At 50.1% G+C, this 115,343-nt stretch carries 95 protein-coding genes (1 of these 95 running past the window's edge); 66 read left to right on the top strand and 29 right to left on the bottom strand.

Features of this window, described 5'->3' with window-relative positions:
• On the top strand, positions 1 to 1,226 hold the 3' portion of the coding sequence (locus I0P70_RS09840; protein ID WP_196117217.1) for a GDSL-type esterase/lipase family protein. Its footprint begins 136 nt before the window's first position; the window shows 1,226 of its 1,362 coding nt (coding positions 137–1,362); the start codon falls outside the window, past its left edge; the stop codon is at positions 1,224 to 1,226.
• 14 nt (positions 1,227 to 1,240) lie between these two features.
• On the opposite strand, the gene I0P70_RS09835 is transcribed toward I0P70_RS09840, so the two are convergent.
• Both I0P70_RS09835 and I0P70_RS09830 read right to left on the bottom strand, forming a co-directional pair.
• A complete protein-coding gene (locus I0P70_RS09835; protein ID WP_196117215.1) occupies positions 1,241 to 1,870 on the bottom strand; it encodes a phosphoribosyltransferase in 630 nt (209 codons plus the stop codon).
• A 167-nt stretch (positions 1,871 to 2,037) separates the two neighbouring features.
• The gene (locus I0P70_RS09830) at positions 2,038 to 2,712 is read right to left on the bottom strand and encodes a dienelactone hydrolase family protein (RefSeq protein WP_196117213.1); all 675 of its coding nucleotides are present in this window, start codon (positions 2,710 to 2,712) and stop codon (positions 2,038 to 2,040) included.
• A 142-nt stretch (positions 2,713 to 2,854) separates the two neighbouring features.
• On the opposite strand from I0P70_RS09830, the gene I0P70_RS09825 reads away from it, so the two are divergent.
• From I0P70_RS09825 to I0P70_RS09810, 4 genes are all read left to right on the top strand, one after another.
• Positions 2,855 to 3,544 (top strand): hypothetical protein, encoded by a 690-nt coding sequence (locus I0P70_RS09825; protein WP_196117210.1) that lies wholly within the window; start codon positions 2,855 to 2,857, stop codon positions 3,542 to 3,544.
• 200 nt (positions 3,545 to 3,744) lie between these two features.
• Positions 3,745 to 4,431: a deoxyribonuclease V gene (gene nfi / locus I0P70_RS09820; protein ID WP_196117208.1), complete on the top strand. Its 687-nt coding sequence runs from the start codon at positions 3,745 to 3,747 to the stop codon at positions 4,429 to 4,431.
• 176 nt (positions 4,432 to 4,607) lie between these two features.
• Complete coding sequence (gene clpB, locus I0P70_RS09815; protein ID WP_196117206.1) at positions 4,608 to 7,223, top strand: ATP-dependent chaperone ClpB; 2,616 nt, start codon at positions 4,608 to 4,610, stop codon at positions 7,221 to 7,223.
• Between the two features lie 144 nt (positions 7,224 to 7,367).
• Complete coding sequence (locus tag I0P70_RS09810) at positions 7,368 to 7,805, top strand: nucleoside deaminase (RefSeq protein ID WP_196117204.1); 438 nt, start codon at positions 7,368 to 7,370, stop codon at positions 7,803 to 7,805.
• Here the strand turns inward: I0P70_RS09810 and I0P70_RS09805 are convergent.
• Positions 7,789 to 8,190 (bottom strand): STAS/SEC14 domain-containing protein, encoded by a 402-nt coding sequence (locus tag I0P70_RS09805; protein WP_230392105.1) that lies wholly within the window; start codon positions 8,188 to 8,190, stop codon positions 7,789 to 7,791. The two genes, I0P70_RS09810 and I0P70_RS09805, sit on opposite strands and share 17 nt — an antisense overlap.
• Positions 8,191 to 8,328: 138 nt before the next feature.
• Here I0P70_RS09805 and I0P70_RS09800 point away from each other — a divergent pair, with 138 nt between their 5' ends.
• From I0P70_RS09800 to I0P70_RS09790, 3 genes are all read left to right on the top strand, one after another.
• A complete protein-coding gene (locus I0P70_RS09800; protein ID WP_196117202.1) occupies positions 8,329 to 9,186 on the top strand; it encodes an alpha/beta hydrolase family protein in 858 nt (285 codons plus the stop codon).
• A gap of 186 nt (positions 9,187 to 9,372) precedes the next feature.
• A complete protein-coding gene (locus I0P70_RS09795) occupies positions 9,373 to 9,966 on the top strand; it encodes a HupE/UreJ family protein (protein ID WP_196117200.1) in 594 nt (197 codons plus the stop codon).
• Positions 9,967 to 10,038: 72 nt separating this feature from the next.
• Positions 10,039 to 12,378: a M1 family metallopeptidase gene (locus I0P70_RS09790; RefSeq protein WP_196117199.1), complete on the top strand. Its 2,340-nt coding sequence runs from the start codon at positions 10,039 to 10,041 to the stop codon at positions 12,376 to 12,378.
• Positions 12,379 to 12,508: 130 nt separating this feature from the next.
• Here I0P70_RS09790 and I0P70_RS09785 read toward each other — a convergent pair whose 3' ends face one another.
• Positions 12,509 to 13,855: an NAD(P)/FAD-dependent oxidoreductase gene (locus I0P70_RS09785; RefSeq protein WP_196117196.1), complete on the bottom strand. Its 1,347-nt coding sequence runs from the start codon at positions 13,853 to 13,855 to the stop codon at positions 12,509 to 12,511.
• Positions 13,856 to 14,069: 214 nt separating this feature from the next.
• Positions 14,070 to 14,744: a carboxypeptidase-like regulatory domain-containing protein gene (locus tag I0P70_RS09780; protein ID WP_230392104.1), complete on the bottom strand. Its 675-nt coding sequence runs from the start codon at positions 14,742 to 14,744 to the stop codon at positions 14,070 to 14,072.
• Between the two features lie 73 nt (positions 14,745 to 14,817).
• Here I0P70_RS09780 and I0P70_RS09775 point away from each other — a divergent pair, with 73 nt between their 5' ends.
• The 14 genes from I0P70_RS09775 to I0P70_RS09710 all read left to right on the top strand — a co-directional run bounded on the left by I0P70_RS09775 (position 14,818) and on the right by I0P70_RS09710 (position 27,104).
• Positions 14,818 to 15,204 carry a metalloregulator ArsR/SmtB family transcription factor gene (locus tag I0P70_RS09775; RefSeq protein ID WP_196117194.1) on the top strand — a complete coding sequence of 129 codons (387 nt, stop codon included), beginning with the start codon at positions 14,818 to 14,820 and terminating at the stop codon, positions 15,202 to 15,204.
• Between the two features lie 137 nt (positions 15,205 to 15,341).
• Complete coding sequence (locus tag I0P70_RS09770; protein WP_196117192.1) at positions 15,342 to 16,043, top strand: YjjG family noncanonical pyrimidine nucleotidase; 702 nt, start codon at positions 15,342 to 15,344, stop codon at positions 16,041 to 16,043.
• 118 nt (positions 16,044 to 16,161) lie between these two features.
• The gene (gene pruA, locus I0P70_RS09765; RefSeq protein WP_196117190.1) at positions 16,162 to 17,796 is read left to right on the top strand and encodes an L-glutamate gamma-semialdehyde dehydrogenase; all 1,635 of its coding nucleotides are present in this window, start codon (positions 16,162 to 16,164) and stop codon (positions 17,794 to 17,796) included.
• A 358-nt stretch (positions 17,797 to 18,154) separates the two neighbouring features.
• A complete protein-coding gene (locus I0P70_RS09760) occupies positions 18,155 to 18,748 on the top strand; it encodes a hypothetical protein (RefSeq protein ID WP_196117188.1) in 594 nt (197 codons plus the stop codon).
• 357 nt (positions 18,749 to 19,105) lie between these two features.
• A complete protein-coding gene (locus I0P70_RS09755) occupies positions 19,106 to 19,480 on the top strand; it encodes an NADH-quinone oxidoreductase subunit A (RefSeq protein WP_196117186.1) in 375 nt (124 codons plus the stop codon).
• An 80-nt stretch (positions 19,481 to 19,560) separates the two neighbouring features.
• The gene (locus I0P70_RS09750) at positions 19,561 to 20,115 is read left to right on the top strand and encodes an NADH-quinone oxidoreductase subunit B (RefSeq protein ID WP_007655226.1); all 555 of its coding nucleotides are present in this window, start codon (positions 19,561 to 19,563) and stop codon (positions 20,113 to 20,115) included.
• Positions 20,116 to 20,120: 5 nt separating this feature from the next.
• Entirely contained in the window at positions 20,121 to 20,627 is a 507-nt protein-coding gene (locus I0P70_RS09745) for an NADH-quinone oxidoreductase subunit C (RefSeq protein ID WP_196117184.1), read from the top strand.
• A 15-nt stretch (positions 20,628 to 20,642) separates the two neighbouring features.
• Positions 20,643 to 21,893 carry an NADH dehydrogenase (quinone) subunit D gene (nuoD, locus tag I0P70_RS09740; RefSeq protein WP_196117182.1) on the top strand — a complete coding sequence of 417 codons (1,251 nt, stop codon included), beginning with the start codon at positions 20,643 to 20,645 and terminating at the stop codon, positions 21,891 to 21,893.
• Positions 21,894 to 21,948: 55 nt separating this feature from the next.
• Positions 21,949 to 22,482, top strand: coding sequence for an NADH-quinone oxidoreductase subunit NuoE (gene nuoE, locus I0P70_RS09735; RefSeq protein ID WP_196117180.1), 534 nt, complete (start codon positions 21,949 to 21,951; stop codon positions 22,480 to 22,482).
• A 63-nt stretch (positions 22,483 to 22,545) separates the two neighbouring features.
• Positions 22,546 to 23,892 (top strand): NADH-quinone oxidoreductase subunit NuoF, encoded by a 1,347-nt coding sequence (gene nuoF / locus I0P70_RS09730; RefSeq protein ID WP_196117178.1) that lies wholly within the window; start codon positions 22,546 to 22,548, stop codon positions 23,890 to 23,892.
• Between the two features lie 60 nt (positions 23,893 to 23,952).
• Positions 23,953 to 24,933 (top strand): 2Fe-2S iron-sulfur cluster-binding protein, encoded by a 981-nt coding sequence (locus tag I0P70_RS09725; RefSeq protein WP_196117176.1) that lies wholly within the window; start codon positions 23,953 to 23,955, stop codon positions 24,931 to 24,933.
• Positions 24,934 to 24,936: 3 nt separating this feature from the next.
• Entirely contained in the window at positions 24,937 to 25,998 is a 1,062-nt protein-coding gene (gene nuoH, locus I0P70_RS09720) for an NADH-quinone oxidoreductase subunit NuoH (RefSeq protein ID WP_196117174.1), read from the top strand.
• A 73-nt stretch (positions 25,999 to 26,071) separates the two neighbouring features.
• Entirely contained in the window at positions 26,072 to 26,581 is a 510-nt protein-coding gene (locus I0P70_RS09715) for an NADH-quinone oxidoreductase subunit I (protein ID WP_196117172.1), read from the top strand.
• Between the two features lie 4 nt (positions 26,582 to 26,585).
• Entirely contained in the window at positions 26,586 to 27,104 is a 519-nt protein-coding gene (locus I0P70_RS09710; RefSeq protein ID WP_196117170.1) for an NADH-quinone oxidoreductase subunit J, read from the top strand.
• Between the two features lie 541 nt (positions 27,105 to 27,645).
• On the opposite strand, the gene I0P70_RS09705 is transcribed toward I0P70_RS09710, so the two are convergent.
• Positions 27,646 to 28,581 (bottom strand): hypothetical protein, encoded by a 936-nt coding sequence (locus I0P70_RS09705; protein WP_196117168.1) that lies wholly within the window; start codon positions 28,579 to 28,581, stop codon positions 27,646 to 27,648.
• Between the two features lie 437 nt (positions 28,582 to 29,018).
• On the opposite strand from I0P70_RS09705, the gene nuoK reads away from it, so the two are divergent.
• The 4 genes from nuoK to I0P70_RS09685 are packed head-to-tail and all read left to right on the top strand — an operon-like array spanning position 29,019 to position 34,249.
• Positions 29,019 to 29,348, top strand: a complete 330-nt coding sequence (gene nuoK, locus I0P70_RS09700; RefSeq protein WP_196117166.1) for an NADH-quinone oxidoreductase subunit NuoK — start codon at positions 29,019 to 29,021, stop codon at positions 29,346 to 29,348.
• A gap of 46 nt (positions 29,349 to 29,394) precedes the next feature.
• A complete protein-coding gene (nuoL, locus tag I0P70_RS09695) occupies positions 29,395 to 31,356 on the top strand; it encodes an NADH-quinone oxidoreductase subunit L (protein ID WP_230392103.1) in 1,962 nt (653 codons plus the stop codon).
• A gap of 12 nt (positions 31,357 to 31,368) precedes the next feature.
• Positions 31,369 to 32,829: a NuoM family protein gene (locus I0P70_RS09690; RefSeq protein WP_196117164.1), complete on the top strand. Its 1,461-nt coding sequence runs from the start codon at positions 31,369 to 31,371 to the stop codon at positions 32,827 to 32,829.
• Positions 32,830 to 32,857: 28 nt separating this feature from the next.
• On the top strand, positions 32,858 to 34,249 hold the full coding sequence (locus tag I0P70_RS09685; protein ID WP_196117162.1) for an NADH-quinone oxidoreductase subunit N: 1,392 nt from the start codon (positions 32,858 to 32,860) through the stop codon (positions 34,247 to 34,249).
• Between the two features lie 766 nt (positions 34,250 to 35,015).
• Here I0P70_RS09685 and aspS read toward each other — a convergent pair.
• Positions 35,016 to 36,773 carry an aspartate--tRNA ligase gene (aspS, locus tag I0P70_RS09680; RefSeq protein WP_196117160.1) on the bottom strand — a complete coding sequence of 586 codons (1,758 nt, stop codon included), beginning with the start codon at positions 36,771 to 36,773 and terminating at the stop codon, positions 35,016 to 35,018.
• 253 nt (positions 36,774 to 37,026) lie between these two features.
• Positions 37,027 to 37,932 carry a glycerophosphodiester phosphodiesterase family protein gene (locus tag I0P70_RS09675; protein ID WP_196117158.1) on the bottom strand — a complete coding sequence of 302 codons (906 nt, stop codon included), beginning with the start codon at positions 37,930 to 37,932 and terminating at the stop codon, positions 37,027 to 37,029.
• An 86-nt stretch (positions 37,933 to 38,018) separates the two neighbouring features.
• Here I0P70_RS09675 and I0P70_RS09670 point away from each other — a divergent pair, with 86 nt between their 5' ends.
• Complete coding sequence (locus I0P70_RS09670; protein WP_196117156.1) at positions 38,019 to 39,638, top strand: glycosyltransferase family 39 protein; 1,620 nt, start codon at positions 38,019 to 38,021, stop codon at positions 39,636 to 39,638.
• On the opposite strand, the gene I0P70_RS09665 is transcribed toward I0P70_RS09670, so the two are convergent.
• Both I0P70_RS09665 and I0P70_RS09660 read right to left on the bottom strand, forming a co-directional pair.
• Complete coding sequence (locus I0P70_RS09665) at positions 39,639 to 40,055, bottom strand: GtrA family protein (protein ID WP_230392102.1); 417 nt, start codon at positions 40,053 to 40,055, stop codon at positions 39,639 to 39,641.
• A 565-nt stretch (positions 40,056 to 40,620) separates the two neighbouring features.
• The gene (locus I0P70_RS09660; protein WP_196117154.1) at positions 40,621 to 41,052 is read right to left on the bottom strand and encodes a hypothetical protein; all 432 of its coding nucleotides are present in this window, start codon (positions 41,050 to 41,052) and stop codon (positions 40,621 to 40,623) included.
• Between the two features lie 212 nt (positions 41,053 to 41,264).
• On the opposite strand from I0P70_RS09660, the gene I0P70_RS09655 reads away from it, so the two are divergent.
• The 3 genes from I0P70_RS09655 (at position 41,265) to I0P70_RS09645 (ending at position 43,063) form a co-directional block, all read left to right on the top strand.
• Positions 41,265 to 41,816: a hypothetical protein gene (locus I0P70_RS09655; RefSeq protein ID WP_196117532.1), complete on the top strand. Its 552-nt coding sequence runs from the start codon at positions 41,265 to 41,267 to the stop codon at positions 41,814 to 41,816.
• 99 nt (positions 41,817 to 41,915) lie between these two features.
• Complete coding sequence (locus tag I0P70_RS09650) at positions 41,916 to 42,365, top strand: nucleoside deaminase (protein WP_262502671.1); 450 nt, start codon at positions 41,916 to 41,918, stop codon at positions 42,363 to 42,365.
• An 89-nt stretch (positions 42,366 to 42,454) separates the two neighbouring features.
• Positions 42,455 to 43,063, top strand: coding sequence for a superoxide dismutase (locus I0P70_RS09645; RefSeq protein ID WP_196117152.1), 609 nt, complete (start codon positions 42,455 to 42,457; stop codon positions 43,061 to 43,063).
• Positions 43,064 to 43,217: 154 nt separating this feature from the next.
• Here I0P70_RS09645 and I0P70_RS09640 read toward each other — a convergent pair whose 3' ends face one another.
• Positions 43,218 to 45,458: a thioredoxin family protein gene (locus I0P70_RS09640; protein ID WP_196117151.1), complete on the bottom strand. Its 2,241-nt coding sequence runs from the start codon at positions 45,456 to 45,458 to the stop codon at positions 43,218 to 43,220.
• Between the two features lie 403 nt (positions 45,459 to 45,861).
• Here I0P70_RS09640 and I0P70_RS09635 point away from each other — a divergent pair, with 403 nt between their 5' ends.
• Positions 45,862 to 46,173: a hypothetical protein gene (locus I0P70_RS09635; protein ID WP_196117147.1), complete on the top strand. Its 312-nt coding sequence runs from the start codon at positions 45,862 to 45,864 to the stop codon at positions 46,171 to 46,173.
• A 189-nt stretch (positions 46,174 to 46,362) separates the two neighbouring features.
• The gene (locus tag I0P70_RS09630) at positions 46,363 to 47,700 is read left to right on the top strand and encodes a hemolysin family protein (protein WP_196117145.1); all 1,338 of its coding nucleotides are present in this window, start codon (positions 46,363 to 46,365) and stop codon (positions 47,698 to 47,700) included.
• Between the two features lie 44 nt (positions 47,701 to 47,744).
• Here the strand turns inward: I0P70_RS09630 and I0P70_RS09625 are convergent, their stop codons facing one another.
• Complete coding sequence (locus tag I0P70_RS09625; protein ID WP_196117143.1) at positions 47,745 to 48,266, bottom strand: gamma carbonic anhydrase family protein; 522 nt, start codon at positions 48,264 to 48,266, stop codon at positions 47,745 to 47,747.
• A 9-nt stretch (positions 48,267 to 48,275) separates the two neighbouring features.
• Positions 48,276 to 49,259 carry a radical SAM protein gene (locus I0P70_RS09620; RefSeq protein ID WP_196117141.1) on the bottom strand — a complete coding sequence of 328 codons (984 nt, stop codon included), beginning with the start codon at positions 49,257 to 49,259 and terminating at the stop codon, positions 48,276 to 48,278.
• 406 nt (positions 49,260 to 49,665) lie between these two features.
• Here I0P70_RS09620 and I0P70_RS09615 point away from each other — a divergent pair, with 406 nt between their 5' ends.
• Positions 49,666 to 50,058: a RidA family protein gene (locus tag I0P70_RS09615; RefSeq protein ID WP_196117139.1), complete on the top strand. Its 393-nt coding sequence runs from the start codon at positions 49,666 to 49,668 to the stop codon at positions 50,056 to 50,058.
• Positions 50,059 to 50,267: 209 nt separating this feature from the next.
• On the top strand, positions 50,268 to 50,870 hold the full coding sequence (locus tag I0P70_RS09610; RefSeq protein WP_196117136.1) for an outer membrane beta-barrel protein: 603 nt from the start codon (positions 50,268 to 50,270) through the stop codon (positions 50,868 to 50,870).
• 95 nt (positions 50,871 to 50,965) lie between these two features.
• On the opposite strand, the gene I0P70_RS09605 is transcribed toward I0P70_RS09610, so the two are convergent.
• Positions 50,966 to 52,498, bottom strand: a complete 1,533-nt coding sequence (locus I0P70_RS09605) for an AbgT family transporter (protein WP_196117134.1) — start codon at positions 52,496 to 52,498, stop codon at positions 50,966 to 50,968.
• Between the two features lie 166 nt (positions 52,499 to 52,664).
• Between I0P70_RS09605 and I0P70_RS09600 the strand changes: the two genes are divergently transcribed.
• From I0P70_RS09600 to I0P70_RS09585, 4 genes are all read left to right on the top strand, one after another.
• Positions 52,665 to 53,555, top strand: a complete 891-nt coding sequence (locus I0P70_RS09600; RefSeq protein ID WP_196117132.1) for an LD-carboxypeptidase — start codon at positions 52,665 to 52,667, stop codon at positions 53,553 to 53,555.
• A gap of 12 nt (positions 53,556 to 53,567) precedes the next feature.
• Positions 53,568 to 54,023, top strand: a complete 456-nt coding sequence (locus I0P70_RS09595; protein WP_196117129.1) for a hypothetical protein — start codon at positions 53,568 to 53,570, stop codon at positions 54,021 to 54,023.
• Between the two features lie 45 nt (positions 54,024 to 54,068).
• Entirely contained in the window at positions 54,069 to 54,323 is a 255-nt protein-coding gene (locus tag I0P70_RS09590) for a hypothetical protein (protein ID WP_196117123.1), read from the top strand.
• 91 nt (positions 54,324 to 54,414) lie between these two features.
• Positions 54,415 to 54,933, top strand: a complete 519-nt coding sequence (locus tag I0P70_RS09585) for a GNAT family N-acetyltransferase (protein WP_196117121.1) — start codon at positions 54,415 to 54,417, stop codon at positions 54,931 to 54,933.
• A 7-nt stretch (positions 54,934 to 54,940) separates the two neighbouring features.
• On the opposite strand, the gene nth is transcribed toward I0P70_RS09585, so the two are convergent.
• Positions 54,941 to 55,648: an endonuclease III gene (nth, locus tag I0P70_RS09580; RefSeq protein WP_196117119.1), complete on the bottom strand. Its 708-nt coding sequence runs from the start codon at positions 55,646 to 55,648 to the stop codon at positions 54,941 to 54,943.
• A 190-nt stretch (positions 55,649 to 55,838) separates the two neighbouring features.
• Between nth and I0P70_RS09575 the strand changes: the two genes are divergently transcribed.
• Positions 55,839 to 56,531, top strand: coding sequence for an MBL fold metallo-hydrolase (locus I0P70_RS09575; RefSeq protein ID WP_196117117.1), 693 nt, complete (start codon positions 55,839 to 55,841; stop codon positions 56,529 to 56,531).
• 89 nt (positions 56,532 to 56,620) lie between these two features.
• Positions 56,621 to 57,283 (top strand): DUF2238 domain-containing protein, encoded by a 663-nt coding sequence (locus I0P70_RS09570; RefSeq protein WP_230392101.1) that lies wholly within the window; start codon positions 56,621 to 56,623, stop codon positions 57,281 to 57,283.
• 62 nt (positions 57,284 to 57,345) lie between these two features.
• On the opposite strand, the gene I0P70_RS09565 is transcribed toward I0P70_RS09570, so the two are convergent.
• From I0P70_RS09565 to I0P70_RS09550, 4 genes are all read right to left on the bottom strand, one after another.
• The gene (locus I0P70_RS09565) at positions 57,346 to 58,011 is read right to left on the bottom strand and encodes an OmpA family protein (RefSeq protein ID WP_076422921.1); all 666 of its coding nucleotides are present in this window, start codon (positions 58,009 to 58,011) and stop codon (positions 57,346 to 57,348) included.
• A 318-nt stretch (positions 58,012 to 58,329) separates the two neighbouring features.
• Complete coding sequence (locus tag I0P70_RS09560) at positions 58,330 to 59,091, bottom strand: OmpA family protein (protein WP_230392100.1); 762 nt, start codon at positions 59,089 to 59,091, stop codon at positions 58,330 to 58,332.
• A gap of 252 nt (positions 59,092 to 59,343) precedes the next feature.
• Positions 59,344 to 60,243, bottom strand: coding sequence for an acetyl-CoA carboxylase, carboxyltransferase subunit beta (gene accD / locus I0P70_RS09555; protein WP_196117525.1), 900 nt, complete (start codon positions 60,241 to 60,243; stop codon positions 59,344 to 59,346).
• Between the two features lie 172 nt (positions 60,244 to 60,415).
• Entirely contained in the window at positions 60,416 to 61,474 is a 1,059-nt protein-coding gene (locus I0P70_RS09550) for a class I fructose-bisphosphate aldolase (RefSeq protein ID WP_196117115.1), read from the bottom strand.
• 293 nt (positions 61,475 to 61,767) lie between these two features.
• Between I0P70_RS09550 and I0P70_RS09545 the strand changes: the two genes are divergently transcribed.
• Positions 61,768 to 62,427, top strand: a complete 660-nt coding sequence (locus tag I0P70_RS09545) for a hypothetical protein (protein WP_196117113.1) — start codon at positions 61,768 to 61,770, stop codon at positions 62,425 to 62,427.
• Positions 62,428 to 62,471: 44 nt separating this feature from the next.
• On the opposite strand, the gene I0P70_RS09540 is transcribed toward I0P70_RS09545, so the two are convergent.
• From I0P70_RS09540 to I0P70_RS09530, 3 genes are all read right to left on the bottom strand, one after another.
• Positions 62,472 to 63,485: a M28 family peptidase gene (locus I0P70_RS09540; RefSeq protein ID WP_196117111.1), complete on the bottom strand. Its 1,014-nt coding sequence runs from the start codon at positions 63,483 to 63,485 to the stop codon at positions 62,472 to 62,474.
• On the bottom strand, positions 63,475 to 64,965 hold the full coding sequence (gene cysS, locus I0P70_RS09535; RefSeq protein WP_196117109.1) for a cysteine--tRNA ligase: 1,491 nt from the start codon (positions 64,963 to 64,965) through the stop codon (positions 63,475 to 63,477). Before cysS ends, I0P70_RS09540 begins: the two co-directional genes overlap by 11 nt.
• A gap of 115 nt (positions 64,966 to 65,080) precedes the next feature.
• The gene (locus tag I0P70_RS09530; protein ID WP_196117106.1) at positions 65,081 to 66,211 is read right to left on the bottom strand and encodes an endonuclease/exonuclease/phosphatase family protein; all 1,131 of its coding nucleotides are present in this window, start codon (positions 66,209 to 66,211) and stop codon (positions 65,081 to 65,083) included.
• Positions 66,212 to 66,520: 309 nt separating this feature from the next.
• Here I0P70_RS09530 and rimP point away from each other — a divergent pair, with 309 nt between their 5' ends.
• The 3 genes from rimP (at position 66,521) to infB (ending at position 71,446) form a co-directional block, all read left to right on the top strand.
• Positions 66,521 to 66,994, top strand: coding sequence for a ribosome maturation factor RimP (rimP, locus tag I0P70_RS09525; protein ID WP_230392099.1), 474 nt, complete (start codon positions 66,521 to 66,523; stop codon positions 66,992 to 66,994).
• 7 nt (positions 66,995 to 67,001) lie between these two features.
• Complete coding sequence (gene nusA / locus I0P70_RS09520) at positions 67,002 to 68,255, top strand: transcription termination factor NusA (protein WP_076422926.1); 1,254 nt, start codon at positions 67,002 to 67,004, stop codon at positions 68,253 to 68,255.
• 119 nt (positions 68,256 to 68,374) lie between these two features.
• Positions 68,375 to 71,446: a translation initiation factor IF-2 gene (gene infB, locus I0P70_RS09515; protein ID WP_196117104.1), complete on the top strand. Its 3,072-nt coding sequence runs from the start codon at positions 68,375 to 68,377 to the stop codon at positions 71,444 to 71,446.
• A gap of 313 nt (positions 71,447 to 71,759) precedes the next feature.
• Here the strand turns inward: infB and I0P70_RS09510 are convergent, their stop codons facing one another.
• Together I0P70_RS09510 and I0P70_RS09505 are read right to left on the bottom strand one after the other, a co-directional pair.
• Complete coding sequence (locus I0P70_RS09510) at positions 71,760 to 72,104, bottom strand: hypothetical protein (RefSeq protein WP_196117103.1); 345 nt, start codon at positions 72,102 to 72,104, stop codon at positions 71,760 to 71,762.
• Between the two features lie 93 nt (positions 72,105 to 72,197).
• On the bottom strand, positions 72,198 to 73,157 hold the full coding sequence (locus I0P70_RS09505) for a DUF3078 domain-containing protein (protein WP_196117101.1): 960 nt from the start codon (positions 73,155 to 73,157) through the stop codon (positions 72,198 to 72,200).
• A gap of 200 nt (positions 73,158 to 73,357) precedes the next feature.
• Here I0P70_RS09505 and I0P70_RS09500 point away from each other — a divergent pair, with 200 nt between their 5' ends.
• The 17 genes from I0P70_RS09500 to I0P70_RS09420 all read left to right on the top strand — a co-directional run bounded on the left by I0P70_RS09500 (position 73,358) and on the right by I0P70_RS09420 (position 99,326).
• Positions 73,358 to 74,140: an enoyl-CoA hydratase/isomerase family protein gene (locus tag I0P70_RS09500; RefSeq protein WP_007656829.1), complete on the top strand. Its 783-nt coding sequence runs from the start codon at positions 73,358 to 73,360 to the stop codon at positions 74,138 to 74,140.
• A 102-nt stretch (positions 74,141 to 74,242) separates the two neighbouring features.
• Complete coding sequence (locus tag I0P70_RS09495) at positions 74,243 to 75,736, top strand: lipopolysaccharide biosynthesis protein (protein WP_196117099.1); 1,494 nt, start codon at positions 74,243 to 74,245, stop codon at positions 75,734 to 75,736.
• 16 nt (positions 75,737 to 75,752) lie between these two features.
• Positions 75,753 to 76,202, top strand: a complete 450-nt coding sequence (gene dut / locus I0P70_RS09490; RefSeq protein ID WP_196117097.1) for a dUTP diphosphatase — start codon at positions 75,753 to 75,755, stop codon at positions 76,200 to 76,202.
• Between the two features lie 142 nt (positions 76,203 to 76,344).
• Positions 76,345 to 77,352 (top strand): sugar phosphate nucleotidyltransferase, encoded by a 1,008-nt coding sequence (locus tag I0P70_RS09485; protein ID WP_196117095.1) that lies wholly within the window; start codon positions 76,345 to 76,347, stop codon positions 77,350 to 77,352.
• A gap of 12 nt (positions 77,353 to 77,364) precedes the next feature.
• Positions 77,365 to 79,134 (top strand): tetratricopeptide repeat protein, encoded by a 1,770-nt coding sequence (locus I0P70_RS09480; RefSeq protein WP_230392098.1) that lies wholly within the window; start codon positions 77,365 to 77,367, stop codon positions 79,132 to 79,134.
• On the top strand, positions 79,127 to 79,870 hold the full coding sequence (locus I0P70_RS09475; protein ID WP_196117093.1) for a DUF4292 domain-containing protein: 744 nt from the start codon (positions 79,127 to 79,129) through the stop codon (positions 79,868 to 79,870). The genes I0P70_RS09480 and I0P70_RS09475 overlap by 8 nt, the downstream gene beginning before the upstream one ends.
• Before the next feature lie 83 nt (positions 79,871 to 79,953).
• Complete coding sequence (locus I0P70_RS09470; protein ID WP_196117091.1) at positions 79,954 to 81,189, top strand: murein hydrolase activator EnvC; 1,236 nt, start codon at positions 79,954 to 79,956, stop codon at positions 81,187 to 81,189.
• Between the two features lie 722 nt (positions 81,190 to 81,911).
• Positions 81,912 to 82,121 (top strand): twin-arginine translocase TatA/TatE family subunit, encoded by a 210-nt coding sequence (locus tag I0P70_RS09465; RefSeq protein ID WP_196117088.1) that lies wholly within the window; start codon positions 81,912 to 81,914, stop codon positions 82,119 to 82,121.
• An 18-nt stretch (positions 82,122 to 82,139) separates the two neighbouring features.
• A complete protein-coding gene (locus I0P70_RS09460) occupies positions 82,140 to 82,352 on the top strand; it encodes a twin-arginine translocase TatA/TatE family subunit (RefSeq protein ID WP_007654420.1) in 213 nt (70 codons plus the stop codon).
• A 1-nt stretch (position 82,353) separates the two neighbouring features.
• Positions 82,354 to 83,790, top strand: coding sequence for an Asp-tRNA(Asn)/Glu-tRNA(Gln) amidotransferase subunit GatA (gene gatA, locus I0P70_RS09455; protein WP_196117086.1), 1,437 nt, complete (start codon positions 82,354 to 82,356; stop codon positions 83,788 to 83,790).
• 6 nt (positions 83,791 to 83,796) lie between these two features.
• Positions 83,797 to 85,311, top strand: coding sequence for a lytic transglycosylase domain-containing protein (locus tag I0P70_RS09450; RefSeq protein ID WP_196117084.1), 1,515 nt, complete (start codon positions 83,797 to 83,799; stop codon positions 85,309 to 85,311).
• Between the two features lie 294 nt (positions 85,312 to 85,605).
• A complete protein-coding gene (locus I0P70_RS09445) occupies positions 85,606 to 87,879 on the top strand; it encodes an NADP-dependent malic enzyme (protein ID WP_196117082.1) in 2,274 nt (757 codons plus the stop codon).
• Complete coding sequence (ruvA, locus tag I0P70_RS09440; protein ID WP_196117080.1) at positions 87,880 to 88,473, top strand: Holliday junction branch migration protein RuvA; 594 nt, start codon at positions 87,880 to 87,882, stop codon at positions 88,471 to 88,473. It begins immediately after the preceding gene.
• A gap of 72 nt (positions 88,474 to 88,545) precedes the next feature.
• A complete protein-coding gene (gene sprA, locus I0P70_RS09435) occupies positions 88,546 to 95,676 on the top strand; it encodes a cell surface protein SprA (RefSeq protein WP_196117078.1) in 7,131 nt (2,376 codons plus the stop codon).
• Positions 95,677 to 95,734: 58 nt separating this feature from the next.
• Entirely contained in the window at positions 95,735 to 96,115 is a 381-nt protein-coding gene (gene gcvH, locus I0P70_RS09430) for a glycine cleavage system protein GcvH (protein WP_196117076.1), read from the top strand.
• A 64-nt stretch (positions 96,116 to 96,179) separates the two neighbouring features.
• Entirely contained in the window at positions 96,180 to 96,512 is a 333-nt protein-coding gene (locus tag I0P70_RS09425) for a VanZ family protein (protein WP_007655449.1), read from the top strand.
• 165 nt (positions 96,513 to 96,677) lie between these two features.
• Positions 96,678 to 99,326 carry a S8 family serine peptidase gene (locus tag I0P70_RS09420; RefSeq protein ID WP_196117074.1) on the top strand — a complete coding sequence of 883 codons (2,649 nt, stop codon included), beginning with the start codon at positions 96,678 to 96,680 and terminating at the stop codon, positions 99,324 to 99,326.
• Positions 99,327 to 99,571: 245 nt separating this feature from the next.
• Here the strand turns inward: I0P70_RS09420 and I0P70_RS09415 are convergent, their stop codons facing one another.
• From I0P70_RS09415 to I0P70_RS09395, 5 genes are all read right to left on the bottom strand, one after another.
• The gene (locus tag I0P70_RS09415; RefSeq protein WP_196117072.1) at positions 99,572 to 100,375 is read right to left on the bottom strand and encodes a M57 family metalloprotease; all 804 of its coding nucleotides are present in this window, start codon (positions 100,373 to 100,375) and stop codon (positions 99,572 to 99,574) included.
• 368 nt (positions 100,376 to 100,743) lie between these two features.
• The gene (locus tag I0P70_RS09410) at positions 100,744 to 101,625 is read right to left on the bottom strand and encodes a YicC/YloC family endoribonuclease (RefSeq protein WP_196117071.1); all 882 of its coding nucleotides are present in this window, start codon (positions 101,623 to 101,625) and stop codon (positions 100,744 to 100,746) included.
• A 156-nt stretch (positions 101,626 to 101,781) separates the two neighbouring features.
• Positions 101,782 to 102,933, bottom strand: coding sequence for a serine hydrolase (locus I0P70_RS09405; RefSeq protein ID WP_196117069.1), 1,152 nt, complete (start codon positions 102,931 to 102,933; stop codon positions 101,782 to 101,784).
• An 8-nt stretch (positions 102,934 to 102,941) separates the two neighbouring features.
• On the bottom strand, positions 102,942 to 106,148 hold the full coding sequence (locus I0P70_RS09400) for a hypothetical protein (protein WP_196117067.1): 3,207 nt from the start codon (positions 106,146 to 106,148) through the stop codon (positions 102,942 to 102,944).
• A gap of 4 nt (positions 106,149 to 106,152) precedes the next feature.
• Positions 106,153 to 107,244 (bottom strand): FAD-binding oxidoreductase, encoded by a 1,092-nt coding sequence (locus I0P70_RS09395; RefSeq protein ID WP_196117065.1) that lies wholly within the window; start codon positions 107,242 to 107,244, stop codon positions 106,153 to 106,155.
• An 82-nt stretch (positions 107,245 to 107,326) separates the two neighbouring features.
• On the opposite strand from I0P70_RS09395, the gene I0P70_RS09390 reads away from it, so the two are divergent.
• The 5 genes from I0P70_RS09390 to I0P70_RS09370 all read left to right on the top strand — a co-directional run bounded on the left by I0P70_RS09390 (position 107,327) and on the right by I0P70_RS09370 (position 114,937).
• Positions 107,327 to 107,965 carry an MBL fold metallo-hydrolase gene (locus tag I0P70_RS09390; protein WP_196117064.1) on the top strand — a complete coding sequence of 213 codons (639 nt, stop codon included), beginning with the start codon at positions 107,327 to 107,329 and terminating at the stop codon, positions 107,963 to 107,965.
• A 9-nt stretch (positions 107,966 to 107,974) separates the two neighbouring features.
• Complete coding sequence (gene pssA, locus I0P70_RS09385; protein ID WP_196117062.1) at positions 107,975 to 108,679, top strand: CDP-diacylglycerol--serine O-phosphatidyltransferase; 705 nt, start codon at positions 107,975 to 107,977, stop codon at positions 108,677 to 108,679.
• A 234-nt stretch (positions 108,680 to 108,913) separates the two neighbouring features.
• Positions 108,914 to 112,468, top strand: a complete 3,555-nt coding sequence (porU, locus tag I0P70_RS09380) for a type IX secretion system sortase PorU (RefSeq protein ID WP_196117060.1) — start codon at positions 108,914 to 108,916, stop codon at positions 112,466 to 112,468.
• Between the two features lie 49 nt (positions 112,469 to 112,517).
• A complete protein-coding gene (gene porV / locus I0P70_RS09375) occupies positions 112,518 to 113,642 on the top strand; it encodes a type IX secretion system outer membrane channel protein PorV (protein WP_196117058.1) in 1,125 nt (374 codons plus the stop codon).
• A 14-nt stretch (positions 113,643 to 113,656) separates the two neighbouring features.
• Positions 113,657 to 114,937, top strand: a complete 1,281-nt coding sequence (locus tag I0P70_RS09370) for a pitrilysin family protein (protein WP_196117056.1) — start codon at positions 113,657 to 113,659, stop codon at positions 114,935 to 114,937.
• Positions 114,938 to 115,343 lie beyond the last annotated feature (406 nt).

The following is a 115,343-nucleotide window of genomic DNA, read 5'->3' as shown; positions in this document are numbered from 1 at the left end:
TGGAGCTCTATAGTTACAGGTATGCTCTTTGGAAAAAGCTGATCGATGAAGGCGTTAATTTTGAGTTCGTTGGTTCTCAAACAGAGAATTATATTGGCACTCCTTCCTTTGCTGATTACGAAGGACAATCATTCAGCAACAGAAACGAAGGCCACTGGGGTTGGCGCGCAGATGAAATACTAAATGGGGGAGATGGAAAGAACATTGAAGATTGGGCGGAGGCACATCGCCCTGACATTGTGCTGCTGCACTTGGGCACAAATGACCTTAACCAGAAGCAGTCCATAGAAAGCACGCTCGAAGATCTGAAACAAATAGCAGAGGTTCTACGGGAACAGAACCCCGCTATTGTCATACTGATGGCACAACTTCTTCCAGCGAATGAGAAAGATGTGTATTTAAAAGAACTTGGCGAAGAGATTCCACACTTCAATGCACAGCTACCTACACTAGTCGCTGCTCTGAATAACGATAGCCGCTATCCTGATTCCCAAGTAGTGCTGGTAGATCAGAACACCGGATTTAATCCTGACCCGAATCCTAATTCGATAGCAGGAATGGGCGACTCTTATGATGGGCTGCATCCCAATAAGCTTGGCGAAGAAAAAATGGCCCAGGTTTGGTTTGAGGCCATTATGAATGAGATTATCATTCCGCTTCCAGTCGAGCTGCACAGTTTCAAAGGCAAACCGACCCAAAGTGGGGTACAGCTGGATTGGGAAACGGCATCGGAGCAGGACAACGCTTATTTTGAAGTGCAGCGCAGCCAAACTGCTACCGAGTTTGCTGCCATTGGTCGTGTAGAAGGTACAGGCACTACCTCCTTACCTCAGAGCTATACCTTTCAGGACAAAGAAGCTGGCAATGGTGTGAACTACTACCGCCTCCGCCAGGTAGATTTTGATGGTACAGAGAGTTTCTCGCCGGTACTGGCTGTGAGCCTGATGCAGGCTACTACTGAAGAGATGCGCGTATACCCAACCCGCACTAAAAGCAATAGCCCGGTTACGGTCCAAATGCTGGCATTGCAGCCTATGGAGAAGTTCAGTATCTCGATCTATACCTTGGAGGGAAAACTTGTAAAGGAGTTTGAAGCGGAAGCTGACAATCGGGGAAATTTCGTACAACTGCTCAACACGGCAGAACTGAGTGACGGTGTGATGTACATGGTACGAGCTACGCTACCGGGCAGGGCCTTTATTCGCCACCTGCTCGTCGACCGTTAAACTCAGTCCCTATCCTACTGACGATTACCTTGTTGCCTGAGCAGGCGTATCACCTCTTCGTCGCTTATCTGCCCGAATTCTTCATAAAATTGTCCCACCGCCTGAAAGAAAGGGGGCACCAGCAGGCACATTACCTCATCCACAATAGCCTCGAACTGCGTTATTGCAGCTTGTGGAGCCACAGGCACAGCTACAATAATCTTGCGGGGTTGCTTATGCCGGGCCATGTTCACGGTAGACAGCAGGGTCTTGCCGGTTGCAATACCATCATCCACAATGATCACGATGCGGTCACGCAGGTCAACGGGCTGCCGGTCACCCATAAACAACTTATACTTTTGGCGCAGACTTGTTTTTATACGCTCAACCTCAGCCTGTATGTATTCCTCTGGCACATCAGACCGGTTATCCACCTCCACATCCTCCAGACTCACCGCTCCTATCGCAAACTCTGGGTTGGCAGGATGACCGATTTTCTTAGACACGATCACATCCAAGGGCATATCCAGCCGCTTGGCGATAGGCGCTGCCACAGGCACTCCTCCCCGGGGTATAGCCAACACCACTCCTTTCCGCCCCTTGTAGTGCTCCAGCCGATCGGCCAGCATCTCCGCAGCCACCTGTCTGTTTGGTATCGTTTCCATGGTTTTTAATATTGAGTGGTTTAGTGATTGAGTGAATGAGTGATTCTTATTTATTAGGATAAGTTGAGCACCTTAAAAAGATCCATTAAAATTCTTTTCTTGAGGATTTAACTTTTTAAAACGCTTCCTCAATTAATCACTCATCCAATCAATCACTCATTCAGTAACTAACTCCTCAACGGGTGCTGTTTGCCGGGCTCCAAGTATTTCCGGAACCAGTCAGTTGCCAGTTGGGCTGCCATTTCCAGTGCTCCCGGCTCTTCGAACAAATGGGTGGCATCCGGCACAATCTCCAGGTCTTTGAGGCAAAGCATCTGGTCTTGCGCCCGTTTGTTAAGCTCCAACACCTCTTCGTCCAGTCCTCCCACAATCAGCAGCGTTGGAGTTTGCACATCGGGTAGCACTTCGTTGGCCAGGTCGGGGCGACCGCCGCGACTTACAACAGCACCAATTATGTCTGCTCCCAGAGCAGCAGCAGCGCTTATAGCAGAGGCTGCTCCGGTGCTGGCGCCAAATAGTCCGATGCGCAGGTTTTGGGCATGCTCCTGATGTTGCACCCAGTTCACGGCGTCGATCAGGCGCGTCGTAAGCAGCTGAATGTCGAACCGGTTCTCCCGCCGCTGGTCCTCCTCTTCGGTGAGCAGGTCGAACAGCAGGGTTGCAAATCGGGAACGCTGCAGATGGTCTGCCACAAAACGGTTGCGCGAACTGAGCCGGCCGCTGCCGCTGCCATGCGAAAAAATCACCAGTCCCTTTGCATTTTCCGGCACAGCCAGGTCGCCGATGAGCCGTACGTTCCCAGCCTCTATTTGTACGCTATCGTTGAATATGAAATTTGCCATTTAGTTTGTTTTCGTTTGTAAAGCTTCAGTTTGATTTACGTCTTGAAATAGCAATAGTTAAAATACGGTGTTTTCAAAGTCCTCAGGTATAAGCCGTACGGCTCAAAACAGCGTATAGAAGCTATACCTAGAATCGAGACCTATGCGTAGTACTATCTTTACTTTTATGGCTTGCCTGCTACTGTTGCCAGGTATAACATCCTGTGGGTCCGGCGACTCAGAGCAGAGTATGGCAGAGCAGCAGGCAGACGAGCATCAGCGGCTGGAAGAGGTACAGGAAGAGCACATCCGCAGAGGAATCATACCAAATCAGGATACCATGGCTTTTCCGCAGGCTTTTTCCGTCTTCCTGACATCCTTACAGGCATCTGATGCCAACGTTTTGAACCAGTTCATCCACTCTGATCATGGGCTTTGGGTCATCGAGCAGCCAGGAGCCATGCCTAAAATGACTCACGTTACGGACATCCGTGATTTCAAGCGGGAGTTTCAAGACAGATCCTTCTTTACTGTTGGTGATGAGGTAAAGACCTGTGACCTGCAGGAAGAGGCCTGGCCATCGTTTGACTGCGCAGGCATGAACTACGACAAAGGCCAATCCGGCTACAGTAAGGACGGCTGTTTCGTTTCAGGTCCCTCCAAATTTCAGAAAAGCGGCTACTGGGATTACGCCAGCCTTTCTGAGGCAGAGATCAAACAGATAAAAGCCACCCTGCCTCTTGTGCAAAGATCAGTCCTGCACACGGCCACCTCCTTTGAGTTTCATTTTGGCCCTGTAGACGGTCAGTGGCGACTGCTTTTCGCCAAACTGATCCACCCCTGCAGTGCGTGATTTAGTGAGTGAGTTGGTGAGTTAGTGATTGAGGGAGTTCTAATTTAGTAGTTGAACGATTGAATGAGAAGGGTCTATATCAATCTTCACTCAAACTTATCCTAAGGCGAGAAGCAACAAAAGAAATACAGGAAATTAAACTGCCAGAGCTACCTGACGTAATCTCAATCAAAAATATTCACTCAATCACTCACTCTCATATGCCCTACTACCGCCGCTTCGATCAACCTGCTCCCGACCCTGCCCTGCTTGCCCGCCTAACCGAGCAGCAACGGGAAATGCAGGAGCGGGTTATCATTCAGAAACCCGACTTTGACCTGAAGCTGATCGCCGGCTGTGACTCTTCTTTTGTGGGGGAGGATCATATACTTTCGGTTTTTGTACTGCTCTCATACCCGGAGTTAGAGGTGCTGGAGAAGGTATGGCATTATGGGGAGGTGGAGCTGCCTTATGTTCCTGGTTTTCTCTCTTTCCGCGAAGCGCCTAATCTACTTAGGGCCTATGAGAAACTGCAACAGAAGCCCGACCTGATCATGGTAGACGGCCACGGCATCTCACACCCCCGCCGCTTAGGTATAGCCACCCACTTAGGACTGCAACTGAATAAGCCTACGATGGGTGTTGCCAAGAAAGTACTGGTTGGCAAGTATAAGGAACCCGATACGTTAAAAGGGTCTCTTTCGCCGCTGGAGCACAAAGGCGAACTGGTCGGAAACGTGCTGCGCACCAAGGATAATGTGAAGCCTGTGTTTATCTCACCTGGCCACCTGATGGACCTGGAATCGGCAACGAAGATAGCAATGGCCTGTACTACAAAATATAAACTACCAGAACCCACAAGATTGGCAGACCACTATGCGGCGGTGTTTAAAAGTGAGGTACGTTGATCTCACGGGTCTAGAAGACACTTTGAGATCAACGCAATCAGTCATTTTGACCGAATTTATCTAAAAACCCCCTACTTTCCCTGCCATAATTTCAGTAAAATCACCTTTAAATCCCATTGGTGTATCCTTTGCTGTGATGCTCGTAGAACTAAAACTAAGGGGAAACAAGTAGGGACATGAACTTTAATAACTATACCATCAAAGCCCAAGAAGCCATCCAGAAGGCTACTGAGATAGCAGGCGGTTTTCAGCAGCAGGCTATTGAGTCCGGGCATATTTTAAAAGCGATACTGGAGACAGATGAGAACGTCACCAGCTTTCTGCTCAAAAAACTAAACATCAACGGCAACATCCTGCACACCAAGCTGGATGAGACAGTTGCAGCTTATCCAAAGGTGAGCGGCGGCAGTCCATACCTGGCGAACGATGCAGCAGCTGCCTTGCAAAAGGCTACATCATACCTGAAAGAGTTTGGCGATGAGTATGTGGCCATTGAGCACATGCTGCTGGGCCTGCTGGCTGGCCGCGATAAGGTGGCTGGCATCATGAAGGATGTAGGCTTCAACGAAAAAGACCTCAAAAAAGCTATAAAAGAACTGCGTGGCGGTGCCAAGGTAACAGATCAGAACGCCGAGGCGAAGTACAATTCGCTCAAGCGCTATGCCCGCGACCTGAATGAAATGGCCCGCAACGGCAAGATCGACCCGGTGATTGGTCGCGACGAAGAGATCCGCCGTGTGCTGCAGATCCTGAGCCGCCGCACCAAGAACAACCCGGTGTTGCTGGGTGAGCCTGGTGTGGGTAAAACAGCCATCGTGGAAGGTCTGGCCCAGAGAATCGTGGCCGGTGACGTACCGGAGAACCTGAAGAACAAGACGCTGATGAGCCTCGACATGGGTCTGCTGGTGGCAGGTGCCAAGTATAAAGGTGAGTTTGAGGAGCGTCTGAAGGCAGTGATCAAAGAAGTCGTGGATGCCGAGGGAGAGATCGTTCTCTTCATCGACGAGATCCATACCCTGATCGGTGCGGGGGCCGGCGGCGAGAGCGCCATGGACGCAGCCAACCTGCTCAAGCCAGCCCTGGCCCGTGGCGAGTTGCATGCCATCGGTGCTACTACCCTGAAGGAATACCAGAAGTACATCGAGAAGGACAAGGCATTGGAGCGTCGCTTCCAGGCCGTGATGGTAGACGAGCCAAGCGTACAGGACGCCATCTCGATCCTGCGCGGTATAAAAGACAAATATGAAGTGCACCACGGGGTGCGCATCAAGGACGACGCGATCATCTCGGCTGTGGAGCTGTCGAGCCGCTACATATCCGACCGCTTCCTGCCCGACAAGGCCATCGACCTGATGGACGAGGCGGCTGCGAAACTGCGTATCGAGATCGACTCTCTGCCGGTGGAACTGGACGAGATTCAGCGCCGTATCATGCAGCTGGAGATTGAGCGGGAAGCGATCCGCCGTGAGAATGACAAAGACAAAGAAGCGGTGCTCTCCAAAGAGATCGCTGACCTGAGTGGCAAGCGCGATGACCTGAAAGCCAAGTGGCAGAACGAGAAGCAGATCATCGAGGGCATTCAGAAGGAGAAGGAGAACATCGAGAACTATAAGTTGGAGGCTGAGCAGGCCGAACGCAGCGGCGACTACGGCCGTGTGGCAGAGCTACGTTACGGCAAAATTCAGGAAGCAGAGGCGAAACTGAAGGAGCTGCAGGAGCAGGTACGCCAGATGCAGGGCGAGAACCCGATGCTGCAGGAGGAAGTTACTTCTGAAGACATCGCCGAAGTGGTAGCCAAATGGACCGGTATACCTGTAAGCAAGATGCTACAGAGCGACCGTGAGAAGCTGCTCAACCTGGAGCGCGAACTGGGCCGTAGAGTGGCAGGTCAGGAAGAAGCTATCGAGGCCATTTCTGACGCTGTACGCCGAAGCCGTGCCGGTATGCAGGATCCGAAACGTCCGATTGGTTCGTTCATCTTTCTGGGTACAACAGGTGTGGGTAAGACCGAGCTGGCCAAGGCGCTGGCCGATTACCTGTTCAACGACGAGAATGCCATGGTCCGCATCGACATGAGTGAGTACCAGGAGCGCCATGCTGTGAGCCGAATGATTGGTGCACCTCCAGGATACGTGGGTTACGACGAAGGTGGTCAGTTGACTGAGGCTGTTCGCCGCAAGCCATACTCTGTGGTGCTGCTCGACGAGATCGAGAAAGCGCACCCGGATGTGTTCAACATCCTGCTGCAGGTCCTCGACGATGGTCGCCTGACCGACAGCAAAGGCCGTGTGGTGAACTTCAAGAACACGATCATCATCATGACTTCGAACATTGGTTCGCACATCATCCAGAGCAACTTTGAGCGTATGGACGAGTTCAACCACGACGAAGTGATTGAGCGTACCAAAGACGAAGTGTTTGAGTTACTGAAGAAATCGGTAAGACCGGAATTCCTGAACCGTATTGACGAGCTGGTGATGTTCCGTCCACTGAGCCGTCAGGACATCCGCAAGATTGTTTCGATTCAGTTTGGCCACATTCAAGACCGTCTGGAGGAAGCAGGTATAAAACTGATCGCAACCAACGAAGTGCAGGATTACCTGGGCGAGCAGGGTTACGATCCGCAGTTCGGTGCCCGCCCGCTCAAGCGTGTGCTGCAGCGCCAAGTGCTCAACGAGCTATCGAAGGAGATATTGGCCGGTACTATAAATAAAGATTCTGTAGTAGAAGCAGTACTAGAAGGCGGGCAGATTCGTTTCAATAACGTGGACATTCAGCTGCCCACCGAATAATGAATTGATTGTGTATTAAGAGTAAAGTTTAGTTGAACAAAAGGCCTTCCCGCATGGGGAGGCCTTTTTGTTTTTATAACCACCTGCAGCGGGCAGCCGTACCCAAAGCACGAACTTTCCCACATTTTAATAAGAGCTATACCTATGGACGAATTCATGCAACTGGCGATAGACGAAGCTAAAAAAGGCCGCAGCGAAGGCGGTATACCTATTGGCTCGGTGCTGGTAAAAGACGGCAAAGTAGTGGCCACAGGGCATAACAAGCGGGTGCAGGAAAATAACCCAATTCTACACGGCGAGATGGATTGCCTCAACAACGCCGGCCGCATCGGCTCCTACCGCAATACCGTGATCTACTCCACCCTGATGCCTTGCTATATGTGCGCTGGCACGATCGTGCAGTTCAAAATCCCGAAGGTAATTGTAGGCGAATCCAAGACCTTTAGTGGAGCCCGTGAGTTTATGGAGTCGCATGGCGTGGAGGTGGTGGACCTGAATCTGCCTGAGTGCATCGACATGATGGAAGACTTCATTAAAGAGAAGCCTGAGCTGTGGAACGAGGATATTATGGAGTTGGAGTAGAGTCGTCTCCTTCCAGCACATATTTCATCGCCTGCTCTTTCTCGGCCAGGTCATAATAGCGAATGCCGTGCTTCTTCACCGTGCTGGCCAGCTTGGCCGACAGCTCCTGCCACTTCTTCTCCCCCACCATAGCTACACGGCCGTAGTCTAGTCCGTGGATGACGTCGAACAGTCCGTTCTCGATCGCCGCCACTGGGTTTATCCAGTCCACATCCACCATTTCATAGTAGATGTGCGTTTCTTCGTTCTTGAGCATCAGGTCACGCACCATGTTGCGGTACTGGTCAAAATCAGGTATGGTTAGCTTGTCGCGCACACGCACGGCCAGTATGTTATCATGGGTTTCAGGTAGTATTTCCAGCATCATTGTTCTATTTGGTTCCATCTATACATACGCACATACCTCCCAAACTTTACAGGCAGGTATAGCCGACACAAACCGGGCAGCAGGAAAAAAGCGCCGCACTTGAGCATTTTGCATCCAAATGCCTATTTTGCAGGTTCAAGCTTCCTGATCAAAAAGATGACTTTCATACGTTATACCCTTGCTCTTCTCCTGACGCTCGCTCTTTTTACAGCCCAGGCAAAAGTGGATACCCTGGCCATCCGAAGCCCTTCGATGCAGAAGACGCTGAAGGCCGGCGTAGTGACGCCAGACAGCTACAAGAAGAAAAAGAATGGCCCCTACCCGGTGCTATACCTGTTGCATGGCTACAGCGGTAACTTCAGCAACTGGCTCAAGGTTCCGCCTCAGAAAGACCTCCTACAGACCATGGCCGATAAGTATCAGCTCATCATCGTAACACCCGACGGCGGCTTCGGCAGCTGGTACTTTGATAGCCCAGTCGACAAAGCGAGCCAGTATGAAACGTTCATCACACAGGAGCTCCGTCAGGAGATTGAGAACAGGTACAGGACTATATCAGAGCGCAGCGGCCGTTTTATATCCGGCCTGAGCATGGGCGGACACGGGGCGCTATACCTGTCAGCACGACATCCGGAGCTGTACTTGGCGGCGGGCAGCATGAGCGGCTCCCTCAATGTATCTGGTATAGACCGCAAAAATCTACTCCCCAGCATCGAGGCCGTACTAGGTCCAAAAGCGGAAAACGAGCAGGTATACAAAGCCAACTCCATTGTACACATGGTGCCGCAGCTGAAGCAAAATGGGGTACACCTGATCATTGACTGTGGTGTGGATGATTTCCTGATAGAGGACAATCGCGAAATGCACCGCCGCCTGGTATACGAAAAGGTGCCGCACGACTACATAGAGCGCCCTGGCGCGCACAGCTGGGCATACTGGGGCAATGCATTGGAGTATCACCTGCTGTTCTTTCAGAAGGTGAGAGCGGAGGACGGGCAGCAGATCCTAAAATAGGCTGCCCAGCTTAACCATCTGCAGCAACACGCTACTTTAATGGGTATACTTGGCTATACCTTGGTATACCTATCGGCCGGGATATTCTTAACAATAGTATTTCTCCCATCCCTGCACTCTTGCAAACTTCCCGGCGAAACATTAATTTGCACCTTAGCCGTAATTCCACCCTTTTATACTTCTATCGTGTCATCGGTTTTCTCTACCTACATTGAACTGGGCTTTTATCATATCTTTGATTTTAAAGCCTACGACCACATGCTGTTTTTACTGGCCCTTTGCGCCATCTATACCTTGAGCGACTGGCGCCAGGTGGTAGCACTTGTCACCAGCTTTACCATTGGACATTCCATCACACTAGCGCTCTCCACCTTCAACATCATCAAATTCGATACTGCGCTGATTGAATTTTTGATTCCGGTGACGATCCTGTTCACTTGTTTCATCAACTTCTTTAAGCTGAACGGCGCCGCATCGAAGCAGCACCCGATCTGGTCGTTCCACAATCTGCTGGCAATAACGTTCGGCCTTATTCATGGGATGGGTTTCTCAAACTTCCTGAAGTCGATGCTCGGTCGCAACGGTGAGACCTGGCAGCAGCTCCTGGCCTTTAACATCGGCATTGAGCTGGGGCAGCTTCTGATCGTGAGCATTCTGCTGGTAATTGGTTTCCTGATGATGAATCTGTTCCGAGCCAAAAAGCGTGACTGGATTCTGGTGCTCTCTAGTGCAGCAGCCGGCATTTCGCTGATCCTGATGATCGAGACAAACATTTTTTAGAACGCCTCTAAACTTTACAAAACAACCTCAGCCTATACCTTCAAACTAATCTCCACTCACCTTATACCTTACATGAAAAACCTAATCAGAGGATTGGCATTTTTCGGACTGTTAGCCGGGCCTTTTGCGGCCATGGCGCAGGACACGAAATTTGGCCAGCTTGGGCAGGAGCTGCCTACTCCCAATACCTACCGCACAGCCTCAGGTGCTCCCGGTCACCAGTATTGGCAGCAGCGTGCCGACTACACCATCAAGGTAGAGCTCAACGACGAAAACCAGTCAATAACCGGCTCCGAAACCATCACTTATACCAACAACTCTCCAGATGTGCTCTCATACCTGTGGGTGCAGCTCGACCAGAACATCTTCGAGCCGAAGTCGATGAGCAACATGACCCAGACCGGCACCCTGCAGGATAGGATGTCGACTGCGGCTGTGGAGCATCTGACGCGCGAAGCCTTTGATGGTGGCTATAAGATACGAGCTGTGAAAGACCGCAATGGCAAGGACCTAAAGTATACCATCAATAACACGATGATGCGTATCGACCTGCCTGCGCCACTTAAGCCAAAGCAGTCCTACACCTTCAGCATCGACTGGTTTAACTTCATCAATGACCAGAAAGCACTCGGCGGCCGCGGCGGTTACGAGTTCTTCCCGGGCGACAACAACTACCTGTATGAGATGGCACAGTGGTTCCCGCGCATGGCCGTGTACGATGACGTGAATGGCTGGCAGCACAAGCAGTTCCTGGGAGCCGGTGAGTTCGCGCTGCCTTTCGGTGACTACAAAGTGAGCATTACTGTACCTGCTGACCATATAGTGGCTTCTACGGGAGAGCTACAGAATGCCAGCCAGGTGCTAACCTCCGCACAGCAGAAGCGCTTCGCCGATGCCGCCAAAGCCGACAAGCCAACCCTGATCGTAACGCAGGAAGAAGCTACGCAGGCTGAGAAGAACAAAGCAAAAGGCAAAAAAACTTGGGTATACAGTGCCAAAAACGTGCGCGACTTCGCATGGGCCAGCTCCCGCAAGTTCATTTGGGATGCCATGAACGTGAAAGTAGGCAACCAGAACATCCTGGCAATGTCTTACTACCCGAAAGAAGCGAACCCGCTTTGGGGCCAGTACTCTACGGAGTCGGTAGCGCACACACTTAAGGTATACTCCAAACACACGATTGACTATCCTTACCCGGTAGCTATTTCGGTGCACGGCCCGGTGGGTGGCATGGAGTACCCAATGCTTTCGTTTAATGGCTACCGTCCGGAGGCTGATGGCACTTACTCGGCCAACACCAAGTATGGCCTGATCACGGTGATCATTCACGAGGTGGGCCACAACTTCTTCCCGATGATCATCAATTCGGACGAGCGCCAGTGGACCTGGATGGACGAAGGTCTGAATACCTTTATGCAGTACATCGCTGAGCAGGAATGGGAGAAAGGCTATCCGTCACGCCGTGGTGAGCCGGCTAACATAGTAGACTACATGAAAAGCGCCAAAAATACACAGGTGCCGATCATGACCAACTCTGAGTCGGTACTGCAGTTTGGCAACAACGCCTATGGCAAACCGGCTACTGCCCTGAACGTACTGCGCGAAACGGTAATGGGCCGTGAGCTGTTCGACCATGCCTTCAAAGAATACGCTAACCGTTGGGCCTTCAAGCACCCGATGCCAGCCGACTTTTTCCGCACCATGGAAGACGCTTCGGGGGTAGACCTCGATTGGTTCTGGAGAGGCTGGTTCTACACCACCGACCATACTGACATCGCCATCGAAGGTGTAAAATGGTTTACCATCGACTCACAGAACCCTGACTTCGTGAACGCCCAGAAGCGCGAGCAGCAGAACAAGGCACCACAGACACTTTCTCAGCAGCGCAACCTGCAGGATATCAAGCGGACTCGTTTGGATGAGCGTCCGGAACTGGCTGACTTCTACAACAAGTACGATCCACTGGCTACTACTGCCACTGACAAAGAGCGCTACCAGCGTTTCTATGCTTCACTGTCTGACAGCGAGAAGAAAGTGCTGGACTCCGGCCTGAACTTCTATGAAGTAGGATTCAGTAACCTCGGTGGATTGGTAATGCCACTGATCGTACGGATGGAATATGAAGACGGCACGGATGAAGTAGTGAACATCCCGGCCGAGATCTGGCGCTATAACAACGACGAAGTGACCAAGGTATTTGTAACAGAAAAGCCTGTGGTAAGCTTCACGCTGGATCCGTTCCTGCAAACTGCTGACACTGACCTGTCCAACAACAGCTACCCACGTCGTATGGCCCCATCCCGCTTCGACCTGTTCAAGCAGAACCGTCAGCAGCAGCCGAACCCGATGCAACAGCAGCGTCAGGAATCAAGCCGTGGCACCGGTAATGGGAATAACGGATCAAATCGCTGATTTTTGTCCATACAGATTTAACCTGCCCCTCCGAGGAGGTAGGGAATAAAAAAGCCCCAGTTTCTTACAACTGGGGCTTTTTTGTTTTATCGGCACTGCGAACCAACAATTTAACAATCTACAATTCAACTTACTCCATATTATACTTATCAACAAACTGACGCTTCGCCCGGTCTCCTTTCCGCACAAAAGGTCGGATGATCAGGCGTGTGCCGTTTTCATAGGTAAAGAATCGGTATATCCAGTTGCTTAGCACCACCAGTTTATTGCGGAAGCCGATCAGGTACATAATGTGCACAAACAGCCATGTAACCCAGGCAAAGAAACCACCCAAATGGATGTCTTTTGGCAAGTCAGCCACAGCACGGTTTCGCCCGATGATGGCCAATGAGCCCTTATCGAAGTACTCAAATTCCTCCAACTGCTCCCCTTTGATCAGGCGCTTCAGGTTCTTAGCCAGCAATTTTCCTTGCTGTATGGCAGGTTGCGCTACCCCCGGATGCCCTTTAGGCCATTTGTCGGTTTTCATGAGGGCAATATCTCCGATCGCGAAAATGTTATCATAGCCGAGTACCTGGTTGTAGCGGTTTACCAGTATGCGTCCTCTTTCCACAACCTCTGCCGGCAGTCCGTCGATCAGGGCACCCTGTACACCGGCAGCCCACACCAACGTTTGCGTCTGAATCTGCTCTCCCCCTTTGATAGTGGCCACATAGCCGTCATAAGATTCTACCAGCGCATTCAGCTTCACATTGATGCCTAAATCCTGCAGGTATTTCAGCGTCTTCTCGCTCGACTCCGGAGACATCGGTGGCAGCACGCGGTCCATACCTTCTATAAGGTAAATGTTCATCCTGCTAAAGTCCACCCCAGGATAGTCTGTCGGAAGGATATGCTTGCGCATCTCGGCCAGGGCCCCTGCTGTTTCTACACCAGTCGGGCCACCGCCCACAATCACGAAGTTGAGCAGACTTTGCTGCAGATCCGGGTCAGCGGTCATACTAGCCTGTTCAAAGCACTGAAACAGCTGGCTGCGCAAGTTCAGGGCATGCGGAATCTGCTTCAACGGAAAGGCATTTTTCTTCACTTCTTCGTTGCCGAAGTAGTTGGTTTTGGTACCTGTCGCTATGATGAGGTAATCATAGGGCAAATCACCCACTATGGTATGAATGGTCTTAGCAATAGGATTCACGCCATTTACTTTGACCAGACGGAAGTGAAAGTCTTCGAACTCGTCGCTGCCGAACATTTTACGGAGTGGCTCTGCGATGGAATCAGGCTCAAGCCCTGCCGTGGCTACCTGGTAAAGCAATGGCCAGAAACCATGGTAGTTCTGACGGTCGAGCATCACGACTTGAAAGTCCTTGCACTTCAGTTTTTGGGCTACATTAATGCCCCCAAATCCACCGCCAATGATCACGACACGGGGTTTGGTAGTATCAGGTATATTGAGCGATAATTTATCTATATCCAGCATAAGGTGAATTTTTAACTTTTGAAAGCATACACGGCGCAAGTCTATACAGGGCCAATTAGTATACGTTTCTTTCTATATTGGGGACTAACGCAGCCCGATGTTGTTGGTTACTTTTGGTGCAATTATGAGTGCTGCGCAGCTCATCTGAGCTATAAAAAAAGCCCGGCTCAGGTATAGCTATACCTAAGCCGGGCTCCTCAAAATTTCAGCGTGATTACTTCTTGTTGTTAAACTCTCCGTTCCGGAGCATATCCAGCAGTTTGATGATCGCAAATGGACTGACGGTCGGGAACATATTGCGTTGCTCCTGCCGCTGGACCTGCTGCATGTTCCAAGCCCGGAAGTTAGCGTTTCCGTCCATCGGCGTTACACTGAAGAGCTCTTCAAGCCGTTTGGGATCGAGATTCCGCATGGCGATGGCCATTCCGTCATCCGGCAGCTTCACAGCCAGCACAGCCTCCCGGAAATCGCGCTCTGTAGGCCACGGAAACACCTGTACTTCAGGCAGCTGCGTCGGATCCTCCTGCATTTGCATGATAATGGAGTAGCTCTGACTCTGATAGTTCTTCGGTATTTTCAGGTATTGCTTTTTATAACCTATGGCACTGAACACGACGCTGTCACCGGTCAGCACAGGCACCGAGAAGAACCCATAGGCATTGGTCTGCGTGCCACGACTGGTTTTGGGCACGAACACGTTCACACCGGCCACGCCGTAGAGGCTGTCGCCGATGGTCACGAAACCGGTCAGCTGCACTACCCTCTTATGGCCCTGTGCTGCCGCCTCGTTGGGCGTTCCCATTATCAGGAAAGCAAAAAGGGCCATGGGCAACAGGAAGCCGAAGGCGCGTTTATTTGTAAGTAGTAGTCTTTGTAATTGGGGCATCATGTAGTACAATAATACTTCATATAATTTTATTATAGCAGCTTTTGGCTAATTTTGTTCTGACACGCTTTCAAATATGAGGCTCAAACACTTCAGTCTTTCCTTCGGAGAACAGGTTTTAAAGGCACTGGCAGACGACTCGCGGCTGCGCATGCTGCACCTGATCCTGCGCAACAAGGAAATGTGCACTTCCGACCTTGAGCATGTGCTGGACTTCACCCAGACCAAGACTTCACGCCACCTCGCCTACCTGCGTAATGCCGGTTTGGTAGCGCCCCGCAAACTCGATCAATGGGTATATTACTCCCTAAAGGAAGAAGCCTCTGATTTCGTTCAACAAATCTTCACCTACCTGGAGCGTGACGCCATGCTACAGAAAGATCAGGAAACGTACCGTATTCTATACTCCAATCGCGAATTGGCTGTTAACCGCATGCAAACCCGCCGCTGGACAGACAGTTAGCACTTATAAGACAAGTTCTTAGTCCATTGGTTTAAACAGAGATATAGACCTTTTAGTATAGTTTCGCCTGCTGCTGTTACACATATTTTTAAACATACCGCCCGCCAAGTCGTTTCTCTATAGCTGAGACTCTTATTATGAAGCCATACAAACACATATTCTTTGACCTTGACCACACACTGTGGGACTTTGAGAAAAACTCCGAGGAAACACTCTATACCTTATTCCACGAGTTTGGCTTGGCTGAGTTCGGCAAGTTCGACTGCGACTCCTTTTATAAGAAGTACAAGTTTGTGAATTACCTCCTGTGGGATCTCTATAATAAAGGAAAGATCGATCAGAAAGAATTGCGCGAGTCCCGCTTCGTCAAAACCCTGACCGGACTGGGCCTGGAGCCTCATCAGGTACCGACAGGTATATCCGAAGCATATACCGACCTGTGCCCGCAGAAGACGGCTGTTTTCCCCTATACCTTCGAGGTACTGGAATATTTGAAACCGAAGTACGGTCTCCACATCATCACCAATGGTTTCAAGGACGTGCAGTACATCAAAATGAACGGCTCCAAGCTAACAGATTACTTCGGCGAGATTGTGACCTCCGAGTGCTGTGGGTATAAGAAACCGGACAAGCGTATTTTTGAGCATGCACTCGACCGTATAAAGGTACGTCCTGCGGAATGCCTGATGATTGGCGATAACTTAGAATGCGACATTGACGGCGCCCGCCTGGCAGGTATAGACCAGGTTTTCTTCAACCCCGAGAAGAGTAAAAGCAAGCTCTCGCCCAAGCCCACCTACCACATCCACTGCCTGAGCGAACTACAGGCTATGTTATAGCAAAGCTATACCCCTTACAGGCCGGAAAATAAAATAATTCGCCTTACCTTTGTATAGCAGGCTGCCTCGTGTGGTCTGTCGAATGTCTTAGTCTGAATCTGTAAAATATCAAAAAGAGATGGCAACAGGATTTTTTAGAGTACCCACCCCAATAAACGAACCTGTAAAATCCTATGCACCGGGTTCACCGGAGCGCGAGGAACTACAGCGCACTTATAAAGAACTTAAGTCGCAAGAGATTGATGTACCGATGTACATCGGTGGCGACAAGGTATATACTGACAACAAGAAGCCGATGCTTCAACCGCACGACCACCAGCACATCCTGGGTCATTTCAGCGAAGGCGATGCGTCCCACGTGGAACAGGCGATCAACGCTGCCCTTGCCGCTCGTGAAGAGTGGGCTGCAATGGGTTGGGAGCACCGTTTGAGCATCTTCCTGAAAGCTGCCGAACTGCTAGCTGGTCCTTGGAGAGCGCGTATGAACGCAGCTACTATGTTGGGTCAGTCGAAGAACGCTTACCAGGCTGAGATCGACTCTGCCTGCGAGTTGGTTGACTTCCTGCGCTTCAATGCACAGTATGCCACCGAGATCTACCACATGCAGCCGGAGTCATCGCCGGGCGTATGGAACCGCATGGAACACCGTCCGCTGGAGGGCTTCGTATTCGCTTTGACGCCGTTCAACTTCACGGCCATTGCCGGTAACCTGCCAGCCTCTGTTGCCATGATGGGTAACGTAGTGGTATGGAAGCCAGCCCACACGCAGATCTATGCAGCGCAGATGATCATGGAGCTGTTCCGCGAAGCTGGTCTTCCGGATGGTGTTATCAACTTAGTGTATGTAGACGGCCCTACTACTGGTGATGTAATCTTCAACCACGCTGATTTCGCGGGTATCCACTTCACAGGCAGCACTGGCGTATTCCAGCACATCTGGAAGACCATTGGCACGAACATCCACAAGTACAAGTCATACCCACGCATTGTAGGTGAGACTGGTGGTAAAGACTTTATCGTAGCACACAGCTCGGCTGACGCCAAGCAAGTAGCAACCGGTATCGTGCGAGGCGCATTCGAGTACCAAGGCCAGAAATGTTCTGCCGCTTCACGTGCTTACATCCCAAGCAACATTTGGGAAGATGTGAAAAATTACGTGATAGAAGACCTGAAGACTTTCAAAATGGGTCCGCCGGAAGATTTCTCTAACTTCATCAACGCGGTGATCGACGAGAAGTCCTTCGACAAAATCGCCAAGTACATCGACAACGCCAAAGAGAGCAACGAAGTGGAAGTGATTGCCGGTGGTAACTACGACAAATCGAAAGGTTATTTCATCGAGCCAACGGTTCTGTTGTCGCACAACCCACAGTATGTGACCATGTGCGAGGAGATTTTCGGGCCGGTGATCACGATTTACGTGTACGACGAAAATAACTTCGAAGAAACGTTGAAGCTAGTAGACTCTACTTCGCCATACGCCCTGACAGGCGCCATCTTCAGCCGCGACCGTTATGCAGCTGAGTTTGCCACGAAGAAACTGCAAAATGCCGCCGGTAACTTCTACATCAACGACAAGCCGACAGGCGCCGTGGTAGGACAGCAGCCATTCGGTGGCGCTCGTGCATCTGGAACGAACGACAAAGCCGGTTCTATGCTGAACCTGTTGCGTTGGGTATCTGCCCGCTCTATCAAAGAGACGTTTGTAACGCCAGTAGACTACCGCTACCCGTTCCTGGGTGAGAATAAATAAGGTATAGTTATACCTGAAATTGAAAGCACCACGCTCGTAAGGGCGTGGTGCTTTTTTGTTTAGGTATACCTTATACACTTTGGCAAAAGCTGCCTATCTAACTTTTTTAGGATGCAAATCAATGAGCTATGTAATGTCCAAATTTGCAATCATGAATATGCCAGAGTCTGTCATATTAACCTAATATAAATTAAATGACCCGTAACAGAAGAAAATGTATTCCTTTTTGTATATTCTCGTTAGTTAGCAATAAAGTAAAATTCTATAAATCTTAATTAATTATATAGGTTCTCCTATATACATTTAATAATTTTGTATTATAATTTGCTGTGTATATAGATACAACTCTTAAAAATTTATGAATAAGATTTACATTTTAATTATTATACTATTTATTGGATCATCATCTATGGCGCAGTCTGTTTATGACTTAGATTCAAGAAATGGTTTCAAGCATTACAAGTTCGGAACTAGTATTAAATCCTACCCTAATCTTTCAAGGACAAAAACACTACTTGAACGACTTAATAATTCTTTGGATGCGAATTTAGCTACCTATATTGATTCAAAAAAAGATAACAGTGTTGGTGATATAGCGGTAAATGATATACAATATGCATTCGTTAATGGCTCTTTATATACTGTCAGCTTTGAAACTTCCTTGTTAAAAGCACGGACTTTGTATAAGACTTATGTTGAACTATACGGAAAGCCTACTTCAAGAAGCACATCACCTATTAACGAGAAGCGCTTCATCTATACTTGGAAAGGTAAAAATGTCCATTTAGAAGTTACCCTAGATGAATCGCCTCAAACATATATCTCAGGTGGTAATAATAAAGAATCTGGTGGCCATGTATTATATACATATGTTCCATTAGATAAAAAGCTTAAAGAATTGAAAGCACAGTCTGAGAGGTCTTCAGATAATAAACTAAGAAGAGATCTGTAAATTGTTTTAGTAACTATTTGGGCTGATAAGATTAAACTCAACAGCTAGTTATAGAAGTACAATAATAAACTGAATACAATTATAGAAACAATAAGCACCATACTCAGAAGGGTATGGTGCTTATTGTTTTTACATCAACACCCCCACCCCGCTATCCGATATCTCCAACCCCACTAAACCACACAATCTAAAACAACTCCAACTGTACAAACCACACAAACTACCAGAATTGCATTCCCCCCATCCAATAACACTTTAGAACCATTCTTAACGCGATTTACATTGGATATAGTCTTTTGATTGTTGGCTATTTATACCTAATTTTGCTCCCAAATTTCAATAAAGCATTACAGCAATATGGAAACTACTGGTACTCAGTATCTACCGTCGGACTACCTTCCTATTTTGATACAATTTGCGGCAGCAATCGGCTTCGTTATTTTCGCGCTGGTGGTGACCCATTTACTTGGTCCGAAAAGAAAAAGTGAGGTAAAAGACGCCTCTTGGGAAAGTGGTGTGGAGTCAGTAGGCGATGCCCGTACGCCAATCTCTTACAAGTACTTCATCACGGCCATCCTGTTCGTGCTGTTCGATATTGAAATTATCTTCATGTACCCCTGGGCGGTGAACTTCCGCGAATTCGGTCTGGAAGGCTTCCTGCCCATGATGTTATTCCTTGGTGTGATCCTTGCAGGCTTCTTCTACGAGATCAAAAAAGGCATTCTCAAGTAGTTCGGCACCAGTAAACTTTTCTAGGGTAAACGGTGTTTTTGCAGGGGTAAACAGAGATTAAAACTCAGAATTTCAGAAACATGAGCGATACAAATAAAGATATAAACATGGTAGAGGCACCAGAGGGCCATAGCGGCGCTGGTTTCTTTGCTACTTCCTTTGAAAAAGTAATTGGTCTGGCCCGTGCGAACTCGCTTTGGCCATTGCCTTTTGCCACTTCTTGCTGCGGTATCGAGTTTATGGCAACCATGGGCTCTACCTACGACATCTCCCGTTTCGGTTCGGAGCGTCCAAGCTTCTCGCCACGTCAGGCCGACATCCTGTTGGTAATGGGTACCATCGCCAAGAAGATGGGGCCTGTTGTAAAGCAGGTATACGAGCAGATGGCGGAGCCACGCTGGGTGGTGGCCGTGGGTGCTTGCGCTACCTCAGGCGGTATTTTCGACTCGTACTCTGTGCTGCAAGGTATAGACCGTGTGGTGCCTGTGGATGTGTACGTACCGGGTTGCCCGCCAAGACCGGAGCAGATTCTGGACGGTTTGATGCGTGTGCAGGATTTGGCTAAGAACGAATCCCTTCGCCGCCGTCACTCACCTGAATATCAGGCACTATTGGCTTCTTACAACATTAAATAAGCAGCATGGAGCTTACGAACGAAAACGTACTCGGTAAACTGATTGCGCAGTTTGGAGAAGAGAACATACGGGACGCTTACAACCCGGATGGCATTATGACTTTCACGACGAACCGTGAGAACATTATCGCCCTGATCCAATACCTGTATGACGACAAGGACCTGCAGGTGCAGTTCTTGACCACCATGGCAGGTATACACTTCCCAGACCACAAAGGTATGGAGTTGTGCATGATGTACCAGTTGCATAGCCTGCGTCATAATTTCCGCCTGCGCATTAAGGTGTTTACGCCAGCGGAAGACCCGATATTGCCGACGTTGACCAACATTTACGCCACCGCCAACTGGATGGAGCGTGAGGCCTATGACTTTTACGGTTTCATCTTTACCGGTCACCCGAACCTGATCCGCATTCTCAACATCGAGGAGATGGAGTACCACCCGATGCTCAAGCAGTATCCGCTGGAAGACCAGACGCGGGAAGACAAAATCGATACGTATTTCGGACGCTAAGCCAGATAAACCACTATGGCTACTGATAATAAAACAGCTGACACTGATCAGTTACAGGAATTTCGCGACAACCGCGACCTGAAACTGCAGGACAAAAAGAACGAGAACCTGACGACCCTGAACTTGGGTCCGACGCACCCGGCTACACACGGTATCTTCCAAAACATCCTGCAAATGGATGGAGAGGTGATCATGGACGCTGTGCCGACGATCGGGTACATTCACCGTGCATTTGAGAAGATTGCCGAGCGCAGACCGTTCTACCAGATCACGCCGCTGACTGACCGCATGAACTACTGTTCGTCCCCAATCAATAATATGGGGTACCACATGACAGTGGAGAAGCTTTTAGGTATAGAGATTCCAAAGCGTGCGCAGTACATCCGTGTGATCATGATGGAGCTGGCCCGTATTTCCGACCACCTGATCTGTAACTCGATCTTGGGTGTGGACTCCGGCGCCTTTACCGGCTTCTTGTATGTAATGCAGGAGCGTGAGCACATTTATGATATCTACGAGGAGGTTTGCGGTGCTCGTCTGACGACCAACATGGGTCGTATCGGCGGTATGGAGCGCGACCTTTCGCCTAAGGCTTTGCACCTGATTGGTGAATTCCTGAAGCGCTTCCCGAAAGTATGGGCAGAGTTTGAGAAGATGCTGACCCGCAATAGAATCTTCATCGACCGTACGGTAGGTGTTGGTGCTATCTCCGCGGAGCGTGCTCTCAACTACGGTTTCACAGGCCCTAACCTGCGTGCCACGGGCGTAGACTACGACGTGCGCGTGATGAACCCTTACTCTTCTTACGAGGACTTCGAATTTGAAATTCCGGTTGGCGAGAAAGGTGACACTTACGACCGCTTCCTGGTGCGCAACGAAGAGGTATGGCAAAGCTTGAAAATTATTGAGCAGGCTTACAAAAACCTGCCGGAGGGTTCATACCACGCCGATGCACCGCATTACTACCTGCCACCAAAGCAGGAGGTATACACCAGCATGGAAGCGCTTATCTATCACTTCAAAATTGTGATGGGTGAGATTGACGCTCCAAAAGGCGAGGTATACCACAGCGTGGAAGGTGGCAACGGCGAACTTGGTTTCTACCTGATCAGTGACGGCGGCAGAACACCATACCGTCTGCACTTCAGAAGACCTTGCTTCATTTATTATCAGGCGTATACCGAGATGATCAAAGGCGGTCAGCTGGCCGACGCGATCTTGACGCTGTCAAGCTTGAACGTAATTGCTGGCGAACTCGACGCTTAATACTTAATACTATATATCATCTAACACCGACCACTGGCCGGTGACATTTACAAAGATGGCAGAGACTATAAACGCATTTAAGTTTTCTGATAAAGCCCTTGCTGAGATTCAGCGCTATATCAGCCATTACCCGGAAGGACGCCAGAAGTCTGCCCTGTTACCAGCCTTGCACGTTGCGCAGGCGGAAAACAACGGTTGGGTGAGCCCCGAGGCGATGGACGCGATTGCCGAAATCCTGAACATACAGCCAATTGAGGTATACGAGGTGGCTACTTTCTATACCATGTTCAACCTGAAGCCGGTTGGCAAGCATGTGCTCGAGGTATGCCGTACAGGCCCTTGCTGCCTGCGTGGTGCCGACCAGATGATCGAGACGTTCAAGCAAAAGCTCAACATCGAAGAAGGTGAGACGACAGCAGACGGTATGTTTACCCTGAAGCCAGTGGAATGCCTTGCTTCTTGCGGTACAGGCCCAATGCTGCAGGTACGCGAAACCTATTACGAGAACCTGGACAGCGAAGAAGCGGTGGACCAGTTCATCGAGATGATGCGCAACAAAGAGGTTGAAACGCCTGAGTGGGCGAAGTAATTCATTGATAAATCAGGCAGCCTGCCTTAACACAACGGCTGCCGAGCTATATATCCTGTAACAATGGGAATCAAGATATTAACCGAACATATTAACGTACCGGGTATAGAAACCTTGGAGGTTTATCGCAAGCATGGCGGCTACCGCTCGGTAGAGAAAGCCATCAAAACGATGACCCCGGAAGAGGTGGTGGAAGAAGTGAAGACATCGGGCCTGCGTGGTCGTGGTGGCGCTGGCTTCCCGGCCGGTATGAAGTGGAGCTTTTTGGCAAAGCCGGAAGGAGTTCCGCGTTACTTAGTTTGCAACGCCGACGAATCGGAGCCGGGTACTTTCAAGGACCGCGTGTTCATGGAGAAAAACCCGCATGCCCTGATCGAAGGTATGATCACATCGAGCTATGCGCTGGGTGCGAACACATCTTATATCTACATCCGCGGCGAATTGTTGTTTGTCCTGCGCATTCTGGAGAAAGCAATCGCTGAGGCTTACGCAGCCGGTTTACTAGGCAAAAACATTTTGGGTTCAGGTTACGATCTGGACCTGCATGTGGCGCCGGGTGGCGGTGCATATATCTGCGGTGAAGAGACAGCATTACTTGAATCACTGGAAGGCAAGCGTGGTAACCCGCGTAACAAGCCGCCATTCCCAGCGGTGAAAGGTCTGTTCCAGTCACCAACGGTGGTGAACAATGTGGAAACTATCGCTTCTGTGCCGTGGATCGTGAACAACTCTGGTGCAGAGTATGCCAAAATAGGTATAGGCCGTAGCACAGGTACTAAGTTGATTTCCGCCAGCGGTAACATCAACCGTCCGGGCGTGTACGAAATCGACTTAGGTGTTCCGGTTGAAGAGTTTATCTACTCTGACGAGTACTGCGGCGGTATCTGGAAAGGCAAGCAACTGAAGGCCGTTGTGCCGGGAGGTTCATCTGTTCCGATTCTGCCAGCTGACCTGATTTTAAAAACAGCTGCAGGCGAGCAACGCCTGATGACCTACGAATCATTGTCTGACGGTGGCTTCGTGAGCGGCTCTATGCTGGGTTCGGGTGCCTTTATCGTGTTTGACGAAGACCAGTGCATTGTGCGTAACACGTGGAACTATGCCCGCTTCTACCACCACGAGTCATGCGGACAGTGCAGTCCTTGCCGTGAGGGTACAGGCTGGATGGAGCGCGTGCTGCACCGCATCGAGCACGGCCACGGTCATCAGCAAGACATCGACCTGTTGGTAAGCGTAGCCAAGCAAATCGAAGGCAATACCATTTGCCCGCTAGGCGACGCCGCCGCATGGCCAGTAGCCAGCGCGATCCGTCACTTCCGTGAAGAGTTCGAGTGGCACATCAAGCATCCGCAGGAGGCGACTGCACCGGGCGCGGTATACAGAGGACAGTTAGCGGCAGCTACTGTTTAGTTTTAAATTAAATTAACTGCCCGCTATACCTAGGTAAGCGAGCTTTGGATAAAATAAAAGATGGCTAAAATAACATTTGACGGCATCGAGGTAGAGGTTGAGGATGGAACCACCATCCTGCAGGCCGCCAGAAAAATTGGTGGTGATGTAGTGCCCCCCGCCATGTGCTTTTATACCCCGCTGAAAGGCAGTGGCGGTAAGTGCCGTGTGTGCCTTGTGAAGGTAACGCAGGGTTCTGCCCGCGACCCACGCCCAATGCCGAAACTGGTTGCTTCGTGCATTACACCAGTACAGGACGGCATGGTGGTGGAAAACACAACCAACGAAGAAGTACTGAACGCCCGCAAGGGTATCGTGGAGATGCTGCTGATCAACCACCCACTGGATTGCCCTGTGTGCGACCAGGCTGGTGAGTGCGATCTGCAGAACCTTTCTTACGAGCACGGTGTGAGCGCTACGCGTTACGAAGAGCCGCGCCGTACTTTCGACAAAGTAGACTTAGGTCCTTACATCCAGCTGCACATGACGCGTTGCATTCTGTGCTACCGTTGCGTGTACACCGCTGACCAGATCACGGAGAAGCGTGTGCATGGTGTACTGGGCCGTGGCGACGCAGCTGAGATTGGTACTTATATCGAGAACGTGATCGACAACGATTTCTCAGGTAACGTGATCGATGTGTGCCCGGTGGGTGCTTTAACAGACAAAACGTGGCGCTTTAAGAACCGTGTATGGTTTACGAAGCCGATGAATGCGCACCGCGATTGCCCTACTTGCAGTGGTAAAGTTACCCTGTGGGGTCGTGGAGATACAGTGCTACGCGTAACTGCCCGCAAGGACGAGTACGCGGAGGTGGAAGAATTCATTTGCAACACCTGCCGTTTCGACAAAAAGGAGATGAGCGACTGGACCATCGAGGGACCGCGCCACATCGACAGAGGTTCTGTTATCTCGGCCAACCACTACGAACTCCCAGTGGTGAACGTGCCGATCGTACCGAACCTGCCTAAATCTACTGTTAAAAAAATGCCAACGGAATAACGCATGGATTCTGTAGTTCTCATTTACAAGGGTATTTACATTCTGGCCATTTTCGGTATTTCACTACTGATTGCGACCTACTCTACTTACTTTGAGCGTAAGATCGCTGCTTTCATTCAGGACCGTGTAGGCCCGAACAGAGCGGGTCCGATGGGTTTGTTGCAGCCACTGGCTGACGCTGGCAAGCTATTCTTCAAAGAAGAATTTATACCTGCCAAAGCCAACAAAACGCTATTCATCCTGGGTCCAGGTATAGCCATGCTCGTGGCAGCTATGTCAAGTGCGGTAATCCCGTTTGGCGACACACTGATCCTGGGCGAAACATCGTTTGACCTGATCGCCATAGACGTAAACATCGGTATCCTCTACATTTTCGGTGTGGTGTCACTGGGTGTATATGGTCTGATGATTGGTGGTTGGGCTTCGAACAACAAGTTCTCGCTGCTGGGTGCCATCCGTGCCGCGTCACAGAACATCTCGTACGAACTAGCCATGGGTCTGTCCCTGATTGCGGTGCTGATGCTGAGCGGCTCCCTGTCACTAAAAGTAATTGCAGAGCAGCAGGCGGGCTTTAACTGGAACATCTGGTACCAGCCGCTGGGCTTCCTGATCTTCCTGATCTGTGCCTTTGCTGAGACGAACAGAACACCATTTGACTTACCAGAATCGGAAGCCGAACTGATCGGTGGTTACCACACCGAATATAGCTCTATGAAGCTGGGTATGTACCTGTTTGCCGAGTATATCAACATCTTCGTAGTGTCGGCTGTGATGGCAACACTTTACTTCGGTGCTTACAACTTCCCGTTCATGGAGAACCTGCGCAATGCGTTTGATGATCCAGTTTTGGGTAATAACGTGGTAACGATACTGGGTGTAGTTGTGATGTTTGCCAAGATTTTCGCTTTCATCTTCTTCTTCATGTGGGTTCGCTGGACACTGCCACGTTTCCGCTATGACCAGTTGATGAAGCTGGGCTGGAACATCCTGATTCCGCTGGCCATCCTGAATATCCTGCTTACGGGCGGAGGCATTCTACTCTACGAATATTTTACAAAAGGATAACGACATTTGAATGTTGCTATGCCAGGCACTGTTATAGCCGGACAGCATAGACAGCAATCATAATCGAGATACAATGGAACCACTATCAAATAGAAGAAAGGACGTAGCACAAAAGGAAATGACACTCTCTGAGAGAATGTACCTACCTGCTATTGCCCAAGGTCTTGGAATTACACTGAAGCACTTCTTTAAGAAGAAAGCGACGATAAACTACCCGGAAGAAACGCGTTCGCGCAGCGAAATCTGGCGTGGTTTGCACGTACTGAAGCGCGATGAGAACGGTGCCGAGCGTTGCACGGCCTGTGGTCTGTGTGCCGTGGCCTGCCCTGCAGAAGCCATCACGATGACAGCTGGTGAGCGCAAGAAAGGTGAAGAGCACCTGTACCGCGAGGAAAAGTACGCTGTGACCTACGAAATCAACATGCTGCGTTGCATTTTCTGCGGTCTATGCGAAGAGGCTTGCCCGAAAGCAGCCATTTTCCTGCAGGACGACAAACTTGCTCCCGCCCGTTACGAGCGCGACGAATTCATTTACGGCAAAGACCGCCTGGTAGAACCGTTAAAAACCACTGAAACCAAATAAACCGATGACAGAGAGTCTGTTTTTCTTCTTTGCTTCACTGACACTGCTTTGCGCCGTGATGGTTGTTATCTCTAAGAACCCAGTGTACAGTGTAATCTTCCTGATCCTGACATTCTTCACGATATCAGCGCACTACATTCTACTAAATGCCCAGTTTCTGGCAGCGGTAAATATCATTGTTTATGCAGGGGCCATCATGGTACTTTTCCTGTTCGTACTGATGTTCATCAACACAGGTAAAAATATGGAAGACACCATGAAAAAGAATGTGCTGGCCAAAATAGCAGGTACAGTAGCTGGTGGTTTACTGTTCACAGTAGTTGTTGCTGCTTTGAAAGATGTAACACTCGGCCACCCGGATCCAGCCACTTTCAATTCGCAGGTAGGTATGGTAGAGAACCTGGGCAAAGTACTGTTCACAAAGTACATGCTGCCGTTCCAATTAGTAGCGGTACTGTTCCTGGTGTCCATGGTTGGTGCTGTGATGATTGGCAAGAGAGAAGCAGGAGAGCAGAACTTCTAATCGAGTTATACCTTCAAAAAAATAGAGAGCCAGTGCTGCAAAGTGCTGGCTTTTCTTATTGTATGGAGCTTCATATAGGCACCCTACCCACTACTGTCCAAAACTAATAAAACGACCTTTACAAGGCTTTGAGGCTAGATTCTGTCAACTAAAACTGTCCCCTTGAGGACAAATGAGAATGCGAGTTCGAAGGTAGCGACCGTAGCTAAACAGGGGTGTTCTAAAGGCCGAAGATTATTCAGAGCAGAAATCTAATAGCAAAACAGCAGCCTTTTACACCCCTATGGTCCCCTCGAGAGGACAGTCCTGTAGTCAACCTGAATAGCCAGAAAACAATTCTTTCACAGGTTTCGAACAGTAGTGGCCCCCGACCCTAAGTATTTACAGGATTTAAGGATTGAGAGGATTCTTTGTGATATGAATTCAGAATGTCTTTACAAATTGAAAGTCGCAAGTTTAGCGTCAGGGCAACTTGTGCCTGGTTTCAAAAATTAATGCACGTTGCCGCTATGCTCAAACCTAAAGTATAGAAGTGATATTATTACTCTAAACTGAGAACTACCTCCAGCAGCTCAGACCCACCCAGATCATCATCTGAAACTACTACCAGGCGATACCTGCCATTCCCTTCCCGCTTTTTAACGACCAACGACTCTGCCTTGCCTGTATAAGGCTCTCCGTTTGCTTGCAGCATTAATGTGGCGGGAATTTCCAGGGTATCCTGTTTTCCTATCGCATCAAAGGGAATGTACCCGATGTAACTCCCCAGAACCTCCCCATCACCGTAGGCATCGTCCGTATCTTCCAGTGAAGCTGTGAAAAAAAGCTTGTCATCATACACATAAGCACCTGAGAAGCCCGCCTGTAGGAGCTTCAGTTCGGGTAACCGGAAATATGCCAGCTCCGGCTTTGGCAATTGCACTGCAGATTCTGACAAGAGATAAGGTATAAATTCGGCCAGATTATAAGAGATCAACATATTCTGACCGGTCCCGATCGCGCGCTGCATCAGGTAAAGCCGGCCATGCCCGGCAGCTACGCCTTCAATGTTAAGCAGACTTTCTCCTAACTTCATTTGTGCTTCAAGTTCTTTGTAGAGAGGATCCAGATCAATGGCCTTTGCTCCATGTGTGCCTGCTCCTTCTCTACAGATATCATCACCGCAAATGTTGTAAAGATAGGCCTTACGCCGGGCAGGGGCTGAACCAGAACCCATCATAAGCAGATAGGGCTTGCCCTGATGTTGCAAAAGGGTCATGCCCTCCAGATCGGCTTTATCAGCTTTGTCAGTGCGCCCATTTTCGAAGCCGGTTGTATCAAAAATTGCTTCATGGGATACCAACTGGTAGTTCTTGTCCAGCTTGTATAGGTATGGAGAATCGTCGCCAGTCACATAATAATGGTCCCCCAGCATCTCAAGCCCCGAAGCAGATGGCAGATTATCGAAGTGAAGGTGCTTCTCAATAGTCGCTTTCATAGTCAGATCAGCATGATAAGGTGTAGTGGATGATGCGGTAGTTGGCTGTTGACAAGACGAAAACAGTGCAACCAGGCAAAACAGGTATAGCAGAGGTAAGTATTTTAACTTCATACAATTTTAGAGCAACCAGGTTATAGCATCCTGAATGGACAAATCAGCTTCGCTATACCTGATCAGGAACAGGTATAGCACGAGTGCAACTCGCCATCAAAAATAAGTCTTATACCCTACGCAGCCTAAAAAGGAAAGTATAAGCTGTACCTTAACAAGGCGTGTCCGCATTAACTAAAATATAAATCTTCAGGGACATGAAACCTTGTTACAGATCAGGCAAGAAGATTAGAAATATGTTATGGATTTTACAAAAATGGGGATAACTTTGCGACTTGATTTCAGAATTGTAATTTACCAGTAATACGTTCAGCAACCAGACGATGAACCAAATGCCAGAGGTTATCCGAACCATCCCGCTTGAATTCTACCTGTACTTCAGCACGGCCCTTTTCGCCATTGGCGTAATCGGCGTTCTCACCAGACGAAACGCAATTGTTATCTTCATGTGTGTCGAGCTGATGCTCAATGCCGTGAACGTCCTGATGGTCGCTTTGTCGTCTTATCGCTCTGACCCGAATGGACAAATCTTTGTGTTCTTCATCATGGCGGTAGCAGCAGCGGAAGTAACAGTTGGCTTGGCCATCATAGTGATGATTTACCGCAACCTGCGCACGACCGATGTGCAACTGCTGAACTACCTCAAGTGGTAGCCCACACATTACTTAACCTGAATAGCTTAACTAAATTATACGCTAAATGCAAGAAGTAGTAATGCCCATCAACAATCAGGAAATGGCGCTGCTGTGTTTGCTTGTGCCGCTCCTGCCGTTCATAGGCTTTCTGATTAACGGACTTGGCAACCGCAAATTGCCCAAGGCCCTTGTAGGTCTGCTGGGCTCTGGCACGGTGCTAGCCTCTTTTCTGATCTCGGTATACCTGTTCATTGACTTCACCTCCAATGGCAGCCGCCCATACATCGTTGACCTCTACAACTGGTTCACGGTAGGCAGCCTAGAGATTGGTTTCTCATTTATGATCGACCAGCTCACGCTGCTGATGCTTTTGATGGTGACAGGTATAGGTTTCCTGATTCACGTGTACTCGGCCGGTTACATGAGCCATGATGAAGGCTACGGCAAGTTTTTCGCTTACCTCAACCTGTTCATGTTCTCAATGTTGCTGCTCGTGATGGGCTCTAACTACGTGATGATGTTCGTAGGCTGGGAAGGTGTAGGCCTTTGCTCTTACCTGCTGATCGGCTTCTGGAACAAGAACCACAACTATAATAATGCCGCTAAGAAAGCCTTTATCATGAACCGTATCGGTGACTTGGGCTTCCTGTTGGGCATATTCCTGATCTTCATCACCTTCGGAAGTGTGAGCTACCCGGAAGTGTTCTTGTCTGCTTCGCAGATGACTGGCCTGACCGACAGCGGTGTGATGATTGCGATTACTATGCTTCTATTTGTAGGTGCGATGGGTAAGAGTGCACAGATTCCGCTCTTCACATGGCTTCCTGATGCGATGGCGGGTCCTACGCCGGTTTCGGCTCTGATCCACGCGGCTACCATGGTGACGGCGGGTATCTACATGGTGCTCCGCTCAAACGTGCTGTATGTGCTGGCACCGACGACGATGGAGTTTATCGCCATCATCGGCCTGGCTACTGCCCTGTTGGCCGCTACGATTGGCCTGGCGCAGAACGATATCAAGAAGGTACTGGCTTACTCTACCGTTTCGCAGCTGGGCTTTATGTTCCTGGCGCTGGGTGTGATGGCCTTCTCTTCTTCTATCTTCCACGTACTCACACACGCATTTTTCAAGGCGCTTCTTTTCTTAGGTGCTGGTTCTGTGATTCACGCCGTGAGCAACGAACAGGATATCCGTAACATGGGTGGCCTGCGCAAGTGGTTGCCGATTACGTTCATCACCTTCCTGATTGGTACACTGGCTATTTCAGGTATACCTCCTTTTGCTGGTTTCTTCTCGAAAGACGAATTACTGGCGCATGTGTTTGAGCATAACAAGCTAATGTGGGCATTGGGCCTGCTGGCTTCGTTCATGACCTCGTTCTACATGTTCCGTCTCCTGTTCCTGACCTTCTTCGGCAAATTCCGTGGTACAGAAGCACAGCGTTCACATCTGCACGAGTCGCCATCTTCCATGACCATTCCGCTGATTGTGCTGGCTATTCTTTCCACCGTAGGTGGTTTTATCGGTCTGCCAGCCGTGTTCAGCGATACGCATACCTTGGGCAACTTCCTGTCGCCTATTTATGACCTTGCCCGCCGCGCCAACGGTGCCGCTCTGGAGCCTGCTCACATTGACCATGCGACAGAATACATCCTGATGGCAGTTTCGGTTGTGGTGTCAGTTATCGCGATCATCATTGCTTATGTCATGTACGTGAAGAAAGAAACAGTGCCGGCTCCGGAAGGAACGCGCCTGTCTCCTATCCACAACTTGATCTACAACAAATACTACATCGACGAGATTTACGACACGGTGTTCGTGCGTCCGGTGATGGCCATGTCTACTGCTTTCCACCGCTTTATCGATGTGATTGTAGTGGACGGCATTGTGAATGGCTTCGGCAAACTGGTGATGGCGAGTGGCCGTGTGCTACGTCTCACGCAGAGTGGCGTGATTGGCTTCTATGTATTTGTGATGGTGGCCAGCATTGTCCTGATTCTATTTTTAAACTTCTTTATCGCTTAAGGTTCTAAGAAGATGATTACAGCTCTATTACTTTTCTGGCCTGCCCTAGCTGCACTGCTGGTGCTGCTGATTAAAGGCGAAGGTGCCAAGAAAGTGGCTTTTATAGCAACACTTGTTGAGTTTGCCATTGCCTTGTTCGCAATCGTAAACTTTGTTCCGGACGCCACTACACAGTTCGCCCTCAACATGCCGTGGGTAGAGCGTGCAGGTATAGGTTTCAGCATTGGCATGGACGGCATTAGCCTCCTGATGGTGCTTTTGACCACCTTCCTGGTGCCGCTGATTGTGCTTTCTTCTTTCAAGCATGACTACAAAAACCCGCACGTATTTTACGCGCTGGTACTGTTTATGCAAACGGGCCTGATTGGTGTGTTTGTGGCGATGGACGCTTTCCTGTTCTACTTCTTCTGGGAGGTAGCCTTGATTCCGATCTACTTCATCGCAGCCATTTGGGGCGGTGCACGCAGAATACCAGTTACGTTTAAGTTCTTTATCTACACGATTTTCGGTTCGCTCTTCATGCTGGCCGCTTTCGTATACCTGTACTTCCAGACGGCTGGCACCGAACTGGCGGCGCACTCTTCTAACGTAAACGCCTTCTACCAACTGACCCTTGACAGCGCGACGCAGAGCTGGATTTTCTGGTTCCTGTTCCTTGCCTTCGCCATCAAAATGCCGGTGTTCCCATTCCATACCTGGCAGCCAGATACCTATACTGAGTCTCCTACACAGGCGACGATGTTGCTGGCTGGTATCATGCTAAAAATGGGTATCTACGGTGTGCTGCGTTGGTTACTACCTGTTGTGCCAATGGGTGTGAGCCAGTGGGCTGATACCGTGCTGGTACTTTCGATCATCGGCATCATCTACGGTTCCATCATCGCCATCCGCCAGAGCGATGTGAAGCGACTCATTGCCTACTCGTCTATCGCACACGTTGGCCTGATTGCAGCGGGTATTTTCACCCTGAACGAGCAAGGCCTGCAGGGCGGCGTAATTCAAATGCTGAGCCACGGCATTAACGTAGTCGGCCTGTTCTTCATCATCGACATCATCTTCCGCAGAACCAACACAAGAGAGATTTCTAGCCTGGGTGGTATTACGCAAACCACGCCAGCGCTTTCAATCATGTTCCTGATTCTGTTGATGGGCTCTGTGGCACTTCCGTTGACAAACGGTTTCATCGGGGAGTTCCTGTTGCTGTCGGGCGTGTTCCAGTACAACCACTACTTCGGCGCTGTAGCTGGCCTGACCATCATCTTGGGTGCGGTATACATGCTGCGCATGTTCCAAGGTGTGATGTTCGGCACGAAGTCAGAGTCCACAGAAGGCTTCGCTGACCTGACCTTCCACGAGAAAGCTGTCTTGATTCCGCTAGTGATCATGGTGTTCTGGATTGGTCTGTTCCCGAACACTTTCCTGAGCATTTCAGAGCCTGCGGTTGGACAGCTGCTGAGCATTATCAACCGATAGTCCGCAAAAAGAAACGATACTAAACGACATGATTTCGATTATACTTCTATCTGGATTTGGGATTATCAGCCTCTTCGTGGGCTTCCTGAAATCTAAAAGAATCCTGTTGCCGCTGTCGCTGCTGTTTTTAGCGATAGTGTTCGGCATCAACCTACTCGACTGGAACGATACCCAGAGCTATTTCGAGAACATGATTACCATCGACAATTTCGCGGTGGCCTTCACAGGTATCATGGTTCTTTCTACGCTGCTGATTCTGCCTTTCACGCAGCACTACGTTACCCGCAACGACGAAAACATTGGCGAACTCTACGCCCTGATTCTGTTCTCGCTGGTGGGCGCCATCATGATGGTGAGCTACAACAACATGCTCATGCTGTTCATAGGTATAGAGATTCTCTCGATTGCCATGTACGTGCTGGCGGGTAGCGACAAGGGAAGCCTGCGCTCGGCGGAAGCTGCCTTGAAGTACTTCCTGATGGGTTCTTTCTTCACGGGTATCCTGCTTTTCGGAATCGTGATGATCTACGGTGCTACAGGCACGTTCAATATCGCCGAGATTGCCGGTTCGGCTGAAGCTTTGGGTAATGGCGGTGTAAATAATGTCATGTTCCTGCTGGGTGTGCTGATGATTATCATCGGTATCTCTTTCAAAGTTTCTGCTGCTCCTTTCCACTTCTGGACACCTGACGTGTACGAAGGTACGCCAACGGTATGGACGGCTTATATGTCAACGGTAGTGAAGACAGCTGGTGTAGCTGCTTTCTACAAACTGATGGATGCAGCCTTCGCCGCTTCGTACGGCAGCTGGATGCCAACGCTAGTAGCCATCATCGTACTGACACTCCTGATTGGTAACGTAGGCGCCGTGGTGCAACAAAGCATGAAGCGTATGCTGGCTTACTCCAGTATCTCGCACGCTGGCTATCTGCTGATGACTTTGCTTGCTTTCAACAATTTGTCTACTTCTGCTATCCTGTTCTACTCGTTTGCATACTCCACTGCTTCTATTGCCGCTTTTGGTGTGCTGCAACTGGTATCGAGACAGCGTCAGAACGAGAATTACGAAGCTTTCAACGGCTTGGGTAAAACAAACCCACTGTTGGCTTTCTCGGTAGCGGTATCGATGCTATCGCTGGCAGGTATACCACTGACAGCTGGTTTCTTCGGTAAGTTCTTTGTGTTCTCTGCCCTGATAGAGAACCCGGATATGATGTGGCTGATTGTAGTAGCCGTGATACTGGCTGCTGTGGGTGTGTACTACTATTTCCGCGTAATTATCGCGATGTACCTGCACCCTGTTAACGAAGAGCACGCGCCAATCCGCTCAACCAGCTTCATGAATGTGATGCTGATTATCATTACTGTTTTAACGATTCTGCTAGGTATAGCGCCTGCTCTGTTGAGCGATGTGCTGTAATATAGCTAATATAGCCAAGTGATAAACAAAAGCGGCTGCTCTGGTGAAGAGCAGCCGCTTTTGTTTATGGTTATACCTATGCCTTACTAGCTCAGCAACTGCTTTTTAAGGTAAGCATCTTGCCTTGTTTCAATGTTTCGCCTGTGCGGCGGGCACTGTTTGCCCTTGCCGGGGGGGCCTTACTTTTTGTCTTGACACAAAAATCGAGGGCCCCTACCCCCAGTAAGCAAAAAAGTCAAGACTCCCCAAACTCGCTGAACGCTCGAACAGTGGGTAGTCATTTAAGTGCACTTGGCACTGTGGTCTGTTTCATAGTTTAAGTGCGAGTTAGTCTTGCTATAAGTGACAGGTGCTACAAGGCTTATACTTGTAATATGGCAGTAGCAGAAGCTCCTCGCCTGGGGGTAGGGGTCCTCTTAAAGGCTAAGGCGGGGCAGGGGTGATTGGACCCGGTTCAGTAAAATGCAAGCTACAGTGTTATAACTGCTGTGTGACAGATACAGAAAAGCCCCCCTTGGGGGTAGGGGCCCTCGACAAAGAAGGGGGCAGGGGGATGTTAATCGTGTACCTAAACATATGTGATGCAGCTAATCCAGAGAAACAGTAATAGCAGATTCCCGCCTTAGACAAGGAGGATTTATGGCGGTTGAGCCCGGCGTCTGAGAGAATCCTGTTAATCCTCTAATCTTGCAAATCCTGATTCAGACAAAATAAAAAAGGCTGCCCTCATCGGGCAGCCTTTCCTCTATTTCTATAATCCTATACCTCAAGAAGGCAGATTCTTCATTTTGATATGCAGTTCATCCAGCTGAGCATTGGCAATAGGAGATGGTGCGTCTATCATAACATCGCGGCCTGAGTTGTTCTTCGGGAAGGCGATGTAGTCACGGATGGAGTCGGAGCCGCCGAAAAGTGAGCATAGGCGGTCAAAACCGAAGGCAATGCCTCCGTGTGGCGGTGCACCGTACTCGAAGGCATCCATCAGGAAGCCGAACTGCGCTTTGGCCTCATCGTTAGAGAAGCCCAGCAAGCGGAACATCTGCTCCTGCAGACGGCGGTCGTGGATACGGATAGAACCACCACCTACTTCCACACCGTTAATTACCATGTCGTAAGCATTCGCACGGATGTCACCCGGACGGTCGTCGATCAGTTCCAGGTCTTCTGGCTTAGGTGACGTGAACGGGTGGTGCATGGCGTGATAGCGGTTGCTGTCTTCGTCCCACTCCAACAGCGGGAAGTCTACTACCCATAGCGGCGAGAATACATTCTTGTCACGCAGACCGAGGCGCTCGCCCATCTCCAAACGAAGCTCGTTCAGGGCTTTGCGGGTCTTGTCTCTGCCTCCGGCCAGTACTAAAATAAGGTCACCCGGCTCAGCATTGAAAGCAGTAGCCCAGGCCTGCAGGTCTTCTACAGTATAAAACTTGTCAACCGACGACTTCACCGTGCCGTCTTCCTGCACACGGGCGTACACCAAGCCGGTCGCTCCGATCTGAGGACGCTTCACAAAGTCAGTCAGTTCGTCGAGTTGCTTGCGGGTATAGCTGGCTGCTCCTTTCGCATTTATACCTACTACCAGTTCGGCATCGTCAAACACCTTAAAGCCTTTGTTTTTCACCAGTGGATTCAGCTCCACAAAACGCATGTCGAAACGGGTATCCGGCTTATCAGAACCGTAGAACTTCATGGCGTCAGCATAGGTCATGCGTGGCAGGTTGGCAATATGTACGCCTTTCACTTTCAGGAACAGGTGACGAATCAGGCCTTCGAACGTATTCAGGATGTCTTCCTGCGTCACAAAAGAAAGTTCGCAGTCGATCTGGGTGAACTCCGGCTGGCGGTCGGCACGCAGGTCTTCGTCGCGGAAGCACTTCACGATCTGGTAGTACTTGTCGAAACCCGACACCATCAGCAGCTGCTTGAACGTCTGCGGAGACTGTGGCAGGGCGTAGAACTCACCTGGGTTCATGCGGCTTGGCACCACGAAGTCGCGGGCACCTTCCGGCGTCGACTTGATCAGCACCGGAGTTTCTACCTCAATGAAATAATGCTCGTCCAGGTACGCACGTACAGCACGCATCATCTGGTGGCGCAGCTCCAGGTTGCGGCGCACAGGGGTGCGGCGCAGGTCAAGGTAGCGGTACTTCATGCGCAGGTCATCGCCGCCGTCTGTTTCGTCCTCAATCATGAACGGAGGCAGTTTGGCAGCGTTGAGTACTTCTATTTTAGACGCGTGAATCTCAATATCGCCGGTTGGGATCTTGTCGTTTTTAGAGTAGCGCTCGATCACTTTGCCGATCACTTTGATCACGTACTCGCGGCCAAGACTACGGGCATCTTCAAATAAGTGGGTGGGTGTTACACCGTCTTCAAAAGTGAGCTGTGTGATGCCGTAGCGGTCGCGCAGGTCGATCCAAAGCATGCCGCCCTTGTCGCGCAGGCGCTGTACCCAGCCTGTCAGTACAACCTCTTCACCTACATTATCTATTCTTAGTTCACCGCAAGTATGTGTCCGGAGCATAAATGTCGTTTTGTTATGATATAGTGCAAAAGTAATAATTGTTTCACTGCCATGCCTCGAAAACAAGCCTCAAGCATGTATAATCTTCTAACACAAATCCCAAGTATTGCCAAACACGTTATTATACCTGTAACTGGAATTACCTGAAACAAGAGCCTCCACCATGAAACGCAGTTTGTTCACTTTCCGAAACATCGCCTTAGCTATTATACTACTTGCCTTGCTGATGATGCTCGTAGGATAGGCCAGCCTGTTAGTCATCTAAAAGCGAGCGCATACGCTTTACGTTATTCACTTGAATGGCGTCGGGTTCCATCTCCAGCATATTGGCGATGCTCCCTTTCGACTTGCCCCCAAACAGCACCACCTGTAAACCCCGCGCTTTCGCCCTGAGTAATTGCTCCCGGCTCACATGTTTTCCATTGGCAGTCACACCATGCAGTTTGTTGTCCAGTGCTTCCTGCGCCGAAAGGTCGAAGTCCTCGCCTGCGTCCAGCATCAGCACTGCTTCCGGCTCCAGTTCCTGTACCGTGTGCAGTATGGCAGGTTGATTGAAAATAAATGCCAGTTTTTCAACAGGGTAGTTATGTCTACGAAGCAAAGCCAGGATTGACTCGGCATAAAAGGTGTTGCGGCTCGGGTCGTGGTTCCGAATGTCGATGTGCAGGTAAGGTAGCTCCGGATACGTCTGGAAGCGCTGTAGCATGGCTTCCATCGTGATGATTTTCTCACTGTGGAAGAGGTCGTACAACACTCCTCCCTTATACCTGGTACCAACCACTTCAGCAGCTGGCAGGTCTGCTATGATACCTACACCTTCACTCATCGTCTCCAGCGTATTGTCATGGTAGAGAATCGGCACGCCGTCCAGGCTCACATGCACATCCACCTCCACTCCGTCAGCACCATCCTCTTCCATGGCTTTCACAATAGAAGCCATGCTGTTGGCGGGCAGCGGATTGTAAGGGTTTAAGGGGGAGAAAAAGCCTGAGCCCGCATGGCCTATCACCAGAATATTGCGGGAGTAAATACCTGATTCAGGTTGCAGGATATTGTACACACTCAATGCTAGCGTGATTATACTTAAAACCAGAATCAAAAGTGTAGTGCTTTTACGCTCCAAAAAAGGTGTCTTGTTCTTCGGCTCAGTCAAATTCATACACAAACTTAAGTGTATATCTTTTAACTTTGGAACGGATTTTCTTAAAAAATCATAGGTCAATCCATATTACCTAATATTACTGTATGTCATTCTCTCCTCAAACCGCTCCTGAAAAGCTCACGACTGCTGATCAGGTTGGCGTCCATAACAGGCTCATGGTGCCGCTGTCGCTGATTATGCTGATTGCGTTTGTCATCCGCATGGTGGCCGCCTTCTTTTCAAAGGGCTTTGCCTTTCACGACGATCACTTCGACGTGAACACGATTGCGCAGCACTGGCTTTATGGCTTGCCTTCGTGGCTGCACGAGCCCATGCCGCCACGCCACAGCATGTTTTATGCAGGCATACACTACGGTTTGTTTTACCTGATGGAGAGTGTTGGCATTACGAACCCGGATACTAAAATGACCCTTGTAAGGGTGCTGCACGGCCTATACTCGCTGCTGATCGTGTATTACGGTTACAAGATCACAGAGCGTCTTTCGAACCAAGCCAATGCTCGCATTGTGGGCCTGATGCTGGCACTTATGTGGTTTATGCCTTTCATGAGTGTGCGCAACCTGGTGGAGATGGTGTGTATCCCGCCCTATCTGGCAGCTTTCTATTTCATGCTGAAGCAGGATGACCGCAAGAGGAACTGGCATTACCTGTGGGCAGGGGCACTGTTTGCACTGGCTTTTGTATTCCGTTACCATGCGGCACTCTTCCTGGGCGGTGCCGGACTGGTATTGCTTTACCGTCGTCAGTGGAAGGATATCATTTGGCTGGCGCTGGGCTTTGTACTGATGGCCACGCTGATTCAGGGCACGATAGACCTGATCTTCTTCGACTATCCTTTCCACTCGGTAGTCACCTATTTCTTCTACAACGCCGACAATGCCTACAATTACAGCACCGGACCGGTATACCGTTTCCTGCTGACCATACTGGGCTTCATGGTCCCTCCCATCAGCGTATACCTGCTGCTGGGTTACAGCCGCACGGCCAGGCTGGCACCTATGCTCTTCTGGGCTGGGTTGTTGTTTTTTGTGGTGCACTCACTGTTCCCGAACAAGCAGGAGCGCTTCATTCTGCCGCTTTTCCCGCTTATCATGATCCTGGGCGTCATCGGCTGGCAGGACTTTGTGCGTACGGCTAAGTTCTGGCAGCGACGCAAAAAGCTACTAGCCGCCAGCTGGACCTTTTTCTGGGTTCTCAATATAGTGGTAGCCGTGGCGATGTCCTTCACCTATACCAAAAAGAGCCGCATAGCACCACTGGTATACCTGTCTGAAAAGCAGGATATGGATGCGGTACTGCTCGAGTTTGGCAACTCATCCATGAAGCAGCCGCCACTCTATTACCTGAACCGCCTGGCAGCGGAGTTTCACGAGTACCACTTCAACTCGAAGCGTGACTGGGACGAGTATAAAGCCGGTAAGCCGCTTCCACAGGATTTTGCGATGACCTACAGCCTGAACGGGGAAAAGTCGCTGGACAGCCTGCAAACAGAGCTGAGCCTATACCCTTATCAACCGGACTATGTTGTGGTGGTGGGCCAGAAAGACATGGAAGAGCGCATGCAGCGTATCAATAGCTTATACCCTGCACTGGAGCTGGAAACGACTATCACGCCTTCGCTCTATGACCGGGTGCTGCACTTCCTGAACCCGCGTGTGCACAAAGACGAGCATGTGCGCATCTACCGCATCCAGGGTCAGTAATTAGCGGGTGAAGGTATAGAGGTAATTGAGCAGGAAGTTCCAGATAAAGACGATAACGATCGCAAAGAACTTGGAGACGTAGAAATTGAGCTTCACTTTTTCAGTGAGCAGGTATACGATCAGGTTGTTGATGATCAGCCCGGCCACGGCCACCAGCAGGAACTTGGAAAACTGCCAGCCGATTTCGGGGTCGATGCTATGGAAGGTCCAGAGACGGTTAAGGATGTAATTGTTGATGCTGGCCAGGATGAAGCCCAGGCTGTTGGCCACATACTTATTCCAGCGCAGCTTCTCCTTTACCAGGAAGGTCACGCCAAAATCAATTACGAGACCGGTAAAGCCTACCAAGCCAAACTTCAGGAATTTTAGAAAGAAAGCGCCTATACCTTCGGACATGCCGGCAGTTGGAGTGTGCAACTGATTTAACCTACGATTTAGCAGGTAAAATTAAGAACTTTAGTACACAGTGACAACTTCAATTAAGCGAAGCATAGGCAGCTTTAGTCGATAAATTACATGTATTTGTATAGTATATTTTGATATATCTGACTAAGCTGCTTACTTAGTGTTGCTTAGGTATAGCCCTGCAAAACCTAGGCTTAGAATTCCACTCCCCTAGTACCTGACATGGTTTTCTGATAGAATTTTTATGCTATATTCGCGCCGCGCTCACAATCGCAGTACGACTGGTGCATATCGGAGCAGCTTGTACTGGAAGTGAGTCCCGACTTTTCTTTTTACTACTGTTAAACTTTTTAGGACTTCACATGATTAAGAAGTCATCATTGAAAACACGACTCAGTTTTTGATAACTGACTTAAAAATATTGCTTTGGAGCTCCCCGCTCCGGCAATTATAGGCACACTTGTTTAAGGTGAGATGTAAGTAAGTTGCCGACTTGCAACCAAAAAACACAACAACACAACCGAAGAGAAGCCATACCTGCTAGGTATGGCTTCTCTTATTTCGGCCCTCCTTTAGCTTATTTAAAAAGCCCTCCGAGCTTATCTCCCATACCTTTTGGCAGTTTATCGGTCAATCCACCGCCCAGCATCCCCATCAGATCTGACTGACTGTTGACGTTGCCGCCGATCTTGTTCATCAGAAAAGACACAACAAAGGGCCCCACCTGCTTTGCCACAGACTCCGGTATACCTACTTTAGAAGTCAGATCCCCTATATAATTTTGGATGGTACTGTTCATGGCCGGGCTGTCCTGAGGCGCTTTCTGGCCTTTCAGCATATTCATAATCCCCCCGGCATCTCCCCCCGAAGCCTCTTTCTTCAGGCCCTCCGTCACATGGTCCTTAGCCAGATCCACCGATTGGTTGGCTTGCCCTGAGTCAATATTGAACTTGTCCTGCAGTTCGCCAGTCAGTTGTCCTTTTACGCTGTTGATGATGTTTCCTAACATAGCTTTTACGTTTACATGATATTTAATTTCAGGCAACTGGAATTATACCGCTAAACCCAGCTGTTTCATTTTTAACGTCATTCACCTACAGAAGATATAAAACCACAGAGCACACGCTCTGATCAGGCACTGCTGCAGCTTTGGCAAAATAATTGCTACTGTCTATCACAGTCCTTATTATTTGATACCTTTGCCCGAACAACCCTATGAACATGCGCTACTTAGCCTTTTTAGCTATTATCCTGATTGCCGGCGTAGCCCTGGCTGATACTAAACTTAAGAAAACCCAGATCACCAAGGAGGTCAGCATTATGCTGCCCCGTGACTTTACGCCGCTCCCTGACGATGGTATTGCCCGCAAGTACCCGGCAGCCAACCGACCTGTGGCCGTTTACTCCAGCCCTAATGGCCAAGTGGACTTTAGCATGACACAGAAGCGTTCGCAGTTTGGCGCTCAGGATTTGAAAATGCTTCGTGATGTGTACAAGGCTAACCTGCTGGAGCGCTTCACGAAGGTGGATTTTATCAGAGATGAAGTAGCCACGATCAATGGCCGCGATTATATTGTGTTTGAGTTTGTATCAGTGATGGCCGACGAGCGCTCTGGCAGTCATCTGTCACCGGTGCAGAAGTATAGCATCATGCAATACACCGTACAGGGTAATCAGTTGATGGTCTTCTCTATGCACATGCCATTTATGATGAAGAACAACTGGCAGGACACAGCCCGCGAGATCATGGGCTCAGTTAGAATAAAAATGTAAAAGCGACTAAACCTATATCTGGTTACTAAGGCCTCTCCTTTCCCGGAGGGGCTTTTTTATGTATCTTGTGCAAAAGCAAACACTAATACACTTATACCTGTGGACTTACTTTCAATACACAGCGACGATCACTTTATGCAGGAGGCTTACCGACAGGCAACTTACGCCTTCGAAGAGGGGGAGATTCCGATTGGAGCCGTGGTCGTGAGCAACAACCGCATTATTGCCAAAGCCTACAACCAGACCGAAAAGCTGAATGACGTAACTGCCCATGCCGAGATGCTGGCCCTCACCGCCGCTGCCGAGTACCTGGGTAATAAATACCTGCACGACTGCACCCTGTATGTAACCGTGGAGCCTTGTGTGATGTGCGCTGGCGCCAGCTACTGGGCACAGCTCAAGCGGGTAGTGTTCGGAACACCTGAACCGAAGCGCGGCTACAGACGAGTAGGAAATCTGCTGCACCCCAAAACGGAGATGGTGAGCGGTGTGATGGCGCAGGAGTGCGCCGAACTGATGGCTTCGTTCTTTGCAGCCAAAAGAAAATAACTATCTTTGAAACTCACATTTCAAATGCATACGTACACCTATAAATCTGTACGCATGCTATTTTTTCACACATAAAACCACATAAAACTATGGCTTTCGAATTACCGAAACTACCTTACGCCTATGACGCGCTTGAACCACATATTGATGCGCGCACGATGGAAATCCACCATACGAAACACCACCAGGCCTATACCGACAACCTGAACAAGGCAATTGCGGGCACTGAGATGGAGAACATGAGCATCGAAGAGATCATGCGCAATGTAAAAGAGGACAACAAAGCTGTTCGCAACAATGGCGGTGGCTATTACAACCACAACCTGTTCTGGACGATCCTTTCTCCAAACGGCGGTGGTCAGCCTTCAGGCGAGATAGCTGATGCCATCAACTCTGCTTTTGGTTCTTTTGACCAGATGAAAGAGAAGTTCAATGCGGCTGCAGCTACACGCTTCGGTTCTGGCTGGGCTTGGCTTTGCGTAAAAGACGGCAAGCTCGAGATCTGCTCTACACCAAACCAGGACAACACCCTGATGCCATTCGCTGAAGGATGCGGCGGTCAGCCAATCCTGGGTCTTGACGTATGGGAGCACGCTTACTACCTGAACTACCAGAACCGTCGTCCGGACTACATCAACGCTTTCTGGAACGTGGTGAACTGGGAAGAAGTAACACGTCGCTACAACGAGGCGAAGTAAGGTATACCTGATACTTCAAACAAGAAAGCCCCACCTCAAGAGGTGGGGCTTTCTTGTTTCTGACCTCACAGTGTGCGTAGCTCCTGTGGGAGTCTGTATTTTTACGTATCGGGCAAGACACTCACAGGTCTGGAAGACACTGTGAGGTCTACCGCTACTTCTTCGCGACCTGCTTCTGCTTGTTATAAGCCTCTACGCCTGCGTCGAGGAACTTCACGAAGTTTTCTACGCTTCGGTCATAAGCGACTGGCTCTACCAGCATCTTTTCGTTTTCGTCCATCAGCACATAGTAGGGCTGCGCATTCACATTAAACTTCGTGATCTGGTAGTCGGCGTATTTTTTGCCGATGGTTTTCTTTTCTTTCCCATCGTGCTCGCTCACGTACCACTCACTTTCAGGCAATTCTGTTCTGTCATCCACATACAGGGCCGCTATCACATAGTTTTCCTGCAAGCGCTTCAGCACCTCCGGATCCGACCATACATTGGCTTCCATCTCGCGGCAGTTCACACAGCCATGGCCCGTGAAGTCAATGAAAATAGGTTTGCCCTGCTCGGCGGCGCAACGTTTAGCCTGTTCCAGGTCAAAATAGCCTTGCAGGCCATGCGGCAGGTGCAGGAAATCACCGTATTTAGGTATCTCACACAGTTGACTGCCAGCCAGTGTTGCTGTGGCTGTGCTTCCTCCCCCACTCTGACGTGCAATGGCATTCAGGTCGAAGTCGTGGGTAGACTGCGGAGGCAGGTAACCTGACAAAGCCTTGAGCGGAGCGCCAAACAAACCAGGTATCAGGTATACCACAAAGCCGAACGTGGCGATTGCCATGAACAGGCGCGGCACACCAATATGCTTCAGATCAGAGTCGTGTGAGAACTTCAGCTTGCCCAGCAAGTAGAAGCCCATCAGCGTAAAGATAACAATCCAAAGGGCCAGGTATACCTCGCGATCCAGGATGCCCCAGTGGTATACCTGGTCGGCAATGCTCAAAAACTTAAGCGCCAGCGCCAGTTCAATAAAGCCCAGCACCACCTTCACGGAGTTTAGCCAGCCGCCGGATTTGGGCAGGCTGTTGAGCCACGAAGGGAAAACAGCGAAGAGTGTAAATGGCAGCGCAAAAGCCAGTGAAAAGCCCAGCATACCCACCACCGGGCGCACCGTTTCGCCTCCGGCGGATGCCACCAGAATACTGCCCACAATAGGGCCTGTACAGGAGAAGGATACCAGCACCAGCGTGAATGCCATGAAGAACACGCCGAGAATCCCCCCTTTATCTGCCTGTGCGTCTACCTTTGTCAGGAAGGAACTAGGCAGTGTGATCTCGAACATGCCAAAGAAGGACATGGCGAAAATGATGAATACGGCGAAGAAAATCAGGTTGGGCAGCCAGTGTGTACTGATGAAGTTGGCACCATCGGCTCCAAACAATCTGGCCACGATCGTACCCACCAGGGTATAGATGGCAATGATGGAGAAGCCATAGAGAAGGGCTTTGAAAATAGCCTGCCCGCGGTTAGCGCTACCATTAGTGAAAAAGCTCACGGTCATCGGAATCATTGGGAATACGCATGGAGTCAGCAAGGCACCAAGACCAAAGACAAAGGCAACCAGCATGAATTTCCACAGGCTTTCTGCATCCTCTGCCTCACCGGTTTCCCCGGTAAGAGCCGGTGTTACCACATCACCCGATCCGGTCGCAGCAGTGTCGCCAAATGCGGCTACTTCAAGAGACTCTGTTTCCATAAAAGCCGTATCCTCTCGTACCGTTTCCGGGAGGGATGTATCGAGTCCATCAGGGGCTGTGGTCTGGGTGATGGCCTCCTTCGGAGACTTCTTCAACGCTGCATCCGATGTTTCCACCGGTACCGTAGCAGGTGTAGCGGCTCCACTGGCTGCTGTTACTTTTATCTGGGTATTGGTAAAGGTAAAGTCATCATCAAAGGGAATACACTTACCGTCAATATCAGTACATACCTGATACTCGTAAGAGCCTTTGACTACCAGATCCGGCTGTAGCACCTTGATCTTCTGTCTGAACTGAGCCGTGCCCACAAAATAGGTATACTCTCCTTCCCACAGCTCATCGTATTTCTTCTTCGGGTTGACGGGCTTGATCTTGCCCACCAACTGGTAAGAAGGGTGCTTGGTAAACGTAAACTCCGTCACCATCGGGCCCAGGTCCGGGTCAAAGTCAGAAGAATAGAGGTACCAGTCCTTGTCTATCCTGACATTAAAAATGAGCTCGACTTCATCGCCTACTTTTACTTCCTTTTTGGAAACATCGTAGCTCCAGGAAGCAGGCTTCAGCACCTGTGCCTGCACCATTTGTGCTGCAAAGGTCAACAGGACCACAAACAGCCAGTGAAGGCGAAGCGTCAGCCTCAAATTATTTCTCATAAGGGTATATCTAGTTAATTTATCAAGATCAAGGAAGCCCGAAAGCCTCACTACAAAAGTAGAGATTTTGATCGAAAGCCCCATCTCTCTGGCTGCATCGATCCAACCTAATAGACAGATGACAAGCTATTGCCCTCAAAAGCCGGTCCTGATGCTATAAATAACAGAAACTAACAGCAGGTAGTTTCTAAACAGACTCTCAGACTGTTAGTTCACTTATAAACCCACGTTCCATTATCGTATGCACGCATACTAAGCCTCTGGTAGCCAATACTCTGACTCTCACCCGCTATTCCGTGCCGTTCACGGATATAAAGAGCTTCTTTGGCCAGACGGGGAATTTTAAGAGCTATCCAAACGTATATTTTATACTGGATTATTTACAAAACCTACATTCAAAACTATGAATACAGACTTTCAGCCAAAGGAATTCACCACTATCAAAACTGTCTGCGGCAAAGAACTTGATTTTACTTTCAAAGCGATCAAGCTTGCTCGCGACGAGAAGCACAACTTTCATATTGTGTACCGCACTTTCTCAGACGAATTTATTTACTCCTTCTGCAATCCCTTCCTCGATACTTCTTCAGAGCATGTTTATAGAATGATCTCCGAAGCAGAGGCTAAGGCTATCTTCATGCCCCTCCTTTCGCCGGAAAATGCCCGCGAGTTGTTCAGCACCGCCCAGGCACCCGCCATGCAGGTTCAATACTAACCACCTGAAGATGTATCAACAAGAAAAGGTGCCCTGTGGCACCTTTTCTTGTTTTAAGACAAAGCCCTGCAGGCATAGGCTACTATACCAGCTGCATGTAATCTTGCCAATAGCACATACATATATAGTAAAACCACGTATTTTAGCTTAATTTTACGCAGCCGGAAGCAAACCGCGCCGTAACACGCTATGATTCTAAACATCCTACTCACTATATTTCTGGTATTGCTTAACGGCTTTTTTGTGGCGGCGGAGTTTGCGATCGTGAAAGTGCGGGCCTCACAAATCGAACTCCGGGCACAGGCTGGCAGTTCTATGGCCAGGCTGGCCCAACACATGCTCACCCACCTCGATGCCTATTTGTCGGCGACACAGCTCGGCATCACCCTGGCATCGCTCGGTCTGGGTTGGATCGGCGAAAGCGTAGTGTCACAGATCGTGATCAATGTGATGAATTTCTTTGGCTTCCAGGGCAGTGAGGCACTAGCCCATAAAATAGCCCTTCCGATCTCCTTCGCCATTATCACGGTGTTGCACATCGTGTTTGGTGAGTTGGCGCCCAAGTCGCTGGCCATTCAGCGGTCTGAAGCCACAACGCTGGCCATTACGCTGCCGCTTCGTTTCTTCTATTACCTGTTCCGACCTTTCATCTGGGTTCTCAACGGCTTTGCCAACCTGGTGCTTCGCTCTATGGGTATTCGTCCCGTGCATGGCTCAGAGGTACACTCCCCTGAAGAACTCCGACTGCTCTTTGAACAAAGTGCGGAGGGCGGATTACTGGTTGACTCTCAGCACGAGCTGCTCGAGAACGTGTTTGAATTTAACGAGCGCATGGTGAAGCAGATCATGGTACCTCGCACACGTATGGTGGCCATTGATGTGAACATTCCCGAGCCGGAACTGATGGAGCTTATTTTTGAAGAAGGCTACTCACGTTTACCAGTCTATGACGGCTCCATCGACAATATTGTAGGGGTTCTGTATGTCAAGGATATCCTGAGTCTGATGCGCCTGGGTGAGCCGATCATCATTGAAAAGCTGATGCGCCCGGCTTATTTTGTTCCGGAGACGAAGAAGATTCCACGCCTCCTGCAGCAGTTCCAGCGCCGCCACATGCACATGGCCATCGTGACCGATGAGTTTGGCGGTGTGTCGGGCATCGTGACCATAGAAGACATCATTGAGGAGCTGGTAGGCGAAATTCAGGACGAATACGACGAGGAGGTGCCTATTGTGGAGCGCCTAAGTGACTTTGAATACCGCGTCAATGGCGCCGCCCCTGTGTCAGACGCGAACGACTATCTGCCTTTTGCGCTGCCTGAAGGGGAGGATTATGAAACGGTAGGTGGCTTTGTGACCATGATCTACGGCCATATACCAGAAGATGCAAACGAAATAGCAGAGTTCAATGAGTATGCGATCCGGGTGCTGGAAAAATCTGACCGCCGTGTGGAATGGGTACTCTTTACGATCAGGGACGACTTCCGATCCCAAATAGAACCGCAAACTGAGGAACCAAACTATTAAAAACGAAGGCTATACCTGTGCAGTATAGCCTTCGTTTTTTGCTCCTATACCTCCGGATTAGTAAACCAGCCGCTGTACATTACATAGTTATTGGCCACTTTATCCAGGCCATCGATCTGCTCCTGACTCAATTGTTTTACCTTCTTGGCAGGTATACCGGCGTATATGAAGCCAGACTCACACACGGTGTTCTCCAGCACAATAGCACCTGCCGCTACGATACAGTTCTTCTGCACCAGCGCATTGTCCATCACAATGGATCCCATCCCGATCAGCACATTGTCCTCCACCGTACAGCCATGCACAATGGCGTTGTGCCCGATGGATACGTTGCTACCAATCGTTGTGGCGGCTTTCTGGTAAGTGCAGTGGATCACGGCACCATCCTGGATGTTCGTTTTATCACCGATCCGGATCGCATTCACATCGCCCCGGATCACGGCATTGAACCAAACGGAGCACTCGCGGCCCATCACCACATCACCCACAATCGTAGCGTTTTCGGCCACAAAGCAATCTTCGCCCATCTGCGGGCTTATACCTTTCACAGGAAGTATAACTGGCATATCTTAAGTTTATGATTTCAAAAGACGCTTCCACGTCCCTTTGCTCAGGTTGTATTTGAGGGTACTGGGCAGGGCCTTCCAGAAGTACTTGTTTATTTCTACGGCAAAGCTGGGTTGCATGTAGCAGTTGATGGTGCAGCCCTCGCAGGCCGGCAATCGTCCCTCTAACTGCTTCAGTTCCTCCACCTCCTGGCTCAGGTATAGCTCTTCCAATTTGCCCTGAATCGGGAAGCTTTTGGTGCCCAGGTGATAGCAGGGCAGTACGAGTTCATTTTCAGGTGAGATGACCAACGTGGTGCTGGCTGCTTTGCAAACCGGATCTGCTACCTTATTTCCTCCGTCGCGGCGCAGCTGCACAAAGCCCTCGTTCATGTATACGCCCTTGCGCTTTCCAAAAGCTGTCAGGTAGTCCAGTTCTTCCTCTGTAAGCTGCTCTCCTACTGCCACCTCATTGTACTCAAAGGCCGGGTTGATGATCAGCATCAGCTTGTTGGGCTGCGTAATGGTCCGGTATACCTCTTCGAGCTGGTCCAGATTGTGTCGGAATACTGTGAAAAGAATATCCGGTCGCTCGCCCAGCCGTTTTGCCACCTGTATCGATTCCATCACAAAATCATAGCAGGCCACACCCCGACCAGTGTCGTGTTCCTCCTTATGTGCCGAGTCTAGCGAGAAGTGCAGCATGTCGATCTTACCCTTAAGGCGTTCCGCCAGCTTAGGGTATAGCATACCGTTGGTAGTGAGCGTGGTGATGAAGCCCATGTCGTGTGCCATGCCCAGCATCTGATCGATCTGGCGGTGCAGCAAAGGCTCGCCGCCCGTAAAGTCGATCACCTGCACTCCCAGTTGCTTCAGATCACGCAGGTTTTTCTCAACGTCCTCCAACGTAATGTAAGGCGAAGGCTTCTCCCAGATATCACAAAACGAGCACTTTGCGTTACAGCGGTAGGTAACGTAATAGTTGCAAAGCACAGGTTTCGATCTCAGGCGCATCTGGTAGAGAGTTGTTCACTCAAAATTAAGGATTCTACCGGAGTATCAGGTATAGAAGCGGGTTGGATGCTGAAATTCCTGATAATACATCGTTTCTTTAAGGGCTGTTGGTTAAATGGCTTTTATCTTTAAATTGTTGATTGCCAGGTGTACGATTCGGGCAGGTCGCGCCCCAATGTGGTCAACTTAAGGGAGAGCTCTTTCGGATTTATCAATCTGAAAGTAGACATTAGGGGATTTCCTAATCCACGTGTGTCGGCATACGCGGGTCTGGAGACCCGCAGCAGTTTAGATTCGGACAAATATATCCGAATCAGCTTTCCCATATTCCTTAAGCTGACGGCATGGGGTCGCCACCTGTCCCTACGACGGTATACCTTTCTAACTCTTTAACTTTCTATGTTCTATGAAAAGACAAAACATTTCTTCTGGCGCTGTGTGGGAAGACAGTATTGGGTATAGCCGTGCTGTGCGTGTTGGCAATATAGTGGAGGTGGCGGGCACTACAGCTACTGAAGGCGATCAGGTGATCGGTATAGGCGATGCTTACGAGCAGACCCGGTATATCCTCCAAAAGATAGAAAAGGCGCTTCAAGAAGCCGGCGCTACAATGCAGCAGGTGGTGCGAACCCGCATCTATGTGACCGACATTAGCCAATGGGAGGCGGTCGGTCGTGCTCACGGTGAGTTTTTCAGAGATATCAAGCCAGCCTCAACCATGGTAGAAGTGCGGGCACTAATCAAGCCGGAGCAACTCGTGGAAATTGAGGCTACGGCTATACTAAGTGTAGAAGGATAACCTGATTAATCCGAAGGTTATACCTGATGGAATGACTGGATCATGAGATCACAGCCTACATTAACAGCCAGCAAAACAAAGGAATAGTACCATAATTTAATACTGTATACCCTATATTTACATGGTTACGTACTAAAAAGCTATTGATCATTCGTTATACCTGTGCCGATTTGGCTTCGGTATAAAAATTTGAAACTAATCTAATAGCTATGAAAAATTTAGTGCTAACTATATTTGCGCTTGTTGCCCTGAGTACGGCGGCACAGGCACAGTTTTTAACCGGAGGTCTGAAAGCTGGCGTGGGTTCCTCTAGTGTGAGTGTGCATGATGTCACCAGCAACCCCGCTGAGTACGCCAACAAGGAATCTGTAACCAGTTACCATGCCGGTGCTTTTGCCCGCGTCAACATTCTGGGCTTTTTTATACAGCCTGAAGCTATTTTCACGCAAACCGGCGGACGACTGGAATCTAATCCCAACACCTCCATTACAAACCGTGTATCCGACATCAAATTTAACCGGCTCGATGTGCCCATTATGGCAGGTATAAGCATTGCCAACCTGGTTCGTATACAGGCAGGTCCGGTCGCCTCCAATCTATTGAGCGCACGCCAGGAGGGACAGAGTATCAAGAGTTTTATGTCAGGCTCTGACTGGGGCTACCAGGCAGGTATAGGCCTCGATATACAGCGCCTGACCGTAGATGTGCGTTACGAGCGCATCAATCGCAATTACTCAGATCCGTCTATACAGAGTAACTATGACCTGGCTAATGAACAGATCCTGCTGAGTTTGGGACTGAAGCTGTTTTAATGTATAGCCTTTAGTTCAGCAATCAAGCTACTTCAAAACAGAACAGCCGGTGCAGGTATATCCCGCACCGGCTGTTCTGTTTTGTCGCATACCTGTTAAGGCTGCGTTATGTACATCTCGGCACCCGGACCTATTGGCAGACCAATCATAATCCAGATAATCAGCAGTACCACCCAGCCGATAAAGAAAACGATTGAGTAAGGAAGCATCGTCGAGATTACAGTGCCTATACCTGCGTTCTTGTCATAGCGCTGTATAAATGCCACGATCAGGGCGAAGTACGACATCATCGGCGAGATAATATTGGTTACGCTGTCACCGATGCGGTAGGCCACCTGCGTGAACTCCGGCGAATAACCCAGCAGCATAAACATCGGAATGAATACCGGCGCCATGATCGCCCACTTAGCCGAGGCAGAGCCCATCACGAGGTTGATCACAGCCGCCACCAGGATGAACATGATCATCAGCGGAATCTCACTCAGGCCCATAGTCTGCAGCACATCAGCCCCGTTAATTGCCAGAATCAGACCCAAGTTGGTCCAGTTAAAGTAGGCTACGAACTGCGCCGCAAAGAACACAAGCACAATGTAAGAACCCAGCGTCTCCATTGACTTGGACATGCCACGCATTACGTCGCTGTCGTTTTTGATAGTTTTGGCGCCTATACCATAGGCGATACCACCAATAGCCGAAAGCAGGAAAATGAAGGCCACTATACCTGACATGAATGGCGAGTTAAGTATCTCACCCGTCTCCGGGTTGCGCAGGTAGCCATCCTCCGGCAACAAACCACCCAATACAAAGGCAATGGAGGCCAAAATGGCGAGGGAGGCGTAAAGCAGACCACGCTTCTCCTGACTGTTCAGACGATCGATACTCTGTGGCTTTTCGTCGCCGTTGTACTCGCCCAGCCTCGGTATCACTATTTTTTCGGTCACCCAGGTACCCAAACCAGCCACCAGGAAGGTAGAAACGAACATGAAGTAATAGTTGGCCGCCGGATTCACAGTATAGTCGGCATCAATGATGCGGGCCGCCTCTGTAGACAGACCAGCCAACAGTGGGTCGATAGTACCCAGCAGCAGGTTGGCACTGTAGCCACCAGATACACCCGCAAAAGCAGCCGCCAGACCAGCCAGCGGATTACGGCCGGCCGCCAAGAAGATCACCGCCGCCAGTGGCACCAGCAGCACGTAACCCACTTCAGAAGCCGTGTTGGAGATAACACCCGCAAACACGATCACGAAGGTGAGCAGTCGCTTTGGCGATGAAAGCACCACCAGACGCAGTACCGCACCAATCAGGCCGGTGCCCTCGGCTATACCTATACCTAGCAAGGAAACAAGTACCGTACCCAGCGGGGCGAAGTCAGTGAAGTTGGTCACCATGCGGGTCAGGATCATGTGCAGGCCTTCGGTAGAGAGCAGGTTAACCGGTGTTATGATCTTGCCTGTGCCCGGGTGCGTCACCGCCAGATCGAACAAACTGGCTACCCACGACAGGATGATCACGAGCAGCGCGAAGCCTGCAAACAGCGTGGCTGGGTGCGGCAGGGCGTTGCCGATGCGCTCCACTATGGATAGGAACTTGTCAATTCCTGACTTTTTTTTCTTGATTTGGGTCATAAAAAGGTTGGTTTAAGGTTCCCGCCCACACAGCGCCTGTGCAGGTACAGGTGCCGGGCAGTCAAGGCCATAGCAAACGGGGTTCCGAAATTGCCCAAAATTTTGCAGCCTCGCAAATTTTAACAAAAAGCCATACCTTCGTTTATCATCAAAAATTGCTTTACCCATGATCACACCACTACAGCCCGGCGACAAAATCGCCATCATCGCTACCGCCCGACTTATCAGCCACGAAGAAATAGCTGCCGCCATCGACATACTCAAAGGCTGGGGACTGGAAGTAGAAGTTGGCCCTACAGTAGGAGCACAATATGGTGTGTTTGCCGGCGACGATGCGCTGCGCCTGCAGGACCTGCAGCAGGCCCTCGACCGCCCTGATATCAAGGCGATCATTTGTGCCCGTGGCGGTTACGGCACCACCCGCATTCTCGATCAGGTAGATTTCAGTCATTTTCAGAAGCACCCAAAGTGGGTGGTTGGCTTCAGCGATATTACCTCTCTCCTTTGCCACATCCACAGCCTAGGTATAGAAAGCGTGCACGGGATTATGCCCTTGCTCTTCCCGAAAGGAACAGAAGAGGCGCTGGACAGCCTGCGTCGTGTGCTCTTCGGCGAGGAACTTAGCTATAGCACCGCCCCCCATGCCTTCAACCGCACAGGTATAGCCGAAGGGCAGCTGATCGGTGGTAACCTGGCGCTCCTGCATAACGTCTCCGGCACCAGCTCCGATTTCACGACCAAGGGCAAGATTCTGTTTCTGGAAGATGTGGACGAGTACCTCTACAGCATCGACCGTATGATGGTGCACCTCGACCGTGCTGGTAAGTTAAAAGACCTGGCAGGCCTGATTGTCGGCCACTTCAGCGACATGAAAGACAATGCTATACCTTTTGGCAAAGACGCTTACGAGATCATCGCCGAACACACCGGCAAGTATAACTACCCAGTTTGCTACGGCTTCCCAACCGGCCACGAACCGGATAATCTGGCGCTGGTCTGCGGGAGAAGAGCAAGGCTGGAAGTTGAGGAGAATGAGGTAAGGTTAGAGTATTGCTAGAGTAGTATAGTAATGAGTCTCATTAAGAAGTTAAGGTTGAATGAAGAGTATGTCTTCTCTGGAACTGCTCAGGATCTCGAACAGTTTCTACTGTCCTCTAAAGAGCCTCAAGTTAGGAAGATTGGCAGGCAGTTATACAGCTTAACCCCTTGCTTTTCAATGGGCACTTTGGTAGTAACGGGAATGACGAGACAAGCAACGGGGATAAGCGTGACTGCCTCTGTTGCTGAAATCAATAAGGATTACCAACAGGTACAGTTTAAAACGACACCGCGTATCGAACATTTCTTTATTGGAATTATATTTTTGATTATCACCGTGATTGTAATAGTTCAGGGCGAATCTCTATGGTTTTATCTGTTTCTACCAGGATTATGGGTTGTTGCTCATCTATGGTTCCATACCATCTACAGGGCACAGGAAGAAGAAGTGGTTGATATGATAGTCCGGCGCTTGCGATTAATATAGAAAACCCGTTTTCATGCATTAATAACCAAGGTTTAATAGATAAATGTGAAGAAGTGGCTTAATCTCCTTATCGCTGCGCTACTTATTGCTTCATTTGTCTTCACATTTGGAGTGGTGAACTCTATGGTAAGCCTCAAATACGAAACTAACTCTCCAGAGGAATGCATATCCACGGTCACCGGAGCTAATCTTTGTAAAGCAATAGAATTTAACAAGACCGCTGCACAAGTGTCGTTCTTCATTGCTCTTGTGGCCCTGATTTACAGAATATACTTCGTCAGGGAGAAAGAGGCTGATTAGGATTAGAGCAAATTACCAGGTCAGTCCAAAACGGAGCATCGGCTGTGTAAAACTCACTTTCTATACAACACTATCCCCTTCCTAAACCAGCATGAATAACATCGCTTTAAGAAAAGTTACGCTAGACAACATCCACCAACTGCAAGCAATCAGCAGACAAACATTCTTTGAGACATTCTCAACTGGCAACACAGAAGAGAATATGAACAAGTATCTGGAGGAAGAACTTTCTGTTGAGAAACTGACCGCTGAACTCCATGACAGTAACTCTCAATTCTACTTCGCGACAATTAATGATAAAATAGTTGGTTACTTAAAGCTAAATACTGGCCAGGCCCAGACAGAGTTGAAAGACGACAGAGCCCTGGAAATTGAGAGGATCTATGCGCTAAAAGAATATCTTGGGAAAGGTGTGGGAGAAGCACTTTATGAACACGCCATCCAAATAGCAAGGCAGATGAATGCCGACTATGTTTGGTTAGGTGTATGGGAAGAAAATCCAAGAGCCATCAACTTCTACAAGAAAAATGGGTTCGTTGAGTTTGACAAACATGTTTTCAAATTAGGTGATGACGAGCAGACAGACATCATGATGAAACTTCAATTATAAGTTCTCCTTACGCCGCCTTATCAATTCCTTTGGCTCTTACCTGGCTGTAATAGTTGCAAATCCCGTTCAGCACGCATTTCTCACACTTTGGATAGGACCAGGTACAGACCTTTTGTCCGTGCCAGAACAGGTGCTTGTGAAAGTTAAACAGTTCGTTAGCATCTTTGGGGAGCATTTCCAGAAGAATATCATGTGCTTTGTTAGCAGTGACTTTAGCACCAATAAGGCCCACCCGCTGACTCACCCGAAACACATGTGTATCCACAGGCAGCACAGGTTTCTTAAAGTTGAATAGCAGCAGCAAGGTGGCTGTTTTAGGACCTACGCCGGGCAATCGCGTCAGCCAGGCCATGGCTTCGTCTATGGGCAGATCTTCTAAAAAGTCGATGTTTATCTCCCCTCTATCCTCTTTGATCATGCGTAGCGTCTGCTGTATCTGCGGGGCTTTCTGCAATGGGTAACGGGTCGTGCTAACCGCATCAGCAAGTTCATCCTCCGGGGCGTTCAATACACCCTCCCAGTCTCCGAAGCGCTCCAGCATGGTATAGTAGGCCTTCTGCTCATCGGCGTGGTTGGTGCGGTGCGAGAGCATAGTCGAGATCAACTCATGCATATGACTGCGGCGTGGGTCAAGCTCCAAGCGTTTGTACTCCTGATTCAGCAGTTCGTGCGTTATCACTATTTTTTCTTCGGCCGGTAATTCGTATCCTTCCATTTCTTGCCAGGTTTAGCCCGGTAATAATTAACGGTTTTATACAAATGGCGTTACTGCCGATAATAAGGTTATTATCACCAAAGTACGTGTTAGAACATTTATTTAGAAAAATTGTAATATATCAGAACAAATTGTTTCAATTACCGCTATACCTGTAGTCTTAGCCCAAAACGGCATTAGCTTTCATTCTATGCAAATTAAATTCTTAGGAACAGGGGGTGCCTTTGACATCGATTATCTGAACTCTGCCGCTTTAGTGACGGTGCGGGAAAAGTGTGTATTGATTGACTGTGGCTTTACAACATACCAGACGCTGGTGCACAAAAACCTGCTGCATCGGGTGGGTTATATTCTGCTTACGCACCTGCACAATGACCACTGCGGCAGTCTGGCCAATCTGCTGCTGCACAAGCATGTGGTAGAAAAAGCTCCAAAGCCAACCATCCTGTACCCAACAGACCAGTTCAAAGCGCAGGTTTACGAGTTCCTGAAAATCCAGGTGAAGAACCCTGACAAATACGCCGAGTTCGTTCCGCTTGACCACTTTGAAGGTATAGAGGCCGTTGATACCTATGGTTTGCACTCAGAGGGACTTCAGTCATTTGCCTACATTTTTGAAGAGGAAGAAAACCGCATCGTGTACTCAGGCGATCTTGGCAAGCCCGATGTGCTTTTTGACAAACTGAGTCGCATGCCTTCGCTGCCTACCTGCGTGTACCACGACATTACCTTCAACCCCGAAAACACGGGCCATACCTTTTACAAAAAGCTGCTCCCCTACATGAACGGCGTAGAGATGTTTGGCTACCACTGTGACCCCACCCAGAACCCGGGGGACAACCCAATCAGGCTGGTGTTTTACCAAAAAGACCTTTTGGCTTAAAGCATTTCGGAAAGCTTGTATCTAATTAGGCAAAACATGTGTATCAATTTTAGGTTAATGCTGCAATACTGCACAAAACCAGTTGGCACATGACGTTCATAATGACTTTTCGCTCTAAGCATAAGCTGCCTTTCATGCGCAGGCCACTGCACATGGCCTACATGGGTATTTTCATAGCTTTCCTGGCGTATACAGGCTTTACCACACCTGATCTGCTCAATTGGCTCCTCGAGAATTCCCTTACACTCTCTGTCGTCATCTTACTGGCTGCCTTTTACAATATTTTCCGCTTCACCGACACCAGCTATACCTTAGTTTTCCTGTTCATGATGCTGCACGTGTATGGCAGTTACTACCAGTATGCCGACAACCCCTTTGGTGAGTGGATGAAAGAGCAGTTTAATTTCCAGCGCAACCACTACGATCGCATCGTGCACTTTGGCTTTGGCTTACTACTCACATATCCCATTTATGAAATAGCGAGGCGTGGTCTTAGCCTGAGTGTGTTCCTGAGCAGTGTGCTCACGCTGTCGCTCGTTCTGTCGCTGAGCGCCGTTTATGAAATCGTGGAGTGGATCGTGGCGGACATCGTGTACGATGGAGATGAGCAAGGTATGGCTTATTTGGGTATGCAGGGTGATATCTGGGACGCACAAAAGGACATGGTACTCGCCTTTCTGGGAGCCAGTATTGCCATCGGGTTTGCCATTGTGCTCCGCAAGCGCACAGCCCCGTCAGCTAACAGAAACTAATCACAAAAAAAGCCGGCTATACCTGAGTGGTATGGCCGGCTTTTCTGTAAGTTCTTTATTAATTACAGGTCACCGCGTTCTGCAGCTTTCTTCATTTTCTCGTTTGCAAAGATCGCGATCTCTACGCGACGGTTTGCCTGACGGCCGGATGCTGTAGAGTTGTCGGCTACCGGATGGTCAAATGCCCAACCTTGCGTTGTGATACGGTTACGGGCAACCCCCTGCTGGGTAGCATAGCCCGCAACAGACTCAGCACGTCGCTCTGACAGACGCTGGTTCAACTCACGGCTACCGGTGTTGTCGGTGTGGCCTTCGATGATGATATTCGTATCTTCGTACTTCTTCAGCGTCGTTGCCAGTTTCTGGATGTCAGCCTGCGCATTTGGGCGAAGCTCAGCAGAGTTTACATCGAAGAGAATACCTGAGTCGAAGGTGATTTTGATACCCTCACCTACACGCTCTACTTTAGCGTTCTCCAGGTCACGACGCAGCTCTTCGGCTTGCTTATCCATACGGCGACCAATCAGGGCACCTGCCGTACCACCCACGGCAGCACCTATAATGGCACCCGCCGCTGTGTTACCAGCTACTTTACCAATCACACCACCTACTACGGCACCGCCACCAGCACCGATGGCACCGCCTTTGGCCGTACGACTGGCATTACAAGATGTAAATAAGAATCCGATTACGGCTAAAGCCAGGAAATAAATTCTAATATGTTTCATGTTCTTGTTTTTTAATTTTCAATTATAGTTGTCAGATTAAGCCCTTAATACTCTAAATGAGTTAAAATGTTGTATCCGGATATAGCAGTTGAACAGAGCACCTGCCACAAGTTGCTACTAACCAGCATGTTGCTAAAGAACCTAAACCGGCTACATTAGACAAACTATATACGTAAGCCAACGGGAGAGTATTCAAAAGCCGCCTGTAGGTGGCGCTGGCAGCCTGTTTAGCCGGTTTTTAGTTAAAACATACCGCATAAAAAAGCGCCTGCCGGGTATACCTGGCAGGCGCTTCAGAACAGGTGCTATACCTGTAGCTTATTTTATCTCACCACTTTCAGCAGCTTTCTTCAGCTCTTCGCTTGCGATGATGATGATCTCTACGCGGCGGTTTTGCGCACGGCCTTCCGCAGTCGTGTTGTCAGCAATCGGCTGGTCAAAGGCGTAGCCTTTAGCCTGCATACGCGATGCGTCTACACCACGGGTACGGGCATAGTTGGCAACAGCCTGCGCACGACGCTCTGACAGTCCCTGGTTCAGCTCACGGCTACCGGTGTTGTCTGTGTGGCCTTCGACGATAATGTTCGTGCCTTCGTATTTCTGCAGTGTGTTTACGAGGCCATCAATGTCTTTCTTGGCATTGGCGCTCAATTCAGCAGAGTTCACGGCAAATAAGATACCCGAGTCAAAGTTAATACGGATAGCCTCGCCCACACGCTCGATCTTAGCATTCTCCATGCTCTTCTCCAGCTCCTCAGCTTGCTTGTCCATACGGCGACCGATCACGGCACCTGTGGCACCACCTACAGCAGCACCTATAATGGCACCCGCCGCTGTGTTGCCCATGCGGTTACCAATGATACCACCTACTACAGCGCCGGAGCCAGCTCCGATGATACCGCCTTTAGTGGTTTTATTCATACCTGTCTTCTCTTCGCCGGTAGTGTTTGTTTCAGTTCTGTTACCTGTTGTTGTAGAAGTGTCGCCTGTACCAGAGGTAGTCGGACGCGTAGTCTGGCAGGAAGTGAACAGCATGGTTACAGCCAGCATCGATGTCAACGATAGTTTTACTAGTTTCATAGTCTTGCAATAAATTTGAAAAAATGGTTTTTGGTTGATAGTAGTATTAGTTATTCTTAGTATTTGTGCTTTCGCAATACTAATGCCAAACTTAGGCACAATATTGTGCTTTACCCAAACTATTACTTTCCTAAACTGAAAAAGTTTGTTTACACCCGTTCAGCTTATATTTTGTCGTGTTTGAGTACCACCAAAAAAGCCTGTCAGCAATACTAACAGGCTTTTCTGCTCTATTAATTTAATCCAATCCGCTTATGCCGATTTGGCGGCTTTCTGCGTTTTGGCTGTTCCGTTTTTTTCTTCTGTGGCAGGCATGATCATGCCCAGCAGGTCTACCAGGCGCTGCTTTAGTTCCTTGCGGTCTACGATGAAGTCCAGGAAGCCATGCTCCAGTACGAACTCCGCACTCTGGAATCCTTTCGGCAGGTCTTTTCCAATCGTTTCTTTGATAACACGTGGACCGGCAAAACCGATCAACGCACCCGGCTCGGCAATGTTGAAGTCGCCCAGCATAGCATAAGATGCCGTTACACCACCTGTGGTAGGATCCGTGAGCATCGAAATATAAGGTAGTTTCTCCTCCGAAAGAAGCGCCAGTTTTGCAGAAGTCTTGGCCATCTGCATCAGCGAGAAGCCAGCCTCCATCATACGGGCGCCACCTGACTTGGAGATCATCATGAAAGGTGTGCGCGTCTTGCGGGCATGGTCAATGGCGCGGGCAATCTTCTCACCCACCACTGATCCCATAGAGCCACCAATGTAGGCAAAGTCCATACAGGCGATGGTGATGTCCCTGCCACCTGACTTACCATAGGCAGTGCGCACGGCATCTTTCAAACCAGTCTTGCGCTGCGTCTCAGCAGTGCGCTGCGGGTATGGCTTGGAGTCCACAAAGTTGAGCGGGTCGCCCGAGGTCATATCCTCGTCCATCTCCGTAAACTTGTTATCGTCGAACAGGATGGCGAAATACTCCTTTGAACCAACACGGTCGTGGTAGTTGCACTTCACGCAGGTCTTCAGGTTTTTGCGGTGCTCAGTCATGCTAGTCACTGTCTTGCAATCCGGGCACTTAAACCACAAGCCGTCCGGAGTTTCTTTTTTCTCCTCTGTCGGTGTGATAATTCCTTTTTCTACTCGTTTAAACCAAGGCATCATAATCGTATCGGTCGTGCGTACCGCACATTAAATGGTTGTACTGCCATACTTCTCTTCACCAACTCTGGGCAGATTTGGGCACAAATATAGCCTGCTTCGGATTACTCACAAAGGAGCGACTCCAAAGCAGGCTGTAAAATTAGTTAATAATCAGCAGTTCTGCTACAGATTAAGCAAGTGTAATATCATTGGCCAGGTATACGTCCTGTATTGCGTTCAGCAGTTCCACTCCCACTTTCATATCTTTCTGGAACGCCTTACGGCCTGATATCAAGCCCATACCGCCTGCACGCTTATTAATAACAGCTGTGCGCACGGCATCTGCCAGATCCGACTCACCCTTGGACTCACCACCAGAGTTGATAAGGCCGGCACGCCCCATGTAGCAGTTCGCCACCTGATAGCGGGCCAGGTCGATTGGGTTGTCAGAAGAAAGCTCTGAGTACATCTTCTCATGCGTCTTGCCGAAGCCGATCGCCTTAAAGCCACCGTTGTTTTCAGGAAGCTTCTGCTTGATGATGTCGGCCTGTATAGTCACACCCAGATGGTTGGCCTGTGCCGTCAGGTCAGCGGCCACGTGGTAATCCACACCATCTTTCTTGAAAGCGTTGTTGCGAGTGTAGCACCACAGAATGGTGGCCATGCCCAGCTGGTGCGCTCTTTCGAATGCCTCAGCCACTTCAATGATCTGGCGGGAAGACTCCTCTGAGCCGAAGTAGATCGTAGCGCCTACGGCAGTGGCACCCAGGTTCCAGGCTTCGTCCACAGAGCCGAACATGATCTGGTCATACTTATTCGGGTAGGTCATCAGCTCGTTGTGATTGATCTTCACCACAAACGGAATCTTGTGCGCATACTTTCTGGACATCATCGCCAGGTTACCAAAGGTAGTAGCCACGGCGTTGCACCCACCTTCGATGGCTAGCTTGATAATGTTCTCAGGATCGAAATAGATAGGATTCGGGGCGAAAGAAGCACCTGCGGTGTGCTCAATACCCTGGTCAACAGGCAGGATGGACAGGTAACCTGTGCCAGCCAGACGGCCGTGGTTGAAAAGCTGCTGCAGGCTGCGCAATACCTGCGGACTACGGTTTGACTGAGAGAACACACGATCTACAAAGTCAGGACCCGGTGCATGGATCAGGTCCTTAGAGATTGTTTTGCTTTCATACTGAAGCAGATTTTCCGCTTCAGAACCAAGTAAGGAAACGATGTTATCGTACGACATTTTTTAAATTGTTTTTGATAAAAGGGACGTATTGAATTGCAGGACAAATATATAACGCTTTTTAAATACTTCAGATAATATCATGGTTGCTCTTGCAAGTAGTGCGCTGTTGCCTGCACATACCGTTTCCGTCCTCAAAATGTTGCTCTAATTTCAGCACTGAAACTGCCTGCCCTGCACTTCCGAATTACCACTGCACGGATTACTCCGGCTATAAGCGGGTGCTTAAACCTAACAAGGGTCGCTACTCGTTATACAATAAACTAGGTATAAGCAGATTAAGCACCAAAAATATGAAACACAACCTTATCAGGAACGCCTGGCTGCTGCTCCTGTTGGCAGGTATAGCGGCATGCTCCTCCTCTACCCAGATCATGGGGTCCTGGAAAAGCCCCGAAATTGAAGCACAGAATTATCAGCGGGTAGTGGTGGCTGCCCTTACCGATAACGTGCTGGCCCGGCAGGAAGTGGAAAACGACCTGCAGGCGCAGTTGCAGATAAGAGGCATTCAGGCAACCCGCAGTATTGATTTGTTCCCGCCATCTGCTACCTCTAAAACCGGACCAGATGTAAACCTGCTCATCGAGCGTATCAAGGAAGACGGCCATGACGCCATCCTGACTGCCACGCTGGTCGACGAGCAAACCGAAACCCGCTACGTGCCAGGCAATATGGGGTACCGCCCGATGACGCGCTTTGTATGGTATGGCAGCTTCAGAGGTTACTACAACTACTGGTACCCTACTTTGTACGACCCGGGCTATTACACTGAAGACAAGGTATACTACCTTGAAACAAACCTCTACGATGTCAATTCTGATCGCTTGGTATGGTCAGCTCAGTCTAAGTCACATAGCCCCCGCAGCCTGCGAAAAGCCGCCAGCAGGTTTGCTGAACTCACCGTCCAGAAGATGGCTGAAGACAATGTGCTTCCCTCTGTTACAAGGCAATAAAAAAGGCGCTCTGAGGAGCGCCTTTTCTGTTCGTAAGGTATAGCCTATTCGTTGTACAGCACGTGCAACACCGTCTGCCCTACTGCCTTCAGGGTGTTCTTGCTGATGATGTCCATCGTGTCGGTATGGCGGTGATGATAAGGCCCGAAGTAATCGTCCTGGTTGGCCATGTTATACTCGATGATATCGATCATACGGATACCTGCCACTGTGTTCACGTAATAATGGTCGTCGGTAATGGCCGGAGCATTCACATACTTGAAGTAGTCGGAATATCCTAGGCGATTGCCGGCACGCCATACCTTGTCCACGACGTTGCGGGCATACTGCATAGAGGTGCCTTCGCGGGCAAACTTGGCATTCTCGGCGCCTACCATGTCGAGTAGTATACCGTAGTTCGCTTTGTAATTCGGCTTGTGTTTGTTCTTGCTCCAATACTGTGACCCCAGGCACCAAGTATCGCTTTGGTATGGGTAGTCGCTTTCGTCAGGCTGACCGTAGTCTTCTCCATCAAAGAAGATGATATCAATGCCTATACCTGGCTTCTGCTCCGCCACCTGTATGGCACGTGCGATCTCGAGCAGTACTCCTACACCGCTGGCACCGTCATTGGCACCATCGATGGGCTTGTTCTGATTTTCCTCGTCTTTGTCGGCAAAGGGTCGTGTGTCCCAGTGCGCAGCCAGCAGTACACGCTTGGTTGCATTGGGATTGATGGTGCCGATAATGTTGCGCAGGTTGAGCATTGTACCGTCAAAAGCACGTGCCTGAAAGGCCTGCACCTGCACCTCGGCGCCATAGCTGCGCAGCGTCTCAATCAGCCACTCCCCTGTTTTGTAATGTGCTGCTGTGTTAGGCACACGCGGCCCGAAAGCCACTTGCTGATCCACAAAGTTGTACGCAGAATCCGCATTAAATTCAGGTGCCTGCACTACAGCTTCTTCCACCTCTGTAGTTTCTACACGATCACTACTGCTTCCGTTTTCAGAAGAGTCGCAGCTGTTAAGTCCCATGGCGCTCAGCAACAGGATGGCCAGTAGCTTCATATTATTCTTCATAAGCCCAGTCAATTCCGGTTTTCAGGTCCTTGATCACGATGCCCTGCTTCTTCAGCTCGGCACGGATGGCATCTACTTTGTCATAAGCCTTGTTCTCTTTTGCCTCCTTGTAAAAGCCGAGCACCAATTCCAGCATATTTTCCATATCAGCAGTCGGCTCGTCTTTTAACCCAAGCACATCATGCACCAGTTCGGTATAGGTTGTGCGGATGGTATCGAAGGTGTCGCGCGTCAGCGCCCCGATCTGCAACTGCCCCAGGTATAGACTGTTGATCTTCTTGAGCAGGTTGAAGAGTGACGCGATGGTACGGGCCGTGTTCAGGTCATCGTTCATGCCGCGGAAGCAATCCTCCGTCAATTTCAACAGGTCTTCGTTCAGCTTTTCGTCCGGTGTGCCGGGCTGTTCCGGGTATACCAGTTTCTCGAGCACACGCATGCCGTTCATCAGCTTACGGTATCCTTTCTGAGCAGCCTGCAGCGCCTCGTTGCTAAAGTCGAGTGTGCTGCGGTAGTGCGCCTGCAGGATAAAGAAGCGAATCGTCATCGGGCTGTAAGCCTGCTCCAGCATTTTATGCTTGCCGCTGAAGAGCTCGCTCAGGTTGATGAAGTTGCCCAGCGACTTACCCATCTTCTGTCCGTTCACAGTGATCATGTTGTTGTGCACCCAATAACGGGCAGCATCACTGTGGCTGTGGCTGGCCTGACTCTGCGCAATCTCGCACTCGTGGTGCGGGAACATCAGGTCAAGTCCGCCACCGTGAATATCAAAAGTCTCGCCCAGGTACTTGCGGCTCATGGCCGAGCACTCGAGGTGCCAGCCCGGAAAGCCGTCGCTCCACGGCGAAGGCCAGCGCATGATGTGCTGCGGCGATGCTTTTTTCCAAAGCGCAAAGTCAAGCGGTGAACGCTTTTCCCCCTGCCCTTCTGTATCACGGGTGTTGCTCAGCAGGTCTTCGATGATGCGACCCGACAGCTTCCCGTAGTTGTTGTTCTTGTGATAGGCCGGTACATCAAAGTACACCGATCCGTTCACCTCATAGGCCATACCATTCTCGAGTATTTCCTGAATCATCTGGATCTGCTCGATGATGTGGCCGGAAGCACGCGGTTCTATGTCAGGCGACTTGGTATTAAGTGTCGCCATGTCCTGCTGGTACACATTGGTATAGTGCTGCACGACCTCCATCGGCTCGAGGTGCTCCAGCTTGGCTCTCTTCTGGATTTTGTCTTCGCCTTCGTCGGCATCGTTTTCAAGGTGGCCAACGTCGGTGATGTTGCGCACATAGCGTACTTTATACCCGAGGTACTTGAGGTAGCGGTACAGCACGTCGAAGGTAACGGCACTGCGGGCATGGCCCAGGTGCGGCTCGCCATACACTGTCGGTCCGCAGACATACATTCCCACAAAGGGTGCGTGTAACGGTTCGAACAGTTCTCTTTTGCGTGTGAGCGTGTTATACAGGTTCAGTTTGTGTTGCATGGTATTGATATGCACAGCATGCGCAAAGGGCATACTTTCTGTTTATACTTGATTATCCTGGTGAGCCATGGTGGCCAACCAAAGTTCAAAACTAAAAAATTATACCGTCAGTCCCTTACTCCTCTTTCGGCTTGATGACATAGGTCGCCGAGATCGGGAAGTGGTCGGAGAGCGGCATTTCGTAATGTGTTTTAAAATCGTAAGCCTCCAGCCCTTCACTGAAGAACTGATTATCAATACGCAGGAATGGTAAAGGTCCGTTGTAAGTGGCGCCTACCCCGTTGCCCGCTTTCTCAAATGAGTTATTCAATTCACCTACTAATTGACTGTAGGTATAGCTGAACGGAATGTCATTGAAATCGCCTGTCACAATAACCGGATAAGGTGATGTTTTTACATGGTCGAGCAACTGCTGTACCTGCATGGCTCTGGCCCGGAACCCCATGCGCAAACGACGGGCCAGGTTGCGGCTCTCCTTCCGGAAGCTCTCTTCATCGCCTATTGCGGAGTAGGTGTTCTCGATGTCCTCTGCCTTGATACTCATCGACTGCAGGTGCACGGCGTATACCCTGACGGTATCCCCTTTCACATTGATGTCAACCCAGGCGGCCCGGTTGGCGCTGCGTTCCGGTGTGTTCGGAAAGCGTATCGTATTGCCCCGCACGATCGGGTATTTTGAGAAAATAGCTATACCTAGATCCGCCTTCACGCGATCGCCCTGATAAGTGGAGGCGAACACATACCGGTTATACCTCTTACCGATCCGGTTGAAGTTATTAAACTCTGTAGAATTGACCCGGCTGTAAAACTCCTGCAAACAGAACACATCGGCAGGGTGTGTGGCGACCCAGTCCACCATCTCTTCCGACACCCGCGGCACGCCTTCCACTATCCTTTCGTAGGCGTTAAAAATATGCACATTGAAGCTTAGCACCTCGAGGGTTTTAGCACCTTCGGGCAGCTCCTTGTCCCATGTGATCGATACCAGTCGGCCATAGTGATTCCAGCCGAGGCCAATCACTGCTAGTGGCAGAAACACATACCACGAGCGCTTAAACAGCCAGTAGATAAAGAACAGGAAGTTAAGCACCAAAGCGCCAGGAAGAGAGAAAGCAACAAAGCCGGCAGGCCAGAATTCGTAGGGTGGTATGCGCATACTGAATACTCCCAGCAGTAGCCAAAGCACCACCAGGATGTTCAGGATCAGCCAGATTCTCCGGCGTATTTGTTTGAATGTACCTGCCACGGTGGCAAACTTACAAATTATGCTTGTAGGAATATCAAGCTACGCTTCAGAATATATTCACTTGCGGTGGCTATAATGATTTTAATCTGCAGAACTTTTCCAGCACTTGTGCTTGTTACAGAACCGAAGCCCCTCCGGCAGCTGGCACTGGCCACAAAAATGCCGCCCGAAATCTCCAGAAACCATATAATTACAGCGCACTTAAACACATATTGTTGTTTATATAATGTTTTTATAGTAAATTTGTGACATTATTTCCAAGGAGATGAGGGGACGCGAGGTCCCCTTCTTTATTTTCTTTAAATAAATATGGCAATAACGGCACAAAGTATTCGCGCTATGGCGGAAGCCAGCCTTCCGGAAAGTGACCTGTTCATCGTAGATGTAGCAGTGTCTGATTCGGCAGTGCGCCCCAAGATAACCGTGTTGGCTGATGGCGAGCAGGGCATCACCATTGACCAGTGCGCTACCATCAGCCGCCGCGTCAATTCAAAGATCGCGGAGACGTATGGCGAGGAAGTATCTTATGTGCTGGAGGTGAGTTCACCGGGAGTGGATTTTCCACTTACCCAGCCGCAGCAGTTTAAGCGAAACATCGGCCGCAACCTGAAACTGAAAATGAAGGACGGAACCGAGAAAACAGGCAAGCTGGAAGAAGTAACCGAGACAGGTATAAACCTGACAGAAGAAATCAAACAAAAAGGCAAAAAGGCAACGTATGAGCCTGTGCAAATACCTTTCGGGGAGATTGTAAAAGCAAATGTTGTAATATCTTTTAAATGATAAAATAATGAACAGTTCAGTCCTGATCGAGTCGTTCGCTGAATTTGCGAAATTCAAGAACATAGACCGCCCGACGATGATGCGCATCCTGGAGGATGTATTCCGTACCATGATCCGCAAAAAGTGGGGTACCGACGAGAACTTTGACATCATCCTGAACGTGGAGAAGGGTGACCTGGAGATCTGGCGCAACCGCGAAATCGTGGACGACAACTCGGAGGATATCTGGGATCATGACAAGATCGCCCTATCAGAGGCTCAGAAAATAGAGCCTGACTTTGAAGTAGGCGAAGAAGTGTCTGAAGAAATACAGCTGGAAGACTTCGGCCGCCGTGCCGTGTTGACTGCCCGTCAGACGCTGATCCAGCGCATCAAGGACATGGAAAAAGAGTTGCTGTTCCAGAAGTACAAGGACCTTGTTGGCGAGATCATTTCAGGTGAGGTATACCAGGTATGGAACCGCGAAGTACTGTTGCTTGATCAGGAAGAAAACGAACTGCTGATCCCAAAAGGCGAGCAGATCCCGAAAGACCGCTACCGCAAAGGCGACGTAGTGCGTGCTGTCGTACAGCGTGTTGAGATCGTGAACGGTAATCCGAAGATCATTCTTTCCCGTACATCTCCAGCATTCCTGGAGCGTTTGTTCGAGAACGAAGTACCGGAAATATACGATGGCCTGATCGCGATCAAAAAAATTGTGCGTGAGCCCGGCGAGCGTGCGAAAGTAGCCGTAGAATCGTTTGACGACCGTATTGACCCGGTAGGTGCCTGCGTGGGCATGAAAGGTTCCCGTATCCACAGTATCGTACGCGAGCTGGAGAACGAGAACATCGACGTGATCAACTACACAGACAACCTGGAGCTATACATTCAGCGTGCTCTTAGCCCAGCTAAGATCACCAGCATGAAGATAGACCATGAAAATGGCAGAGTATCCGTGTTCCTGAAGCCTGACCAGGTATCGCTTGCGATCGGTAAGGGTGGCCAGAACATCAAACTGGCCAGCAAACTGGTAGACATGGAGATCGACGTATTCAGAGAGTCTGAGGTATACGAAGAAGACATCAGCCTGGAAGAGTTCACGGACGAGATCGAGGACTGGGTGATCGCAGAATTGCGCCGCATCGGTCTGGACACTGCCAAGAGTGTACTGGCAGTTTCAAAAGAAGACCTGCTTCGCAGAACAGAACTGGAAGAGGAGACGATCGAAAGCGTACTCTCTATCCTGCGCGAAGAGTTGGAAGAAGAAGACAATCAATAGTTGTGAGTTGAGCTTCGTTCCTGTAATTTTGAAAGAAATTCGGAACGAAGCTCAGTTCTATACCTTGCAAGGCAGCTATAGCATATTAACAGAATAAATTAAAGACAGCATATCAGAACATGGCAGAAGACAAAATCAGGAGGCTCAAACAGGTTGCAACTACTTTAAACATTGGTACAGCTACCATTGTGGATTACCTCTCTGCTAAAGGCTTTGACGTGGAAAACAAACCCACTACCAAAATCACGGCAGAGCAGTTCAGTATGCTGGCTAAGGAGTTCGCTTCTTCAATGCAAGACAAGATTGAAGCGGAAGAACTCAACATCGGCAAGAAACCACAAAGCAACCAAGTAGTGGAATCGGAGCCGCACCATGAGCCTAAGAAAACGACAGAGCCTGAGCAGGAAATCCTGATCAAGAGCGTGCACCAGCCAAAAGCTGAAACCCCTGAGGCCAAGCCTAAAACAGAAGAGCCAAAAGCGCCAGAGCAACCTGCCGCGGCACCAGTTGAAGCAAAGCTGCCAGGTATAAAAGTGCTAGGTAAAATAGACCTGGACGCAAAAGGTCGCCCAGTGCCTAAGCCGGCTGCAAAACCGGAAGAGCCGAAGGCACCAGCTGCAGAGCAGCCAACTGCCCCTGCGCCGAAAGCGCCAGAGCAACCTGCCGCACCGGCACCAGCACCAGCGCCGGTTGAAAAACCAGCTGCTGAGCAGAAGCCTGTAGCAGCCGAACAAACTCCTGCGACGCCAAAAGCAGAAGCTCCGAAACCGGAGACTCCTAAAACTGAAGAAAAACCACAGCAGCCGGCAACGCCTCCTGCCCCTGCTGCGGAACAAAAGACAATAGAAACAGAAAAAGCTCCTGCGCAAGCAGCGGCACCACAGGCTCCGGATCAACCGGCTGCAACGCCTGTCGAAAAAGGAACAGAACCAATAGAAACAATTACAGCAAAAGCCGACCAGCTGAAAGGCCTTACGGTACTGGGCAAGATTGAATTGCCAGACAGCACACGTAGAAAAGGTACTAAGCCGGTAGCGTCTTCCGATGACAGGAAGGCCGGTAAAAAGAAAAAGCGCAAGCGCATTATTGTGGCCGGTACAGAACAAGGCGGCACACAAGGACAACAACAAGGCACAGCCAACCCGCAGTCACGCCCGATCCAGCATACTGGTGGATCAGGTAGTGGTTACCAGGGCAATCGTCCGGGACAGCGTCCCGGCGGCGGACCTGGAGGTCGTGGGCCACGCAATGCTCCGGCTCCTCGCGCTGAAAAAGCAGAGGTTACTGATAAGGAAATTCAGGAGCAGATCAAAGCTACGCTGGCGAAGCTAAGCGGCGGCAAAGGTGGTGGTGGTAACCGCGCTAAGTACCGTCGTGAGAAACGCTCCGCTATTGCCGATGCAACAGAAGAGCGCCGTCTGATGGAGCAGGCAGAGTCCAAGACACTGCGTGTGACAGAATTCGTGTCCGCCAATGACCTGGCGGCACTAATGAATGTGAGCGTGAACGAAGTCATCAAGGTATGTATGCAGTTGGGTATGTTCGTATCCATCAACCAGCGCCTTGACGCCGAAGCGATCACTATCATTGCTGACGAATTTGGCTACTCAGTTGAGTTCATCACTTCCGAAGATGAGCAGGCACTGGAAGAGACCATTGAAGAAAACGAAGAGGATCTGGTAGATCGTGCTCCGATTGTGACCATCATGGGTCACGTTGACCACGGTAAAACTTCCCTCCTTGACTATATCCGAAACGCCAATGTAACAGCTGGCGAGGCCGGTGGTATCACGCAGCACATTGGTGCCTACAGCGTGAAAACTGAAGGCGGACGTACCGTTACCTTCCTCGATACTCCTGGTCACGAAGCCTTTACGGCCATGCGTGCCCGCGGTGCCAAGGTAACAGACGTTGTAATTATCGTGGTAGCAGCCGACGACTCGGTGATGCCACAGACAAAAGAAGCGATCAACCACGCACAAGCTGCTGGTTCGCCGATCATCATCGCTCTAAACAAAATTGACAAGCCAGGAGCTAACCCGGACAAGGTACGTGAGGAACTTGCCCAGATGAACATACTGGTAGAAGAGTGGGGTGGTAAATACCAGTCACAGGAAGTATCAGCCAAAACAGGAGCAGGTATACCTGATCTGTTGGAGAAAGTATTGCTTGAGGCTGAACTACTTGAACTGAAGGCTAACCCAGACAGAAAAGCGGTAGGTACCGTAATCGAAGCCTCTCTTGACAAAGGCCGTGGTTATGTGGCTACTGTACTTGTACAGACAGGTACGCTGAATATTGGAGATGTTGTGCTAGCCGGTTCTCACTATGGTAGAGTAAAGGCCATGACAGACCACCGCGGTCGCAAGATGAAAGTAGCAGGTCCTTCTACTCCGGTACAGCTGCTCGGTCTTGACGGTGCACCACAGGCTGGTGACAAGTTCCAGGTAATGGAATCAGAGCGTGAAGCACGTGAGATCGCAAGCAACCGCGCTCAACTGCAGCGTGAGCAAAGCCTGCGCACACGCAAGCACATCACCCTGGATGAGATCGGACGTCGACTGGCGATTGGTACCTTCAAGGAGCTTAACGTGATTGTGAAAGGTGACGTGGACGGTTCCGTGGAAGCACTTTCTGACTCCCTGTTGAAGCTGTCAACTGCCGAGGTGCAGGTGAACATCATCAGCAAAGGCGTAGGTGCTATCTCTGAGTCTGACGTACTACTTGCTTCGGCTTCTGATGCGATCATCATTGGCTTCCAGGTACGACCTTCTCAGAATGCACGCAGACTGGCAGAGCAGGAGCAGATCGACGTTCGTCTGTACTCTATCATCTACGATGCGATCAACGAAGTGAAAGATGCGATGGAAGGTATGCTTGCTCCTACCCTGAAAGAGGAGATCACAGGTAACGCTGAAGTACGCGATGTATTCAAGATCACGAAGGTTGGTACGATTGCAGGCTGTATGATTACAGACGGCTCTATTCAGCGTAACTCTAAAGTACGCCTGGTACGTGATGGCATCGTGGTGCACGACGGCGAAATCCTGGCACTCAAGCGTTTCAAAGATGATGTGTCAGAAGTACGCCAGGGTTACGAGTGCGGTATCAGCCTCAGAGGATACAACGAGATCCAGGTTGGTGACGTGATCGAAGCTTACGTAGAAAAAGAAGTGAAGCGTACGCTGTAATACAGCTAACTTCATCTATCATAAGAAAGGCTCCTGCGAAAGTGGGAGCCTTTTGTTTTGCACCTAATATGATGCTGCATTTATACCTGTCTGACAGGTGCTATACCTGATGCGGCATACCTCCAACTACCCATGTCGATTGATTGCGGAAGATCCTATACCTTCTAAACTGAAAGCCTGTAAGATGTATAACCGTGCGACTATGTCAATAAATTCTTCATCACCTAAACAATCAGCTAGTTCAAGAGATACAAAAAAAGCCCTGCCTGGTTTATCCGGGCAGGGCTTTTTTTGTTGCTTTTTCAGCAACTGATTATAATGACATACGGGCTAAACGGCGCTTGTCGCGCTTATGCTTGCGATGCATTTCTTTCTCTTTTTTCAGAATGGCTTCCATTCGTTTGCTTCCTTTGATGCGGTCCTTGGTAAAGCGGGAACGGTTCGTGTTTTCATAGGCATTCCAGCGTGCATCCATGCCTGAAGCACGTGCTCCCACGGCATCAACAGTAGTACCTTTTTCCTGTACTTTGGCAGTACCCCAAAACTCATCTTTACCCGAACTCAGGGATGTACTCGACGAACTTGAAGTCTGTGCCATCGCATCGGACACAAACAGGAAGAAAGCTAGAGAGAATAGTAACGATATGACTTTTTTCATAAATCCACTTTTGATAATGTATCTATACAACGTACATTATACGCTAAAGTATACATTTTTAGTGAATAACAAGAAGTGCAGGGCAAAAGTTTACTATTCAAATTTGTAAGAAAATCCTATTCCCATGGTTTCTTTGAGCTGTAACCGAGGTCCTTTCCCATCCAATGTACCATCCCCACTTCGGTCTACATCGATCATGATATCATCGTCATAGATCATGTGCAGAAAGAGGCTGGCTGACAGGAACTTGTTCACCTTAAAGTTCACCAGGTTCTCCCAGTTCACATCAATATTCTTGGCATTGCGCAGATAATTGGAAAAAAAGTCAGCCTTTGACTGCAACGTTACATTTTTAAATATTTCGTTGCGAAAGCGAACATTCACAAAACCACCGAACTCTTCGCGCAGACGCTCCCCTGTACCAGGTATAAGTCGCCCCTCCGAATCGCGCTGGGCAGGCTCTACACCAAACGCACCGTAGTCGGCCATGCGCTGGTTGAGCACCGCCGTGAACTTACCTGTAAAAGGCGAAATAAAAACTGAAAGCTTAGGGTTAGGCTTGTAGTCCATACCTATGGAAGCCAGAACAAAAGCGGGTGCCATAAAGTTGGAAATGACAGAGTCTCGCTCTGGGGTATACGTTGGGCTGATTTGTGTACGGGTATTGAGCTGAGCCGTGTAAAACCACTTGCTGGAGGCCTGCCGACCGTACTTCAGGTTAAGTTCGAGCCGGTCGTCACTTTTGCGAAGGCGCTGCTCCTGCAGCTTCACAGTGCCGTAAGTGAGGTCAAGGGTATTGTTCCAGGTATTCTTCCCATTCTTGTAGTTGCCGTAGAGGTTCAGGATACCCAGCGCTGACAGTGAGTTTTGTCCGCCGGCCGCCCAGTTGCTCAGGCTTACCTGACTGAAGTTGACTGTGCCGGTTCCTCCGAAGTCCCAGATATTGCGAACAGCCACCGTATCGACGAGCGTATCCTGAGCAGTGGCGGGGATTATGGTGATGTAAAAAATGAAAATCGGTAGTGATAGAGTGCGCAATAAAGCCTTAAGCATGAAAATAAGGTATAAAGTGAGCAGTATGCTGATTAAACCGCACAAAGATAACAAAACGATGTTGGAGCACCGAAGTTAAAACGAAAGTTTGCCGTAAGGAGAGTTGAACTGGGCCATTGCCAGATTGCATTTTAGGGATTTAAGCAAATCACTGCTATATTTGCTGCTGGTATCTATACATCTACTCAGAGATAAAAACTATGTCTATATACGAAAACCTGCTGCTCAATCTTGAGAACGGAATCCTGGTGATCACCATCAACCGTGCCGACAAGCTAAACGCGCTAAACATCGATACGATCAAGGAGATTAAGGCTGCCATCCAGCAAGTCTATGATGACCCGGCTGTGAAGGGAGCAATCTTTACAGGTGCCGGAGAGAAGGCTTTTGTAGCGGGTGCCGACATTTCGGAGATCTCTGAACTAAGCGAAGTCAACGCTCGTGGTTTTGCCGAGCGCGGTCAGGAAGTTTTCAGCATGATTGAGCGTTGCACAAAGCCTGTTATAGCAGCCGTAAACGGCTTTGCACTGGGCGGTGGCTGCGAATTGGCGATGGCCTGCCACATGCGTGTTGCCAGCGAAGGGGCCCGTTTTGGTCAGCCGGAAGTGAACCTGGGCCTTATACCTGGCTACGGTGGCACACAGCGCCTGACACAGTTAATCGGCAAAGGCAAAGCCATGGAACTGATGATGACCGCTGACATGATCGGCGCCGGAGAAGCCAAGGCGCTTGGTCTGGTAAACCATGTGGTGCCCGCCGTAGAGTTGATGCCAAAGGCAATGGAGATCATGAACAAGATCCTGTCGAAAGCACCACTTGCCATTGGCCTGGTGATCGACTGCGTGAACGCCGTGTACGACAAAGATGAAGATGGTTACCAGACGGAGGCAAATTCTTTTGCCCGCTGCTGCTCTTCACAGGACTTTATTGAAGGCACCAACGCATTCCTGGAGAAGCGTAAGCCTGTATTCAAAGGCGCATAAGCCTATACCTGCAGAACGCGCTATACCTATCATAAAAAGTAGGTATAGCGCGTTCTGTGTTTTTCAGCTGATACCCATACCTACCTGCCCCAAAACAAACACATGAGCATAGCCAAGAAACTGGTTGGGCAAACCGCTGCCTACGGACTGAGCAGTATTGTGGGCCGCGCACTGAACTACCTGCTCGTACCGGTCTATACCCGTGTGTTCCTTCCTGAAGAGTATGGGGTGGTGTCGTACCTTTATGCTTTTGTGGCTTTCTTCAACATCGTGTATACCTACGGGATGGAGACGGCTTTTTTCCGCTTTGCCAACAAGCCTGAGCAAGACCCGAAAGCCGTTTACAACAGGGTATTAAGCGCTATTCTGGTTAGCAGCACGATCTTTACAGGTATACTGCTCCTCTTTTCGCAGCAAATCGCAGATTACATTGGCTACCCGGAGCAGCGGGAGTACATTGTATGGCTGGCGCTGGTGCTGGCGATCGATGCGCTGGTGGCGATTCCTTTCGCCTGGCTCCGACATCAGAACAAAGCCATTAAGTTTGCTTCCATCAAACTGGCTAACATCCTGCTTACGGTCGGTGCTAACCTGTTTTTTCTGGTTCTGCTGCGGCACATCTACGAAGGTCAGTACCTCACAAGTCTTCAGCCGCTGGCTACTAACCTCTACAACCCTGACTTTGGAGTAGGCTATATCTTCCTGATCAACCTGGTGGCCAACGCATTGCTTATACCTATGCTGTGGAAAGAGCTACGCATATTCCGCTTCAAACTGGATGTGGAACAGCTCAAGCCGATGCTGCGCTACGCCTGGCCGCTCCTGTTCATGGGCCTGGCAGGTATGGTAAACGAGGTGATCGACCGTATTCTGCTAGAGCGTTACCTGCCCGAAGGTTTCTATCCAGGTACCAGCAACATGGCGGCAGTAGGTATATACAGTGCCTGCTATAAGCTCGCCATTTTCATGACGCTTACCATACAGGCTTTCCGCTATGCTGCTGAGCCGTTTTTCTTCTCACAGGCTAAGGAAAAGGAATCGCCACAAGCTTTCGCTTTGGTCATGAAATGGTTTGTGATCGCTTGCGCCTTTATCTATCTGTTTATCTCCACCAACCTGGAGGACTTCGCTCTGCTCATCGGACCCGAGTACCACGATGGCCTGATGGTCGTGCCAGTGCTCTTGCTGGCCAACCTATTCTTGGGCATTTATTACAACCTGACCGTTTGGTTTAAGCTAACAGACAAAACGCATTTCGGCACATACATCAGCTTTGGAGGGGCGGCCATTACGATCGCTTTCAACCTGCTGCTTATACCTGTGCTGGGCTACATGGGCTCTGCTATTGCCACACTTATCTGCTATGTAGGTATGGCATTGGCCACTTACATGCTCGGCAATGTGCACTATCCAATCCCCTACCCTGTTAAGACCATTCTAGGGTATATCTTATTTGCCACGGCGCTTGTGCTGGCCGCCTTCCTGCTACCTATCAAAAATTTCTGGCTGCGCCACGCTTACCACCTGTCGCTTTCAGTCGTTTTCCTGGTGGTGGTTTGGCTGCGGGAGCGGGCCTACTTTCTATCTAAAAAATAATCTTTATCTTTAATAGATGAACACGACGAACTTACCGGTTAAAGTCATTAACCAATCCAAGCATGCACTCCCTTCTTATCAGACGGAGCACTCGGCAGGTATGGACCTGCGCGCAAACCTGGAAGCACCTGTTACGCTAAAGCCGCTGCAGCGTGCCCTTATACCTACCGGCCTTTTTATTGAGCTGCCCGAAGGGCACGAAGCACAGATCAGACCCCGCAGCGGACTGGCGTACAAATACGGCATTTCGATTGTAAACAGCCCGGGTACCATTGATGCGGACTATCGCGGCGAGATCAAGGTGCTGTTGGTCAACCTGTCGGATCAGGACTTTGTGGTAGAGGATGGTGAGCGTGTAGCGCAGATGATTGTAGCCCGATACGAACGTGTGGCATGGGCGGAGGCTGAGGTACTGACAGATACCGAGCGTGGTGCCGGTGGCTATGGCAGCACGGGTACCAAGTAGCCTCTCCCCTCCAGGTATAGCCTGCAATTTTCTTCTTTTTAGAGCAGGCTAAAACCAAACATTCAAAATACAGTATTAATCAAAACCAATAGTGGCCAGGCAACACGTCTGGCTACATTTTTCAATCCATAAACTAATAGCTATGAGGATTATTGTACCTATGGCAGGTATGGGCAAGCGTATGCGCCCACACACACTTACTGTTCCTAAACCACTTATACCTATTGCAGGCAAACCAATTGTACATCGCCTGGTAGAAGACATCGCCAAAGTATGTCACGAGCCGATTGAGGAAGTGGCATTTATTATCGGTCGTTTCGGCGAAGAGGTAGAGCGCGACCTGAAAGCCATTGCGGAGTCGGTGGGTGCTAAGGGCAGTATTTATTACCAGGATGAAGCACTGGGTACGGCACATGCCATCATGTGCGCGCAGGACTCGCTGGAGGGCAAGGTAGTAGTGGCTTTTGCCGACACCCTGTTCAAAGCTGACTTCCAACTTGACACGAATGCCGACGGCACCATCTGGGTGCAGCGCGTAGAGGACCCGCGTCCTTACGGTGTGATCAAACTAAACGAAAACAACGAGATCACCGACTTTGTAGAGAAGCCGCAGGAGTTTATTTCTGACATGGCCATCATCGGCATCTACTATTTCAAAGACGGTGCCTACCTGCGCAACGAGCTGCAGTACCTGCTTGATAACGACATCAAAGACAAGGGCGAGTACCAGCTGACCAATGCACTGGAGAACATGAAAAACAAAGGCACGAAATTTATTCCTGCCGTTATCTCAGAATGGCTCGATTGTGGCAATAAAAATGCAACAGTTTTCACTAATCAACGCTATTTAGAATATATCAAGGATGAGAAGGGTTTGGTAGCCGCGTCGGCTGACATCCAAAATTCAGTGATCATCCCTCCCGTGTATATCGGAGAGAATGTTGTGATCCACAATTCAGTGGTAGGCCCGCACGTTTCTATTGGAAACAATACCAGCGTATTGGAGTCTATATTGAGCAATTCCATCGTTCAGAAGGAGTCAACCATCAAAAACGGGAACATAGCAAACTCAATGATAGGTAATTTTGTTTCCTATGAAGGACGCCAGTCAGACCTGAGCATTGGCGACTACAATACGCTTAAAGATTAGCATACCCATTTTATGACCCGATTCAGAAACATTGTGCTCGCTACTTGCTGCCTTGCACTGGTCGCGACCGGCGAAAGCCAGGCCCAGTCTAAGAAAAAAAAGAAGGGCAAGGAGAAGAGCGAAACAGCACAGGTAGCCATACCTGCGCCGCAGCCCGAACCCAGCGAGCAGGAAAAGCTGCTGAGCGAGGCATTGTTTCTGGAGGGCATGAAATATTTTATGCTGGAAGACTACAAGCAGGCGCTGAGTCAGTTTCAGAAAGCATATGCTGTAACACCAAGCAATGCGGCGCTCAACTATAAGCTGGCTGAAACCTACATGTTGATGGAAAACCCGAAAGCGGGCGTTTCATTTGCACAGGCTGCCATCGCCAGCGATAATCAAAACCCTTACTACTACCTGTTACTCGCTCAGCTGTATACCGAACAGAAGCAGTACACCGAGGCAGCTCAGGCTTACAACGACCTGTTGCGCAATGTGCCTGATCAGGAGCAGTATCTCTTCAGCTTGGCTGAGCTATACTTGGCTCAGTCTAAGTATGACGATGCGCTCAAGACCTATGACCGCATTGAGAAAAAGTACGGTGCGCTGGAGCAGCTTTCCATGAACCGGCAGCAGATATACCTGCGCCAGAAAAACATTGGGAAGGCCTTAGCGGAAGGTGAAAAACTGATCGCTGCCAACCCAACAGAAATACGCTACTTATTGGCTCAAGCTGAGCTCTACAATGCCAGCAAGAAACCCGATGTGGCAATAGAAACGCTTAACCGCGCCCTGCGCATCGAGCCGAACAACCCATTTGCGCACCTGATGCTCTCGGACCTGCACCGTCAGAAGGGAGATCTACAGGAGTCTGAGAACCAGGTGAAGATCGCATTCGCCAGTACCGACCTCGACATTGATACCAAAGTGCGCATCCTGGTGGACTTCATCAGACAACTGCCTAATCCGGCTATTGAAGGTATAGCCCTGGAGTTGGCTGACCTTACTATAGAGTCACATCCTGAGGAAGCGAAAGCTTACGCTGTGGCAGGTGACTTACAGACGATCATCGGCAAAAAAGAATCTGCCCGGGGCAATTACATTAAAGCTGTAAAACTGGATGACTCCCACTTTAAGATTTGGCAACAGATCGTGCTGCTGGATGCTGAACTGGGTGAATCAGGAGAATTGGTGCAGCACTCCGAACAGGCGCTGGAGTTGTTTCCGAACCAGGCTGTGTTGTGGTTCTATAACGGTACCGGTCACCTGATCGAGAAAAATTTTGACCGTGCTGCCAAATCCCTGGAGCATGGCAAGCGTCTTTCAGCAAGCGAACCCGAGTTGGTGGCGCAGTTCAATGCCCAGTTAGGGGATGCCTACAATTCAATGAAAGCTTATAAAAAGTCAGACGAGGCGTATGAGGCTGTCCTTACGCACGATCCTGACAACGAACATGTGCTCAACAACTACAGCTACTTTCTGTCGCTGCGCGGTGAGCAACTACCCAAAGCCAAAACCATGGCCGGCCGGCTGGTAGAGAAACATCCTGCCAACCCCACCTACCTGGATACCTACGCCTGGGTGCTGTACAAGATGGAAGACTATGAAGGCGCTCTGAAATACCTGGAGCAAGCCATCGCCTATTCCGAAGATGCTACCATTGTGGAGCACTACGGCGATGTGCTGTTTAAACTCGGCAAGCGTGACGAGGCTGTCAGGCAGTGGGAAAAAGCCAAGTTAAAGGGAGAAGCCTCCGCTTTCCTTGACAGAAAGATAAAAGAAAAGAAACTCTATGAATAAACAGCTCCTGCTGTGCCTGCTGAGCATAGTCCTGTTTTCCGCCTGCAAAAAAGAAACGATCCCTTCTGCCGCAACCGCCGCCACTGAAACAGTTGGCAACGTCACTGTCCAAAATCTGGAATTCACTTACCTGAATGCCCGTGGCCAGCTTAAGTTTGATGACAAAGGCCAGAGCACTTCGTCAGGCTATGCCCTGCGTATGCAAAAAGACAGCGTGATCTGGATCTCGGTGCTGCCTGGGCTAGGTATAGAAGCCGCTCGCATCAAGCTGACACCTGACTCCGTGTACATGATGAACCGCATTCAGCGGGAGTACGCCGCCACCGACTATGCCTTCCTGAGCAAGCGCTTCAACGTAGCACTTGATTTTCAGGTAGTACAAGCTATCCTGCTGGGCAACTACCAGGCCAACGGCTCCGAAAAAGCCTCCAACCAAGGACAGATGCAGCATGTGCAGCAACTGCGCCAGAACCTGCTCTTCGATTACTTCATCAGCTCCGAAAACCTGAAGCTGCAGCAGCTTAACGTCAAAGACCAGCTTTCCGGCAACAGCATCGTGGTGCAGTATGAGGGCTTTCAGCCTTTGGGCAAAGTCCCATTTGCTTACAACATGCTGGCCCAGATCCTGCAGGCAGGCCAGATATCTGATTTCAATTTGAATCACTCCAAAGTCACCGTATCGGAAGACGTGCTGGAGTTTCCGTTCAGCGTTCCTTCTGGTTACAAGCGCCTTTAGCCGAATAAAATCTTCGGGGTTCTGGTTCGGGCCATTTAGTTTTGCCATATTTGTAAGCTAAGTGTAGTATACCCCTATTTCTGATGAAGGCCCTTTACAAATCAGCCTTTTTCTTGATTGTCCTGCTGTTGCCGCTGATTACCCAAGCCCAGAAACAAAAATCGAAGGCGCAGCTCGAAAAAGAGAAAAAGGAAAACCTAAACCGTATCAAAGAAGCAAACCGCATTCTGCAGCAAACCAAAGTGCAGAAAGAAGCTTCTATTGGCCAGCTCAATGCCATTCAGGAAAAAATTTCTGTTCAGAAAGGTGTTATCAGCACTATTTCACGCGAAATAAAGCTATTAGAGTCAGGCATGAAGGAAACAGAGGGCATTGTAGGTGAGCTGCAAGCTGACCTGGAAAGCCTGAAAGCTGAGTATGCCACCATGGTATACGCCGCCTCCAAAACCGCCAACAGCTACAACAAACTGATGTTCGTGTTCGCGGCCGATTCTTTTAATCAGATGGTACGCCGTCTGCGTTATTTGCAGCAGTACTCAGAGGCCCGTAAGAAACAGGTAGAACAAATCAACAAAGTACAGGTTGCCCTGACAGGACAGTTGCGCACACTGGAATCACAGCGTGAAGAGAAACGGGGCCTACTCGACAAGCAGATGGTAGAAAATAAGAATCTATTGTCGTTGCGAACGCAGCAGGATGGCATGATCCAGAAGCTGAGCAAACAGGAAGAGCAGCTTAAGAGAGAAGTGGCCCAGCGCCAGCAGGCAGTTAAAAAGCTTGATAACCTGATCGCCGACATAGTAAAAGAGGAGATGGCCCGTGCCGCCCGTGCTGCCCGCGAAGAAGGCCGTGCCACCAGCGGAAGCGCAAGCAAGATCACCCTCACCCCGGAAGCGGCGCTCATCTCATCATCATTCGCTGGCAACAAGGGACGTCTTGCCTGGCCTGTCGACCGTGGCTTTATATCCCAGAAATTCGGTCGCCACAACCACCCGGTATTGAAAGGAGTGGTCACTCAAAACAATGGCATCGACATTCAGACCAGCCAGGGAGAACCTGCGCGTGCTATCTTTGAAGGCAAGGTATTAACAGTAGCCAGCGTACCAGGCATGAACAATATCGTGATGGTGCAGCATGGAGAGTACTTTGTGGTATACGCCAAGCTGCGTACAGTCAGTGTTAAAGAGGGCCAGGATGTCAAGCCGAAAGATGTAATCGGCACGGTGTACACGGATGCCAACGGCACTACTGAACTTCAATTCCAGCTTTGGAAAAACAACACCAATCTGAACCCCGAAAGCTGGATCAGACCAAAGTAGACCTCCTGTTATACCTGACATAAAAAAAGCGCAGCGGATTACCATTTAAGGTGTCCGCTGCGCTTTTTTTCTTCTAATTACTTTATTTTCTATACCCCCTATAAAGAAAAAACACCCTACAAAGCAGGGTGCCTTTCCAAGCTATGAAAACAAACTTAAAATTATATTTAGACACTTTCTTCCAGTATGGAAGGACGGTGTTAAATTTCTAGGATTAATTTACAACCTTTAAATTACACTTGCAAACAGAAGATTAAAAAAACTTAATATTTATTTTCTTCTTAGATTGCGGCTTCATTTCTACCCCGGTTGGGTGATTCAGTGCGATTCGGCTGCGTAAGGCATATTACAAGTAGCTTGCCAAAAATACCAAAAGAACCAACTAGTTGATTATCAGCCTTAAGATATGTATCGCACAACCTAATTTTTCCCTCCACAGGAAACCATTTTTCCATTTTGGGAAAAAGATATGCCAAAATAGCTCAGGAACACTGCGCCTGCGGGAGAATCTGAAATTTATTTGCCAATCTATACGCCTGCTGCCGGCTGAAGTTGCAACCAACTTGCAAAGAGCCCTATAACATTATAGTTGCCCCACGGAAATACACCTCCAGCGCGAATTTCAAGATATTGACATGCTGGTAAACTAATGTAGCCAAATGTGGGTTTAATTAAAATATAAGCTTTATTTTTGCAGCAATTCATCTTAAAATTTTAAGACTATGGTACTTACCAACACACTAGCATTTATCCAAAACATTGGGGGTGGTTCGTTAATCCTGATCCTTGTGGTGATTCTGCTTCTTTTTGGAGCAAAGCGCATTCCAGAGCTTGCAAGAGGTCTGGGCCGTGGTATCCGCGAGTTTAGAGATGCGACCAAAGAGATCAAAGACGATCTGGAAAACTCAACAAAGGATACTCCAACCAAGTAATTTCCGGCATAACGCTTTATGATACTTAGTGCAATTCTCCTCTTCCTGGCAGACCTGGGAGGAGGAGAAATTCTTGTTGTACTAACCGCAGTACTCCTACTTTTTGGCGCCGATAAACTTCCAGGCATGGCACGTTCTGCCGGTCGCGGTCTCCGTAGCTTTAACGATGCCAAAAACGAAATCCAGAACGAGCTGGAACGCTCCATCAAGGACATAAAAAAGCCTGAATAGTTTGAAACCATACCATTCACTTCGTGACATTCGCAGCGATATTGCCAACGGGCAAATTTCGTGCAGACAGCTGGTAGAGCACTACCTTCATAACATTAAGCAGAAACCTGAGCTAAACGCTTTCCTGGAGATATTCGAGGACGAAGCATTTGCCCAGGCTGACGCCGTAGACAAGAAAATCGCTTCAGGCAATGCCGGCAAACTGGCAGGTATGGTAATCGGCCTAAAGGACGTACTGGCTTACGAAGGTCATTCTCTGCAGGCATCCAGCCAGATTCTTGACGGCTTTAAGTCGCTTTACACAGCTACAGCCGTGCAGCGACTGCTTGCAGAAGACGCTATTATCATCGGTCGCCAGAACTGTGACGAGTTTGCAATGGGGGCTTCTAACGAGAACTCTTCATTCGGACCTGCCCTTAATGCCGACGACACGACCCGCGTACCGGGTGGCTCGTCTGGTGGTTCGGCCGTAGCCGTGCAGGCAGACCTTTGTCTCGCTTCTATCGGTTCCGACACGGGTGGCTCTGTTCGCCAGCCAGCTTCTTTCTGTGGTGTGGTGGGTCTTAAGCCTACCTATTCGCGCATTTCCCGTTATGGCCTGATTGCTTACGCTTCTTCGTTCGACCAGATCGGCATCATTTCGAAGAGCGTAGAAGACGCAGCCCTATTACTGGAAGTAATGGCAGGTAGCGATGAATATGACAGTACGGTAAGCCACCGCCCGGTGCCAGCTTACAGCCAGATGCTGGATTCAGATAAAAAGTACAAGATTGGTTATATCCGCGACTGCTTCGAGAGTGAAGGTCTGGACACTGAGGTGAAAGATAGCATTTTAGGCGTGAAAGACATGCTCCAGGCGGCGGGTCATCAGGTAGAGGCCGTGGAATTCCCATACCTGGACTACATGGTGCCGACTTATTATATCCTCACTACAGCAGAAGCCAGCTCTAACCTGGGCCGCTTTGACGGGGTGAAGTATGGCTACCGCAGCGAGAACGCAACCGATCTTACCTCCCTTTACAAAAAAACGCGTGCTGAGGGCTTTGGTCCTGAGGTGCAGCGCCGCATCATGCTGGGCACCTTCGTGCTGAGCGCCGACTATTACGACGCCTACTATACCAAGGCACAGCGTGTGCGTCGTCTCATAAAAGAGAAGACGGACGAGTTGCTGCAAAATTATGATTTTCTTATATTGCCTACCGCTCCTACTACCGCCTTCAGGCTAGAGGAGAATACGGCGAATCCGTTGGCCATGTATTTGGCTGACATCTTTACGGTTCAGGCCTCGCTAGCTGGTGTTCCTGCCATTTCTATTCCGGTAGGTCGCGATGCCAATGGCCTTTCCATCGGGTTGCAGTTAATGACCCGCTCATTTGAGGAGCCGCAACTGCTGGCCTTCTCAAATTACATACTGGACAAGCTAACCGTTGAAGCATAAAATATAATGATGCAGTTTAGACTCTTTACAGTACTTGCAGCACTGGTTGGAAGTATATGGGCTTTCCATGCCCAGGCTTCTGGCTATACGATCAGGTTCGAAAGGCACACAGCAGAGGATTCTTTAAGAAAACTAAAAGCAGATACCACCTTCCTTTCTGATGAGGAAATGGCCCTGCTCGTGGAGTACATCCCGTATGAGCCCGACGAAGTGATACAGGACAGGCTGAGCTGTATTGAGGCTGACATTCCGTTGGTGTTCAACAAATTTGTGCGTAACCACATCGACTACTTTACTGTCCGTAACAGAAAGTATACGCGCACCATGATTTCCCGCGAAAATGTGTATTTCCCGATCTACGAGAAGTACCTGAAGAAGTATAACATGCCGCAGGACATCAAGTACCTTTCTATTGTAGAGTCTGGCTTGAACCCGAAAGCGGCCTCCTGGGCGGGTGCGGTTGGCCCCTGGCAGTTTATCAAGTCAACTGGCAAAGAGTATGGCCTGGACCAGGATCAGTACATTGACGAGCGCATGGACATAGAGAAGTCCACGGATGCGGCGATGCGCTTTTTGAGCAGACTCTATCGTACGTATGGCGACTGGGAACTAGCTATGGCTGCTTACAACTGTGGCCAGGGTAATGTAAACAAAGCGATCAGAAGAGCAGGCGGTGGCAAAAAGACGTTTTGGGAGATCTTCCCATACCTGCCAAAGGAAACACGCAGCTACGTACCTTCCATGACAGCCGTGATCTACGCTATGAAGTATGCGCCAGAGCATAATATATTCTCTGACTCCATTCTATATGCACCTGAATATGCCTATCTGGAAGTGAATCAGGCGCTGGACCTGAAAAAACTGGCTACCGAACTTCATGTAGACTCCATGGCTTTGGTAGCTCTAAACCCCGAGCTAAAGCAGACGACACTTCCCGCTACTATGCGCAATTACAAGCTGCGCATTCCGGCACAGGCTGCCAAGCTGCTGGCTGCTGAGCAAAGCTGTATTTTGCTAGCTTCGGCTCCAACGCCTCCACCTGCCAAACATACAGCACCGCCAGCCGAATCACCAGTTATGCTGGCCTCTGCTACTACCCAGGAAGCTTCTAAAGATAGCCTGGTGCAGGCAACCTATGTTGTGCAGCGTGGCGACAACCTATATGCTATTGCCCGCAAATACGGTGTCACGATAGACGATCTGAAGGAGTGGAACCAACTGGATGGCACAGCAATCAGAGTGCAGGACAAGCTACTTGTATGGAAGCATGCCCCAGCGGTAAGCACAAGCGCACTGGCTACGGTCACCGAAAAGCCCAAAGCAACTACTGCCAGCACTGCACAGCAGCATACATCTGCCAAGAGCCAGGCGCAGGACCGCTTCATTTACCATGTGCAGCCAGGCGATACCCTCTGGACTATTTCCCAACGTCACGAAGGGGTGACAGTCGAAAAGATAAAGAAGCTGAACAAACTCAAAAACAGCGCAATCAAACCTGGGCAACAGCTGATTCTAGGTTAAGCTGCAGGTATAAATCCAGCGAGACACTCTTCCAACTGAAGAGTGTCTCGTCGTTTATAGCCTGCTTGTATTATCAATTTATTGCAATACGCCACAGTTACCAGCCTCTCATTCTTAGCTGTCTGATAAAAAACACAATATTCTGATAGATGAAGATTTTTCAGAACGTATCTTTGTCGATTACGGCTTTGATAAACCATAAAATCTTATCAAATTGGCTTTTAGCTTTCGCCTCATTGGGATAAGCTAAAAGTGCGAGGGAACATAACACGAGATAACACAACAACGCATACCATGATCAAAGTAAACAAAGAGGACGCACTTAACTACCACATGCAGGGCCAGCCCGGCAAAATAGAAGTAGTGCCGACTAAAATGCTGAGCACACAGCATGACCTGGCTCTGGCTTACTCTCCTGGAGTAGCTGAGCCCTGCAAAGAAATAGCCGCTGACAAAGAGAATGTTTATAAATATACCGCAAAAGGAAACCTGGTAGGGGTAATCTCAAACGGAACTGCAGTACTGGGCCTGGGAAACATTGGTCCTGACGCCTCTAAGCCAGTAATGGAAGGAAAAGGCGTATTGTTCAAAAAGTTTGCAGGTATAGATGTATTCGACATTGAGATAGACTGCACCGACCCTGAGGAATTTATTCGCATCGTAAAATCACTGGAGCCAACCTTCGGCGGCATTAACCTGGAGGATATCAAGGCCCCTGAGAGCTTTAAGATAGAGAATGCCTTGAAGGAGCAGATGAATATTCCGCTCATGCACGACGACCAGCATGGTACGGCTATTATTTCTTCAGCGGCCCTGCTCAACGCACTGGAGCTGGCAGGCAAAAGAATTGAAGAAATCCAAATTGTAATTAATGGCGCTGGCGCTGCTGCCATTGCCTGCACGAAGCTCTATGTAGCATTGGGCGCCAAGCTTGATAACATCGTGATGTTCGACAAGGATGGCATTATTCGTCCAGAGCGAAACGACCTCGATATTTACCGCGCCCAGTTTGTGACGCTGCGTAAGATCAACACATTGGCTGAGGCCATGAAAGGGGCTGATGTGTTTATCGGTCTTTCGGCAGGTAACGTGCTGGCTCCTGAGCTCGTGAAGCTGATGGCGAGGGACCCGATCATATTCGCGCTGGCTAACCCGGATCCGGAAATTCCTTACGCCGTGGCCATGGAAACCCGCGAGGACCTGATCATGGCAACTGGCCGATCAGATCATCCGAACCAGGTAAACAACGTACTTGGTTTCCCATACATCTTTAGAGGAGCACTGGATGTACGTGCCACTGAGATCAACGAAGCCATGAAGCTGGCTGCTGTGCACGCCTTGGCGGACCTCGCGAAAGAACCTGTTCCGGAGATGGTGCACAAGGCATATGGTGACAACACGATTTCTTTTGGCCGCACTTACCTTATACCGAAGCCGCTTGACCCACGCCTGATCACCACGGTATCGCCGGCGGTGGCAAAGGCCGCTATTGAAAGCGGTGTAGCCAAAAACCCGATCACCAATTGGGAGGCTTACGAGACAGAACTACAGGAGCGCATCGGCATCGACCAGAAGCTGATGACCCGTATTACTAACCAGGCCAAGAAGAACCCGAAGACAGTGGTATTTGCCGAGGCAGACCATTACAAGATTCTGAAGGCGGCACAGATCGTAAAAGAGCAGCGCATTGCCAACCCGATCCTGCTGGGCAACAAAGCACGTATTGCCGCGATCATTGAGGAGACCAACCTGGACCTGCACGACTGCGTGATCATCGACCCATACGAGGAAGAGCAAAAGCGCGAAGAGTTTGCCCAGCTCCTTTACACTAAGCGCCAGCGCAAAGGCCTTACGCTGTTTGACAGCCGCCGCCAGATGCGCGACCGCAATTACTTTGGTGCCATGATGCTCGAAACCGGCGAAGCAGATGCACTTATCTCAGGTCTTACCCGTGACTATTCCAAAACCATTCTACCGTCCCTACAGATAATAGGGGTTGAAGAAGGTATAAACAAAGTGGCAGGTATGTATATCATCCTGAGCAAAAAAGAGCCTTATTTCTTTGCCGATACAACCGTAAACGTAAACCCGACTGCCGATGAACTGGTAGATATCATTGGCCTGACTGCCCGTGCCGTACGTTTCTTCGACACAGAGCCGCGTATGGCCGTCCTGTCATACTCTAACTTCGGCTCGGTGCAAGGTGACATACCTAACAAAGGAGCTGAGGCAGTGCGCAAAGCAAAGCAGCGCTACCCGGACCTGATGATAGATGGCGAGATGCAGGCGAATACGGCTATGAACCGACACCTGCTGAAGGAGCACTATCCGTTCAGTGAACTGGCCGAAAAAGGGGCAAATACACTTATTTTCCCGACGCTCACATCAGGTAACATTGCCTACAAACTATTACAGGAAATAGGTGGTGCTGAGGCAATTGGCCCTGTGTTGATGGGTATGCGCAAGCCAGTGCACATTCTACAGCTGGGCAGCTCCATCCGTGAAATCGTTAACATGGTATCCATCGCTGTCGTAGATGCTCAAAACTATAATAATAAACATATATAAATGATTGCGTACATTGACGGTAAGCTTGCTGTGAAAGATCCGACCTATGTCATTGTAGATGTCAATGGCATAGGCTATCAGATCAAGATCTCCCTTAGCACGTACTCTTCACTGCCTGAGGGAGAACGTTGCAAGCTGCATACCTACCTGCACATCAAGGAGGATGCCCATACCTTGTATGGCTTCACGACGGCTGCCGAAAAGGATACTTTCCTGCACCTAATCTCTATTTCGGGTGTAGGGCCCAACACGGGCTTGATGATACTGTCGTCGCTTTCGGTAGACGAAGTGCAGCAGGCTATTGTGCGGGAGGATGTGCGCACGATCCAGCATGTGAAGGGGATCGGAGCCAAAACTGCGCAGCGTATCATATTGGAATTAAAAGATAAAATAAAGAAAGAAACCATGCTGGCTGGTAGCTCAGCAGTTCCTGTTTCTGCACACAATACAGTACGTGCAGAAGCGTTATCAGCTTTAGTTACACTAGGCTTTGCCAAAAACGTGGCAGAGAAAACGCTCGATGCGATCATCAAGCGCGAAGACAGAAGCCTGAGCGTAGAGGAACTAATAAAATTTGCCTTAAAGTCTTCTTAATCGGTAGAGCCCAACTTGATCTGGAAAAGTAAAAAAAACAGCCTGCTGTTTGCTACGGTTGCTGCTATCACTATGCTGGCATGGTGGTCGCAGGCCGCAGCATTGCGCTCGAACAACAGGTATAGCACCTTAATTTTTTCAGATTTTTTCCTGCAGGATACCATTCCGCAAGACTCTGCCCGGCTTCAACCTTACATCCCAAGCCGCCGCCCGACTTTCACGCCAAGCGACCGCCTCGGTAGTCCTTTTGGCACCCGCCCCAGCTCTTCTCCCCTGCTGCTGGGCCAGCCCTCCAACATTGAACTGGAAATACAGCTCGACGACAGTCTGCAGCAGTATAACATCAACGAGCGCATGGGTGAGTTGGACTACCGACTGCCCTCCACTATGTCATGGGAAGAGTACTCACGCTACCAGCGCCAGCAGGCCATACGTGATTACTGGCGTAGCAAATCGGCAGGTCTGGATGGGGAGAGCGTAGTCAGTGGCCGCCGTCTGGTACCCAAGATCTATATCAGCCCGGTTTTCGATCGTGTGTTCGGAGGCAATTTTGTGGACATTCAGCCGAATGGCAACGTCAACCTGAAATTCGGAGCCCGCTTTAACCGCAACGAGAACCCTTCTATACCGCTCCGCCAGCAGCGCACTGGCGACTTCGATTTTGACCAAAACATCTCGCTCAACCTGGTGGGTAAGATCGGGGAGAAAATGCGTCTCAACTTTAACTGGGACAACAACGCCAACTTCGAGTTTGAGAACAACATGAAGCTGGACTATACCGGTTTTGAAGAGGAGATCATCCGCAAGATAGAGGCCGGTAACGTGAGTCTGCCACTCAATAACTCCCTGATCACCGGTGCTCAGAATCTCTTCGGATTAAAAACACAGCTGCAGTTCGGCAGATTGGGCGTAACCACCATCGCCGCCAACGTACGTGGGCGCAATGACGAGGTGGTGATTCAGAACGGAGCACAAAACAAACCATTCGAGATCAGGGCCGACAACTACGACCGCGATCGTCACTTCTTCCTGTCACAGTTCTTCCGGGGCCGCTACGACCGTACGCTGCAGAACCTGCCCTTGGTGAACTCCGGCATCGTGATCCGCCGTCTGGAGCTGTACGTGACCAACAACAACCGAGGCACCGAGAACCTGCGCAACATGGTCGCTTATATGGACTTGGGCGAGGCTGATCCATTCCGCAATCAGTTTGAGCGCAACCCGCTGGCACCTGCCGCAAACAATGCCAACGGACTTTATGGCCAGATCGCCAATAACCCCAGCGCCCGCAACAACGACCAGGTAGACGCATACCTGAGAAGCCTGGGCCTGCAGAAAGCCATTGATTTTGAGCATGTGCGTGCCCGCAGACTGGACCCGCGTGAGTATAAGTTCAATCCGCAGCTAGGTTACATCTCACTTACCACCGCTCTATTGCCTGACCAGGTGCTGGGCGTAGCCTTTGAGTATACCTACAACGGCCAGACTTACAAGGTAGGTGAGTTGATGGAAGACTACCAGAACCTGCGCGATGACCAGGTGATCCACATGAAATTGCTGAAGGCAACCAACCCGGCGCTGGAATATCCAACCTGGGACCTGATGATGAAAAACGTCTACAGTTTGGACGCGACACAGGTGAACCGCCAGAACTTCCAGCTGCAGATCGTTTACAAAGACGATGAAACGGGCGTTGACATTACCAGTCTGAAAGAGCCAAGCCCGATCCAGAACATTCCCCTGATCGAGGTGCTCAACCTGGACAATGTCAACACAAACAACGACAAACCGCGCGACGGCAACTTCGACTTTTTGGAAGGTATAACGATCGACCCTGAAACCGGGCGTATCATCTTCCCGGTAGTGGAGCCGTTTGGCTCATACCTAGCCAGTCAATTTGAAGGAAGGCAGGACCTGATCGAGCGCTATGTATTCCAGGAACTCTACGAGCAAACCCAGACTGATGCGCAGCAAAACACACTGAAGGCGAAGTTCTTCCTAAAGGGTCGTTTCCAGGCCAGCTCCACGGACGAGATCATGCTGCCTGGCTTCCGTATTGCCGAGGGTTCGGTGGCAGTATACTCGGGTGGAACACGTTTGGAGGAAGGCACAGACTACCAGGTTTTCTATGACCTAGGCCGCATCAAGATCCTGAACCCAAGTTACATCGCTTCGGCCAGTGACTTGCGTGTGACCTACGAAAAAGCCGAGTTGCTAAACATACAGCCCCGCACCCTGTTGGGCGCCCGCTTTGACTACCGCGTGAACAATGACCTGAACCTGGGCGGCACCGTGCTGCACCTGAACGAACGGCCTTACATCAACCGCGTGAGCATCGGCGACGAGCCAACCAATAATACGATCTATGGCCTTGACGTGAATTTCAACCGAGAGTCGCGTTTCCTGACGAAGATGACGGATATGATTCCGTTTATCCAAACCAAAGTGCCGTCGAGCGTGACCTTCAGCGGTGAGTTTGCGCACCTGGTGCCCTCTCCTTCCAAATCGCCGGTAAACGAGGACGGTACTTCATACCTGGATGACTTTGAAGGGGCCGAAACACCATTCAGTCTCGGCGGCTTTAATAACACCACCTGGCGGCTGGCAGCCACTCCTGCCCCACTGGCACAGGGAGATGGGCTGGAGCATGCCTACAACCGTGCCCGTGTGGCCTGGTATACCATCGATCAGATCTTCTACCGCGACAGCGAAGGCCTGCGTCCGAGCAATATCAACGACGAAGAACTCCGAAACCACTACGTGCGCCCTGTACCTCGCTATGAGGTGTTCCCCGGGCGCGACCGTGAGATTGCCAACGCCTACGAGTATACCTTCGACATGGCCTACTACCCACGTGAGCGTGGACAGTACAACTACAACCCGAACCTGGATAACCAAGGAAGGCTGCAGGGCGACCCCCGCAAGAACTGGGGCGGAATCAGCCGTGAGATCACCTTCGACACAGACTTTGACAATGCCAACGTGGAGTATGTGGAGTTCTGGCTCATGGATCCTTTCCTGACAGGACCGAACGGACGGAAGGATGCCAATGGCAACCCGATCGTCAGCAATGAAGGCGGTGAGTTGGTACTTAACCTGGGAAATGTGTCGGAGGATATCCTGAAAGACAACCGCTACTCGTTTGAGAACGGTCTGCCAACCTCTGCGACTGACAACCAAAACCTGCAGACCACCGAATGGGGCCGTGTAACTACACAGCAGTTCCTGACCGATGCCTTCTCGGCTGTGCCAGGCGCACGTGCATTTCAGGACATAGGCCTGGATGGCTTAGGCGATAATGCAGAACGTGAGTTTTTCCAGAACACTTTCCTGGGCCGTATACCTGGTGGTGCACCGCAAACCGTCCTCTCCGACCCTTCTGCCGACAACTTCCTGCACCATCTTGATGCAAGCTATGACCAGCAGAATGCCGGTATCCTGGAGCGTTACAAGCGCTTCAATGGCATGGAAGGCAACTCTCCTGAGCAAAGCCGCTTCTCTAATTATGCTTTCCCTGACAAGGAGGACCTGAACCGCGACAACGTGATCAGTGACCTGGAGCAATACTACGAGTACAAGATCAGACTGCAGCCGGGAGACATGAGCGTAGGTCAGAACTACATCGTGGACAAGATCGTGGATACCAGAACTGGTGAGGATGTGACCTGGTACCAATTCCGTGTGCCAGTGCGTCAGCCAACGGGCAATGTGGGCAACATCAGCGGCTTCAAGTCGATCCGCTTCATGCGTATGTACATGACTGAATTTGCCGACCCGGTGGTGCTTCGCTTTGTGCAGTTTCAGTTTGTGGCGAACCAGTGGCGTACCTTCCTGCAGCCGATCACCGATGGTAACCCTTGCCTGAACTGTACGGATGATGCCCGCTCGTTTACTGTATCGACGGTGAACATTGAGGAGAACAGCGAGACAGGCAATGACGAGACAATCATTCCTTATGATATGCCGCCAGGTATAGAGCGTCTGCGCGACTATGCCGCCACCAACAACCGCCGCCAGAACGAACAGTCACTGCAACTTTGCGTGGAGGACCTGAAAGACTCTTTCTCCAAGGCCGTGTACAAGAACCTGTCCATCGACATGCTGATTTACAAGCGCCTCAAGCTGTTCCTGCATGCTCAGACCCGCGACCCGAATACACGCGACGACGATGTGCAGGCTTTCATCCGAATCGGTACAGACTATACCCAAAACTACTACGAGTACGTGGTGCCACTCAAACTAACGCCGCTGGGCACCAGAAGCCGTGAAGGTATCTGGCTTGCCGAAAACGAGATCGACGTCGCTATTGAGGATTTTGTAAATGCCAAGGTAGAGCGTAACAGAGCCGTTGGTGGCTGGGACAACCGCCGTCCGTGGGAAGTAATGCTAGAAGGTGGCAAGATGATCCGAGTGGTAGGTAACCCGGATTTCAGTGAAGTGCAGAGTGTGATGATCGGTGTGCGTAACCCTACCGTACCGGGCGAAGATGCGCGTCCGCAATCGGTCTGCATTTGGGTGAACGAGCTGCGTGTAACGGACTTCCGGAACAACTCAGGCTGGGCCGCAAATGCCCGCCTCAACACCAAACTAGCCGACTTCGCCAACATTACAGCAACCGGTAGCTACACCACCATCGGTTTCGGAGCCCTGCAGCAGAAGATCGCTCAGCGTGCCCGTGAGAACACGGCCGTATTTGATGTGAGCGCCAATATTGTTGCCGATAAGTTCCTGCCCGAAAAGCTGGGTATCAAGGTGCCGGTCTCGGTGCAGTACGGCACCATGAACAGTGCCCCACAGTTTGACCCGCTCGACAAAGATGTGCCGCTGGAGCAGTCGCTGACCAGGTATGAGACTACTGAAGCGCAACGGGAATACAGGCGTGAAGTGAGTACCCGGGAAACCCGGAAAAGTGTGAGCTTACTAAATGTCAGGAAAGAACGGACCAACCCGGAGGCCAAGGTGCGTCCGTACGATGTGGAAAACCTGTCGTTCTCCTACTCCTACGCCGAGCGCCTGTTTACCAACATCGAGACAGACCGTGACTTTACCCGCACCTACACCGGAGCAGTGGCCTATACCTACACCAACACGCCACGCAACTACGAGTTCTTCGCCAAAAGCGAACGACTCAAATCGCCGTATATGCGCCTGATCAAAGACCTGAACTTTACGCCACTGCCAAGCCGTTTTGCCTTCCGCGCCGACCTCGACCGCAGGTATAACGAGACCTTCCTGCAGCGCCGTGATCCGGGTTCAGGCCTGATCACCTCCAGAGGTATAGAGCCTGTGTTCCAGAAGTACTTCTTCTTTAACCGCATCTACGACCTCAAGTGGGACATCAGCAAGAGTCTGTCGCTGGACTACACGGCCACCAACCGTGCTGTGGTAGACGAGCCTGACTTCCGCATCAACCGCGACGTGGACTCGCTCAGGTATAAGAACAAAGTGATTTGGGACAACCTGCGCAACTTCGGCCGTAACACGAACTTCAACCAGCTGGTGGCTGCCAACTACAAAGTGCCGTTCGAGAAATTCCCGCTCACTGACTGGCTGGGCGCTGAAACCCGCTATGCCGTTACGTACATCTGGACGGCCGGCTCCACTGCCTTGAACCAGGACGCGCCTTTCCGACTGGGTAACACGGCTGAGAACAATACCGAATTCAGCGTAAATGGCCGCTTCGATATGGTGAAACTGTACAATAAGGTGAAGTTCCTGAAAGACGTGAACAGCCCAACGCAACCGCAGGGCAGACCACCTGTACCTGCGCCAGGCGATACGGCGGTGAAGAAACGATCTGAGATGAAGCTTGCCAAGGGACTGGCCCGCTTCCTGATGATGACCCGCTCGGTGAACTTCACATACCTGCAAAACCAGGGCACTATGATGCCGGGCTATCTGCCGCGTACCAAAATGTTAGGCTTTGACGATGGCTTCGATGCGCCGGGTCTGCCGTTCATACTCGGCCGTCAGTATGACCTGGACGAACTTTACAACCGTGCCTTCACTAACGGTTGGTATACCGATAGCAGCCAGTACCTGAACACGCCGTTCAGCGGCATTAAAACAGAAACGCTTACGGCCAGAGCTAACATGGAGCCGTTCCGCAACTTTAACCTGCAGCTCGACGCACGTCGCAACATGTCCGAAATACAGGAGGTGTTTTACCGTAAGCAGTTTGATGACTTCGGCAACATTGGCACTGTGAACGAGCGCCAGAACCCGATCAACACCGGTTCGTTCAGTACCTCCTTCTTTGCGCTAGGCACTATATTCGAGTCTACTGCAGGAGGCACTTCGGCTGCTTTCGACAATTTTATCCGCAACCGCTACGAGATACGTGAGCGCCTCACCAACGCCAATGCGGCAGCTGGTGACTCAGGTTATACCTTGAACTCACAGGACGTGCTTCTGCAGTCGTTCCTGTATGCTTACCAGGGACGTGATGCCAGTGGTTTCCAGGCAAAAGGCGGTAACCCTGTCAAGCGGATGCCTATACCTAACTGGCGTATTGATTACAACGGCCTGTCGCAGCTTGCCTTCTTCAAACGCTGGTTCAGCCAGGTCAACCTGACGCACTCTTATAACTCCACTTACAACGTAACCAGCTTCACCACTTCCCTGGCTTACGAGAACAGTCCGGGTGACTACCCAACCCGCACCAACGAGTTTGGGCAGCTGATTCCGTACTATATCGTAAACCAACTCACAGTGCAGGAGCGTCTGGAACTGCTAGGTGTTAACTTCCGCACTAACACCAACCTGACCGGCCGCATCGGGTACAGAATAGAGCGTAACCTGTCGCTTAATCTCACCAATGCCCAAGTAACCGAGACCAACGTGAAGGATTATACCTTCGGCTTCGGATATGCCACCAGCAACTTCCGTATACCTTTCCGGATAGGCGGGGAGCGCCGTACGCTGGAGAACGAGCTGACCATACGCATGGACATGTCGGTGCGTGACAACCAGACGGTGCAGCGGGCCATTGCGCAAGATGATCAGGGCAACGAGATCAGCCAGAACCAGATCACGAACGGTACACGCCAGGTGCAGCTGCGGCCAACCGTGGATTATGTCCTGAGCCAGCGCGTGAACATACAGTTCTACCTGCTGCGCACCGTGTCCGACCCCAAAATTTCTACTTCGTTCCGTAACAGTGTGTCGGAAGGTGGAGTACAGCTACGTGTTAGTCTGCAATAATTTTTGGCATTGAGAAAAAGACCGTATTTTTGGACATCATTAACCCAAAGCGATAAAAATGAATTTACCTGACAACCTAAAGTATACCAAAGACCACGAGTGGGTACGCATAGAAGGTGACGTAGCTTATGTAGGCATCACTGATTTCGCACAAAGCGAACTGGGCGATATCGTGTATGTTGACATCGACACAGTGGACAAGGATATCAACCAGAACGACGTGTTTGGTACAGTAGAGGCTGTAAAAACAGTTTCTGACCTGTTCAGCCCACTGAGCGGCACGGTGCTGGAGTTCAACGACAAGCTGGACGGCAGCCCTGAGCTGGTAAACTCTGATCCTTACGGCGACGGCTGGATCATCAAAATGTCTATCGGAGACGCAAGCGAAGTGGAAGGCCTGTTAACGGTTGAAGGCTACCGCGAAGTAATCGGTCAGTAATTTCGACAGTATAGAAGCAGGTTTGATTCTAAGGTATAATTTCTTTACCATTATTTGGGCAGCAGTGATCATGGTTTTGACGCTGCTGCCCTCCTCTTCTATGCCCTCCCTTTCGATCTGGGAGATCTTTTCTTTTGATTCTTTTGCGCATGCTTTCATGTTTGCCGTGCTCACTTACCTGATGACAGTGGGCCTGAAAAAGCAGTTTACCTTTCCGCGTGTGCAGCACTATGCCATCCGCACAGCCTTTTTTGTGAGTTCCATGTTCGGCATCGCGATCGAACTGCTGCAGCACTACCTTATACCTGGCCGCCAGGGCGACATCATCGATGTACTCAGCAATACCATTGGCTGTATACTTGGCATCCTGCTCTTTAAGTGGATCTACAAAATGTAATCCGGGCAGCGCATCCCTCCAATAAAACTTCCTGTTTAAACATATTTATAAGCCTGATTTTCAACCGATCAAGCTTTATTAGCTATTGTCTATATGGTGGCTATTGATTAGCTTTAGTGCTATTCTACCAGGATAGAAACTGAGCTTAACTTTTACGTCTGCTCTATGCCACCACGCTACAAACTTAAACAAACATTTTGGGTACCTGTGCTTTGCCTGCTGGCGTTGCTCCCGCTCCACCTCCAGGCACAGCAAGCAGCGTCACCGCTCCCAAAGCAGGTAATCCGCAAACTCGCACCTCCCCTGCAAGGGGTCACCAGAGAACTTCCAGCTGCCTCTTATCGCATCAAAGTATCAGACAAACAGGGTTTCTATACCTGGCTTCATCAGCAGCAACTGGATCTAAGGGTTTCAGACACAGGCGATCAGCCTAATACCCTGCTGGTGACTGGCATTAAACCAAGCCAGTTACTGCAACTGGCTGATTCCCCTAAAGTCCTATACATCGACAAGCCTCACCGTCAGGCCGTGGAAGAGTTGGAGTTGCGTGATGCAGACTTTGTGGTGAACAATGTCTACGCTGCCCAAGCTGAATTTCCAGAGCTGACCGGTCAAGGTATGGCGGTATCCGTAAAGGAATACGCCTTTGACCCGGAGGATATCGATTTGCAGGGCCGTGTAATCAACCCGCAGTCAATGGAGGGCAACCGTAGTCCGCACGCCACCACCATGGCCACCCTGATAGCAGGCGCCGGCAATACCGGTCCGAATGGCAAAGGTGTCACGCAGCATACCTTTATCGCTCACTCCAGCTTCGAGGAGCTGTTCCCTGACGAGAGCGAGACACTGCTGGCTCAAGGTATAAGCGTTCAAAATCACTCCTATGGTGTGGGTGTGGAGAACTACTATGGCCTGGAGGCGCAGGCCTATGACCAGCAGAGCTATCAGCATCCTGAGTTGCTTCACGTATTTTCGTCGGGCAACAGTGGCGATAAATCCGAAACAAGCGGCACTTATGCCAACCTCCCAGGTATAGCCAACCTGACCGGGCAGTTCAAGACCTCCAAAAACACACTGAGCGTGGGAGCACTAGACCCGGATGGGCAGGTAGGCATGCTCAGTTCCAGAGGACCTGCTTATGATGGTCGCATCAAGCCTGAACTGGTAGCGCACGGAGCCGGAGGCACTTCGCAGGCTGCTGCTGTGGTTTCAGGTATAGCCTTGCTGGTGCAGCAGTCCTATCGGGCAAAGTATGGCAGTTTGCCACCGGCCTCACTGGTAAAAGCGGCCTTGATCAACAGTGCCGATGAAGTAGGCAGTCCAGGACCTGATTTTACGTCAGGATTTGGGAATGCCGATGCGCTCGGGGCGCTTCGAGCCATTCAAGCGCAGCATTTCAAATTGGATGCTGTTGCAACGGGTCAAACCCGCAGCATTCAGCTGAAAGTCCCCACAGGCGTACGCCGGTTGAAGGCAACCTTGGTATGGCACGACCCGCAAGCAGAGCCTAATGCCGAGCAGGCGCTCATCAACGACCTTGATCTGGTGCTGCGCCACACCTCCTCGGGCAAGAGCTGGCGGCCTTGGGTACTGAGCACTTACCCACACCCCGACTCGCTGCACCGACCAGCACGGCGGAGCATCGACCGCCTGAACAACGTAGAACAGATCACGCTGGAAGCACCAGCAGCCGGCACCTATACCTTGCAAGTGACCGGCTACAAAGTACTACAGGGACCGCAAAAGTTCAGCCTGGTGTATGAACTGGAGCAGGGCATGGAATGGCTATACCCTGTTGCCGCTTCTACCCTCACAGCCGGACAACCCAACCGCCTTGCCTGGCAGACTGGCACCGTTACTGGCATAGCCACGCTGCAGTACCGCCTGCAGGCTTCTGACACCTGGCACACTATAGCAGAAGGTATAGATCTGAGACAGGGCAGCTATACCTGGCAAACGCCGGATACAGCAGCACTAGGACAGCTCCGCATGCTCAGCAAAGGCATGGACCTCCAAACAGAAACCTTTATCCTGGCTAAGCCAGCAGATCTACGCATCGGCTTTAATTGTGAGGAACAGGTGATGCTACACTGGTCCAGACAACCCAATGCCCAGGAGTATCAGCTATTCCAGTTAGGTGCTACCCATCTGGAGCCGCTTCTGAAGACAGTTGACACCCTTGCTATAGTAGACAGAAGCTTACTCCAGGGAAATTACCTGGCAGTAGCCCCCCTCATTGAGGGCACCCAGGCCGCCTACGGCCGAAGCATCACTGCCGAGGTTGAAACATCCCCCTGCTACATCAGTAACTTTCAGCCCCGCCAGTTAGTGACTCCCGATGTGGTCCGCTTTTCCCTAAGTCTCAGCACTACGCATCAGTTAGGATACCTGCGCCTGGAGCGCCTAGAGAAAGATGGATTTGAGACTGTGCATGCCGGTACGCCTTCCAGTAGCTTGCGCTACCAACTCATAGATAACAACCCCGTACCTGGCCGCAATGTGTACCGGGCAAGTGTCACCACAACCGATGGCAAAATGATTTATAGCCAGGAGGAGACGGTAATTCATACTCCAAAGAACTTTGTACAGGTATTCCCTAATCCGGTAGCGGCAGGCGAAACTGTGTTTGTAGCTGTGGAAAGCGAAACGGTGAAAGTTCAGATCTTTGACCGCCTGGGCAGATTTGTACAGGAATCGCAGGAAACCGGTATGCTGAAGGAATTACAGACGAAAGGCCTTTCCCCCGGGCTCTACATTATCCGTTTTACAAATGAAAAAGGAGCAGTAGTATCAGGTAAGATGGTGCTGCAGTAAGTTTTGAAATTGCAGGGCTGACAGTCCGTCCAGATCAAGTCCCTGTATCAACCGGATCCTCAGCTATCCTTATCAAACCGCATACCTATACCTATACCTATACCTATACCTATACCTATACCTATACCTATACCTATACCTATACCTATACCTATACCTGGCTGCTGTGCTTGAAAATAGGCACAAAAAAAGCACAGCTCCCTGCCGGGAACTGTGCTTCTCAGACCATAGTTAAACGCTCTGGATTACTGATACAGGTATCTCAAAGCTGTTCTGTCGTTGGAGTTGAAGTAGCGGTTCACGCCAGTGCCGATGCAGGCCAGCATCCAGGAGTTAGGATCAGCGCCAGTCGGTGTGCCCGGGATGTGCACAGCTCCTACTGTAGAAGCACCCTCGTTGTAGTACGAACCACCACAGCTGTAGGCTCTGTTCATGTAGTCGGTGTGACGGAAGCCGATCGTGTGACCGATCTCGTGCGCCAGGATCGTAGCCAGGTAGTTGGTACCCGGGTTGGAGCCCAGATAGTCTGAGTTCACTTTAACAGAGTTGTAAGGGTTGCCGCCGGAAGGAAAACCAGCAGAGGCCAGGTAAGAAGACCCGCTTGGCGCCTTTGATACCAGGATGTTGTAACCCGAGGACACACGACGGAACTTCAGGCGCAGGTTCTCGGCGTTGAAGCGACGGATGGCTTCGTCCAGGGCTGATACATAAGAGGAAGGCAGGCTGGTGGTGATGGCCACGTTGATCGTGCGGCTGGAGCCCACGCTTACCAGGTTGTTGGTGCGGTACTGCTCCTCCTCACCCACGCGCAGGGCCGTGGTTTCCGGAGAGGCCTGCAGGTCGCCTTCAGAGAAGAAAATGTCACCCTCCACAATGTAGCCACCCTCGGTGCGCTGCACATTGTCTGTATTGAAACCCATCTCTGAGATTTTGGCCATGGCGAGGGGTGAAATCTCGTTGGCTGTTACATCTGCCTCTTCTTTCTGGCAAGAGGAGAAACTGAACATGACCGCCAGGGCCAGGAGCGAAAGTAAGCGTGTTGTTTTCATTAAAATATATTTTTATAGTTAAACATGACGAAATATAGATGAAAACAACCAGCCACACAACAACCTAAACAAACTGAAAATCAGCGTTTTAACAACATATTTATCGCTCTCAAAAAGTTTCGGAAATAATAAACATTAAATATAACTTATATAAGAATTTAAGGATGCTTATGAAACTGGGTTGCAATAACAAAGCACCCCCACAACCAAAAAAAATTTCAAAAAGAATTAAAAAAAATTCTTCAGGCCTCTATCTGCATGCGAATGTTTAAACACTAATCCTCAGAGAGATGGCGTCAGCTATTGATCACAAAAAAAGCAGCTACCCGCATAGGCAGCTGCTTTAAATTGGCTCGGTAGCAAGTTTGCTATAGGATGTTGTTGATTTGCTCTTTTATCTTTTCCAGCTCCTCTTTCATTTCCACGACATGATGTTGTATAGTCGCGTCGTTGGCTTTGGAACCGATCGTATTGATCTCCCGGCCGATCTCCTGCGAAATGAAACCCAGCTTTTTGCCAGTAGGCTCCGGCAGGTATACCGTTTCCGTGAAGTAATGCAGGTGGTTGATCAGGCGAACTTTCTCTTCCGCTATATCAAGCTTTTCCATGTAATAGATCATCTCCTGCTCGTAGCGGTTCTGGTCGTAGTGGTCGGAATTTGATATTTCAGTGATATGGTTCTTGATGCGGTTGCGGATGTACTCCATGCGCACCGGGTCTTGCTTTTCGACCTCAGCCAGCAGTATTCGGATACGATCAATGTAGGACATGATCTCTGCAGTAAGCGCCTTGCCTTCATCAGCCCGGAACGAGTTGATGCTCTCAAGCGCCTGCTGCACTAGTGGCTGAACTGTATCCCAGTCGGCTTCGCCTTCCTCGTCTTCGCCCTGGTCCTGCTGCAGTACATCCGGCATGTGCAGGGCCAACCGGAAAAGGTCATTTTTAGATCCGCCCACCATATCGGCAGCCGCGTTCAGTTCCTCGTAGTATGCTTTGAGTAGGTCTTTGTTGATATTACTCTTGGCTTTCTGCGCTTTGTTTTTAGCATAGTCAACGCAGATGCTCACTTTACCGCGCACAAGCGCTTTTGTCAGCATGGTGCGGATCTCGTACTCACGCTCCGAAAGGAAGCGTGGCAGACGCACGGACAGGTCCATACCTTTGGAGTTGAGCGATCTGATTTCGACGTTAATAGAATACTGGTCAGTATCGAGGCGGGCACTGCCATAGCCTGTCATGGACTGCAACATAAGCACTATATAAGATGATGTTCCGGCAAATTAGCTATAATTCCTCACTTATACGCAGGTGGAAAGCTAAAAGCTCAAATCCGGACAGGCAGCGGGGTCCTGACAAGGCGATGGAATTCCAGTCCGAGTCCTGTCTTTTTGGAGGGGATCCTATACCTAGGGCACCATTTGATTTACCGCATCAATCATACCCGTGACCTCAGCAGGATGATGGTTAATGCGTTCGCCCCTTTTTTTGCCAAGTCGCACAATCACAAGCTCTTTCTCAGGCAGCACGATGATGTACTGCCCCAGTATGCCACGTGCGTAGAAGATGGATTGGCCTTTGTAGTCCGGAAGTAACCACCACTGGTAGCCATAGTGCCTGGTAGGATCACCAGTGTTGGCATCTGTCAGGCCGCTTGGGGTAAGGGAAGCCTGCACGTACTGTGGCGATACAAGCGTATCACCCTGCCAGACTCCTTTTTGCAGGTATAGTTGCCCGATACGGGCAAAATCTCTGGCATTAGAAAAGAAGCAGCAATAGGCTTTCTCATTTCCGAGGGGATGGTCAATGCTCCATTCAGCCTTCTGCTCCGCTCCAAGGGGGCGCCACAGCTTCTCTTCGGCATAGTCCGCCAGCCTTTGACCGGTGGCCGCTTCCAGCACGAAAGCCAGTATTTGGGTATCACCGCTTTTATAGGAGAAGGCCTGACCGGGTTCCTCCACCGCTTCCAGCCTTCGAATCACTTTCTTCAGGTCAGACCCATAGTAGGCCTCGGTTGTGACAGAGAACGGATTGCCATAGGATTCGTCCCAGTTGAGGCCGGAGCTCATCCAGAGCAGGTGCCGGAGTGTGATCTTTGCCTTTGCTCCCTCTCTGAAATCCGGTAAAAAATCACTTACCGGCTGGTCTATACTTTGAATTGTTCCCTCCTTCAGGGCTATACCTACCAGGATGCTCACAATACTTTTGGCTACCGAAAACGAGTTGCTCAGCGACTCTTCTGAATAGCCGTCCCAGTACTGCTCATACAGAAGCGAATCGCGGTGCACCACCACGAAGGCAACTGATTCCAGCTCCTTGTGCAGCTGTTGCAGCTCCTGCGGCAGTGTAAGCTGATTGTAGTTTGTCGCAAGCGGCCAGGGCCGGGGTTCATCAGCCGCTTTGATCTTGCGCTGGTGAAAGATCAGGTGATCGTCAATATCAGCGAAGTTATGGTACAAAGCTTTGTACACGTAGTTTTTGTCGGCCATGTGCAGCCAGGCGGCTGCCAGACCGATCACCAGAATAAAGCCAATACCAAATCGTTTGGTTTTCCGGTTCATGCCTCTGTTTAGAAGTCGTAGCCTAAGGTGATGTAAAACTTAGGCCCTCTGCGCGAATTGTCCTCCTGGCTCCAGGCCATGTCAACCTTGCCGTATACCCCGAACAAGGTGGTACGTGCACCTACACCATAGCCCAACAGGAATGGGTTACGATAGTTGATCACCGTGATCTCGAACGGACTCGTGTTGGTTTGGTCTATACGGCCGCCTATCACGCGGGTATTGATAGAGTTGTTGCCCGTGAACGGGTTGGTACCATTGTAAGCTGACCCGGCGTCACCGAAAGCAGTGAACTGCAGGTTGCGGAAGAAGCCCGAAGGTATAGGTCCGTCATAGAGATACTGCACAATAGGTACGCGCAACTCCAGATTGGCCAGCAGCACTTTGGAGCCCCGACGAGCATTGAAATTGAAGCCACGCAGCGGAGTCGTGTAATCAAGGTAAAACAGGTCGGCTGGCGTTCTCACCACAACAGCATCGCGCGGGTTGCCGTCGTCTTCTGATGCGAAGAGCCAGTTGTCCATGCCCCCGATCAGGAAGTTTTTGGGCGCGTTACCGAAGAAAGTACCATAGTTGATACGACCTGCCAATGTGATCTGTCGGTGAATTTTCTGGTAATGACGCACATCCAGGTAAAACTTACTGAAGTTCTCAGAACTGTGCTCAAAGTTTTTCAGGCTCATGATACCTGCTTTCATGCGGGTGCCTTCCAGCATATTTACGCCCCGCACCACGGAGTTGTCAAAGACCAGTTCCACACTACCGCCACCGAAGTAGTCGGTTCTGTCTGGTGTCACAAAACTGTTGATGTAGGTAAAGCGCGTGTTCACAAACCTGGGCTGCATGCGGATGCTGGTGCTGTAGCTGAGCGGGTATACCAGGGTAGGCGAGAATTCGTGTTTGCCGAAGCGCACCACAGAGCCCGGGAACTCCGGCGCCTGCCCCACGATCACATCACGCCGGTACTGCAAGCCGATGTCGAAACGGTTTTTGAGGTTCATGTATTCGGCAAACATGCGGCTGGTCTCGAGGTCGGTGCGCACAAAGGCGTTGCCCCGGATGTGATGGTTTTCGAACAGGTCGCTCATGTTCACGCCAGCCACTATACCAAAGCCCAACTGCGGATCAGCGTATACCGACGTAATCACCTCCTGCACACTAAAGCGCAGGTCATAGTTTACAGGGCCTGCAATCGGTACGCCACCATCAGTTGTACGGGCGCGCTGCGGTGCCGCGGCCTGTGTCTTGGCCTTTGCTTCCGCTTCCTGCTGCTCTTTGGCATCGCTCTCGAACTGGTAGTTTTCAATGTCTACTTCCCCCTGGCGTGGCGTTCTCTTGCGCGTAGTTGTGCCCTCCACTATTTTGCGTGTGGTAGCAGTTGTTGCTGCGGCGGCGCTTCGGGCGCGGGTTTCCAGTATAATCTGCCGTGAGGTCTTAGGGAGCGAGTCCTGGGTGGTAGGACTGAATGTCGGGAAAGCGTAAACAAAGCTGCGGGCATTGTCTCTGGCCGTCAGTACCAGGGCATTTACACCTCCCCCTACGTCATAACTCTCGATATCCTGCAGGAAGTTGGTGATGGGACGACTGGTGCCAGCGGCAATATCGAAGCGATACAGGCTGCGCACACCGGTCTCTTCGCTCAGGTATACCAGGTTGCCGTCATCTGTGGCACGTGGTCGCAGTTCGCTCGCTATGGAGAAAGTGATTTGCCGGGCATTGCCCCCGTCACGTGACATCAGGAAGATGTCGTAGTTGTTTACCACACCCGCAAAACTACCTGTGGCTGTCTGCCCGGTCGTATCAATGAAGCGGTTGGAGCTGAAGGCGATTTGGTTGCTTCCCCCTTTGAGGAAGACCGGCTGTATATCGTCGTAAATGTCATTGGTGAGTTGCTGCTGCATACGCCCGCCGCTTGAAAGCAGGTATAGGTCAGTCTGCCCATCGCGCACAGCGCTGATCAGGAGCGTACTGCCGTCTTCGGAGTAGCTCATGTCACGCACCTGCGAGAACTGGCTAAGCGTTACGGCAGGGGTACGGATATCATCAAACACCGGGATGCGGGAGCGCCGGCGGGTCGAGTTGATCTGACGCAGCACCATCTGGCCTCTTCTTGCTTCCACAAAGCCAAGCTGCGTGTTGGTACGCCAGGCCAGCACAGGCAACTTATAGTCGATGCGCTGGTCAACGGTCTTATACCCGCTCTTCCATACCACACGACTGCGGTTGCTTCCTACCTCTTTCACAATGATCTGGTAGCTGCCGTTCTCGTTTTCGGCGTAAGCCATCAAAGTTCCGGCCGGGTTCAGCACAGGTTGGGTATACTGATTGTCTTTTCTGTTCTTCTGGAAAATTTTATTCTCGGCAGGCAGGCTCACCAGCGGATTCTCGCCGCGGGTGTTGATCTGCATGTAATAGTTATGGCAGTCCTGCAGGAAGCGCTTGTATGGAATGTTCAGGCTGCTGGTAATGCCCACCTCGGTGTCGCGGGTAATACGGGTCAGGTTCAGGATGTTTTGAATGGAGGTATAGCCATAGCGTTCAGCAATGTAGTTCCAGACAGCCTGACCGCCTAACTCCTGATCACGGGCTAGTACGTCTTCCATGCGGGCTTTGCTGTTGACCATCAGCATGTCGCGCACATAGTTGTCCATGCGCAGGCTCCAGCCCTCAGCGGTGTAAGCCGCCACCCCACTGATAAACCAGTCAGGCAGGCGCAGCAGGTAACTGCTCTGCAGCGCCTCTTTCAGGCTGCCGCCATACATCATGTCGTTTAGCAGGAGCTCGGTTAGCTGATAACTCAGGTCACGCTTAAAGTCAGTTTGAGTACCATCGTAGGCTAGTTCCAGCTTGTTTTTGATAAAGAGCGTTTCGCCCCCGGTCTGGAACTGGTCGCGCTGCATACCGATGTTGCTTTGCTTCAGGTCCGTCATCGAGTTATACACGATGAGTGTGATCTTGGAGTAAGGATAATAACCGATAAAACTGGTGATGCGCTTAAGTTCACGCTCAGCATACTCAGCCGCATTGCGTGCTGACTGGTCGCCGCCGGCATAGAAGTATATGTTAAAGTTCTGGGTGCTGTAGAGCTTCCAGTCGAAGTTCTTATACTGAATTCGGCTCCGGCCAAAGGTCTGCACATTAGGCTGGGCCATAGCCACTTCGCCTGCAGCAACGCAGCACAGGAACAGTAACAATAACCTTATGGTGAAACGCATGCGCTTAGAGTTCTTGGTTATGGTGTTTTATGTAGTCGTAATATAACGAATAATATCTCGAAATGTGTACGTCTGACAGTATTTCTGCCCCTCCAATCAATGCCTTGGCAAACACATCAGCCAGGTAAGGCGCCATCAGCACACCTTTGGAGCCCATCCCGTTGAACACGCTCAGCTGCGCATGTTCCGGGTGCCGGCCCATAAGCGGACGGCGGTCGCGCACGGCAGGCCTTATACCGGCCCAGTGCCTGCTCACCTGATAAGATTGTGTGGTAATCTGCTCAAAGCGCTCGCTCAGTTCTTCCCTGCCTTCCGGGGTTGGCAGTTCGTCGGGTTGACGCCAGTTGTAGGTGGCCCCTATCTTGAAGCGGCCCTCTCCTACCGGAACAACGTAAACGGCTTTATTATAGATGCATTCCGGGTTAAAATCCTGTGTTTGCACCTCTAGCACCTCACCCTTGGTAGGCTGCAACGGCAGCCATCTGAAGTACGGGTTGTTCACCACCTGCCAGCCTTCACAGAAAACCACATGCCTGGCTGTTATGTTTTTGTAAGTTACTCCCTGCTCTACCAGTTGCAATTGGTCTATTTCAAATCGTTCCGGCAACAATGCATTGTCCTGCTGCAAGTCTTGCAGCAGCAGATCGAGTGTATCGGCAATACGCAGGTAGCCGCCTTTCTTGATCATAATGCCGCCAAACTGGTCCTGAACAGAAGACTCCTGGCCGGTGCTTTGGGTATAGGTGGCGCCAATGTATTCGCTCCAGTTTCCTTCGGCGCTTTTGGCCATCCAGTTGTTCTGCTCCTCTATGGTCGAAAATACTTTGTAGATGGGTTTGTGTATGAAAAGCTCCTGATCAAATCGCACTTCCAGTTCGTCATAAAAGCTATCGGCGTAGGGCAGCAGCGTGTCAACGAGCCAGGACTTGGCAAAGCGCTTGCCTGCCACCGGGTTTACGAGGCCAGCCGCTACACGGGAAGCAGAGTTGGCTTTGGGCTCGTCGATCACCAGCACCTGCTGGCCCTGTTTGCGTAAGGTATAGGCAAGTGTGGCGCCGGCAATGCCATGCCCCACTACTATATAGTCATAATTCATACAGGCAATTTACGACTTACGCCTGAAGTTCGTAACTTAGAAGCCGAATTTGTGGGCTACGCGCCCTCTGAACGAGAACAACATGAACATTACCTGTCTTACATTTAACCCCTTCCAGGAAAACACTTACCTGCTGCACGACGACACAAAGGAGTGCGTGGTAGTAGACCCTGGCTGCTATGAGCAAGCTGAACAGCAGGAACTGAAGCGCTACATTGAAGCAAACGATCTGAAAGTGGTGGGCCTGCTCAACACCCACTGCCACATCGACCATGTACTGGGCAATAAGTTTGTGGCTGATACCTACGGTGTGGAGCTGGAGATAAACGAGAAAGAGCTGGAGATCCTGCGTGCTGTGCCGGTATATGCTCCAAACTATGGTTTTCAGATGTACAGCGGTATGGAAGCCTCAACCAACTACCTAAAGGAAGGCGACACGGTCAAGTTTGGCAATACCGAGCTACAGATTATTTTTGCGCCCGGCCACGCACCCGGCCATGTGGTGTTTTATAGTGAACCCGACAAGGTATGCATCGGAGGCGACGTATTGTTCAAAGGCAGCATTGGCCGCACCGACCTGCCTGGGGGTGACTTCGATACCTTGATCAACAGCATCAGAACCAAATTATTCACGCTGCCGGATGAAACGGTGGTATACCCGGGTCACGGACCAGAAACCACCATCGCGTACGAAAAAAAGTATAACCCATTCCTGCGCTAAGCCTTCCGGATGAAGAACTACATACCTAACGCCATCACCTGCCTTAACCTGTTTTGTGGATGCCTGGCGCTATACTTTGCTTTTAACTTTCGCTTGGAATACGCGGCCTACCTGATTGGTTTAGCCGCTATCTTCGACTTTATGGACGGCATGCTGGCCCGCGTGCTCGGGGCTTACTCTGAGATAGGCAAGCAACTGGACTCGCTGGCTGACATGGTTTCGTTTGGAGCTGTGCCAGGTGCTATCATGTTCGGACTCCTGACGCAGGCCGAAGCATCGGTGTTAGGTATACCTGCCGACATTCTGCCTTTCTTCGGCTTTCTGATCACGATCTTCTCGGCACTGCGCCTTGCCAAGTTCAACATCGACACACGGCAGGCGGAGTCTTTTATTGGCGTACCCACACCGGCCTGCTCTATGTTTATCGGTTCGCTGCCGCTGATACTGGCCACCTCCGGCAACCTGTACGATAACGTTATCCTGAATCCGTACTTCCTGCTGGTGGTAACGGTGGTATTCTCATACCTGCTGGTGGCGGAGTTGCCGCTGTTTGCGCTCAAATTCAAGAACCTGACCTGGAAAGACAATGCTATCCGATTTGTTTTCCTGGGTATCTCTGTCATCTTGCTGGCACTTGCCAAATTCGCAGCTATACCGCTGATCATCGTGCTGTATGTCGTGTTGTCCATCTTCAAGAAAGCCCCAACCTCTTGAAATTTACGGCCGGACTCACTGTAAAGCAAATTTCCGGACAGCAAGCTCCATAGGAATGGCACAAGGTATAGCAGCATGTTGTAATCCGGTTAGAAGCGCTGCAAACCCCTATCGATAGGTATGGCGCAGGGCTGCCGGCGCTGTCTTCACAATTATCGCTCAATTATTTAGCTGGAAGGATAAACTTCTGTAAATTTATACAGCCTCTTATTCATTAATTTACCTAAGTCTGCCATGCGGATTTCTTTGCTGCTGTATACCTGTCTGCTGTTCGGCTCCAGCCTGCTAGCGCCCCATGCAAGGGCACAGGAAATTGCAGCTGCTCCGCAACAAGGGCAAACATCCCGCAACACTACCCAAAGCACTGAGGGCACCCAAAGCGCATTCGCCACTTCATCGGCGCTCAGCACAGGCAACTGGTATAAGATTGGCGTAACCGAATCAGGTATACACCGCATCGACAGGGCACTACTGCAGTCACTTGGTGTCAAAACCCAGCAGCTCGACCCACGCACATTGCAGCTATTTGGAAACGGAGGCGGGATGCTCCCGCAGCCCAACAATGCACCTCGCCCTGACGATCTTGTGGAGAATGCCATTTTGGTGGCAGGTGAAACCGATGGCCGCTTCGACGAGTCGGACTATGTACTGTTTTACGCACAAGGTCCTCATACCTGGCAAGCTACAGGCGGCAGCCCGGCCTTTCGCCACAGCCACAACATCTACTCCGATACTGCTTATTATTTTGTTCGGGTAGGAGCTGGCGAGGGCCTGCGGATAAGTGAACGCGGCCAGGCAGGTGGTTCCGGCCAAACTATCAGCAGCTACAACGAGCGCCTCTACCACGAGCGTGATCTGAAGAACATGGTGTACTCCGGCAGGGAATGGTACGGGGAAGACTTCAGCGCCTTCACAACCTCCCGCGAAATCAGCCTGCCTGTATCGGATCTGGTGCCGGGATCTGATGTAAGGCTCACGGCTTTCCTGATGGCGAACTCATCGGCAGAGAGTTCTTATACCTTGCGCCTCAACGGCCATACTTTGGGCACGCAGACGATCAGCGGCCGCGGTACGTTTCCTTACCATCCGGAAGGCGTGAACAGCATCAGCACCTATACCTTAAACCAGCAAGTACTCGGGCAACCGACGGAGCTGAAGGTAGGGATCAACTTCAGCACAGGCAGCAACTCTACTGCACTTGGCTTCCTGAATTACCTGACACTTAACTACGAGCGCCAGCTCAAGCTTTACGGTGACCAAACCAGTTTCCGCTCCGTGGCGAGTCTGGCCAGCCCGGTGAGTACTTTCCGTATGGCAGGCGCACCCGTTTCCACACAGGTATGGGACGTCACGGATCCGCTGCGACCTGCCCTGCAGCAGACAAGTCCTTCAGGCACGGATCTGAGTTTTAGTGCTCCAACTGATGTGCTCAGGGAATTTGTGGCATTCAGGAACAACACAGGGCTGAAACCAGCAGCTTTTGGGAGGGTGACGAACCAAGACCTACACAGCCACAACCTCGATGGCAACCTCGACCTGGTTATCCTGACTCATCCCCGCTTTTTGCAGGAAGCTAATCGCCTGGCAGCACACCGCCGGCAGCATAGTAACATGCAAGTTGCAGTTGTTACCACCACGCAGGTATACAACGAGTTCTCGTCTGGAGCGCAGGATGTAACGGCCATACGCGACTACATGCGCATGCTCTACAGCCGCAGCAGCAAGCAGGGCGACGATGTGATCTACCTGCTGCTCTTTGGTGACACGTCTTACGATTACAAAAACCGACTGACAAACAACACTAACTTTGTGCCCGTGTACCAATCCCGGCAATCGCTGCACCCGATTAGCAGCTACTCTTCCGAAGACTACTATGGTTTTCTTGATGAGGATGAGGGCGAATGGGCCGAGAACAGCACTGGTGACCACCTGCTTGATATAGGTATAGGCCGACTACCTGTAAAGACCACGACAGAGGCGGCGACAGTAGTTGACAAGATCATCGCTTACGACAGCCCGGGACATTTTGGGAAGTGGCGCAGTCAGGTAACTTTTGTGGCTGACGACGGTGACTACAACGAGCACCTGAACGATGCCGAGTTCCTGAGTAGCTACCTTGAGCGTGAGCACATCAGTTACAATCCCAACAAGGTATACCTGGACCTATACCCACAGGAGGCTGTCGCCAATGGGCAGCGTGCACCTGAAGCAGCAGCAGCTATCGACAAAGCTGTAGAGCAGGGCTCCCTGATCGTGAACTATACCGGACATGGCAACGAAGTCAGCTGGGCTTGGGAGCAGATTCTGACGGTGCCGCAGATAAACAACTGGCGAAACAAAGACAGGCTGACTTTTCTGCTTACCGCCACCTGCGAATTCGGTCGCTACGACGACCCAAGGCGCTCCTCTGGTGCAGAACTCGCTCTGCTAAATTCACAAGGAGGTGCCATCGGCCTGCTTACCACCACGCGTCCCGTTTTCTCCAGCGATAACCGGGTACTCAATCGCAACTTCTATAGAGCGGCTTTCAGTCCTGTAAATGGTCGGATGCCCCGACTAGGTGATGTAATGCGCCTGACTAAAAACATCAGCCTGACAGAGACAGGAGGTTCCAGGGGTGTGAACAACCGTAACTTCACACTGCTGGCTGATCCTTCTCAGCAACTAGCCTATCCCCACTTACAGACGCAAATCACACAGATCAATGGAAGCCAAGCCGCTTCCGACACGCTTGGGGTATTAGGTAAGGTAAACATGAAGGGCGTAGTGACGGCTGCAGACGGCAGCATCGCCACGAATTTTGATGGCTCTTTGCACATCACTGTTTTTGAGAAACCGATTACCCGCCGCACCCTGGGTGACAATACACCGGAGCGCACAGGCGAACCCGCTATACCTGGCGGTAACCAGCCTTTACCAGTTCAGCTGCGCGAGAACATTGTGTATGACGGACAAGCCACTGTCAGATCCGGTACCTTTGAGCTGAGCTTTGTTGTTCCCAAAGATATCGACTACCGCTATGGCGCTGGCAAGATCAGCCTCTATGCCAAAAGTGCTGCACATGATGCTTTGGGAGCCGACACTGCAGTGGTCATTGGGGGCACTGCCTCAGGTATAGCCATAGACAATACACCTCCTGTCATTAAGCTGTTCATGGATGACGAGTCTTTCGTATTCGGAGGCACAACGGGTCAGAACCCGGTCCTGTTGGCAAAACTTTTTGACGAGAACGGCCTGAACACGGCAGGTATAGGATCGGGACACGAGATGGTCGCTATACTGGATGAAGGCACCGACCAGGCCATCGTGCTTAACGACTACTACACTTCTGATCGCGACAGCTACCAGTCTGGCTCTATACGCTACCCTTTCAAGGACTTGAAAGAAGGCCCGCATACTTTGTCGCTTAAGGCCTGGGACACGCACAACAATTCAGCACAGGAGCGGTTAGAATTTATCGTGTCGAACAACGAAAAGTTAACGATAACACAGTTGCTGAATTACCCGAACCCATTCTCCACGAATACGACCTTTCATTTTGACCACAACAGGGCGGGAGAAAATATAGATATCCATATACAGATATTTACCGTATCAGGAAAACTGGTTAAAACACTGCAAGGCACAAGTTATGCCAGCCAGTCGCACCTGGCAGACATAAACTGGAACGGGAGAGACGAATTTAACGACACATTAGCACGCGGCGTATACGTTTACCGAATCATTGTACGTTCTCAATATGATGGCGCTACAGCCACCAGATTTGAGAAACTTGTGCTCTTGAATTAGTAAAATCCTATAATATTTCTATATTTGATTTTGCAACAATACCCTCTATATGTATAAGAAAAATCTACTTGTAAAAGCCACTGCATTTGTGGCTGCATTCTTTTCAGTGCACTTTGCATCAGCACAAACATCTACTATTGGCCAAGACTCTCGCACGGTAACCACCGCCGTTCCGATTTTGACAGTAGCTCCGGATGCACGCTCTGCCGCTTTAGGCGATGCGGGTGTTGCCATCAGCCCTGATGCAAACACACCACACTGGAATCCTGCTAAGCTGGGCTTTGTGCAGAACGACATGAGTGTAAGTTTTTCTTATTCTCCATGGCTGCGAAATATCGTGGACGACATGTCTCTCAGCTACCTCTCAGGTTATAAAAAACTATCTGAAACATCTGCCATATCTGCCTCGCTTCTATACTTTGACCTGGGTGACATTCAGTTCATCGATGCCAACGGAAACGACATCACTGAATTCTCTCCTAAGGAGTATGCGCTGTCAGTTTCTTATGGACAAGCTTTGAGCGAATACTTTAGCTTAGGTATAGGTGCCCGTTTCATTCGGTCTAACCTGGCCGGTAATGTAACCATTGGCGGTGGCGCTACGCCTTTTGAATCAAAGCCAGGTAATACAGCCGCTGTAGACGTAGGCGTATACTATAACCGTGATCTTTCTCAGAACCTGAACCTGGGTCTGGGAGCTAACATCTCTAACATCGGTGGAAAAATTGCCTATACTAATGGTGACCAGAAAGATTTTCTACCTACTAACCTGAAACTAGGAACCGCGATTACGTATAACCTTGACCAGTACAACTCATTGACTTTTGTGCTTGATGCCAACAAGCTGCTGGTACCATCGCCTGGTGCTGACAGCACACAGACAGTGATCAGCGGTATCTTTACTTCTTTCGGTGATGCCCCGGGTGGATTCAGTGAGGAACTGAAAGAAATAAATTTCTCTGGAGGTGTAGAATACTGGTATAACAACCTGTTTGCCGCTCGTCTTGGTTATTTTTATGAAAACCCGGAGAAAGGCAACAGAAAGTATATTTCAACAGGTGTAGGTTTGCGTTACCAGAAATTTGGCATTGACGCGGCATACCTGATTCCAAGCGAAAGAGGTAATCCTCTTGCTGAAACCATTCGCTTCAGTTTGTCGCTTAACTTAGATTAAAAACTAATTACAGAATGCTTGATAGAACAAAAGCACCAGAAATACATGAAATAGAAGCAGTAACGCTACAGATAGCCGAGGTAAGTCATCTGAGCAACGGAGCGAGACTGCATTATATAAGAAGCGAAACCCAGCCTGTTATCAGGCTGGATTTTGTTTTTAAAGCGGGTAAGTGGTATGAAGACCAGGCAGGTCTAGCTGACCTGACGGGCAAAATGCTTTTTGAAGGCAGTAAGAATTACACAGCCAAGCAGATTGCTGAGAAAGTAGCCTATTACGGAGCCTCTTTTGAAAACAACCATGGTTACGACCGATCGGAGTTCACGCTTTACTGTCTGAGCAAATATGTACCAGAACTACTGCCGCTTATACTTGATGTTCTGCAAAACCCTGTCTTCCCGACAGAGGAGTTTGAACTACTTCGCAAGCGCAACCAGCAAAACCTGAAAGTACAGCGCCAGAAGAATAATTACCTTGCAACACACAGCTTCACAAAACTGGTTTATGGTGAAAAGCACCCCTATGTGTTTGGCCTCGATGAAAATGCATTAGATACTATTGCTAAAGAAGAGCTAGCGAACTTCTATAAGAGCAGGTACAGCACAGACCAGCTGGAAGTTTTTGCATGTGGCGCTATCGATGAAGAATTGGAAAAACTTCTGGAAAAGGAGATATCAACTCTACAGTTAGCAGAAGTAACAAGTGACATAACTTCACCTACCTTGGAGACTAATAAGGATGAAGACTTTGTCTTGATGCCTGAAAGCTTACAATCCTCCATTCGTTTAGGCAAACAGTTTCCGATTATCGGGCATGAAGACTATCATAAGCTTGTTGTACTTAATGAGATACTAGGTGGGTATTTTGGATCGAGGCTAATGCGCAATATTCGGGAGGACAAAGGCTATACCTATGGAATCTATTCAGCTATATCGCCGAAAGAGCATGATAGCTTATTTTTTATCGGTACAGATGTAAACTATCAGGTTACATACAAGACTATAGAAGAGATTCGTAAAGAAGTAAAGCTACTACAGGAAGAGTTAGTGCCGGAGGAAGAGTTACAAACCGTAAAAAGCTACATGCTTGGCAAATTCTTAAACGATATCGCCACTATCTTTGAGCAATGTGACAGGTATAAACGCATTGTACTGCATAAGCTTCCTTATGAGCATTACAATAACTACATCAGTACTATAAGAGGTATAACAGCTGAAGAACTTAGAGATCTGGCAAACCAGTACATTGCACTAGATGGTTTAAAGGCTGCTATAGCCGGTAAAAAACCTGATTAGATCACTTCCCTCAATACATATTTGAAGAAACAGAGAAGGCTGCCTTGATGGGCAGCCTTCTCTGTTTACATTAGATGCAACTTCATTTTAGATGTTAACACTCTACTTCTTCCCTTGGAGGTAGGGCTGTTGAGTACTAGCAGATTCTCCCCTTGAGTACAAGCGGGACGCGCGTCGAAGCTTGCGAGCGAAGCTCCCAGAGAGGTGTGGAGGCGGCGCATGCACCGCAAACAGGTCCGCTGCTGGCCCATTCCCCGAGGGAATAGTTTCCGGCAGAACCTACGCACGCCCCTTTCTTGGGGAGTTGTCTAAAACGGGGACAGCCCCTGACTCTTTTCAGAATCAGGGGCTGTCTGTTGTTGGGGTTGGCGGCCACCTACTCTCCCGGGTGTGACCCCAGTACCAT

Source organism: Pontibacter sp. FD36, from assembly GCF_015686655.1.
Lineage (GTDB): Bacteria > Bacteroidota > Bacteroidia > Cytophagales > Hymenobacteraceae > Pontibacter.
This window is presented reverse-complemented; position numbering and strand designations above follow the sequence as displayed.

What these genes read in the sequence shown, in the direction of transcription:
- I0P70_RS09495 (WP_196117099.1), top strand. Translation starts at nt 74,243, where the DNA reads ATGAGCATAGCCAAGAAACTGGTTGGGCAAACCGCTGCCTACGGACTG.
- I0P70_RS09370 (WP_196117056.1), top strand. Translation starts at nt 113,657, where the DNA reads ATGCTTGATAGAACAAAAGCACCAGAAATACATGAAATAGAAGCAGTA.
- nuoF (WP_196117178.1), top strand. Translation starts at nt 22,546, where the DNA reads ATGGGAATCAAGATATTAACCGAACATATTAACGTACCGGGTATAGAA.
- nuoL (WP_230392103.1), top strand. Translation starts at nt 29,395, where the DNA reads ATGCAAGAAGTAGTAATGCCCATCAACAATCAGGAAATGGCGCTGCTG.
- I0P70_RS09595 (WP_196117129.1), top strand. Translation starts at nt 53,568, where the DNA reads ATGAGTCTCATTAAGAAGTTAAGGTTGAATGAAGAGTATGTCTTCTCT.
- nuoH (WP_196117174.1), top strand. Translation starts at nt 24,937, where the DNA reads ATGGATTCTGTAGTTCTCATTTACAAGGGTATTTACATTCTGGCCATT.
- nuoE (WP_196117180.1), top strand. Translation starts at nt 21,949, where the DNA reads ATGGCAGAGACTATAAACGCATTTAAGTTTTCTGATAAAGCCCTTGCT.
- I0P70_RS09390 (WP_196117064.1), top strand. Translation starts at nt 107,327, where the DNA reads ATGAACATTACCTGTCTTACATTTAACCCCTTCCAGGAAAACACTTAC.
- I0P70_RS09745 (WP_196117184.1), top strand. Translation starts at nt 20,121, where the DNA reads ATGGAGCTTACGAACGAAAACGTACTCGGTAAACTGATTGCGCAGTTT.
- I0P70_RS09460 (WP_007654420.1), top strand. Translation starts at nt 82,140, where the DNA reads ATGATACTTAGTGCAATTCTCCTCTTCCTGGCAGACCTGGGAGGAGGA.
- I0P70_RS09810 (WP_196117204.1), top strand. Translation starts at nt 7,368, where the DNA reads ATGGACGAATTCATGCAACTGGCGATAGACGAAGCTAAAAAAGGCCGC.
- ruvA (WP_196117080.1), top strand. Translation starts at nt 87,880, where the DNA reads ATGATTGCGTACATTGACGGTAAGCTTGCTGTGAAAGATCCGACCTAT.
- I0P70_RS09685 (WP_196117162.1), top strand. Translation starts at nt 32,858, where the DNA reads ATGATTTCGATTATACTTCTATCTGGATTTGGGATTATCAGCCTCTTC.
- I0P70_RS09540 (WP_196117111.1), bottom strand. Translation starts at nt 63,485, where the DNA reads ATGAAGAATAATATGAAGCTACTGGCCATCCTGTTGCTGAGCGCCATG.
- rimP (WP_230392099.1), top strand. Translation starts at nt 66,521, where the DNA reads ATGGCAATAACGGCACAAAGTATTCGCGCTATGGCGGAAGCCAGCCTT.
- I0P70_RS09660 (WP_196117154.1), bottom strand. Translation starts at nt 41,052, where the DNA reads ATGTTAGGAAACATCATCAACAGCGTAAAAGGACAACTGACTGGCGAA.
- I0P70_RS09550 (WP_196117115.1), bottom strand. Translation starts at nt 61,474, where the DNA reads ATGTCGTACGATAACATCGTTTCCTTACTTGGTTCTGAAGCGGAAAAT.
- I0P70_RS09615 (WP_196117139.1), top strand. Translation starts at nt 49,666, where the DNA reads ATGAAAAGACAAAACATTTCTTCTGGCGCTGTGTGGGAAGACAGTATT.
- I0P70_RS09715 (WP_196117172.1), top strand. Translation starts at nt 26,072, where the DNA reads ATGGAACCACTATCAAATAGAAGAAAGGACGTAGCACAAAAGGAAATG.
- dut (WP_196117097.1), top strand. Translation starts at nt 75,753, where the DNA reads ATGAACACGACGAACTTACCGGTTAAAGTCATTAACCAATCCAAGCAT.
- I0P70_RS09410 (WP_196117071.1), bottom strand. Translation starts at nt 101,625, where the DNA reads ATGTTGCAGTCCATGACAGGCTATGGCAGTGCCCGCCTCGATACTGAC.
- I0P70_RS09480 (WP_230392098.1), top strand. Translation starts at nt 77,365, where the DNA reads ATGACCCGATTCAGAAACATTGTGCTCGCTACTTGCTGCCTTGCACTG.
- infB (WP_196117104.1), top strand. Translation starts at nt 68,375, where the DNA reads ATGGCAGAAGACAAAATCAGGAGGCTCAAACAGGTTGCAACTACTTTA.
- I0P70_RS09830 (WP_196117213.1), bottom strand. Translation starts at nt 2,712, where the DNA reads ATGGCAAATTTCATATTCAACGATAGCGTACAAATAGAGGCTGGGAAC.
- I0P70_RS09450 (WP_196117084.1), top strand. Translation starts at nt 83,797, where the DNA reads ATGATGCAGTTTAGACTCTTTACAGTACTTGCAGCACTGGTTGGAAGT.
- nusA (WP_076422926.1), top strand. Translation starts at nt 67,002, where the DNA reads ATGAACAGTTCAGTCCTGATCGAGTCGTTCGCTGAATTTGCGAAATTC.
- I0P70_RS09670 (WP_196117156.1), top strand. Translation starts at nt 38,019, where the DNA reads ATGTCATTCTCTCCTCAAACCGCTCCTGAAAAGCTCACGACTGCTGAT.
- gcvH (WP_196117076.1), top strand. Translation starts at nt 95,735, where the DNA reads ATGAATTTACCTGACAACCTAAAGTATACCAAAGACCACGAGTGGGTA.
- I0P70_RS09630 (WP_196117145.1), top strand. Translation starts at nt 46,363, where the DNA reads ATGATTCTAAACATCCTACTCACTATATTTCTGGTATTGCTTAACGGC.
- I0P70_RS09755 (WP_196117186.1), top strand. Translation starts at nt 19,106, where the DNA reads ATGGAAACTACTGGTACTCAGTATCTACCGTCGGACTACCTTCCTATT.
- I0P70_RS09445 (WP_196117082.1), top strand. Translation starts at nt 85,606, where the DNA reads ATGATCAAAGTAAACAAAGAGGACGCACTTAACTACCACATGCAGGGC.
- I0P70_RS09505 (WP_196117101.1), bottom strand. Translation starts at nt 73,157, where the DNA reads ATGCTTAAGGCTTTATTGCGCACTCTATCACTACCGATTTTCATTTTT.
- accD (WP_196117525.1), bottom strand. Translation starts at nt 60,243, where the DNA reads ATGCCTTGGTTTAAACGAGTAGAAAAAGGAATTATCACACCGACAGAG.
- I0P70_RS09750 (WP_007655226.1), top strand. Translation starts at nt 19,561, where the DNA reads ATGAGCGATACAAATAAAGATATAAACATGGTAGAGGCACCAGAGGGC.
- I0P70_RS09760 (WP_196117188.1), top strand. Translation starts at nt 18,155, where the DNA reads ATGAATAAGATTTACATTTTAATTATTATACTATTTATTGGATCATCA.
- porV (WP_196117058.1), top strand. Translation starts at nt 112,518, where the DNA reads ATGTATAAGAAAAATCTACTTGTAAAAGCCACTGCATTTGTGGCTGCA.
- nuoK (WP_196117166.1), top strand. Translation starts at nt 29,019, where the DNA reads ATGAACCAAATGCCAGAGGTTATCCGAACCATCCCGCTTGAATTCTAC.
- I0P70_RS09825 (WP_196117210.1), top strand. Translation starts at nt 2,855, where the DNA reads ATGCGTAGTACTATCTTTACTTTTATGGCTTGCCTGCTACTGTTGCCA.
- I0P70_RS09790 (WP_196117199.1), top strand. Translation starts at nt 10,039, where the DNA reads ATGAAAAACCTAATCAGAGGATTGGCATTTTTCGGACTGTTAGCCGGG.
- nfi (WP_196117208.1), top strand. Translation starts at nt 3,745, where the DNA reads ATGCCCTACTACCGCCGCTTCGATCAACCTGCTCCCGACCCTGCCCTG.
- I0P70_RS09780 (WP_230392104.1), bottom strand. Translation starts at nt 14,744, where the DNA reads ATGATGCCCCAATTACAAAGACTACTACTTACAAATAAACGCGCCTTC.
- I0P70_RS09775 (WP_196117194.1), top strand. Translation starts at nt 14,818, where the DNA reads ATGAGGCTCAAACACTTCAGTCTTTCCTTCGGAGAACAGGTTTTAAAG.
- I0P70_RS09800 (WP_196117202.1), top strand. Translation starts at nt 8,329, where the DNA reads ATGACTTTCATACGTTATACCCTTGCTCTTCTCCTGACGCTCGCTCTT.
- pruA (WP_196117190.1), top strand. Translation starts at nt 16,162, where the DNA reads ATGGCAACAGGATTTTTTAGAGTACCCACCCCAATAAACGAACCTGTA.
- nuoD (WP_196117182.1), top strand. Translation starts at nt 20,643, where the DNA reads ATGGCTACTGATAATAAAACAGCTGACACTGATCAGTTACAGGAATTT.
- I0P70_RS09675 (WP_196117158.1), bottom strand. Translation starts at nt 37,932, where the DNA reads ATGAATTTGACTGAGCCGAAGAACAAGACACCTTTTTTGGAGCGTAAA.
- I0P70_RS09395 (WP_196117065.1), bottom strand. Translation starts at nt 107,244, where the DNA reads ATGAATTATGACTATATAGTAGTGGGGCATGGCATTGCCGGCGCCACA.
- I0P70_RS09510 (WP_196117103.1), bottom strand. Translation starts at nt 72,104, where the DNA reads ATGAAAAAAGTCATATCGTTACTATTCTCTCTAGCTTTCTTCCTGTTT.
- I0P70_RS09500 (WP_007656829.1), top strand. Translation starts at nt 73,358, where the DNA reads ATGTCTATATACGAAAACCTGCTGCTCAATCTTGAGAACGGAATCCTG.
- I0P70_RS09655 (WP_196117532.1), top strand. Translation starts at nt 41,265, where the DNA reads ATGCGCTACTTAGCCTTTTTAGCTATTATCCTGATTGCCGGCGTAGCC.
- I0P70_RS09600 (WP_196117132.1), top strand. Translation starts at nt 52,665, where the DNA reads ATGATCACACCACTACAGCCCGGCGACAAAATCGCCATCATCGCTACC.
- I0P70_RS09645 (WP_196117152.1), top strand. Translation starts at nt 42,455, where the DNA reads ATGGCTTTCGAATTACCGAAACTACCTTACGCCTATGACGCGCTTGAA.
- I0P70_RS09405 (WP_196117069.1), bottom strand. Translation starts at nt 102,933, where the DNA reads ATGAACCGGAAAACCAAACGATTTGGTATTGGCTTTATTCTGGTGATC.
- clpB (WP_196117206.1), top strand. Translation starts at nt 4,608, where the DNA reads ATGAACTTTAATAACTATACCATCAAAGCCCAAGAAGCCATCCAGAAG.
- I0P70_RS09710 (WP_196117170.1), top strand. Translation starts at nt 26,586, where the DNA reads ATGACAGAGAGTCTGTTTTTCTTCTTTGCTTCACTGACACTGCTTTGC.
- I0P70_RS09400 (WP_196117067.1), bottom strand. Translation starts at nt 106,148, where the DNA reads ATGCGTTTCACCATAAGGTTATTGTTACTGTTCCTGTGCTGCGTTGCT.
- I0P70_RS09545 (WP_196117113.1), top strand. Translation starts at nt 61,768, where the DNA reads ATGAAACACAACCTTATCAGGAACGCCTGGCTGCTGCTCCTGTTGGCA.
- I0P70_RS09640 (WP_196117151.1), bottom strand. Translation starts at nt 45,458, where the DNA reads ATGAGAAATAATTTGAGGCTGACGCTTCGCCTTCACTGGCTGTTTGTG.
- I0P70_RS09570 (WP_230392101.1), top strand. Translation starts at nt 56,621, where the DNA reads ATGACGTTCATAATGACTTTTCGCTCTAAGCATAAGCTGCCTTTCATG.
- pssA (WP_196117062.1), top strand. Translation starts at nt 107,975, where the DNA reads ATGAAGAACTACATACCTAACGCCATCACCTGCCTTAACCTGTTTTGT.
- I0P70_RS09725 (WP_196117176.1), top strand. Translation starts at nt 23,953, where the DNA reads ATGGCTAAAATAACATTTGACGGCATCGAGGTAGAGGTTGAGGATGGA.
- I0P70_RS09770 (WP_196117192.1), top strand. Translation starts at nt 15,342, where the DNA reads ATGAAGCCATACAAACACATATTCTTTGACCTTGACCACACACTGTGG.
- I0P70_RS09415 (WP_196117072.1), bottom strand. Translation starts at nt 100,375, where the DNA reads ATGAAAACAACACGCTTACTTTCGCTCCTGGCCCTGGCGGTCATGTTC.
- I0P70_RS09705 (WP_196117168.1), bottom strand. Translation starts at nt 28,581, where the DNA reads ATGAAAGCGACTATTGAGAAGCACCTTCACTTCGATAATCTGCCATCT.
- cysS (WP_196117109.1), bottom strand. Translation starts at nt 64,965, where the DNA reads ATGCAACACAAACTGAACCTGTATAACACGCTCACACGCAAAAGAGAA.
- I0P70_RS09835 (WP_196117215.1), bottom strand. Translation starts at nt 1,870, where the DNA reads ATGGAAACGATACCAAACAGACAGGTGGCTGCGGAGATGCTGGCCGAT.
- I0P70_RS09465 (WP_196117088.1), top strand. Translation starts at nt 81,912, where the DNA reads ATGGTACTTACCAACACACTAGCATTTATCCAAAACATTGGGGGTGGT.
- I0P70_RS09635 (WP_196117147.1), top strand. Translation starts at nt 45,862, where the DNA reads ATGAATACAGACTTTCAGCCAAAGGAATTCACCACTATCAAAACTGTC.
- I0P70_RS09470 (WP_196117091.1), top strand. Translation starts at nt 79,954, where the DNA reads ATGAAGGCCCTTTACAAATCAGCCTTTTTCTTGATTGTCCTGCTGTTG.
- I0P70_RS09575 (WP_196117117.1), top strand. Translation starts at nt 55,839, where the DNA reads ATGCAAATTAAATTCTTAGGAACAGGGGGTGCCTTTGACATCGATTAT.
- I0P70_RS09785 (WP_196117196.1), bottom strand. Translation starts at nt 13,855, where the DNA reads ATGCTGGATATAGATAAATTATCGCTCAATATACCTGATACTACCAAA.
- aspS (WP_196117160.1), bottom strand. Translation starts at nt 36,773, where the DNA reads ATGCTCCGGACACATACTTGCGGTGAACTAAGAATAGATAATGTAGGT.
- porU (WP_196117060.1), top strand. Translation starts at nt 108,914, where the DNA reads ATGCGGATTTCTTTGCTGCTGTATACCTGTCTGCTGTTCGGCTCCAGC.
- I0P70_RS09690 (WP_196117164.1), top strand. Translation starts at nt 31,369, where the DNA reads ATGATTACAGCTCTATTACTTTTCTGGCCTGCCCTAGCTGCACTGCTG.
- I0P70_RS09585 (WP_196117121.1), top strand. Translation starts at nt 54,415, where the DNA reads ATGAATAACATCGCTTTAAGAAAAGTTACGCTAGACAACATCCACCAA.
- I0P70_RS09605 (WP_196117134.1), bottom strand. Translation starts at nt 52,498, where the DNA reads ATGACCCAAATCAAGAAAAAAAAGTCAGGAATTGACAAGTTCCTATCC.
- I0P70_RS09620 (WP_196117141.1), bottom strand. Translation starts at nt 49,259, where the DNA reads ATGCGCCTGAGATCGAAACCTGTGCTTTGCAACTATTACGTTACCTAC.
- I0P70_RS09420 (WP_196117074.1), top strand. Translation starts at nt 96,678, where the DNA reads ATGCCACCACGCTACAAACTTAAACAAACATTTTGGGTACCTGTGCTT.
- nth (WP_196117119.1), bottom strand. Translation starts at nt 55,648, where the DNA reads ATGGAAGGATACGAATTACCGGCCGAAGAAAAAATAGTGATAACGCAC.
- I0P70_RS09475 (WP_196117093.1), top strand. Translation starts at nt 79,127, where the DNA reads ATGAATAAACAGCTCCTGCTGTGCCTGCTGAGCATAGTCCTGTTTTCC.
- I0P70_RS09610 (WP_196117136.1), top strand. Translation starts at nt 50,268, where the DNA reads ATGAAAAATTTAGTGCTAACTATATTTGCGCTTGTTGCCCTGAGTACG.
- I0P70_RS09560 (WP_230392100.1), bottom strand. Translation starts at nt 59,091, where the DNA reads ATGAAACTAGTAAAACTATCGTTGACATCGATGCTGGCTGTAACCATG.
- I0P70_RS09805 (WP_230392105.1), bottom strand. Translation starts at nt 8,190, where the DNA reads ATGGAACCAAATAGAACAATGATGCTGGAAATACTACCTGAAACCCAT.
- I0P70_RS09625 (WP_196117143.1), bottom strand. Translation starts at nt 48,266, where the DNA reads ATGCCAGTTATACTTCCTGTGAAAGGTATAAGCCCGCAGATGGGCGAA.
- sprA (WP_196117078.1), top strand. Translation starts at nt 88,546, where the DNA reads ATGCTGGCATGGTGGTCGCAGGCCGCAGCATTGCGCTCGAACAACAGG.
- I0P70_RS09565 (WP_076422921.1), bottom strand. Translation starts at nt 58,011, where the DNA reads ATGAAACATATTAGAATTTATTTCCTGGCTTTAGCCGTAATCGGATTC.
- I0P70_RS09485 (WP_196117095.1), top strand. Translation starts at nt 76,345, where the DNA reads ATGAGGATTATTGTACCTATGGCAGGTATGGGCAAGCGTATGCGCCCA.